Raw genomic sequence first — 111718 nt, 5'->3', positions numbered from 1 at the left:
CGTGGTCCATCATGTTCGATCGCCGATCAGCGGTGCAGCCACATGCGGATCGCCAGCAGCAGTTGCTCGGTGTTCACGGGTTTCGCCAGATAGTCGGACGCGCCTGCCTCCAGGCATTTCTCTCGATCGCCTTTCATCGCCTTCGCGGTCAGCGCGATGATCGGCAGCCGCGCGAAGGCGGAGTTTTGCCGGATGGCGCCGATGGTCTGGTAACCGTCCATCTGCGGCATCATGATGTCCATCAGCACGATCGCAATCTTGGGATTGGATTCGACCAGCGAGATGGCCTCGTGACCGGTTGTCGCAGTCAACACCTTCATACCTCGCCGCTCCAACACGCTCGAGAGCGCGAAGATGTTGCGGGCATCGTCGTCGACCAGCAGTGCGGTCTTGCCAATAAGATCCTCATCGGAACCATTGAGCTTCTCCAGCATCCTCTGTTTTTCGACGGGCAATTCCGTGATCACACGGTGCAGGAACAGTGACGTTTCGTCGAGCAGACGCTCCGGCGATTCCACGCCTTTGACGACGATGCTGCGCGCCATCGTATGCAGTTCCGCGTCTTCTTCCGCTGAAAGTTCCCGGCCCGTAAACACGACGACGGGTATATTGGACAGCGTCTCGTCCTTGCGGATCTGATCCAGCACTTCGAAACCGCTCATGTCGGGCAGGCGCAGGTCGAGCACGACGCAGTCGCACGGATTTTCGCGCATCGTCGAGAGCGCCCCTGCCCCGGTGCCGGTGGTCACGATCTCGATATCCTCGTGCCCGAGCAGTTCGGTGATGCTGAGCTGCTCCGCCGCATTGTCCTCCACGATCAGCAGGCGCTTGCGGCGTGGTCTGGCGTATTCCTTGATCTGCGACAGCGCAGCGCTGACGCCTTCCGTCGTCGTCGGCTTGTTGACGAAGGAGAACGCGCCGCGCGCCAGCGCGTGCTGCCGGTCCTCGTCGAGCGTGATGATCTGAACCGGAATGTGACGGGTCAGCGGATTGTGCTTGAGCTGGCTCAGCACCGTCCAGCCGAGCATGTCGGGCAGGAAGACGTCGAGCGACACCGCGCTCGGCTGGAACTGCTTGGCCAGATCCAGCGCTTCGGCGCCGCGGCTTGCGACCAGCACCTTGAAGCCCTTGTCGCGCGCCAGATCGATCAGCACCCGCGCGTAATGCGGATCGTCCTCGACGATCAGCAGGATGGTGTCGCCGGGCTCGAGATCGAGCCGGTCGTCCGGAAGCTGCTCGATCACACGCTCCTGCGCGCCCGAAGCCTGCAGTGCCGGCGCCGGCGCGTGCGGCATCGCGATCGGCTGAGCCTGCGGGCGCAGTGCCACCGAGGGTCCGGCATATTTCAGCGGCAGATAGAGCGTGAAGGTCGAGCCCTTGCCCGTCGCACTGCGCAGATGGATCTCGCCGCCGAGCAGACCCGCGAGCTCACGGCTGATCGCCAGTCCAAGACCGGTGCCGCCATATTTGCGGCTGGTGCCGGCGTCGGCTTGCTGGAACGCCTCGAAGATCAGCTTCTGCTTGTCCTGTGGAATGCCGATGCCGGTATCCGACACCTCGAACGCAACGACCGCAGGCGCCGCGTTGAGGATCGGATGCTCCACACTCCAGCCGCCGAGCGCGGCCGACACGGTCAGGCTGACGCCGCCTTCCGCGGTGAACTTGAACGCATTCGACAACAGGTTCTTGAGCACCTGCTGCAGCCGCTTGGAGTCGGTCACCATGCTGCGCGCAAGATTGGCGTCGACATCGATGCTGAACGAGAGATGCCGGTTCTCCGCCTCGTGCCGGAACGGCCGTCCGACGGTCTCGAGCAGGCTCGATGTCAGAATTTCCTCGGCGTCGACCGTCACCGTGCCGGACTCGATCTTGGAGAGATCGAGGATGTCGCTGATCAGGTTCAACAGGTCGGTGCCGGCGCCGTGAATGGTGCGGGCAAACTCGACCTGCTTGCCGGTCAGGTTGCCGTCGGGATTTTCGGTGAGCTGCTGGCCCAGGATCAGGATCGAGTTCAGCGGTGTCCGCAACTCGTGAGACATGTTGGCGAGGAATTCGGATTTGTACTTCGAAGTCAGCGACAGCTCGGTCGCCTTTTCTTCCAGCGCGCGCCGCGCCTGCTCGATTTCCTGGTTCTTGCGCTCGACGTCGACATTGCGTTCGGCCAGCTGCTGGGCCTTCTGCTCCAGCTGATCGTTGGTCTGCTGCAATTCCTTCTGCTGGGTCTGCAACTCGCCGGCGAGCTGTTGCGACTGCTTGAGCAGCGCCTCGGTCTGCATCGTCGCCTCGATGCTGTTGAGCACGATGCCGATGCTGTCGGTCAATTGTTCGAGGAAGGTGATCTGCGAGGTCGTGAACGAGGAGATCGAGGACAGCTCGATCACCGCCTTGACCTGGTTCTCGAACTGCACCGGAAACACGACGAGGTTTTTCGGCATGATCCGCATCAAGGCCGAATTGATCGGCACCGCATCGCCGGGAATCTCGGAGACGAGGCGCTGACGCTTGTCGAGCGCGCATTGGCCGATCAATCCCTCGCCGAACTGGACGATCTGCGGATACGGATTGCTGCTGTCGCTGGCATAGGCCGACAACAGGCGCAACTGCGCATTCTCGGGATTGTCGACCTGGTAGATCACGCCCATATGCGCATTGATCAGCGGCGCAAGCTCGGTCAGCAGCAGCCGGCCAACGGTCGCAAGATCGCGCTGGCCCTGCAGCATGTTGGTGAAGCGCGCCAGATTGGTCTTCAGCCAGTCCTGTTCGGTGTTGCGCTCCGTGGTGAGACGGAGGTTGCCGATCATCGTGTTGATGTTGTCCTTGAGCTCGGCGACCTCGCCGCGGACGTCGACCTGGATCGAGCGCGTCAGGTCGCCCTTGGTCACGGCCGTCGCCACTTCCGCGATCGCGCGCACCTGCGAGGTCAGGTTGGCCGCGAGCAGGTTGACGTTGCCGGTGAGATCCTTCCAGGTGCCGGCCGCCCCGGGCACGTTGGCCTGACCGCCGAGCCGTCCCTCGACGCCGACCTCGCGAGCCACGCTGGTGACCTGTTCGGCGAAGGTCGCAAGCGTCTCGGTCATGTTGTTGATGGTGTCGGCGAGCGCGGCCACCTCGCCCTTCGACTTCACCGTCAGGTTCTGCTTCAGGTCGCCGTTGGCGACCGCGGTCACCACCTTGACGATGCCGCGCACCTGCTCGGTCAGGTTGACCGCCATGACGTTGACGGTGTCGGTGAGGTCCTTCCAGGTGCCGGCAACGCCGCGCACCTCGGCCTGGCCGCCGAGCTTGCCCTCGGTGCCGACCTCGCGCGCCACGCGCGTCACCTCGCCGGCGAAGGCGTTGAGCTGGTCGACCATGGTGTTGATGGTGTTCTTGAGCTCGAGGATTTCGCCCTTCACGTCGACCGTGATCTTGCGCGACAGGTCGCCGCGCGCCACCGCGGTGGTGACTTCGGCGATGTTGCGCACCTGGGTGGTCAGGTTCGCCGCCAGCAGGTTGACGTTGTCGGTGAGGTCCTTCCAGGTGCCGCCGACGCCGGGCACCACGGCCTGGCCACCGAGCCGTCCCTCGGTGCCGACCTCGCGCGCCACGCGCGTCACTTCGGCGGCGAACGAGCGCAGCTGCTCGACCATCGTGTTCAGGGTGTCCTTGAGCAGCAGGATCTCGCCGCGCACGTCCACGGTGATCTTCTTCGACAGGTCGCCGCCGGCGATCGCGCTCGCGACCTCGGCGATGTTGCGGACCTGCGCGGTCAGGTTCGACGCCATGAAGTTGACGTTGTCGGTCAAATCCTTCCAGGTGCCGGCGACGCCGGGCACTTCGGCCTGGCCGCCGAGCTTGCCCTCGGTGCCGACCTCGCGCGCCACGCGCGTCACCTCGCCCGCAAACGCATTGAGCTGGTCCACCATCGTGTTGATGGTGTTCTTGAGCTCGAGGATTTCGCCCTTCACGTCGACGGTGATCTTGCGCGATAAGTCGCCGCGCGCCACGGCGGTGGTCACCTCCGCGATGTTGCGGACCTGCGCGGTCAGGTTGCCGGCCATCGAGTTGACGTTGTCGGTCAAGTCTTTCCAGGTGCCGGCGACGCCGGGCACGTTGGCCTGGCCGCCGAGGCTGCCGTCGGTGCCGACCTCGCGCGCCACGCGCGTCACCTCGCCCGCGAAGCGGTTGAGCTGGTCGACCATCGTGTTCAGCGTTTGCTTCAGCTGAAGGATCTCGCCGCGCACGTCGACGGTGATCTTGCGCGACAGGTCGCCGCCGGCGATCGCGGTCGCGACCTCGGCGATGTTACGCACCTGCGCCGTGAGATTGCCGGCCATCGAGTTGACGCTGTCCGTCAGGTCCTTCCAGGTGCCGGCGACGCCGGGCACCTCGGCCTGGCCGCCGAGCTTGCCGTCGGTACCGACCTCGCGCGCCACGCGAGTCACCTCGCCGGCGAAGGCGTTGAGCTGGTCCACCATCGTGTTCAGCGTTTCCTTCAGCTGAAGGATTTCGCCCGACACGTTCACCGTGATCTTCTTCGACAGGTCGCCCTTCGCCACCGCGGTCGCGACCTCAGCGATGTTGCGGACCTGCGCGGTCAGGTTCGAGGCCATCGAGTTGACGCTGTCGGTGAGATCCTTCCAGGTGCCGGCGACGCCGCGCACCTCGGCCTGGCCACCGAGCTTGCCTTCGGTGCCGACCTCGCGCGCCACGCGCGTCACTTCGCCGGCGAAGGCGTTGAGCTGATCGACCATCGTGTTGATGGTGTCCTTCAGCTCGAGGATTTCGCCGCGCACGTCCACCGTGATTTTCTTCGAGAGGTCGCCGCCAGCGACCGCGGTCGTCACGGCGGCGATGTTGCGCACCTGCGCGGTCAGGTTCGACGCCATGAAGTTGACGTTGTCGGTCAGATCCTTCCAGGTGCCGGCGACGCCGAGCACGTTGGCCTGGCCGCCGAGCTTGCCTTCGGTGCCGACCTCGCGCGCCACGCGCGTCACTTCCGACGCGAACGCGTTGAGCTGGTCCACCATGGTGTTCAGCGTTTCCTTCAGCTGAAGGATCTCGCCCGACACGTTGACCGTGATCTTCTTCGAGAGGTCGCCGCCGGCGATCGCGGTCGCGACGTCGGCGATGTTGCGGACCTGCGCAGTCAGGTTCGACGCCATGAAGTTGACGTTGTCGGTCAGGTCCTTCCAGGTGCCGGCAACGCCGGGCACCTGGGCCTGGCCGCCGAGCTTGCCCTCGGTGCCGACCTCGCGCGCCACACGCGTCACTTCCGACGCGAACGAGTTGAGCTGGTCCACCATCGTGTTGATGGTGTCCTTCAGCTCCAAAATCTCGCCGCTGACGTCGACCGTGATCTTGCGCGACAGGTCGCCGCGCGCCACGGCCGTGGTCACGTTGGCGATGTTGCGCACCTGGGCGGTCAGGTTGCCGCACATCGCGTTCACCGAGTCGGTGAGGTCCTTCCAGGTACCGGCGACGCCGGGCACGATCGCCTGGCCGCCGAGCTTGCCGTCGGTGCCGACCTCGCGCGCCACGCGCGTCACTTCGGAAGCGAACGAACGCAGCTGATCGACCATCGTGTTGATGGCTTCCTTCAGCTGCAGGATCTCGCCGCGGACGTCGACCGTGATCTTCTTGGACAGGTCGCCGTTGGCGACCGCGATCGTCACCTCGGCGATGTTGCGGACCTGGCCGGTCAGGTTGTTGGCCATCGAGTTGACGCTCTCGGTCAGGTCTTTCCAGACGCCGGTCACTTCCGGCACCTGGGCCTGGCCGCCGAGCTTGCCCTCGGTGCCGACTTCGCGCGCCACGCGCGTGACCTCCGAGGTGAACACCGAGAGCTGCTTGATCATCGTGTTGACGATGTTCGCCGACTGCAGGAATTCGCCGCGCAGCGGCCGGCCCTCGACGTCGAGCTGCACGGTCTGCAGCAGATCGCCTTGCGCCACCGCAGCGACCGCGCGGGTGACCTCGCGCGTCGGCCACAGCAGATCGTCGATCAGCGTGTTGACCGAGCTCTCCATATCGGCCCAGGCGCCGCTGGCGAGGCCGAAATTGACGCGCTGGCGGGTCTGTCCCTCGCGGCCGACGACCTGGCCGACGCGCGCCAATTGCTGCGCCATGCGTTCGTTGGCGGCAGCGATTTCGTTGAAGGCGTCCGCGATCTTGCCGTCGATGCCGAGATAGTCGCCACGCATCCGGACCGAGAAATCGCCGGCGCGCATCGCCTGCAGCGACTGCAGCAGGTCATGCGAAGAATCGAGGCTTCCGTTTGATTGCTGGCTGCGGCGCGTATCAGCACGGGGACGAGGCGACGAACCGAGATCGGTCATGTAATTTCCCCTACGCGCTGGCTGCGAATCCAGAGACTCGGAAAAGCCAGTGTGACCATAAGAATGACTGCCCTTGATCTATTCAAGCGGGAAAACGCCAAAACCGCAATTTGTGACGCAAACCGAGTACCTTAATCGCGATTGGAACCAAAAGTTCCGACCGTTGGCCGAACTTTTCCGAAGAACGACGGAGCCGGCCCTGATCGCCCGGTCCTCGTGCTCGCATGGAACATTGACCATCCCCGCGCGTTTCGGGCGGGGGCAGGATCGGTGATGGTTAAGAAATCAGAACAACTCAAACGGGGCATCGTCGAGAGCCGGCACGATCGTCGGCCGGTGGCTGGCGGCGTGGTCGACTACGCCATTTGCACGCTCGGCCCCGATGGCCGGGTCATCAACTGGAACAAGGGCGCCGAGCGCATCACGGGCTATCCGGCCAAGGCGATCCTCGGCAAGCACTTCTCGGTCTTCTATGCTGCCGAAGACCGCGCATCCGGCGTTCCGGCGAGAGCGCTGCAGATGGCGCGGAAGGAGAAGCACTCAGCGGCCGAAGGCTGGTCCGTCCGCAAGGACGGGTCGCAATTCTACGCCGCTGTGGTCATCGATCCGATCTACGAGAAGCGCAAGCTCGTCGGCTACACAATGGTCACCCGCGACATCACCGAGCGGCATCAGGCGCGCGCGGATCTCGAGGCCAGCGAAAGCCAGTTCCGCCTGCTGGTGAGCAATGTCACCGACTATGCGCTCTATATGCTGACGCCGGCCGGCATCGTCGCCAATTGGAACGCCGGCGGCGAGCGCATCAAGGGCTATTCGCCCGGCGAAATCATCGGCCAGCACTTCTCGCGGTTCTATACGCCGGCCGACCAGGCTGCCGGCAAGCCCGCCCATGCGCTCAAGATCGCGGAAGAGACCGGGCATTACGTGGAGGAAGGCTGGCGGGTCCGCAAGGACGGTTCTTTCTTCCGGGCGAGCGTCGTGATCGATCCGATCCGCGATACCGACGGCAGCCTGGTCGGCTTCGCCAAGATCACCCGGGATATTTCCGAGCGGCGCGACGCGCATCAGAAGCTCGAACAGGTGCAGCGTCAGCTTGCGGAATCGCAAAAGATGGATGCGCTCGGCCAACTGACCGGCGGCGTCGCGCACGACTTCAACAACCTGCTGATGATCATCTCCGGCAATCTGCACCGGATCAAGCGCGAGGTGATGAGCGAACGGGGGATGCTTGCACTCGGCGCGATCGAAACCGCATCCGAGCGTGCCGCGTCCCTGACCAGGCAGCTCCTCACCTTCGCGCGTCGGCAGAGTGTCAATCCGCAGACCATCAACGTCGCTGACAGGATCACCGCGGTGCGAGAGGTTTTGACCAGCGCGCTCGGCGGCGCGATCAAGCTGAACATGGAGATCGGACCGGATCTCTGGCCGATCTTCGTCGATCCGACGGAATTTGAGACCGCGCTGATCAACCTCGTGGTCAATGCCCGGGATGCGATGACCGGCGGCGGCACGCTGACCGTCGCGGCGCGCAATGTCCCGGAAGCCGCCCAGGTGGTCGTCAGCATTACCGACACCGGCGAAGGCATTCCAGACGATGTCATGAACAAGGTCTTTGATCCCTTCTTCACCACCAAGCCGGTCGGCAAAGGGACCGGCCTTGGGCTGTCCCAGGTTCACGGTTTCGCGCACCAGGCGGATGGCCGGGTCGAGATTACAAGCGCGCTCGGCAAGGGCACGACGGTCAGCATCTATCTCCCGCGCGGGACTGCGGCCGCAAAGCGCACGGCTACGGGGCACAGCACGCCCGGCTTGGCCACGATCCTGCTGATCGAGGACAATCCTGCCGTCGCCGATGCGAGCACGGGCCTGCTCGAACAGCTCGGCTACACCGTGCGCTGGGCCTCGAACGCGGAGGCCGCCTTGTCGGAAATCGACGCCAACGGGATCGATGTGGTGTTCAGCGACATCGTCATGCCCGGCAGGATCGATGGACTGAAGCTGGCGCGCACGATCCGGGACAGAAAGCCCGAGCTGCCGATCCTGCTGACGACAGGCTACAGCGCGAGCGCACGCGACGTGAGGTCCGACTTTCCGGTGTTGCGCAAGCCGTACCACATCCACGACCTCAGCCGCGAACTCGCAAAGTTGACGGGGCACGGCGTCGGCAGCGCGACGAGCGGGCCATCCGGCAACGCTTCGAGCGAGTTCGATGCCACCGCGCATGACGTCGTGGCAAGACCAAAGGCGAAAGCCCGCTCCTAGTGTGCTGAATGCGAAGTTCGTGCGATTTCGCGGCAGCCACTTTCACGAACTTCGCATTCATAAAGCACACTAGAATCATAAGTTTGCCAGTGTCCTTATCGAATCCGAAGTTCGCTCCGAAGGTGCGGCAAATGATGCGAACTTCGGATTCGGGACACTAGCTCTAAATCGAAAGGCTAGCGTTCCGCCGGCCAGCTTCGCCGCACCAATTGCACCCGCTCGATGCGGCTGCATTGCTCGCAGCGGTACTGAAGAATATCCCTGCCCTCGCTGCCCGGATGGCTGCTCTCGAGCCGCATCGTCCTGATGCAGCTGATGCAGGAGATCAGCGTCAGCAGTGGACTGCGATCGTCATTCATCGATGCCCGCGGTGGCGCGGTCGGATCGGCGATCATGGCGCTGGGCGATGCTATGGTATTGGCTCTCACCACAAGAAAATGCAGATCCTGCGGTCCGGGTTCCTTCCTTGAAACCTGATTTGGGCCTGAGCCGGTGTTCGAGGCTCCCTTCTTTGGACAAACCCCCGGATCACACCCGGGCGTTGCTGTGACCGGGCGCAGGCTTCGCCTTGTCCTTGTCCACCTTGACCTTCGTGCCGGCGCGGTCCTCGAAGCTCCGGCTCAGCCGCTCCCGGACCGTAGGGAGACGCTCGCCGCCGCCGGCGGCTTTCCACCGGCCGACCAGTTGGGCCACTTCGGCTCGCATCGCCATCAGCCGGTACGATGCTTCACTGCAATCGAGGTCACGGTTGACCTGATCCCGGATCGACGCCTCGATCAGGCTCATCTCAGCTCGCAACGTGCTGATCTTGCGCCGAATTTCATTGATCTTATTGTCCATGTCTTGTTAGAACAAAAATAGAACATATTGTCAAGTCACGATCCAGCAAGCGAGGCAAGCAATGAGCGTGGCAGCGGTAAGATATGGTGGGGTCGCGGAGCGGCTTGGTGGGCTGATGACCCGTGCCCAGGCGCTGCGGTTGAGGAGCCTTGCCGAGGAGGCCTATCAGCCGAACCAGTACGCACGCGACCTGACGTCCGAGGAAGCCGAACGGCGGATCGACGCGCTGAAGGCGGAGATCGCGCTGGCGGATTCGTTCTGACCGTCCGCGCCAGCCAGGCCGGACGTCCCCTTAAGGCTTTGATATAGCGGCGCAGCTAGGTCTGTTCCTGTTATTGCTGCTTTGTCTTATTGCTGCTTGGTCCTGGGGGAGCCTGACGTGCTGGAGTTGGAGAAGCGGTCGCCGCTTGCGTTCCCGATTACGCTGAAGGACGGGCGAACGCTCGCGACGGTCGGCGACGCCGCGGACTACCTGTCCGCGCTAAACCTGGATCAGCGCGAGCGCGGCTACTGGAAGACGGCGATCATGATGTTCAACAACGCCATGCGCGAGCCGAGCTATCTGAAGATCGCAACCATGAACCTCCGGTCCGCGCTCGTGTATGACCGCCTGGTCGATGACGTTGGCCCGTGATTGTGGTGCCGCGGCTACAGCCGAATCGGCGGTGGTTGCGTAAGGCGCTGTTCGTTATGGCCGCAAACAAGGTAACGGCGGTACACGCGACGGCCGGGTGCGCAATGCGCTTCAGCCGCACTCTCGGGCCGCCTTGGAGGGCCAATGGAACACCAAGGCGGCTCGTTTTCTTTTCAAAGCAGTTTCGCGCGGACGAACAGCATCCGCAACGCGTTGGTCGCTTGCACCGTCAGCATGGCGTTACCGGCCGCTCTCTCGAGCGCAACCAATGCCTCGTCATGCAGCGAGCGGAACTCCATCCATTCGACGGCGCTGAGATTGCTGATGAAGCTATAGGCCTGGCCGACGGTCGCGAGCGTCACCGTCTCGCCGTTCAGCCGCACCTTGAACGTCGCCTTCAGCGGCGTGTCGGATTTGGATACGTCACCCATGGCGGGGTTGTGCGCCGCGCCGCGTTAATGTCAATCTAATTTCTCTCCGTCCGCCTCGGCGCGCCGGCCCCAATGAATCGCAATGTCTGTTAGCGTTTCGTGGGGGTGATTCGTGACTGATCTTGCCAACACAGCCTATCTCGATGCGCTCAATGCCGAGCAGCGCCGCGCTGTCGAGCACGGGGTCGGCAAGGATTGCATCGTCGGCGCGCCGCTGTTGGTGATCGCGGGCGCGGGGTCCGGCAAGACCAACACCCTCGCCCATCGCGTCGCGCATCTGATCGTCGCTGGCGCCGATCCGCGCCGCATCCTGTTGATGACCTTTTCGCGGCGCGCCGCCGCCGAGATGGCCGGCCGCGTCGAGCGCATTGCGCGCCGCGTGCTCGGCGATCGCGCCTCGGTCATGACCGACGCGCTGAGTTGGGCCGGCACGTTCCACGGCATCGGCGCGCGGCTGCTGCGCGAATTCGCCGAGCGTATCGGCCTCGACCCGGCCTTCACGATCCATGACCGCGAGGATTCCGCCGACCTGATCAATCTGGTCCGCCACGATCTCGGGCTCTCCCGCACCGAAAGCCGGTTCCCCACCAAGGGCACCTGCGTTGCGATCTATTCGCGCTGCGTGAACGCGGAGATGCCGATCGAGGCCGTGCTCGGCCAGTTCTTCCCGTGGTGCTCCGGTTGGGCCAGTGAATTGAAACAGCTGTTCGGGGCCTATGTCGAAGCCAAGCAGCGGCAGAACGTGCTCGATTACGACGACCTCCTGCTCTACTGGGCGCAGATGGTGACGGACAGCGCTCTGGCCGAGGAGATCGGCGGCCGTTTCGACCATGTGATGGTCGACGAATATCAGGACACCAACCGCCTGCAGTCCTCCATCCTGCTCGCGCTCAAGCCCGCGGGCCGCGGGCTCACCGTGGTCGGCGACGACGCGCAGTCGATCTATTCGTTCCGCGCCGCCACCGTGCGCAACATCCTTGACTTCCCGGCCCAGTTCAGCCCGGCCGCCGAGATCGTTACGCTCGATCGCAACTATCGCTCGACGCAGCCGATCCTGTCGGCGGCCAATGGCGTGATCTCGCTCGCCAAGGAGCGCTTCACCAAGAACCTGTGGACCGACCGGACCTCGACCCGTAAGCCGCTGCTCGTCACGATCCGCGACGAGGCCGATCAGGCCCGTTACATCGTCGAGCAGGTGCTGGCCAATCGTGAGGAAGGCACCCTGTTGAAGCACCAGGCGGTGCTGTTCCGCACCTCCTCGCACAGCGGACCGCTGGAGGTCGAACTGACCCGCCGCAACATTCCGTTCGTGAAATTCGGCGGCCTCAAATTCCTCGACGCCGCGCATGTCAAGGACATGCTGGCGCTGCTGCGCTTCGCCGCCAATCCACGCGACCGGGTTGCAGGTTTCCGCATCCTGCATCTGTTGCCCGGCGTCGGACCGGCCTCGGCGCAGCGGGTGCTCGACCGCATGACCGAGGCCGCCGATCCGATTGCTGCGCTCGTCGCGCTGCCCGCTCCGCCCCGCGCCGGTGCGGACTGGCGGCTGTTCGTGGAGGCCATCGAGAACCTTCGCTACTCGGAATGGCCCGTCGATATCGAACGCGCCCGCCTCTGGTACGAACCGCATCTCGATCGCATCCACGAGGACAGCGAGGTACGCCGCGCCGATCTCATTCAGCTCGAGCAGATCGCCGCCGGCTACCCGTCACGCGAACGTTTTCTCACCGAGCTTACGCTCGATCCACCCGATGCGACCAGCGACCAGGCTGGCGTGCCGTTGCTCGATGAGGATTATCTGATCCTGTCGACAGTCCATTCCGCCAAGGGCCAGGAATGGAAATCCGTCTATGTGCTCAATGTCGTCGATGGCTGCATGCCCTCCGACCTCGGCGCCGGCACGTCGGCCGAACTCGAGGAGGAGCGCCGCCTGCTCTACGTCGCGATGACCCGCGCCAAGGACGATCTGCATCTGCTGGTGCCGCAGCGCTTCTTCGTTCACGGCCAGGCCGCCAAGGGCGACCGCCACATGTATGCCTCGCGCACCCGCTTCATCCCGGAACGACTGCTGCCGATGTTCGAGCGGACCACCTGGCCGCGCGCCGCGGCCGCGCAGGCCTCCGCGGCCAACCGCGCGCCGCCGATCGACATCGGCGCCCGGATGCGCGGCATGTGGCGCTGACGCCGGTTCGAAGATTTTCATACGGGCTGGAACCAAGCCGCCGACCTTGCGTTGAGGCGGCGTTCGTAATCGGCAAACGACCATCCCCGACGGCTTCGGCGCGCAGTTGCACGCTGGAGCCGTCTTTTTTGCGCCGCGTCAATTCACGCGAAAGCCAATTCACGCAGGAAATAATGTGACGGGCTGGTCGAAGCCCTTCAGGGTGTAATCGGCACCGGCTGCCGTGATCATGTCGCGGGTTCGATCCCGCACGGCCGTCGTCACAAGGATCTCGCCTGACCTGGCGGCCGCCTGCGCGCGTGCCGCGCGATTGACCACCGTGCCGACTGCCGTCAGGTCGCGGTGGGCCTGGCCGAACTCACCGAAATTGGTGTCACCGCTATCCAATCCGATTCCGATGCCGATCTCGATGTCGCCGGCGCCGATCGCCCGCACCAGCGCATCGTGCCTGTCGCGAAAACTGCGCTGGATCTGGCGCGCCACGAGCAAGGCCTGCACGGAGATCGTCGCGCCGCACCGGGAAATTGAAGATCGCGAACACGGCATCGCCGATGGTCTTGTTGAGGATGCCGTCATAGCGCCAGATCGCGGCGGCGCAGTCGTCGTAGAACGCGTCGAGCAGCGAGGTCAGCCCATCCTGCGCGATGGTCTGCGTCAGCGCGCAGATCGGCGAACAGGATGGTGGCGTCGATGGTCACGGCGCGCGCCTTCATGATCTTCGAGAAGGCCATCTCGCAGATCGTGCATGTGTTCGGGTTCATGCGGCTCGGCCGGACGCCGAACAGACGGAACGGCGCCGCCAAAGGACCGCGCAACGGGATCGGCATATGCAGGTTTTGCCAGCAGCCAAGGCAGATCGTTGCAGGTTCCGGATTCATCGGCGGATCACCTGCTGTTCCAGCAACGAAACCCGGGCTCCTTGGCACGCAGGTTCATGGGCGTCCCCAATCGAGATAGCCGCGCTCAGGCGGTTGCCACGAAACTCACTCCAATTCGCGACTTCTTACTCCAGATCACCTGGCACTCGTAGACGACCGAGGCGTCGCGGGCCATCACCAGGCGGAATCGGTGCGGGACGAAGGCCGGATTCTCGACCTCGATGGCCGCCCCCTCCGGCGAGATGTTCACGATCGTGCAATGCATGACCGAACCGCCCGACGAGACATAGCCGGGTTCATTGACCTCGGTTCGCGGATGCTTGCGCTTTTCGTCCACCCGGCTGCTCCCCGTTTCCTCCACGCAAACGTGGGCGATCGGCATTGCAGAAGTCAACGGCTCCGGCGGCTCAAATCGGGCTTTCGCACCACCATGTGCGCAGCAGTACGCCGAACCGCTTATCGCGCGAATGCAGATGAGCCCCGCGTCGGCGCGGGCTTGTCGTTCGCGCTGGCACGAGGATAGCCTCATCCTATGGGCGATGCGCTGGCGCGACGCACGCTCCGGGGAACAATGAACAGGCGCCATGGGGAGACGCGCCATGTTCGAGATTCTCGATCGCCGGACGACTCTGACCGGCAACCAGATCAAGATCCTTGCGGCGGCCATCATCGGCGATGCGCTGGAATTCTTCGACTACTTCCTGATCGGCTTCGTGCTCGCGTTCCTGATCGGACCGTGGAAGCTCACCTTCGGCCAGTCGGCCACCGTGCTGATGAGTTCCGGCATCGGCGCCATCCTCGGCGCCTACCTCTGGGGCTGGCTCGCCGACCGGGTCGGGCGGCGTATCGTCTTCATCGGCACGGTGCTGAACTTCTCGATTGCGACCGGCCTGCTCTATTTCACACCCGATAATGGCTGGGTCTATCTGGCGATCCTGCGCTTCTTCGTCGGCACCGGCGTCGGCGGTCTTTATTGTGTCGACCTGCCGCTGGTGCAGGAGTTCATGCCCTCGCACAAGCGCGGCTGGGTCGGCGGCCTCGTCACCTGCGTGATCCCGCTCGGCGTCGGCCTCGGCGCGGTGCTCGGAGCCGTCATGGGAACCGATCAATGGCGGCTGTTGTTTGCGATCGGCGTGCTGCCGTCGGTCCTGGTGCTGCTGGTTCGGATCTGGGTCCCGGAGTCGCCGCGCTGGCTGTGCCGGCAAGGACGCTATGACGAAGCCCGCAAGTCGCTGGCCTGGGCGCTGCAGGTGCCGCCGTCGGAGCTGCCGCTGCCGAGCGCGGCCGACGCCGGTCCGATCATCACCACGAGCTGGTTCGATCTGTTCAAATATCCGCGCAGCCTGATCGTCTCCTGGCTCGGCAATGCAGGCGCGCAAACCGGCGTCTACGGCATCACGCTATGGGCGCCCGCACTGTTCGTGCTGCTGCTGAAGGTGACGCCGCAGGAAGCCGCCAAGATGATGATCCTGCTCAGCATCACCGGCTTCCTCGGCCGCATCTCGTTCTCCTGGTTCTCGGAGCTGCTCGGACGGCGTGTTGCCGGCGGCCTGCTCGGCTTCGGCGCCGGCGCGCTGACGATCATCGCCGGCTACCACTACGACGCGACTTTGTTCGGCATGTCGGCGTTCTGGCTGCTGCTGGCCGCCGCCTTCTTCTTCGCCGACGGCGGCTTTGCGATCGTCGGTCCCTACGCGGCCGAGGTCTGGCCGTCGCATCTGCGCACCACGGGGATGGGGTCGGCCTATGGCTTCGGCGGCATCGGCAAGATCATCGGGCCGGTCGGGCTTGCGCTGATCGTCGGTTCGAACAACTACCTCAAGCCCGACGTGCCACTGACCCAGATCCCGACCGCCTTCGTCTATCTCGGCTGCTGGTTCCTGATGGCGGGGGCCGTCTATTTGTTCTTCGGGCTCGAGACCCGGGGCAAATCGATCGAGCAGATCGACAAGGAGCTCAACGCGACGGTCGACGTCGCGGCCTCCGCAACGATCCGGCGCGCCTGAGGGAGGCGAACATGAATGTGACTGCTGCGGACCTTACCGGCGATCGCGACGTGATCGCCCGCGCCGAGTCGATCAGGGACGCGGTGGCGGCCGCCTCCAATGATATCGAAACGACACGCCGCCTGCCGCCCGACCTGCTCGACCGGCTGCATGAGGCGCGGCTGTTCCGCCTGCTGCTGCCGCGTTCAACCGACGGGATCGAAACCGATCCCGTCACCTTCTTTCATACCATCGAGACCATCGCCAAGGCGGATGCCTCGACGGCGTGGTGCCTGAGCCAGGCTGGCGGCTGCGCGATGTCGGCGGCCTATCTCGACCTGCCGGTCGCGCAGGAAGTGTTTGCCGAGCCGCGTGCCGTGCTCGCCTGGGGCCCCGGCCCGAAGGTCAATGCCATCGAGTGCGAGGGCGGCTACCGCGTCACCGGGGTCTGGTCGTTTGCCTCGGGCGGGCGGCACGCCACCTGGCTCGGCGCGCACTGCCCGGTCTATGCCGCGGACGGATCGCCGCGCCGGGACGCCAATGGCGACCAGGTCGAGCGCACAATGCTGGTGCGGACCGAGGACGTCGAATGGACCGACATCTGGAACACGGTCGGATTGCGCGGTACCGCCAGCGACCAGTTCGCGCTCGACGATGTCTTCGTCCGCGCGGACCATTCGATCACCCGCGAATTCGACCGCGAGTGCCGCGAGGACGGCCCGCTGTACCGGATGAGCAACCACACCTGCTACCAGATCGGCTTTGCCGGGGTCGCCTGCGGCATTGCCCGCAGCGCGCTCGACAATTTCGTCGACGTCGCCCGCAACAAGGTGCCGCGCGGCATGAAGAAGACGCTGCGGGACAATGCGGTCGTGCAGTCCGGCCTCGCCCAGGCCGAGGTCAATCTGCGCGCGGCCCGCGCCTTCCTGCTGCAGTCGATGGCCGACATCTGGAAGGATCTGGTTGCCGGCCACAGCATCACGGTGGCACAGCGCATGACGATCCGGATGGCGGCCACCCACGCCATCCACAAGGCGCGGGAGGCCGTCGATTTCGCCTACAACACCGCCGGCGCCACCGCGATCTTCGACGGCCATCCGCTGGAGCGGCGCTTCCGCGACATCCACACCGTGACCCAGCAATTGCAGGGCCGCTTCAGTCATTTCGAGACCGTCGGCGCCTGGATGCTGGGCGTCGATGCCGACCTCAGCTTCGTTTAACCCGATTTCTCAAGGAGAAGAACCATGCCATTGGGTGGACTACAGCATTACACCATCGAGCCGCAGGATCTGGAGAAGACCAAGGCGTTCTATTGCGATGTGCTCGGGCTCGAGAACGGCGAACGGCCGCCGCTCGATTTCCCCGGCTACTGGCTCTATTCCGGCGGTCAGGCCACCGTCCATCTGATGGGCACCCGCAAGCCCCGCGACGGCATCGTGGTGCGCGGCACCGCGAAGAAATATGAGGACACCGGCCGCCTCGACCATATCGCCTTTGCCGCCAGCGACGTCGAAGCCGTGCGCAAGCGCCTCCAGTCGAAGAACGTCACCTTCCGTGAGCAGATCGTGCCGCGCACCGGCGACACCCAGATCTTCCTCTACGATCCGGACGGCGTCGGTGTGGAGCTGAACTTCCCGAAGAGCTAAGCGCCAGCGTTTTGCGGATCGCTGATTGCCGGGCAGAGCCGTCCGAAGGACATCGTCGCTTTGCCGCGCCGATGTCCCGGTCATTGACGGCTCAATCCGCGCTGGCCTCGGGCGCTGTGGATGGTTCCCGACAAGGCCCTGACTCGGCCATCACTCGGGCGTGATCCGGTCCGTTTTTCTTCAACATTGAATGACGAATTAACCGGGCCGCGCCGCTGCGGCAGAATAGCCGGGTGCTGCGCCTTTAACCTACCCCAGGGCTTGGTGGCCCGGCTATTCGTCCCCACTTGGCCGGCGAGATTTCCTCAGTCGAGCCCGCGTTCGTGGCTCAGGCGGACCATTTCGTTGATGAAGATTTGTTTCTGCTTGTCGTCGAGGCTGGCAAACAGCGGCTCGGCGGCGTCGGCGACGCCGCGCTGATCGACCGCCCGGTCATTGAGGAACTGGGCCTCGTTGCGCATCTGCTCGATGATGTCATCCGGCGGATCGCGCTGCGCCCGCGCGATGCGCAGGTTGAGTCGGTCGGCGCCGTTGTGGCCGAGATAGTGCATCGCACTGTTGAAGCCGGCCCAATTCTTCTCCTGCTCCGGCGTCAGGTTGAGCTCCTTCTTGATCCGTTCGATGTTGGCGTCGCTGTTGGCGACGATCTGTTCGGCCGTCAGCTGCGGCGCGCCGGCCTGGGTCAGCACGGTCGGCGCTTGCTTCGCGCCCTTGTCCTTTGCGGCGGCCTTGGCCGACTTGGGGGCCTTGGCGCCGGCCGCCGCGCCCTGTGCGTTCTTGCCGCTGCCGGCATTGGGGTTGTTGCCATTGTTGCCGGTCAACACCCCGGTCACGCCGGTCACCACCCCGACAACGCCGCCGATGGCTCCGCCGAGAACGCCGCCGACCGGCCCGGCAGCCTTGTTGCCCTCGCGCGCCCCCTTTTCGACGCCCTGCACGATCTGCGCATCGACCATATGAGGCACTGCGAGCAACGTGACGGTGGCGGCCCCAACCGCGGCGCACAATCTCCATTGTGCGCGCAGCTTCGCTACCGGGATGAGCATGATCGGGTCTCCGTGATCGGTGGTGGATTGCGGAATTGATGCGGGAGTAGGTTCGACAAATCCGGACTTTAGCGTTTCCGGCTTCAGCGAGTCTATCGGCCGCGCCGGGCATCAACATGGCGGAACAGAGTTCGCTGAGGCTTGACCGGAAAGCTGCGGCTCAACCGCGCACCGTCTGCGACCTTGTCTGCGTCGCCGCCCGCGTGCGTCGCAGCATGATCGCAAGACGCACGGCAAACCGCCGGCAACTGCAGTGATGCGAACGGTACTGCCTGCTATTTGACCACAACGTTAGTTCTAGTTGGCATCAGCATCTCGTTTCTCGACAGATGCCGGCAATTCTGTTCTGATCGGTTTCAACGCAATCCCGCGACGTCGCGCAAACGCGACGCACAAAAAAGAACAACGGGATTCAAAAAGTCTTTTGTCCGTCGGCTACCAGGGAGGGAATGCCATGTCACGGAAGAAGCTCTCGCGCCGAGAATTCGTCGCAGCGACAGCGCTGTCATCGGCCGCGCTGATTACAGCCCCCTACGTGCGTGGCGCCTACGCAGCCGGAAAGCTCTCGATGGGCTTCTGGGATCACTGGGTGCCCGGCGCGAACAGTGCGTCCACCGAGCTGGTCAATGAATGGGCTGCCAAGGAGAAGGTCGAGGTCCAGATCGACTACATCACCAGCCAGGGCAACAAGAACATCGTCACCATCGCCGCCGAGGCGCAGGCGAAATCCGGTCACGATATTTTCCAGATGCCGACATGGTGGCCGCAGGCCAACGCCGAGTTGCTCGAGCCGGTCAACGACATCATGGATCCGCTCCTCAAGCTGAACGGCGATGTCAACGGCACGGTGAAATATCTCGGCCAGGCCGGCGGCAAATGGCTCGGCGTTCCCGCCAGCGTCGGCAGCCAGATCAAGGGTCCCTGCTCACGCATCGACCTGATGAAGAAACACGCCAACATCGACGTGCAGGAGATGTATCCGGTCGGAAGCGAGCCGAAAGCCGATAACTGGACCCTCGATACGTTCCTCAAGGCGGCTGAAGCCTGCCACAAGGCCGGATTCCCGTTCGGTATCGGCCTCGGCGAAACCAGCGACAGCGTCGACACCGCCGGCGCGATCTTCCAGTCGTTCGGCGCGCAGCTGGTCGATGCCAAGGGCAATCTCACCGTCAAGACCGACGCGGTGCGCCAGGCCCTCGACTACTACAAGAAGCTGCTCGCCTTCCTGCCGCCCGATGTGTCGGCATGGGACGACGCTTCCAACAACAAGTGGCTGGTCGCCGGCAAGGGCGCGATGATCCTGAATCCGCCGAGCGCGTGGGCGGTCGCCAAGCGCGATGCTCCGCAAGTCGCCGAGCAGTGCTGGACGCACGGGTTCCCGGCCGGGCCGAAGGGACGCTTCGCGCCCTATCTGCCGTTCTTCTGGTCGATCTGGTCGTTCTCGAAGAACAAGGAGGCGGCCAAGAGCCTGCTGACGCACCTATCGCAACCTGCATCGATCGAGAAAATGGTGGTCGCCAGCGGTGGCTATGACCTGCCGGCCTACGAAAAGCTCACGACCTTGAAGGTCTGGGCGGAGCAAGCGCCGCCAAAGGGGACGCTCTACCACTATCCGAACCCCTACAAGCACCAGACGCTGTCGATTGCGGCCTCGCCCGCGCCGCCCAAGATCGCGCAGCAGATCTACTTCCAGGCCACGCTGACCAAGATGTGCCTGCGGTACTACCAGGGTGAAAGCATGGAAAAGACGCTCGCCTGGGCCGAGGGCGAGTGCGAAGGCTTCATGAGAAGCTGACGACAAGCGAGGTCTCGCGCGACCGCCCGTGATGTTGGCCGCGCGAGATCCCGTCTTCACATCCCAGCCGCCGAATCGGCGTGCTGTGCAACCAACCCGCGCGAGGGACCTGCGTTATGGTTGATGTCGCATTCCAATCCAACCGCGCAGCCGCTGCCCAGACGGGACGAAGGCGCGCCGGCCTGCGCAACGCGCTGCGGCGCAAGTCGATGGCCGCGTTCCTGATGACATTGCCGCTGATCCTCCTGATCGCGATCCTGGTGCTCTACCCGGCCCTCTACTCCTTGCACCTCGCGACGCTGAACAAGGCGATGACGAAGTTCGTCGGGTTCGGCAATTTCGAGTTCCTGTTCAAGCGCGACACCTTCTGGCTGGTGGTCAAGCAATCCTGCATTTTCGCGATCTCGGCGGTGATCTTCAAAGCCCTGATCGGCTTCATCGTCGCGCATTTCGTGCACAACGTACCCGCCAACAAGCAGCGCAAGTGGCGCGGCATGCTGCTGGTGCCATGGGTGATCCCGCCGGCGATGAGCACGCTGGCGTGGCTCTGGCTGTTCGACCCCTCCTACAGCGCCTTCAACTACACGCTTTCCTTCTTCGGCATCGGGCCGATCCCGTGGACCGGCGATGCGATGTGGGCGCGCTTCTCGGTGATCCTCGTCAACGTCTGGTACGGCGCGCCATTCTTCATGATCATGTATCTGGCGGCGTTGAAATCGGTACCCGACCAGCTTTATGAGGCGGCCGCTATCGACGGCGCCAATTGGTGGCAGCGCATCTGGTACGTTACGCTGCCGATGATGCGCAACATCATCGCGATCACGACGCTGTTCTCGCTGATCGTGACCTTCGCCAATTTCGACATCGTGCGTATCCTGACCGCGGGCGGGCCGCTCGACCACACCCATATCTTCGCCACCTGGGCGTTCCGGGTCGGCATCGAGGGCAGTGATGTGCCGCTCGGCGCCAGCGTTTCGCTGTTCATGGTGCCAATCCTCGCGGTCGCGGCGATTTTCATCCTGCGCGACATCACCAAACGCGGGAACGAAGCCTGATGAGCTCCCTGACGATCGACAAGTCCGGACCGACCCGCAAGGTCAAGTACGGCAGCATGAGCCGCGACCGCGCCTGGGCGCTACGCTGGTCCTATTTCTTCCTGGTGCTGTTTGCGATCTTCTCGCTGACGCCGCCGATCTACATGCTGATCACCTCGCTGAAGAGCAGCGCCGAGATTTCGGCCGCGACCAATCCGTGGTGGGTCTATCATCCGACACTCAGCAACTACATCGAGCTGCTGACCTCGAACCAGTTCCTGCGCTTCTTCTGGAATTCGGCCTGGGTCTCGATCATCGTGGTCACCATCACGATGCTGATCAGCGTGCCGGCGGCCTTTGCGCTGGCGCGGATGAAATTCTGGGGCTCGGCGACGCTCGCGACCGGCGTGTTCCTCACCTATCTCATTCCGGACAGCCTGCTGTTCATCCCGCTGTTCAAGATGTTCGCCGTGTTCGGCGACTGGACCGGCATCCAGCTGGTCAATCGCTGGTACGTGCTGCTGTTCATCTACCCGACGCTGACGGTGCCGTTCTGCACCTGGATCATGATCGGCTATTTCGCCTCGATCCCGAAGGAGCTCGACGAGGCGGCGATCATCGACGGCGCGAGCTGGTTCCAGACGCTGACCCGGATCTTCATCCCGGTCGCGCTGCCCGGCCTGATCGCGGCCACGATCTTCGCCTTCACCGTCTCCTGGGCTCAGTTCCTCTATCCGCTGGTGTTCACGACATCGACCGATCAGCTGGTGCTGCCGGTCGGCATCATCACGACCCTGATCAAGGGTGACGTCTTCAACTGGGGACAGATCATGACCGGCGCCCTGCTCGGCGCCGCGCCGCCGCTGATCATCTATGCCTTCCTGATGGACTACTACATTGCCGGCCTGACCGCCGGTGCGACAAAGGGTTGAACTTATGGCTGACGTCAGTTTGCGGAAGGTTGTGAAGCGTTACGACGAGGTCGAGGCGGTGCGCGGCATCGACCTTGATATCGCAGACCATGAGTTCGTGGTGCTGGTCGGGCCGAGCGGCTGCGGCAAGTCGACGACGCTGCGGATGATCGCCGGCCTCGAGGACATTTCCGACGGCGACATCATGATCGGCGGCGACGTCGTCAACGACGTGCCGCCGAAGGACCGCGACATCGCGATGGTGTTCCAGAACTATGCGCTCTATCCGCATATGACCGTTGCCGAGAACATGTCGTTCGGTCTGCGGCTGAAGCACTATCCCAAGGCCGAGATCAAGAGCCGGGTCACCGAGGCAGCCCGCATGCTCGACATCACCGACCTGATCGACCGCAAGCCGAAGCAGCTCTCCGGCGGCCAGCGCCAGCGCGTCGCGATGGGACGGGCAATCGTGCGCAATCCGAAGGTGTTTCTGTTCGACGAGCCGCTGTCCAACCTCGACGCCAAGCTCCGCGTGCAGATGCGGATCGAGATCAAGAAGGTGCACCAGAAGGTCCGCACCACGACCGTCTACGTCACCCACGACCAGGTCGAGGCGATGACGCTCGCCGACCGCGTCGTGGTGATGAACCACGGCAGGATCGAGCAGATCGGCACGCCCAACGAGCTCTACCACAAGCCGGCGACCCGGTTCGTCGCAAGCTTCATCGGCTCGCCCGCGATGAATTTCGTGCCCTGTCGGCTCGAGGACACCGGCGGCAAGCTCAACGTGCGGCTGACCGATCGCCTCGCTTTCTCGCTGCCGCCGGCACGCGCCGCCCGCTACCAGGCTCTCTCCCGCACCGACAAGCTGTTGCTGGGCATCCGGCCCGAGCACGTCATGGAGGCGCGGCCGCATGCCGAACCGGGCATCGAGCCGTTCGACGCGATGCTCGACGTTACCGAGCCGATGGGGATGGAGACCCTGGTCTATTTCACGCTCGAGGGCACCCAGGTCTGCGGCCGGGTCAATCCCAATGCCGGTGCGCAGGATGGCAGCCCGCTCCGATTGGCTGTGGACCTCAACAATATGCATTTGCTAAACGAGGTGACCGGCGTCGTCCTTTGACGGCGCACAAGAAACCTCAAGGGCAGGAAATGGCCACCAACAAGAAGAAGATTTTTGTCACCCAGACTTTGTCACCGGGGGCACGGGTGCTCCTCAACGAGCGGGATGACGTAGAACTCATCGAATTTCCCAACCTGATCTCCGCCAAGGACTTTCAGACCATGCTCGAGCAGCATGCGCCGGTCCATGGCGTGGCGCTCGGCGCAACCCGCTTCGGCGAAGCGGAGCTGGAGGCGTCCAAGGGCATGATGGTGGTGACCCGGATCGGTGTCGGCTATGACGCCGTCGACGTTCCGGCGCTGTCGCGCCGCAAGGTGCCGCTGATGGTCGCAGGCACGGCGAACTCGCCGTCGGTCGCCGAACAAGCTGTGTTCATGATGCTGACGCTGGCCAAGCGCGCGCAGGAAATGCACACGATGGTCAAGGACGGCACCTGGGCGAGCCGGCTCGGCGTGCTGCCGTTCGATCTCTACGGCAAGACCGTCCTGATCGTTGGCTTCGGCCGCATCGGCACCCGCACCGCCAAGCGCTGCCTCGCCATGGAAATGAACGTGCTGGTCTACGATCCCTACAAGCCCGCCAGCGAGATCACGGCTGCCGGCTGCGAGGCCGTGTCGAACCTCGAAGCGGCGCTGCCGCGGGCGGACTTCGTCACGATCCATTGCCCGAAGAATCCCGAAACCGTCGGGCTGTTCAACGCCGCGCGGATCAGGCTGATGAAGCCGACCGCCTATCTCATCAACACCGCCCGCGGCGGCATCGTCGACGAGAAGGCGCTGCACGACGCGCTGGTGTCGGGCAAGCTCGCCGGCGCTGGCCTCGACGTGTTCGAGGTCGAGCCGCCGCCGGTCGGCCAGCCCCTGCACGCTTTGCCCAACGTGATCATGGCGCCGCATGTGGCCGGCGTCACGGTCGAGGCCGTCGATCGCATGAGCGAGCAGACCGCACGCAATATTCTGAGCGTGCTGGATGGCAATCCGCTGCGCCAGAACGTGATCAACCAGGACGTCCTCGGCTGAGCTTTCAGCCTTCCTCGTTTGCGCCGCGGCCGATCCGAAAGGATCGGCCCGGCGATGCGGAGTACCCACATGACCTTCAAGGAATTCGGCAACTACGATGCGGTCGGTCTCGCCGAGCTCGTCCGCAACAAGGACGTGACACCGAAGGAGTTGCTCGACGAGGCGATCGCGCGCACCGCCGCCGTCGATCCCAAGATCAACGCTGTGGTCGTCAAGCATTACGACTATGCCGAGCGCCAGATCGCCAAGGGGCTGCCTGACGGTCCCTTCACCGGCGTGCCGTTCCTGCTGAAGGACCTCGATCTGCTCGAAGGCACACGCACCACGTCGGGCGCCAGCCTGCTGAAGGACTTCGTTGCCGATCACAATGGCACGCTGGCCCAGCGCTTCCTCGACGCCGGGCTTGCGATCTTCGGCAAGAGCGCGAGCCCGGAATTCGGACTGATGCCGACGACGGAATCCCGCCTGTTCGGCCCGACCCGCAATCCCTGGAATCTCGACCATTCCTCCGGCGGCTCGTCCGGCGGCGCTGGGGCTGCGGTCGCGGCCCGCATCCTGCCCGTCGCGCATGCCAGCGACGGCGGCGGGTCGATCCGGATCCCCGCCTCCGCTTCCGGGGTGTTCGGCATGAAGCCGACGCGTGCCCGCAACCCGGTGGGTCCCGATCGCGGCGAAGGCTGGGGCGGCTTCTCCGTCGGCCATGTGCTCAGCATCAGCGTCCGCGACAGCGCGGTGATGATGGATGCGATCCACGGTCCGGAGCCGTCGAGCCTCTATGTCGCGCCGCCGCCGGAGCGACCGTTCTCGCAGGAAGTCGGCCGCGATCCCGGCCATTTGCGCATCAGCTTCACCGACAAGTCGCCCTACGGCGATGCGATCGATCCCGAGATCGCTGCGGCGGTCCGCGACGTAGCCAAGCTGCTGGCGGGCCTCGGCCATCGTGTCGAGGAGCGCGCGCCGCCGCTCGCGGCCGATCCCGCCGCAGTCATGACGACCATCGTCGGAGGCAACACGGCGCTGACGATCCGTCTGCTCGAGCAGCGCGTCGGGCGCACCCTGACGTCGGACGATGTCGAGCGGCTCACGCTCGCCAGCGCCCAGAATGCGACCAAGATGAACCCGGCCGACTACGTGGCCGCGCAGCTTGCAGCGTTCCAGATCTCGCGCGCGCTTGCGACCTTCTTCGAAGGTTGCGACATCTTCCTCAGCCCGACGCTGTGCGCGCCGCCGCTCCGCCTCGGCGAGCTGAACACGATGTCCGAGGACCTCGGCCACATCGCGCCGGTGCTGCGCCGCTACATGCCGGGCACCTCGATGTTCAACATGTCCGGACAGCCGGCGATGTCGGTGCCGCTGGCCTGGAACAAGGCCGGTCTGCCACTCGGCATGATGTTCGCGGCCAAGCTCGGCGAGGAAGGACTGCTGTTCCGCCTGGCCGGCCAGCTCGAACAGGTCCGCCCCTGGAAGGACCGGCGTCCGCCGGTTTGCGCGTAGGCCCCACCGAAGCGCCCGGGCTGACAAAGGCCAGTCAGATCAGGTAGATAGGAATGGCGTCGGCGCGATTCCGCCAACGCCGAGCCTGGGAGACCGAACCGTGAGTGACCCGACCGACAATGCGCTCGCCGCAATCGCGAGCATCCTCGATCAGACGACGACACCTCCCGAGAAGGCCAAATCGTCCGACAAGACGGCGGATAAGGAAGCCGAGCCCGCCAAGGAGCCTCCGGTCTCCATCGCGATGCCGCCGCCCCTTCCGTCGTCAGTCGAAGTCGTATCAGTCGAGACCGTGTCCATCACGACCGTGTCCGTCGAGGCCGCGCCCGCCGAGTCGTCGGCGGGCGAGCCGCCGCCGGTCGAGGCGTCCGAACCGGTCGAACAGCCCGAGCCAAGTAAAGCTGAAGCAAGTGAACCGGAGCCAACCGAACCGGAGCCGAGCCAGCCGGAAGCGGAGCCGGAGTCGATCCAGCCGCCGCCCCAACCGATCGAGGCCAATGGCTATTCCAAGTCCGGCCCAGGACCAATGGCCGCGCTGCGCTTCCGCTGGACGGTGCGCCAGGACGGCGCCCAATATTATGTCGACGAGACCGTCGGCGAGGCATCGACCCCGCTCGTCAACGGCCCGATGGAGCGGGACGCCGCGATCAAATTCGTCGACGATCGCGAGGCCCAAGCGCGGCGGCGCTTCGAGCATTTCAAGCACGAGATGCTCAGCCGCACTGCAAGTGTCGTTCAGGCGAGCAAGGACAGCAACGAGGCCTGAGACGCGATACGTGCCCTTCGGGCATCGCAATCAAATGCGGATGGAGAAGACCTCGATGTTTCGCGCGCTGGCCGGCCTCGCTCTCGCTTTGCTCCTGTCCGCCGCGCACGCGCAGCAGGCGCCGTCCCGGCTCGATGAGATCGTCAAGCGCGGCATCCTGCGCGTCGGCATGACCGGCGACTATTTGCCCTTCACCTATCTCGACAAGGAGACCAAGGCCTTCCGCGGCTTCGATGTCGACATGGCGCAGTCGCTCGGCAAGGCGCTCGGCGTCAAGGTCGAGTTCGTGCCGACATCGTGGCCGCAGATGACCAAGGATTTCGAGGCCGACGATTTCGACATCGCGATGGGCGGCGTCTCCATCACCTTCGATCGGCAGAAGAAGGGTCTGTTCTCGACGCCGATCATGCGCGAAGGCAAGACGCCGATCGCGCGCTGCGCCGACAAGGGCAAGTTTGAGACGATCGCCGAGATCGACAAACCCGGCACCCGAGTCATCGTCAATCCCGGCGGCACCAACGAGCGCTTCGCGCGCGCCCACGTGAAAACCGCCGAGATCCGCGTCTTCAACGACAACACCAAGATCTTCGACGAGATCGCCAAGGGCGACGCCGACCTGATGATGACCGATGCGTCCGAGACGCGCTATCAGCAGAAGCTGCATCCCGGCGTGCTGTGCGCCGTGCATCCCGACAAGCCGTTCGACTTCGCGGAAAAGGCCTACTGGATGCAGCGCGACGTCGCCTTGAAGGCGTTCGTCGACCAATGGCTTCACATCGCGCGCGAAGATGGCAGCTACGCGAGGATCTACGCCGCGTGGTTCGAATAGCCCGCGCCGCGCGCATAATTTGAAGCGCACGGCCTGAAACCAGACCGTAATCCAGCGATTTGAACCTAGACCGCGAGGATACGACTCATGTTCTGACCGTGATCTGGGACACGTTCAACGGGGTGGTCACCGGATAGCCTTGCGAACGAGGCTCCCTGCACCGGAGGTCGAGATGAGAAAGCTTCTGGCGATCGCCACGCTCGTGCTGGCAAGCACGGCCGCAGCGCAGGCGCAGTACACATTCGATTACGGCGGCCGCACTATTCGCATCGATCCCGATCGCGGCACGGTTTCGATCCCCGGCGTCTACGACAATACTCCCCGCCGCACCAAACGCGCCAAAAGCGAGGACACCGAGCAGAAGCGCAAGGCTCCGAAGGAAGCCAACACGGACGCCAAGTCGGACACTAAGACGGACGCTAAGACGAATTCCCAGGCCGCGCCGCCCAGCGCACCAGCAGCGGCTGCTCCGCCTGCCGTCGATCAGGCCGCCGTCCCGCCGGCGCCTGCCGCAACGGCAGAGCCGCCCAGCACGGGCGTTGCGGCCACGCCGCCTTCAGCTACAGCCGCGACCACACCGCCGCCGCCCGCGGCGCCAGCCGTCCAGCAAACTGCGCCGGCTGCAAAGCCCACCACCGCTCCAACGGTCGGCGCCGCCTCGCCGAGCGCTCCGGTGCCCAAGCCCCTCGCCAATCCCGTGCAAGCAGCGAACTCGCCGCTCGGCGTCTGGCTCACCGAAGAAAAGGAAGGCAAAATCCGCATCGAGCAATGTGGCGCCAATCTCTGCGGCTACGCCGTCGACAAGAAATCGAACGCCAACGGCGAACAGGTGCTGATCAACATGAAGCCGGGCAAGGACAAGTGGAGCGGCCGCATCTTCGATCCGAACAGCGGCAGCACCTACGATTCCACCATCGCGATGAAGAGCCCGGACACGCTGCGCGTCCAGGGCTGTGCGTTCGGCGGCATGTTCTGCGGCGGCCAGACTTGGACGCGGGTGAATTGATTGCCTGCAAATCGTAGCCCGGATGGAGCGAAGCGTAATCCGGGATTTTCACCATGGGAGAGACCGCCCCGGATTGCGCTTCGCTCCATCCGGGCTACGGTCTCATAAAATCAAAAGCCCCGCCTGACGAGCGGGGCTTTCATCTTTCAAACTGCTACGGCTGCTCAGCGGACCTTGCCGTTGTATTCCTCGTCGGTGACGTGCTCCATCCAGGTCGAATAGACGCCATCGAGCGCTTCCTGCATGGCGATGTGGGTCATGCTGTTGTCCGGCGAGGCGCCGTGCCAGTGCTTCTCGTTCGGCGGAATCCAGACGACGTCGCCAGGGCGGATCTCCCTGATCGGGCCGCCCTTCGCCTGCACGCGCCCGATGCCGGAGATCACATACAGCGTCTGTCCGAGCGGATGGGTGTGCCAGGCGGTGCGTGCGCCGGGCTCGAACGACACGCGCGAGGCGTTCAGCCGCGCCGGCGCCGGCGCCATGTTGATCGGGTCCTGCAACACCGTGCCGGTAAAATTCTCCTTCGGCGCGCGGCGGGTCGGCCGCGAGCCGGAAACGTGGATGTCCATGGGGTTACCTCCCTTTCTTGACGTTATTTCTTGGTCGCGGCGTAGCGCGCCTTGGTCTCGGCATTCATCGGATACAGGCCGGGCAACTGGGCGCCATTGTTCACCTCGTTGACGATCCAGGCTTCCATCCGTTCCTGCTCCGGCCCCTCGGCCAGCACGTGATCGAGGAACGCCTGCGGGATCAGCACCGCGCCATCCTGGTCGGCCACCACCACGTCGTTCGGGAATACGGCAACGCCGCCACAGCCGATCGGTTCGCCCCAGCCGACGAAGGTCAGACCTGCAACCGACGGCGGAGCCGCGTAGCCGTCGCACCACACCGGCAGGCCGGTGCCGAGCACGCCCTCGACGTCGCGCACCACGCCATCGGTGATCAGCGCCGTCACCCCGCGCTTGGCCATGCGGGCGCAGAGGATGTCGCCGAAAATGCCGGCATCGGTGATGCCCATGGCATCGACCACGGCAATGCAGCCCGCCGGCATCGCCTCGATCGCGGTGCGGGTCGAGATCGGCGACGACCAGGATTCCGGCGTCGCCAGATCCTCACGGGCCGGCACGAAACGCAGCGTGAAGGCCGGTCCGACCAGCCGCTTCTGCCCTGGCTTCAGCGGCTTGGTGCCGCGCATCCAGATGTTGCGCAGGCCCTTCTTGAGCAGGACGGTGGTGATGGTGGCGGTGGACACGTGCGACAGCGTCGCGATCGCTTCGGCGGACAGTGACATCTGGAAAGCTTGCTCCGATGGGAGGAAAAGACCGGCGCATGTTGCCGGGCAAAGGCCTTGCGTCAAGGGCTGCGCGAAAAAGCTGCGATCATCCAGATTTATCACTGGCATGCCGATTAATTTATTGAAGTTGCTGCATCATTTTGCACGAAGCGAATTCCGTTTTATCTCGAAACACGCTAGCTTGATGGTTGACGAACAGCGCTTGACCCAATGGCCGACCCCTTAAGTCCTCCCCGCCTTTTGCCGAGTGGCGACAGCGCCATCACGGTGGAATTCAGCCGCACCATCGACGACGCCGCCAACCGGCGGGTGCTGGCGCTCGACCGCGTCATCGCTGCCGAGCCGATTGCCGGCATCACCGAGACCGTGCCGACCTACCGGTCGCTGCTGGTGCATTACGACCCCGTGCAGATTACTTTCGATGCGCTGGGCGAGCAGCTGCTGGCACGCGCCGCCAAGGCGCCGCCGACCGAGACCGGAACGCGGCGCTGGCGCATCCCGGTGACCTATGGCGGCGAGCACGGCATCGATCTCGAGGACGTCGCGAAGGCGCTCAAAACCACGCCCGACCAGATCGTGGCGCGCCATGTCGCCGGCGACTATCGCGTCGCCATGATCGGCTTCACGCCGGGCTGGTCCTATCTCAGCGGACTGGAGAAGTTCCTGCACATGCCCCGGCGCAAAGATCCGCGGCTCCTGACCCCGGCCGGCACCATTTCGATCGGCGGCATCCAGACCGGCGTGCAGTGCCTGGCCGGCCCGAGCGGCTGGCACCTGCTCGGCCGCACCCCGGTGCGAACCTACCAGTTGCATCGCGATCCGACCTTCCTGCTGGAGCCGGGCGACGCCATCACCTTCACGGCGGTGGACGCCAAGACCTTTGCCGAACAGGACCGCGCCGCCGAGGCCGGCGAGTTCGTCGCCGAACTGGTGACGCCATGAGCAAGCTCGTCGTCAGCTCGATCGGCCCGGCGAGCTCGGTGCAGGACGCTGGTCGTCCGGGCTCGCAGCGCTACGGTCTCGTGCCGAGCGGCGCGATGGACCGGCTTTCGCTGGCGGCCGCCAACACGCTGGTCGGCAACGACCTGTTCGCCGCCGCGGTCGAGATCGGCCCGTTCGGCGCCAGCTTCACCGCGCGCGGGGGCGCGGTGCGCGTCGCCCTCGCCGGCGCGTCGCGCAATGCCGATATCGGCGGCCGGCCAGTCGCGTTCGACAGCTCGGCGACGCTCGCCGAAGGTGAGACGCTCAATCTCGGCTTCGCCCGCGGCGGCTCGTTCAGCTATCTCGCGATCGAGCACGGCATCGAAGGCGAGCCGATGTTCGGCAGCCTCGCCGTCAACGCCCGCGCCGGGCTCGGCAGCCCCTACCCGCGGCCGCTGCAAAGCGGCGACGAGTTGACGACGCAGGCCGCAAGTGGCGCGCCCGAACGCCGCATCGAATTGCCGGCCGCGACCGATGCGCCGATCCGCATCCTGTTCGGCCCGCAGGACGACGAGTTCGCCGAGGACCACAAGAAGCTGTTGGTCGACAGCGAGTGGAAGATCTCGGCGACCAGCGACCGCATGGGCTATCGCCTCGAAGGTCCCGCCATCAAGCATCTCGACGGCCACAACATCGTCTCCGACGGCACCGTGAACGGCAGCATCCAGGTGCCCGGCAACGGGCAGCCGATCGTGCTGATGCCGGACCGCGGCACCAGCGGCGGCTATCCGAAGATCGCAACCGTGATCACGGCCGATTTCGGTCGCTTCGCGCAGATCTCGGCCGGCCGGCCGTTCCGCTTCAGGGCGGTGACGATGGCGGAAGCGCAGGCCGAGGCGATCAAGTTCCACGAGCTGCTGCGTTCCCTGCCCGACCGCCTCCGCGGCATTGAGGATTTTGGTCTCAACATCGAAGCGCTGCGGGATGCGAATGTCGCGGGTCAGGCCGTCAACGCCGTCGATGTGTCGACCTGGCAAGTTGCGCTACCCTGAATCTGTACAACAACAGACGGATCGATCGTCATGACTTCAACTATCGACCTCAATTGCGATCTCGGCGAAAGCTTTGGCCCCTGGGAAATGGGCAATGATGCCGCGATGATCGAGCTTGCGACCTCGGTCAACGTCGCCTGCGGCTTCCATGCCGGCGACGCCGACATCATGCGCAAGACGGTCGAGCTGGCGAAGGCGCGCGGCGTCAGCGTCGGCGCCCATCCCGGCTATCGCGACCTGCACGGCTTTGGCCGCCGCCCGATGCCGGGACTGACGTCCTCGGAGATCGAGAACCTGATCGCCTATCAGATCGGCGCTTTGCAGGCGATCGCGACCGCGGCCGGCCACAAGGTCACCCATGTGAAGGCGCATGGCGCGATTTCCAACGTCGCCTGCGAGGACGACATGACGGCACGAGCGATCGCCAATGCGATCAAGGCAGTCGATCCCAATCTCATCTTCGTGGTGCTCGCCAACTCGAAGCTGGTGCGCGCAGGTGAAGCGGCGAATCTGCGGATGGCGCATGAGGTGTTCGCCGACCGCGCCTATGAGGACGACGGTAACCTGGTGTCGCGCAAGAAGCCCGGCGCGGTGCTGCACGATCCCAAGGCGATTGCCGATCGTGTGGTGCGGATGGTGCAGGACGGCGCGGTCGTCTCGGTCACCGGCAAGGTGATCAAGATGCAGACCGATACCGTCTGCATCCATGGCGACACGCGCGGTGCCGTCGAGATTGCGCGCGGCCTGCGCGAGGCGCTGAAGCAGGCGGGCATCACCGTTGCGCCGTTCAAGACCGCGCATTAAGCCGCGAACATCGATCAAAAAAGGGCCGGCCGCCGTGCCGGCCCTTTAGATTCCGTTAAGAGTCTTCTTAAACCCAAACTTGCCGTTTGATTGTTAGGTGCAGCTTCCGAGCCTTTGATTGTCCTCTTAGGAAATTGGGTACGAAAGCATGTTCCGCACCAGCCTCTCCCTCACCATTGCCGCGGTTGCCACCGCCGCCTTCACCAGCGCGGCATCCGCCGGCTGCTATAGCTGCTATACGCCGCCGCCGCAGCCGTGCACGACCTGCTATCAGGTGCAGAGCGTGCCGCCGCAGTATCGCACGGTGCAGGAGACCGTCATGGTGGCGCCGGGCCGCGTCGTCGCGCATCGCACGCCGGCACAGTATCGTACCGTGATGGTGCCGAGGACGGTGATGGTCGCGCCCGAAGGCGTCGCCTATGAGCGCATCCCGCCGCAATACGCCACCCAGGAGCGCGTGCAGATGGTCTCGCCGGGCTATTCCTACTACGCGCCGGTTCAGCAGACCTGCAGCACCTGCGGTGGCGGCTACGGCTACGGATATGGTCGCGGTTACGGCTACTGAGCTGTCAGCATCCAGCCAACACAAAGCCGCCGCCTGAGGACATCAGACGGCGGCTTTTGAATTTTCCGAAGGACTCAGAACGGGTGGACGGACAGCGTGCCGAACACGATGGCCGCGATCACCGCAAAGGCGCTGTACAGCGCCGCCGTGTGAATTCCGGTCCCGGACTTCCGTGAAATGTTACGCGCGTAAAGGTGCAGGCGGGCCTCCGCCGATAGCTCGCGCATGGTCGATCTCCAACGCCCCATTCTCGGACATATGGAATATCGTTCGCGCCCGGATTCAAGCGGGCGGCAAAAATAGCGATGCCGCCGCCTTCGGGAACTCGGTTCCGAGAGGAATATTCCTTCCCGCGAGCTCGGCCGAGAATCCTATTCGCCGCAATTCGAGGCGTCGGGAACCCGCGCCAGTCCCGCGATAACCGAAAATCTCGAAAACAACCCCATGCAAAGTAGCCGGAGGTCGATAGCCGAGGCGCTGCCGTCGCCGCGCCTGTTGCCCATCCCTGTCCCAGCAACAGGACGCACCGGTCGTGCACGTGCCGCCGGAAGCGGCCGCTGCGGCGCGCTCAGGCCTTCCAGCGCCCGATCTTGAACGCCGCCAGATGCCCCGGAACGTCGCTCGGGTCGAACGGCGGGCCGGCGAACGCCCCGATGGCGCTGGAGGCGCCGGCCGGGCGACCCGATGCCGCGTCGTAGAGATCGGGCCTGAACACGGCCATGGCGGTCTTCAGCGCTTCCGGCCGGTATGGCGCCTGGCCCCAGCGAACCATCTGCGCATAGAGCCAGGCCGCCTGCCCCGGATCAGGCCGCGCCGCCGCCTCGCGCCCGACCAGCAAATAGCGATTGCTCTCGCGCATGGTGCCGTCGGGCGAAATCTTCAGGTGGCCATCGAGCGTGCGCTGGATGACGCTGGCATCGACGCCGATCCGCTCGGGCTGCGCCAGGATGCGCGCGACCTCGGACCGGTTCTCGGGCCGCTCGATGAACTCCACGGCGCGCAGATGTGCACGCACCAGCGCCGCCACGATGTCGGGATGCTTCTCCGACCAGCTCTGCCGCACCGCCAGCACCTTTTCCACCGCGCTGAGCAGGATGTCGGAGACGAAGTGCAGGATGTGGCCGATGCCGAGATCGACCGCGATCGAATTCCAGGGTGCGCCGACGCAGAACGCGTCGACATGACCGTTGGCGAGACTGTCGACCATGTAAGGCGGCGGCAGCACCACAAGCTGGACATCCTCATCGGGATCGACGCCGCCGGCGGCCATCCAAAACCGCAACTGGTAATTGTGGGTCGAGAACGGGAAGGTCATGCCGAAGGTCAGCGGCTCGGCCCCGCTCTTCCGCCGCTTGGCCACCACGCGGGCGAGCGCGTGTGCGGTTGCCATCGGATCGAAGCGGTCGCCGTCGATCTCTTCCATCAGCGCGGCGTGCAGCGCCGGCGATACCGTGATGGCATTGCCGTTGAGCCCGAGGTTGAAGGGCGCCGCGATCGGCACCTTGACGTGACCGAGCCCGAGGCTCGAGGCGATCGCCACCGGCGCCAACAGATGAGCGGCGTCGAACAGGCCGATGTTGAGCTTGTCGCGGACGTTCGACCACGACACTTCCCGCACCAGCGTGACGTCGAGGCCTTCGGCCGCCGCGAATCCCTTGTCGACCGCAACGATCAGCGCGGCAGCGTCGACCAGCGGAATGAACCCGATGCGCAATGGTGTGGTCATTTCAGGAGCTCCGACGCCGTCAGGATCGATTGCGCGATCTCTCCGATTTTCTTTTTCTCGCGCATCGCGGTCGAGCGCATCAGCACGTAGGCCTCCTCCTCGGTCAGCCCCTTCACCTTCATCAGGATGCCCTTGGCGCGGTCGATCACCTTGCGCTCCTCCAGCGCGTGCTTGGTGCGGTCGAGCTCGTCCTGCAGCTTGGCGAAGGCATTGAAGCGGGAGACGCAGAGATCGAGGATCGGCTTCATCCGCTCCTTCTTGAGACCGTCGACGATGTAGGCGGAGACGCCCGCCTCGACCGAGGCCTGGATCGAGGCGGCGTCGCTCTGGTCGACGAACATCGCGATCGGCCGGCGGACGGCACGGCTGACCTGGAACATTTGTTCCAGCACGTCGCGACTGGGGTTCTCGAGGTCGATGACGATGATCTCGGGGTCGAGCGCATAGATTCGCGAGAGCAGGCTCTGCATCTCGCTGATATGCACGACGTCCGTATACCCGGCCTCCCGCAGTCCCTCCTCCAGGATGGCCGCTCGGATCGGGCTCTCGTCGACTATGACGATCTTGGGAGACGATTCAGCGCTCATCGACAACTCTTAAGGCCCGGCAGATGCATCCATATCATGCCGGAAGCCCCGGGAAAGGGTTGTAATTCTCGGCAATTGGGACTAGCTCCTGCCCATTCATCAGGCAGATCAGAGATATGCAAGAGGCCGCCGCGCCGAAAGTGAGCTTTGTGTCCTTGGGGTGCCCCAAGGCGCTGGTCGATTCCGAGCGCATCATCACCCGGCTGCGCGCGGAAGGCTATGAGTTGGCGCGCAAGCATGACGGCGCCGACATCGTCATCGTCAACACCTGCGGCTTCCTCGACAGCGCCAAGCAGGAATCGCTCGCCGCGATCGGCGAGGCCATGGCCGAGAACGGCAAGGTCATCGTCACCGGCTGCATGGGTGCCGAACCGGAGCAGATCGAGAGCGCCTATCCCGGCGTGCTCTCGATCACGGGGCCGCAGCAATATGAGAGCGTGCTGGACGCCGTGCATCGGGCGCTGCCGCCGGCGCACAACCCGCATATCGACCTGGTGCCGCCTCAGGGCGTCAAGCTGACGCCGCGGCACTACGCGTATTTGAAGATATCCGAAGGCTGCAACAACCGCTGCAGCTTCTGCATCATCCCGAAGCTGCGCGGCGATCTGGTGTCGCGGCCGGCCAATGACGTGCTGCGCGAGGCCGAGAAGCTGGTGAAGGCCGGCGTCAAGGAATTGCTCGTCATCTCGCAGGACACCTCGGCTTATGGCGTCGACCTGAAATACGCCGAGAGCCCGTGGCAGGACCGCAGCGTTCGCGCAAAATTCTTCGATCTCGCCAAGGAGCTCGGTGAGCTCGGCGCCTGGGTGCGGCTGCAATATGTCTACCCCTACCCGCATGTCGACGAGGTCATCGGCCTGATGACCGAGGGCAAGGTGCTGCCCTATCTCGACATCCCGTTCCAGCATGCGAGCCCTGAGGTGCTGCGCGCGATGAAGCGCCCGGCTGCGCAGGAGAAGACGTTGGCGCGGATCCAGAAGTGGCGCGAGCAGAGCCCCGAGCTGACGCTGCGCTCGACCTTCATCGTCGGTTTCCCCGGCGAGACCGATTCCGATTTCGCCTATCTGCTCGACTGGCTCGATGAAGCGGAAATCGATCGCCTCGGCTGCTTCAAATACGAGCCGGTTGCCGGTGCCGCGTCGAACGCGATTGGCAATGCCGTACCCGACGAGATCAAGCAGGAGCGCTGGAATGCGCTGATGGCGCGGCAGCAGAAGATCTCCGCGAGGCGCCTCAAGCGCAAGGTCGGCACCCGCCAGCAGGTCATCATTGACGAGGTTGGCCCCACGGTGGCGAAGGGCCGGTCAAAGGCCGATGCGCCCGAGATCGACGGCGCCGTCTACCTCACCAGCCGCCGCCCGCTGAAGGTCGGCGAGATCGTGACCGCCAAGATCGAGCGCTCCGACCAGTACGACCTGCACGGCAGCGTCGCCGGATTCTAGCTCCAGTCCGCTCCTTCGAGACCTCCCCGGATACCAAACGGCGTCCGTTGCTAGACGGAACTCAAGCGTCGCCGACAAATTGTTGGTCCAGGAGGAATACGATGAGCCGAGCAGATCTTTTGAGGCAGGCCGAGAACGCGGAGCGCCACGCTGACCAAGCCACCGATGAGGAAATCAAGAGAGCGCTAAAGAAGGCCGCCGATGATTATCGGCGCGAGGCCGCGCAGGAGACTGCTATCGCGACAATCGCGTCAGAAGCTGCCGAGCGCGGCTGAAACATCACGGAAGATAGTTGCGCTGAGTACGAGGATCTGGAAGATCACGACGAGAATGCAAAGCAACTGATAAAATGGAACGGACGGTTCGATCGGCTTTGCCCAACGCACCCAAGCAAAGGTCTCTCGCCCCCTAGCGACAGCTTCATCAGTCATGCTCATTGCCTGCCTGGCTCCCCACAATGGCATCAAGACAAGCCAAACTAGGAAAATCGGGCAAACGAAGAGGTAGGATATAGCGTTCTCAGGCTCAAGCGGCTTACCGAACCTATCGAGCCCATGACGGATGATTTCCGAGGGAATTGGAAACTTGAGGTAGATGTACAAGGTCACGCTTATACCCACGAAGGCAAGCAATGCATTGATGATTGCCGTGCTCTTCATGAGTTGCCGAAGGACACCGGCCAACTCGTCGGGCACCCGAGGACGGGCTTGCGCATTTTGAGACATTCAGGTCGAAACCTTCGAGCTTCTGCGAACAAGGCTAGAACAGCACGCGGGCCGGTAGCAACTGCGCGGGGTTTCCGCTCCGTAGGAACGCCGCTTCTTTCCGTTCGTTAACGGAACATCACCGCACGGCTAGTGGCAACTATCGGTGATGAGATCGCCCGGTTTAGCGCTCCGGCCCAACACCAGCAGGGAGCAACGCCATGACCAGCAAGCGGCGTCGTTTCAAGCAAACCCAATCACTGCAAGAACGCCTAGCCGACGAGGCCGTGCGCTCGCAGGCCAAGGCACTCTCTCCGTCTGCAAAAAAGAAGCCCTGCTCAGGAGAGCCCGGCAAGGCGAGACCCCAGCCAATCTGACGGAGTGGCTGACGACCCCAGGTTCACGAGCGCCGATCTAGGCCGCGCCATGATCAACCAGCCCCAATTCGATTCCTATTCGACGGCTGCGCGCGTCTGTCTAGGAGTTGCGGTCTTTAGCGCCACGATGCTCGCTGCACTGATGACGAGCATTCTTATGTAATAGGGCCTCTCAGTTGGCCGGTCTGCAGCGAGGCTGACGTATTACCCCTATTCGCGCAGTAGAAAGGGCCCCAGCTGCGAAAGCTGAGGCCAGTGTTCAGCTGGGCGTCTCAGTGCCGGTAGCGGTGCGGCACCGAACAGGGCGAACAATGCGGCCGCAAGCGCTTCGTTCCTACTCATAAAAAAGGCCCCTGCATCCGGATCATGCAGGGGCCAAGCTGGATCGCCGCACCGCTGTTCACCGAGAAGCAACGGTCGTCGTCCTAGGGCAGAAAAAACACGAAATGAAAATCACGCGCCCTCTTGCCCGGATCATCCCAACGACATCCAGTTCCGGAAATAACTCGTGTGAATCTCGGCGAGACAAATTGCCGCTTTTTCCTGTCCCAAGCGACGGTCCCAATAGAGATGGTCGCGAATGTGCCCCGGGTCTTCGGGGGCAAGACCCGGGGCACGTTCATTCGTCTAATGCCGCTCTGCCGAGGAGCGGCGCATTGCTAACGACGCGTCGAAGGTACCGTTCCTAACGTCTTCCTTATCGCCGACCCGAGCCGGCGCTCAACTCGCTTGCGGCTATTGCCGACCTTCTTGACGGCCTTCTTCACCGATGCTGCCGACTTCCGGGTTTTCCTCGCCTCATAGCTCACCTCGTAATCCTGCCCGCCGGCGACGCGCGCACGGTCCTGCTTGCGACCGCGCGCGGTCTGCTTCCGCGCTATGCCCGTCGAATGAGGCGCTGTCCGCGCTTGACACCACCGCCCCTCTCGCTGTATGGGCCTGCGCCATGAAGCTGAACCGGACCCACCGCCGCGCCATCTGCCGTCGTCGCACCCGCGACGATGCTGGGCTGCGCCGTGTCCGACGCCATCGCTGATCCTATAAATCAGCCGAGGTTTTCGAGAAGGCCGCGCCCCCAAGCGCGGCCTTCTCGCTTTTCGGCCTGCCCTTTCCCAACACCGACCCCAGAGGAGATCGACATGACCAACGCTACCCATCCGTTCGATGCGCTGATGGACATCACCGCTCGCCCCGAGGTCGTGTTCGTACGCGGCGCCGGCTCGTATTTGTGGGACAGCAACCGCAACCGCTATCTCGATTTCGTGCAGGGCTGGGCCGTCAATCCCCTCGGCCACTCCCCGGTCATCGTGGCCGACGCGCTGGCGGCGCAGGCGAGACGGCTGCTGACGCCGAGCCCGGCGTTCTACAACGAGCAGAGCCTGAAACTGGCAAAGCTGCTGGTCGACAACAGCTGCTTCGACCAGGTGTTCTTTGCGAACTCAGGCGCGGAGGCCAATGAGGGTGCGATCAAGCTCGCGCGCAAATATGGCATGAAGTACAAGAACGGCGCGCATGAGATCATCACCTTCGAAGGCGGCTTCCACGGCCGCACGCTCGCGACCATGTCGGCCTCGGGCAAGAAGGCGTTCGAGCCCCTGTTCGAGCCGAAGGTCTCGGGCTTCCGCAAAGCCAGACTGAACGACATCGAGTCGGTGCGAAAGCTGATCACGTCGTCGACGGTCGCGGTCATGCTGGAGCCGATCCAGGGCGAGGCCGGCGTCTGGCCCGCGACGGATGAGTTCTTGCAGGAGTTGCGGGCGCTGACCCAGCAGCGCGGCCTGCTGCTCATTGTCGACGAGATCCAGACCGGCATCGGCCGGACCGGAAAGCTGTTCGGCTATCAGCACGCCGGGATCGAGCCCGACATCATGACGCTCGGCAAGGGCATCGGCGGCGGCGTGCCGCTCGCGGCCCTGCTCGCGACCGAGCATGCCTCGTGCTTCGATCACGGCGATCAGGGCGGCACCTTCAACGGCAATCCGCTGATGTGCGCCGCGGGGCTTGTCGTGCTCGATCAGATCGGAAAGCCCGATTTCCTGAAATCGGTTGTCGATGCCGGTCTTTTGCTCGAGCGCGAATTGCAGCGGCTGTCGTCGCGGCACGGACTCGGCGAGATCAGGGGGCGCGGCCTCCTGCTGGCGCTCGACCTGAAGATGCCGATCGGCGCGGCCGTGGTTGCCGAGGCGTTTGCGGCCGGCGTGCTGATCAACTCGCCGCAGCCGGACACGCTGCGCTTCATGCCGGCGCTGAACGTGACGCGGGAGGAGATTTCCCTTGTCGTCGACTGCCTGGATACGGTGCTGACCAAGGTCGGCGCGGCACGGCGGGTGGCGTAGGATCCTCCCCCCCTCGTCATTGCGAGGAGCGAAGCGACGAAGCAATCCATCTTCCCGGGTGGAGAGGTGGATTGCTTCGCGGAGCCTGTCATCCGGCGGCGCTTTGCGCCGACCGGGTGGCTCGCAATGACGGCGAGAATTACGGCCGCAGGATCGCCGCGCCCGTCGTCGCCCTGCTCTCCAGGTCGATATGCGCCTTGGCGGCGTCCTTGAGCGCGTAGGCGTGGTTGATCGGCACGTGCAGCTTGCCGTTGATCACGGCGGCGAACAGCGTGTCGGCGCCTTCGAGCAATTCCTTGCGGGTGCCGACATAGTCGTTGAGCTTGGGCCGCGTCGCGAACAGCGAGCCGTGGTTATTGAGTTCGGCGAGCGGGAACGGCGGCACCGGGCCCGACGCGTTGCCGAAGGAGACGAACAGACCGCGCGGCCTGAGGCAGGACAGCGATCCCGGGAACGTGGTCTTGCCGACGCCGTCATAGACGACGTCGCAGAGCTCGCCGCGGCTGATCTGCTTGACGCGTTCGACGAAGTTCTCCTCGTTATAGAGGATGACGTGATCGCAGCCATTGGCGAGCGCGAGATCGGCCTTCGCCTTCGAGCCGACGGTACCGATGACATGCGCGCCGAGCGCCCGCGCCCATTGGCAGGCGAGCAGCCCGATGCCGCCCGCCGCGGCGTGGATCAGCACGCGATGGCCGTGCTCGACCTTGAAGGTCTTGTGCAGGAGATACCAGACCGTGAGGCCCTTCAGCATCAGCACGGCGCCCTGCTCGTAGGTGATATGGTCGGGCAGCTTGACGAGCTTGTCGGCCGGGATGACGCGCTCGGACGCGTAGCCGCCGAGATTGTAGTAGTAGGCGACGCGATCGCCGGGGTGGAAATTGGTCACGCCCGGACCCACGGCCAACACCTCGCCTGCAGCCTCATTGCCGGCAATGAACGGCAGGCCGGGCGCCTTGTAGAGGCCGGTGCGGAAATAGACGTCGATGAAGTTCAGACCGACCGCATGCTGGCGGATCCGGACCTCGCCCGTCCCCGGCGCGCCCACCTCGACGTCCTCGTAGGTCAGGACTTCCGGGCCTCCCACCTGGTGCACGCGCACAGCCTTGGTCATGTCGTCGCTCCCCTCAATATCAGCGTCAAGCGAGCGAATGCCATCGCGGCCGGCTTGTCAACCAAGCGGGCCGGAACCGGCTACGGCACGTTCCGGAAAAGTGCGAACCGGCTTTCCCTCGCGACAAACGCGCAGCGTTTGCGCGGAGATCATGCCCATCAGCGCGCCGGCTTCCTGCGGTTGCGCTTGGCCATGACGTTGAACGCCTCGACCGCGGCCGAGAAGGCAATCGCGAAATAGATGTAGCCGCGCGGAATGTGGAATTTGAATCCGTCGGCCACCAGCGCCACGCCGATCAGCACCAGGAAGGCCAGCGCCAGCATCTTGGTGGTCGGATGCTCCGCGACAAACCGCGCCACCGGTCCCGACGAGATGTACATGATGACGCAGGCGATCACGACCGCCGCGATCATGATCTCGATGTCCTGCGCCATGCCGATCGCGGTGATGATCGAATCCAGCGAGAACACCAGGTCGATAATGATGATCTGCACGATCACCCAGAAGAACGCGCTGGCGCTCGGCCTGTCGCCGGCTTCCCCCTCGCGCGCCTCGACCTCGCCGTGGATCTCGTGGGTTGCTTTCGCGATCAGGAACAGGCCGCCGCCTATCAGGATGATGTCGCGCCACGACAGCGCGACGTCGCTGACTGATATCACCGGTTGGGTCAGCCCGATCAGCCAGACCAGGATCGAGAGCAGCAGAATGCGGAACACCAGCGCCAGCAGCAGGCCGATCTGCCGCGCGCGCTTGGCCTGCGCCGGCGGGATCCGCGACACGATCACCGACAGGAAAATCACGTTGTCGATGCCGAGCACGATCTCGAGCGCAGTCAGGGTCAGCAACGCCGCCCAGGCTTCCGGGCTGGTGATCAGTTGCATCATGCTCTGAAGGCTTTCATCCGGCGGATCACGGTATCGCTGCCGATGATGTAGACGGCGATGGCGCAGAGACCGAAGGTGATCGGGGCTCCGACCACGAAATCGTTGGCGAGCGTGTACATGCCGAGCAGCGCCCATGCGCCGAGCAGCCACAGCGTCAGCCAGCGCAGCCGCACCACCCGCAGCGGATGCAGCACGTGGAACGGCGCGAAGGTCAGCACGATCAGGAGCGCGACCACGATCGTCGACAGCACCGGCGGCAGATGCAGCAGGAACAGGTAGAACGCCGCCGCATTCCACAGCGCCGGGAAGCCGCGGAAATGGTTGTCATCGGCCTTCATGCGGCGGTCGGCGAAATACAGCGCGCTGGAGACCACGATGCCGATGCCGAGGATCGGCGCCGCCAGCGGCAGCAGCATGCCGCTCGCGGTGATCGCATAGGCCGGCACGAACACATAGGTGACGAAATCAACCACCAGGTCGAGCACCTCGCCCGACCAGTTCGGCTGCAGCCGCACCACGTCGAGCCGGCGCGCCAGCGGGCCGTCGATCCCGTCGATGATGAGCGCGACCCCGAGCCAGGCGAACATGTTGGCCCAGTGCTCGCGCACCGCCTCCAGCATCGCCAGCAGCGCGACCCCGGCGCCGAGCGCCGTGAAAATATGAACGGTGAATGCGGCGGTCCGCATCCGTTCTGGCAACGCATCGGGCTGGCTCGAATGCTCCATCGGCCGAGTGCTATCAGGAATCGGACCGGTTTGCATATGCGGTCTTGCGGCGTTCCGCCGCGCAAAGCGTTGGAAACTCTTGGTGGTTACCGATGGCTTGAAAATCGGGCCAAGCATGTCAAATGTCCTGATATGACCGACAGCTCGCTGGATTATGACGTTATCGTAATAGGCGGCGGTCCGGCCGGATTAACGGCTGCGATTGCCCTTGCCGACGCAGGTGCGCGGACTGCGCTGCTGGCGCGCCGCGCGCCCTATGCCGACAACCGGACCACCGCGCTGCTCGGTGCCTCGACCGATATCCTGGATCGGCTCGACGTCTGGCGGCGCTGCAGCGACCGAGCGGCGGCGCTCAAGACCATGCGCCTCGTCGACGACACCGGCCGCCTGATCCGTGCGCCCGAGGTGCGCTTTTCGTCCGATGAGATCGGCCGCGAGCAATTCGGCTTCAACATCGACAACCGCTCGCTGGTCGCGGCGCTCGAGGACCGCGCCGGCGAAATGTCCGCGCTGACGCGGTTCGACGATGAAGCCGCCTCGGTGCGGCCGGACGATGCCGCGGTTACCGTGTTGACGCGGCAGGGCCAGTCGCTTCAGGCCCGGCTCGTGGTCGGTGCCGACGGGCGCAATTCATTGTCCCGCGAGGCCGCCGGCATCGAGGTGACAAGCCGCGAGCTCGGGCAGTCCGCCCTCACCTTCAACGTCACCCACACCCGGCCGCACCACAACATCTCGACCGAGTTCCACACCGAGCACGGCCCCTGCGTGTTCGTGCCGCTCAGCGGCGTCAGAAGCAGCGTGGTCTGGGTCTCGGCGCCCAAGGAGGCCGAGCGGCTGATGGCACTCGGCGACGACGAATTGTCGCTCGCCGCCGAGCGGCAATCGCATTCGATCCTCGGCCGCATCGAGGTCCAGGGCGGCCGTCACGTGTTTCCGCTCGCGATCGAGCGGCCGCGGCAATTCGCCAAGGACCGGATCGCGCTGGTCGGGGAATCCGCCCATGTGCTGCCGCCGATCGGCGCGCAGGGCCTCAATATGGGACTGCGCGATGCCGCCGATATCGCCGAGATCACCGGTCAGGCGATCGGTCGTGGCGAAGATCCCGGCGCGCCCAATGTGCTGTCGCGCTACCAGGCGGCGCGGCGCCCCGATGTCGCCAGCCGGACCTGGGCGATCGACATCGCCAACCGATCGCTGCTGAGCGATTTCCTCGGCATGCAGACGGCGCGTGCTGCCGGCCTGCATCTGCTCGGCGCATTCGGCCCGTTGCGGCGCCTGGCGATGCGCGAAGGCCTCGCTCCGTCGTGGCGGCGGTGAGCAAAGCGTTTTCGAGCGAAGTGGGTACCGGTTCGCGTTAAGAAAACGCGTCAAATAAGAAGCGCGCCGATCAGGGAAACACCAGCCGTCCGCTCTGGATGAACCACATCACGCTGGTCAGCGTGACCACGGAGGCGAAGGTGCCGATCAGCACCGCGACCGACGCCGGCTCGATCCAGGTGTCGTTCTGCCGCGCGATCACGAACACGTTGAGCGCCGGCGGCAGCGAAGCCATCAGCACCGCTGTCGCGGCCCAAGGCTGCGCGAACGGGCCGAACAGCAGCATCAGGCCGAACGCCAGCAGCGGATGGATCAAAAGCTTGATCGCGACCACGCCCGGGACCTCCCACGGCACCCGCTCGAACGGCCGCAGCGCCACCGTGATGCCGAGCACGAACAGCGCCGTCGGCGCGGCGGCGTTTTCCAGGAACTGGATGGTGCGATCGAGCGCGACCGGGATCGGGATGTGAAACGCGGCGACCAGCGCCCCGAACACCGCCGACATGATCAGCGGGTTCTGCACGATCTGCCGCAGCACCACGCCGAGTGCGTGCAGCAGCGAGGGATGGTCGCGGTCGGTGAGCTCGATCAGCAGCGGCACGATCGAGAACAGGAAGATGCTGTCGCAGCAGAAGATCAGCGCCGTCGGCGCCGCCGCCTTGGCACCGAGCACGGCGAGCGCGAGGCCAGGCCCCATATAGCCGATATTGCCGTAGGCGCCCGACAGGCCGGCCAGCGTCGCCTCGCGCAGCGTGAGCCCGCCGATCAGCTTGCCCGCGACCATCGCCAGGAAGAATGCGAGCACGGTTCCGAGCGTGGTGGCGATCAGAAATGGCGGGTTGTTCAGCTCCGCAAACGGCGTCTTGGACATGATCCCGAACAGCAGCGCCGGCAACGAAACGTAAAGCAGGAAGAAATTCATCCAGGCGAGCCCGCTCTCTGGCAAACCCTTGGCCTTGCCGCACGCATAACCGATGAAGATCAAGCCGAAATACGGCAACGCCAGATTGAGGATATCGATCATTCTGAAAGTAGTTTCTCGGCCGGATTTCGGGTCGTTTTTGCAGGGCTGGAATCGGTAAAGCGTGGGCTAATTCGGGCCTTAGCCTCTAGCATCGGCCACAATGTTGGTCTATCGACGAGCCATGATCAAAGCGCGCACCGCCAAGTTTCAGATCGGGCAGATCGTCCGTCACCGGGTGTTCTCCTTCCGGGGCGTGATTTTTGATATCGACCCGGAGTTCAACAACACCGAGGAATGGTGGCTGTCGATCCCCGAGGACATGCGGCCCCACAAGGACCAGCCGTTCTACCATTTGCTCGCGGAAAACTCGGAGACCGAGTACGTCGCCTATGTCTCGGAGCAGAACCTCTTGCCCGACGAGTCCGGCGAGCCGATCCGGCATTCGCAGGTGGCGGAGATCTTCATCAAGGACAAATCGGGCGGCTACCGTCCGCGCAATCCGTCGCTGAACTGAGGTCCGGCGGCGCTCCGGCGAATGCCACGGCGTTCGCGCTGCCACGCTCACACCCCCTCGCGCCTAGCCAAGACAACCGCGATCGCCCAGACGACAAATCCCGCCAGCGCCAGCCCCGCGCCGACGAGGCCGGTCGACGTCCAGCCATAGCCGGCTGCGACCGCCATTCCGCCGAGCCACGGACCCAGCGCATTGGCGACGTTGAAGGCGGAGTGGTTGAGCGCCGCGGCGAGGCTCTGTGCCTCGCCCGCGACGTCCATCAGGCGGGTCTGCAACACGGTGGCGAGCGCCCCGCCCAGCCCGATCAGGAACACGTCGGCGGTCAGCGTCCAGAAATTTCCGGCCGCCAACGGATAGAGCGCGAGCGTCGCCGCCGACCACAGCAGGAGCCCGCCCGCGGTTGCCATCAGCGCGCGGTCGGCGAAGCGCGGCACGATGATGTTGCCGGCGGTGAGGCCGGCGCCGAACACGCATAGCGTGACCGGCACCAGCGCGGGCGAGGTGTGGGTCACCGCCAGCATGGTCGAGGCCAGGTAGGTGTAGACCGAGAACAGCCCGCCGAAACCGATGGCGCCGATCGCCAGCGTCAGCCAGACATGCTTGCGCCCGAGTGCCGACAGTTCGCGCAGTGGGCTCGCCTTGCTGTTGGCGGCATCACGCGGGGCGAAGATCAGGACCAGGACCGCGGTCAAGAGCGCGAGGCCGGCGACGATCGCGAAGGCCCAGCGCCAGCCGATCGCCTGCCCGACCCCGTTGGCGAGCGGAACGCCGATCGTGGTCGCGATGGTGAGCCCCAGCAGCACGCGGCCGACAGCCGCCGTGCGCTTGTCTGTCGGGACCAGCGAGGCCGCGACCAGCATGGCGATGCCGAAATAGGCGCCGTGCGGCAGCCCCGCCAGGAAGCGCAGCGCCAGCATGGCGTGATAATCGGGTGCGAGCCCCGAAAGGCCGTTCATCAGCGCGAAGAAACCCATCAGCGCGATCAGCAGCGTCCGCCGCGTCATGCGCGCCGACAACACCGCGATGACCGGCGCACCGACGACGACGCCGAGCGCGTAGGCGCTGATCGCGTGGCCGGCCTGGGGCTCGCTGACGTGCAGGTCGTGGGCGAAGAACGGCAACAGGCTCATGGTCGCGAATTCGGCGATGCCGATTGCGAAGCCGCCCATCGCCAGCGCGAGATGGACGATGCCGGGATGAAACGTTCCGGGGACGTTGTCCTGGCTGACGCGAACGCCAGCATCGACCGAAGCACCGCCGGCCGGCTGCTCCCGAGGCCGGGAGCGCAGTTCCCGCCGCTGCGTGCCGGCTTGCTGGGACATTGCGCGACTTCCATGACTGCGAGCGGCGGCCAGGATTCGCGGAAGAACCACGCGCGCATTTGCGCATCGAAGGCGCTGTTCGCGCTTTCGTCTGGCCTCCCGTATCGGATTTATGATTGTGCTTCGACGCCGGACTTGTCCGGACCAGGCACCGCCGATGCGCGCTCATCGCGCGACTCAATCGAAGCACCCTTCGACGACCATCGCACACGATCTGCGCAATCACCAGCGCAGCAGGCTGCCAGCAGCCAGTCTGTTTCGCATGACAAAAAAGGCGCCCTTCCGGGCGCCTTTTGATCGCGATGATCTCGCGTTTTCTTGAACGCGTGATTGAGGTGCTTACTTGGCCGCCGGGTTGGCCGGCGCCGGAGCCTGCGCAGAGCCACCGCCCGCGCCTTCCAGCTTCTTGCGCTGCTCTTCGGCGCGCTTCTGCAACTCTTCCTGCAGCTTCTTCGAGTTTTCCTCGAACACCTTTGGATCGGTCGGCGGGCCGTCATAGGCCTTGGCGAATTCGGTGTTGAGCGGCAGCGGCAGCGTCAGCGGCGCGCCGTTGGAATTGATCGCCTGGACCACGAGGTTCTGGCCCTTCTTCATGTTGGCGATCAGCTCGGGCGTTGCTTCATAGTCGGACATGCAGCCGTTCTGGAAGCAGATCACATAGGGCGCCTGCTGCGGCGGGTTGCCGTCGACGATGATGCGGGTGCCGTGCACGAGCTGCATGCCGAGCGGCAGCGTGACGCGCAGGATCTTCTTCGGCTCGCCTTCCGGCTCGATGATCACGGCGGCGATCACCGGCTGGCCGGACTCGATGCGGCCGTCCTTGCCGGTGAAGCAGACCTGCTTGGCGTTGGCTTCCTGGCCCTTCAGGCAGAACTTGGTCCAGGGGGCGTAGATCAGCTGGATCTGCTGATCCTGCGCCGGCGGCTGGGCGGCCGCAGCGGGCGGCTGGCCGGCGGCCGGTGCTTGGGCGGGCGCCTGGGCTGCCGGAGCCTTCGGAGCTGCCTTGGGTGCCGCCTTGGGCGCAGCCTTCGGTGCCGCAGGCGCCGGCGCTGCCGGCTGCTGGGCCCGAGCGGCAGGAACCAGGAGCGCTGCAGAGAATGCCGTCGCCGCCATCAGGGCAACAATTCGCCCATGCGGCCGGACCGGGGCGGCCAAGATACGGAAATTCATTGCGGAAAACCCTTTCTGAACGGAAGCCCGAAACCGCTGCAGGCGCCGACACATAGCCGTTTGGGCGGCTGTCTCCTAGTCAATTGAGGCGGATACGTGACAGGCGTTCCCGCCTTCGAATTGCACGCCTTCAATACAGCGGCGCGCGGAAAGATCAATGCCGACAAGCGGATTTGCGCCCATCTCGCGGCGAGTTTCAGCGGCCTGTGATAAACCTCCGGGCGTGACGTTTCGCGAATCAAATCCGGCGCCTCACGCACGTGTTCCCGGGCACACTTGGCGCGCCGCATGGGCCGCCATCTGGCTGGTCCTGGGGTACACGACGAGCGGGCTGGTCCCTGCGGCGGCCGCCGAGAGCCACGCGATCGCGATGCATGGCGCCCCCGCGCTGCCACCCGACTTTACCCACCTGCCCTATGCCAATCCCGACGCTCCCAAGGGTGGCCGCCTGGTCCAGGGCGTGATCGGCACCTACGACAGCCTCAATCCCCTGATCATCAGGGGCGTCCCCGTGCAGCAGGTCAGGGGCTACGGCTATGAGCGCGGTTATGTCTACGAAAGCCTGATGGCGCGGGGCAATAACGAGCCGTTCACGCTGTACGGCCTGCTCGCGCGCAGCGTCGAGACCGACGACGCCAGAAGCTATGTGACATTCCACATCGATCCACGCGCCCGCTTCTCGGATGGCCGGCCGGTACTGGCCGACGACGTGCTGTTCTCGCTGGCGCTGCTGCGCGACCACGGCCGTCCGATGCACCGTCAGTATTATTCGAAAGTCGCAAAGGCCGAGGCGCTCGACCCGCTCACGGTCCGGTTCGATTTCGGCGGCGTGGCGGACCGCGAATTGCCGCTGATCCTCGGCCTGATGCCGATCCTGCCGCGGCACGCCATCGACCCCGAAAAATTCGAGGAAACCACCTTGGCCCCACCGATCGGGTCCGGCCCCTACCGCGTGACGGCGGTCAAGCCCGGCGCCAGCGTCACCTTCACGCGGGATCCCAATTATTGGGGCCGCGATCTGCCCATCAACCGCGGCCTCTGGAACTTCGACGAGATCAGGCTCGATTACTACCGCGAGGCCAACGGCATGTTCGAGGCCTTCAAGCGCGGCCTGTATGATTTCCGGACCGAGACCGAGCCGTTGCGCTGGCACGACGGCTATGACTTCCCGGCGGCGCGCAACGGCGAGGTGATCCGCGACACCATCAAGATCGGCACGCCGCGGCCGTCCGAATTCCTGGTTTTCAACAGCCGGCGGCCGAAATTCGCCGACCTGCGGGTGCGACAGGCACTGGCGATGCTGTTCGATTTCGAATGGGTCAACCGCAACTATTATTTCGGACTGTTCTCGCGGGCCGGCGGTTTCTTCGCCGGATCGGATCTGTCCGCCTATGGCCGCCCCGCCGGCGATCGCGAGCTCGAGCTGCTCAAGCCATATCTGTCGCACATCCAGCCCGATATCCTCGACGGCCGCTATCGACTGCCGGTCACCGACGGGTCGGGGCGCGACCGCGGCCTCCTGCGCAGTGCGCTCGCGCTGCTCACCGAGGCGGGCTACGCGCTCGACGGCACAGTCTTGAAGCAGCGCTCGACAGGGACGCCGCTGCGCATCGAGATCCTGGTGACGACGCGCGAGCATGAGCGGATCGCCCTCGCCTATCAGCGCGACCTGAAGCGGGCCGGCATCGAAGCCGCGGTGCGGGTGGTCGACGCGGTGCAGTTCGAGCAGCGCCGGGTCGGCTATGACTTCGACATGATCCCCATCCGCTGGGACCAGTCGCTGTCGCCGGGCAACGAGCAGTGGTTCTACTGGAGCAGCCAGGCCGCCGATGTGCCGGGCACAAGGAATTACATGGGCGCCAAGGATCCCGCCATCGACGCCATGATCGCGGCGCTGCTCGCGGCGCGCGAGCGGCCGGCCTTCGTCTCGGCGGTGCGGGCGCTGGACCGGGCCCTGATGTCGGGCTTCTACGCTATCCCCCTATTTAACTTGGGAGAGCAATGGATCGCGCGCTGGAATCGGATAGAACGGCCTTCGACCACGGCGTTGACGGGCTACCTGCCGGAAACCTGGTGGCAGAAGCCCGCCGCGCAGTCCAAGTGATTTCCAAGTGATTTGCGACCCGATGTGGCATGATCTGGTCCGATCGAAGCGATGCAACCGACGTTGAACCTGTGAACCAGTCGATCACCTCGCCAACGCTCGATACCTTGTTCAAGCGCACTTTGGCGCGGCAACCCGAGGCGCTGGCGCTGGTCGACCCGCTCAACAAGCAGCGCATCACCGGACAGACCCGCAAGCGCCTGACCTATGCCCAGGCCGACCGCGCGATCTCGGCGATCGCCGCCCACTTCGTGCAGAGCGGATTGCCGGCCAACACGGTGATCGCCGTGCAGCTGCCCGGCACGGTCGAATTCGCCTTGACCGTCCTTGCCGCGCATCGGGTCGGCCTGGTGGTGGTGCCGCTGCCGCTGCTGTGGCGGCAGGCCGAGCTGACGTCCGTGCTCAACCGCACCGCGGCGCGGGCGATCGTCAGCTGCGGCCGGATCGACGGCGTCTCCTATGCCCACATCGCCATGAACGCCGCGGCCGAAGCGTTCTCGATCCGCCATGTCTGCGGCTTCGGGACCGATCTGCCCGAAGGCATGGCGTCGCTCGACCAGGCGATCCTGGAGGACTCCCGGGCCTCGCGCCCGATGATCCAGGACGGCCGCAAGCCGGCGCTGATCTCCTTCGACGTCACCAGCGAAGGTCTTCGTCCGGTGCCGCGGGCGCATTTCGGCCTGATAGCCGGCGGGCTCGCGATGTCGCTGGAGAGCGATCTGCCGCAAGGCGCCACCATCATGTCGGCATTCGCGCCGATGTCGTTCGCCGGCATCTGCGCGTCGCTGGTGACCTGGCTGCTGTCGGGCGGAACGCTGGTGCTGCACCACCCGTTCGACGAGGAAGCGTTCGAGACCCAGTTCAACGATCACACCTGCAACACGCTGATCGCGCCGGCGCAGCTCGTACTGCGGCTCGACGAGCGCGGCCTGTCGGAGCGCCTGCCCAGCCTGCGCACCGTGATTGGCCTCTGGCGTACGCCCGAGCAGGTTGCCTCCAGCGCGCACTGGAGCTCGCGGCGGGTGACCATGACCGACGTCTATCTGTTCGGCGAGGCCGGGCTGTTCGGCGCCCGCCGCACCGCCGAGGACGGATCGCCGGCCGTGATCAAGCCGGGGCCGCACAGTGCGCCGCGCGAAGCGCCCGGCGCATCGGTCGCCGGCGAGATCCTGCTGACGCCGAAGGGCACGCTCGGCCTGCGCGGCCCGATGGTGCCGGTCGCCGCCTATGCGCCGCCGCCTCCGCCCGGCGACAGCCTGATCGCGCCGCCGCCGCGCGATTTCGTCGACACCGAATATGCCGCGCGGGTCGATCGCGCAACCGGGGCCGTCAACATCACCGCGCCGCCGTCGGGGGTGATGACGGTCGGCGGCTACCGCTTCCTCGCCCAGGAGCTGCAGGAATGGTCGCGCCGCCTCGGCCAGGGCGCGCTGCTCACCGCATTGCCGGACCGTCTCAGCGGCCACCGGCTGGCCGGACGGGCACAGGACAATGCGCGCGCCCGCGACGCTCTCACAGAACTTGGGCTTAACCCTTTGATGGTCGAAGCATTTCGCGACCGTGGCGGCGCCGGGTTGAGTTAAAATCTTATCATTGTGTTAGTCTTATCATTGTGTTGACGCCGCATTAAGCCATGCGAACTAGCATCGCAGCCGTTGCTGATCTTAAGCATTGGTTTTCGAGCGTTCGAATGTCCCAGCAAGGTCCGGTCCTCATCGTATCGGCGTCGACAAAGCCGTCGTTTGCCGCAGCCCTCGATGAGACGAAACTCTTCCCGGTCGTGGTCACCGACTGGAACGAGGTCGGACGGGCCATCGAGCAGGTCAAGCCGGCCGCGATCATCGCGGCCGCCGAGGGGGTCGACTTCGTCACCCTGTCGGGCCTCGCCAAGCGCGCCGCCGCCCGTGCGCCGTATCTGCCGCTGATCGCGGTCGATCCCGCGACCACCCTGCCCGACACCGTGATCGCATTCTTCCAGAGCAAGGGTCTGCCGGATCGGCTGGTCGCCCGGCTCAACGCGTCCTTACGCGTTCGCGCGCTGCATTCTACCGTGATGCGCCGCCTGGTGCCGCCGGCACCGATCGCCCTGTCTGACATCGATCCGATCGGAGAGGCCACCGCGCTGTTGATCGGCCGCGGCGGCGCCTACCCGACGCTGTCGGTCGCGCTCGGCGAACGCGCCGGTGTGGTCGGCGCACTGAGCATCGAGGCCGCCGCCAAGCATCTCTCGAGCCGCGACATCGACGGCATCGTGCTGGCGGAAGGCTTCACGCCGCGGGTGATGGATGCGTTCCTGACCGTGCTGACCGAGGATGTCCGCTTCCGCCCGTTGCCGGTGATCGTCGCCTCGGGCGAGCTGACGCCGCGATACGAGCTGCCCAATCTCGAGATCGTCACGGCCGGGCCGACCCGCATCGCCGACATGGCGCTGCCGATGATCCGCCAGCACGCCTTCGAGGCGCGGCTCGGCCGCATGCTGAAGGCGATCGACGCCAAGGGCCTTATCGATGCCCGCACCGGCCTGCTCACCAAGGCCGCGTTCGAGCGCGACTTCGCGACCGCGGTCTACCAGACCGCCGAGCGCGGCGGCGCGCTCTCGGTGGCACGCTTCACCTTCGACAACACGCAGCCGCGCGCGCAGTTCGACGGCGCGCGGATCATCAGCCGGCTGATGCGCAAGGCCGATTTCGGTGCCGTGCATGACGAGCGCTCGCTGGTCGTGGCATTCGCCGGCACCGACCTGCGCAACGCGCAGGCGATCACGCGGCGATTGGCGAGCGTCATGCGCCACACCCAGAACGGCCGCCGCGACGCCCGCGCCGAGCCCGCCGTCAGCGTCGCAACGCTGATGCCGGGCGATTCCGCACTGTCGCTGCTGGGGCGGCTGTTCGGAGCGCCGGAGCGCGCTGCGTCGTAAGGCCCGCGGATTTTAGGGCACGGTCATCGCCGGCGTAGCATGACCGATCAAGCCGCCGCGATTTCAGTCCGGCAACAGCCCCATGCCCGCGGCAAGCAGCACGAGAGCCTCCATGATCATATGGGCGCAGAGCTGGGCGGCCATCCCCTGAACGTCCTGTGGCGGGCTGACCGTGTTGAAATCCATCGCGACGATATTCAAGCCTGAAAGGCTGCGCAGCAATTCGATCCCCTCGCGGGCTGACAGGCCTCCCCAGGCGGGCGTGCAGACGCCGGGCGCAACCGATGGATCGAACACATCCATGTCCCAGCACAGATAGACCGGCCGCGCGCCGACCACTTGGCTGAATTCCGCGACGGTCTGCGCGAAACCACGCCGCATCAGCTCCTCGATCGTGACGACGCGAAATCCGAGCGACCGCGTATGTTCGAGCACACCCGGGCAATAGGTGAAGCCGCGCACGCCGATGTGCCAGGATCGGCCGGCGTTCACCACGCCTTCCTGCGCCGCGTTGGTGAACTGCGTGGCCGCATTGTACCGATCGTCCGGCGTATACGGATATGCATCGGTATGGCTGTCGATATGCAGTGCGACGAGATCCTTGTGATACCGGGCGGCGGCGCGCATCAGCGGAAGCGAGACCGAACCGTCGCCGCCGATCCCGACCGGCACCGCGCCAAGCTCGAGAATCCGGCCAGCGGCAGCCTCGATCTTGACAAAGGCGTCTTCGATGCGTCCCGGCACCAAGGCAACATCGCCGGCATCGACTGCACCCAGCAATGACAGCACATCGACGTCGGCGAGCGACGGATGATAGCGGCGAATGAGCCGCGACTCCCGCCGGACCTCCAGGGGACCTTGCCGGGCGCCGACGCGGAACGGATGCGTGCCGCAATCGAACGGCACGCCGAGCACGGCAGCGCGGCTGCCCGGCCGCCGTAACCCCGCCGGCAATCCCATGAATGTTTCCGGACCCACGAAACCCGCCACGTCGCTCATTCTCTGTTCTCTCTTGTCAGCATGTCGAAGGCGGTCAGCGCGTGCACGCGCGACACCGTCGCCAGTTCGGCGATGTCAGCGTACTCGTCCGGCGCGCCCATGTTGTGAGGTGTCGGTCCATAGACGACCGTCGGGATTCCGGCCATGCGAAACCAACGCGCATCGGAGCCGCCGACGCGCATGTTGATCGCCGGCGCCCTGCCGATGATTTCCGTCGCCGCAGTTGCGCAGCGCGTGACGATCTCGTCACCGGGGCCGGTGTGATTGGGTTCGAAACAGCGCAACACGCGCCATGTGATCCCGGGCAGATCGAGCACCTCTCGCAACAGCGCCAAAACAGCTTCCGACGTGACGCCGACCGGCAGACGCAGGTCGATGGCCGCTCGCGCCTGGCTCGGCACCAGGTTCGGTGACGAACCGCCACTCACCGTTCCGATGTTGACTGTGACGCTCGACAGGACGTCGGCTTCGCCGGCGCCGCACAACGGTTCGGAGACAGGCATTGCGCGGCGGATGGCATCCGCCACATTGACCGGCATCACAACCGCCAGGCTGCGCAGCTTACTCACTCTGTCCAGCGCTTCGCGCAAGCGATCGATCGCATTGATGCCGAGATGGACATGCGCGCCGTGCGCCGCGTAGCCCTCCGCCTCGATCTCGATCCAGAGGAATCCCTTCTCGCCGAAGCGCAGCACCATCGGCGAACCGGCGTCGCCAATGATCACGGCGTCTCCGCTGGCATGGGAGACCTGGTCGAGCAGGTATTTGGTGCCATACGGACCCATGCTTTCCTCGTCTCCGGCGAGCGTCAGCACCACCTCTCCCGCCCATGCCTCGCGCTGCTCGGCCAATGCGGCCATCGCGGCCATTGATGCCGCAATGCCGCCCTTCATGTCAGCCGCGCCGCGGCCGTAAAGGCGGCCGCCCACGACCTCTCCGTCGGGATTGACCGACCAACTCATCCGCTCCCCCAACGGATAGGTGTCGAGATGGCCGTTGAACACGATGCGGCGGCCGGGGGCATGGCCTTTGATCCGCGCGACGACGTTGACGATCTCGGCTGTCCCCGGATGCAGCTCAACCGCAACGCCCGGCACATGCGCCCTGAGGAGATCGGCCGCCAGCGCCGCGACGGCGCGCGTGTCGCCGTCCGGATTTGGCGACGCCACTCCGATCAGCCGCATCGCCAGCTCGACGACCTGGCTGGTCCGATCGCTCGAAACCGCGCGGCGAACTCGATCAACGTTGTGCAAGGCGCGCTTCCCATATGCGGATTGAGTGGGTGAGCGGCCAGCAGATCGCGAAATACACCACCGCGATGAAGGTGAATATTTCCAGCGGCCTGAACGTTGACGACGACAACTCCATGCCGCGCCGCGTGACCTCGCCGACCGACACCACGGACGCAAGCGAGGAATATTTGATGAGCTGGACGAAATTGGCGGCCAGCGGCGGCAGCACGCTGCGAATCGCCTGCGGGCCAACGATCCGCACAAAGCTCTGCGCGGGCGTCAGGCCGAGCACCTGTGCCGCCTCGCGGTGCCCGACCGGAACGGTCTGGATGCCCGCCCTGAAGACCTCGGAGATGAACACCGCCGAATAGAGCGAGAGACCGAGGATCGATGCGGCCAGCGCATCGATCCTCACATTGAAGACGATCGGCAGCACGTAATAGACCCATAGCAGCTGCACGAGGATTGGCGTATTGCGGACGATTTCGCCGACCGAAAGCGCGATGATGCGCGCGATGCGGAAGCGGGACATCTGCATGATCGCGATGACGAGCCCCAACAGGGTCGCCACCACGAGCGTGACAATTGAAATGAAAAGGGTCATTTCCATGCCGGAGGCAAGAAAGCCCAGATTGTTCGGGATGACGTCCCAGCGAAAGCTGTAGCTTTGCATCTGATGTCTCAGGGCGCGACGATCGGTCCGAGCTTGTTCTTCTCGGCGGCGGCCTTGAGCCGGCCGTCGAGCTTGATGGTGCGTACGAACAGGTTCACGTAGTTCAGCCAGATCTGGTCACCCTGGTTCATGACGTACGCGTAAGGCGTCACGGACAGGTTTTCCGGCGGCGCCACCGTCGTAGTCCAGTCGAACTGGGCATTCATTTTGATCGAGGCCGGATAATCGGTCATGACGACGTCGACGCGTTGCGCCATCAGCTCAGCCTGGGTCGTGGCGGGAGGTGCGACCGCGACGGTCTTGGCGTTCTTGAAGTAGGACCGCATGAAGTTCTCGACATAGCTGCCGAGCGAGACGCCGGCGTTGACGCCCGGCTTATCGATATCCGCCCAGGATGTGATCGGGCCGCCTTTGCGCACGACGGCATAGACGCCGCTCGTCAGATACGGGTCCGAGAACGCGACGGCCTGCGCACGCTTCATCGTCGCCCCGACGCCGAACATGCCGAGATCGCATTTGTTGGCCTGCAGGTCGGCGATGAAACTGCCAAAGCCGGTCTCCACATAGTCCAGCTTCACGCCCATGTCCTTGGCGAGTTCCTTGGAGAGATCGATGTCGATCCCCTCGAGCTGTCCGCTATCTGGATTGCGGAACGAAATTGAATAGTACATCGGCCAGATGCAGACCCTGAGTACCCCGCTCTTGGTGATCTCGTAGAGGCGCGACTGCGTCTGCTGGGCAGCCGCCGGCGTCATCGAGAGAAAGAGCGCGCAAACGAAGGCAAGTCGGCGCAGATTTGGCATGAGCTTCAATCTCCTGTCGTGCAGTGATCACTCGTCAAACTGATTGAGAAAGCGCTTGGCGCGCTCGGTTGTCGGCCGTTCGAAAAAGGCGGCCGGCGTGCCGTGCTCAACGATCATCCCCTCGTCCATGAACACGACATGGCTCGCCACGCGGCGGGCGAAGCCCATCTCGTGCGTCACCACGAGCATCGTCATGCCTTCGAGCGCGAGCGTGCGCATGACCTGCAGCACCTCGCGGCGAAGTTCGGGATCGAGAGCCGACGTCGGCTCGTCGAACAGGAGTATCTTCGGCTGCATGGCAAGCGCCCGGGCGATCGCGACGCGTTGTTGCTGGCCTCCGGACAGCCTGGCCGGATAGGCATCGCGCTTCGCCTCCATGCCGACCTTCTGAAGCAGCCGTTCGGCCGTGACGACCGCCTCATCCCGGCTGACCCCGCGCACGCGCATCGGGGCCTCGATGATGTTTCCCAGCACCGTCATGTGCGGCCACAGATTGAACTGCTGGAACACCATTCCGATTTCCGGCCGCACCTTGCGGGCAGCGAGCCGCACATCGGACGATGGCCGGGCCTGCGAGACCGTCGCCCCCTCCATCACGACGCGCCCGTCGGAAGGAGCCTCCAGCAGCGCCATGCATCGCAGAAGGGTCGTCTTGCCTGAGCCGCTTGGACCGATGATGCAGGTCGACTGCCCGGTGCCCAGCGCAAGATCCACGCCGTTCAGAACGGTGTGGGCGCCGAAGCGTTTGACCACCGCTTCGGCGGCCAGGACCGACGCGGCGCACGATGCGTGGCTTGTGTTCATCCCGCAGACCCTCCAGACGACTTCATCTCGAAACATAAGCAAATATAATGCCAATGCTCGTCACGCTCAGATTGCGGTAACATTATCTGGAATTTCGCCGGCGTGATGTGCGAAAATTCCTTGTATTATTGGCGTTTCCCTTCATGCTCATACCACGAGCGACATCGAAACGATATATAGATATTGGTTATGGATCGGCGTCTTGTTGAGATTTTTCATGCTGTTATGCAGCATCGATCGGCAACCGAGGCCGCGCGTGCACTCGGGGTATCGCAGCCGGCTGTGAGTGCGGCCTTGAAACGGCTGGAGGCAGATGTCGGGTTTGCGCTGTTTCGCCGGGAGAGCCGCCATATCGTGCCTACGCCGGAGGCGCATCTGTTGCACAATGAAGCGATCCGGGCGCTCGCCGGGTTTGCCGAACTGGAGGACGCCGCTGCCGGAATCTCCGCAGGCAAGCGCGGCGTTCTGACGATCGCGAGTCCGGGACCTGGGATAGTCTGGCTTCCGGGCGTCGTCAGCCGCTTCCAGCGCGAGCGCCCGTCAACAACGATCAGGCTCCTGACCCGAAGCTCCGAGAATGTCCGGAGCCTGGTCTCGGCACGTGCATTCGACTTCGGAGTCGCCGAGCCGCCGTTCGACCGCACCAATGTCGTGTTGCGGCGCTACCGGATGTCGCTCGACTGCGTGATGCCTGCAACGCATGCACTGGCTGACCGGAAAGTCGTCACGCCCGATCTGCTCGAGCGACATGATCTGATCATCACCTCGCAGAGCCGATCGACCTATGCCGCGGTATCGCGCGCCTTCGAAGCCAGCGGTACGCCGTTTCATCCGGCGATCGAGTGTGAATTCTTTGCCGTCGCGCTCAACCTCGTCATCGATGGCGCGGGTGTCTGCCTCGTCGACGCGCTCAGCGCGTCCGAAACGCTCAGGCGAACCAGCGGAGCGAGCAAGCTCGTCGTCCGCCCCTTCGCGCCGGCGATCCACTACGAGGTCGGAGTCCTGAAGCCGACGATCGGCGAACTCAGCGTTCTCGCCGAGCAGTTCCTGAAACTGCTCGACGACCACGTTGCGCCCTATTTGATCCGATCCTGAGGGGGGCTTGCGTCGCACCGCGTGTCAAGCCGCCTTCTTGCTCTCGGCGAGATTGGCGAGCTGGCGCAGGATCTCGGTGGTGCCGGCGAGCCGCTCTTCCGGCGTATCCCACTCCTGGAAGAACACCACCTTCATGTCGGGCCGCACCTTGGCGGCCTGGCCGTGCTGGCGGATGAAGCCCACCAGTCGCTCCGGATGCGCAAAACTGTTGTCGCGGAATGCGATCACGGCGCCCTTCGGGCCGGCGTCGACCTTCCCGACATTGGCCCTTCGGCAATAGGCCTTGATCGCCGCGACCTTGAACAGATAGCGCACCTCGTCCGGCAGCACGCCGAAGCGGTCGCGCATTTCGGCGGCGAAGGCGTCGATGTCCTCGTCGGTGTCGAGATCGGCGAGCCGGCGATACAGCGACAGCCGCACGCTGAGGTCGTTGACATAGTCCTCGGGGATAAGGACCGGCATGCCGATCGTGATCTGCGGCGACCAGCGGTCGGCGGCCGGCTCGGCGACGCCGGCCTTGAGGTTGACGATCGCCTCCTCCAGCATCGACTGGTACAGCTCGAAGCCGACTTCCTTGATGTGGCCGGATTGCTCTTCGCCGAGCAGATTGCCGGCGCCGCGGATGTCGAGGTCGTGCGAGGCGAGCTGGAAGCCGGCGCCCAGCGTCTCCAGCGACTGCAGCACCTTGAGCCGCCGCTCCGCCTGCGCCGTGATCTTCTGCTGTGCCGGCAGCGTGAACAGCGCATAGGCGCGCAGCTTGGAGCGGCCGACGCGGCCACGCAGCTGGTAGAGCTGGGCGAGGCCGAACATGTCGGCGCGGTGCACGATCAGCGTATTGGCGTTCGGGATGTCGAGACCGGACTCGACGATCGTGGTCGAGAGCAGGATGTCGTACTTGCCGTCGTAGAACGCGGACATGATGTCCTCGATCACGGTCGGCGGCATCTGGCCGTGGGCGACCGCGACCTTCATCTCCGGCACGTTCTTGTCGAGGAAATCCTTGACGCCGGCGAGGTCCTCGATCCGCGGCACGACATAGAACGCCTGCCCGCCGCGGTAGCGTTCGCGCAGCAGCGCCTCGCGGATCATCAGGGGATCGTGGGGCGCGACGAAGGTGCGCACCGCAAGGCGATCGACCGGCGGCGAAGCAATGATCGAGAGCTCGCGGACGCCGGTCAATGCAAGCTGAAGCGTGCGCGGGATCGGGGTCGCCGACAGCGTCAGCACGTGGACCTGGGCGCGCAACTGCTTCAGCCGCTCCTTGTGGCTGACGCCGAAGTGCTGCTCCTCGTCGACGATCAGGAGGCCCAGATCCTTGAACTTGATCGCCTTGCCGAGCAGCGCGTGGGTGCCGACGACGATGTCGACGCTGCCGTCGGTGAGCCCCTTCTTGACCTGGTTGAGCTCCTTGGTCGACACCAGCCGCGACGCCTGCGCCACATTGACCGGGAAACCTTTGAAGCGCTCGGTGAAAGTCCGCGAGTGCTGGCGCGCCAGCAGCGTGGTCGGCACCACCACCGCGACCTGCCTGCCCTCCAGCGCCACGGCGAACGCCGCGCGCAGCGCCACTTCGGTCTTGCCGAAGCCGACGTCGCCACAAATCAGCCGGTCCATCGGACGGCCGATCTCGAGGTCCTTCAAGGTCGAGGTGATGGCCCCTAACTGATCCTCGGTCTCCTCATACGGGAAGCGCGCGCAGAACTCGTCATAGACGTGCGGCTGCAGCGGGAATTTCGGCGCCTCGTGCAGCTGCCGCTCGGCCGCGATCTTGATCAACTCGCCCGCGATCTCGCGGATCCGGTTCTTCAGCTTGGCCTTGCGTGCCTGCCAGCCGCCGCCGCCGAGACGGTCGAGCTCGACATTGGCGCTGTCGGAGCCATAGCGCGACAACAGCTCGATGTTCTCGACCGGCAGGAACAGTTTTGTTTCGGCGGCATAATGCAGCTCGAGACAGTCATGCGGCGCGCCGGAGACTTCCAGCGTCTGCAGCCCGACGAAGCGGCCGATGCCGTGCTCGACATGGACCACGAGATCGCCGGTTGCAAGGCTCGTCACCTCCGAGATGAAATTGTCGAGCTTGCGGCTCGCCTTGCGCGGCCGCACCAGGCGGTCGCCGAGAATGTCCTGCTCGCTGATGACGGCGAACTCGTCGGTCTCGAAGCCGGATTCCATGCCGAGCACCGCCAGCATGGTTTCGTTGCGCGGCGTCGCCTGCACGATCCGCCAGGTGTTGACGCTGGTCGTGTTCAGGAGCTTGTGGTCGCGCAGCATCGCGCCCATGCGGTCGCGCGAGCCCTCGCTCCACAACGCGATCACCACCTTCTTGCGCTGTGACTGCAGCGCGCCGACATGGCCGACCACGGCCTCGAACACGTTGACATTGCTGTCGGCGCGTTCGGGGGCGAAGTTGCGGCCCTGCCGCGCGCCGGCGTCGAACACGTCGGGCGTGCCTTCGGGCACCGCGAACGGCGTCAGCCGCGCCAGCGGCGCATCGCCGAGCAGCTTGGTCCATTCGGCCTCGGTCAGATAGAGCTGGTCCGGCGGCAGCGGCTTGTAGACCGCGCCGCTGCCCGGATGCTCCAGCGCCTCGCGCCGTGCGTCATAGTAGTCAACGATCTGCGAGAAGCGTTCGCGCGCTGCGTCCTCGCCCTGCGGCTCGATCGCAACCGTCGCCCCGTCGAGATAATCGAACAGCGTGTCCATCCGCTCCTGGAACAGCGGCAGCCAATGCTCCATGCCGGGGTGACGCCGCCCTTCCGAGACCGCTTCATAGAGCTGATCGTCGCGCCCCGGCGCGCCGAACGCGGCGACATAGCCCATGCGGAAGCGCCGGATGGTCTCGGTCGTGAGCTGGAATTCCGACACCGGCACGAGATCGAGCCCGCGCATGTCGAGCAGCGTGCGCTGGGTCTCGGCATCGAAGGTGCGGATCGATTCCAGGCTGTCGCCGAAGAAGTCGAAGCGCACCGGCTGGTCGAGGCCGGCCGGAAACAGATCGAGGATGCCGCCGCGCACGGCATATTCGCCGGGCTCGCGCACCGTGGACGAGCGGGTGTAGCCATTGTGCTCGAGCCAGGCCACGACCGAATCCATCGGCACCACATTGCCGGGCGCAACCGACAGCGCTTGCGCTGCGACCTGATCGCGCGCCGGGACCCGCTGCACGGCCGCATTCACCGTGGTGAGCACAATCAGCGGCTTGTCGCTGCCGACCAGCCGCGACAACTTGGCCAAAGCGGTGAGCCGTTGCGCCAAAATGCCGGCATGCGGCGAGACGCGGTCATAGGGCTGGCAGTCCCAGGCCGGAACCTGCATCACGGCGATATCGGGCGCAAAGAACTCCAGCGCGCGGGCGAGCTGCTGCATCCGCGCGCCGTCGCGGCACACCACGGCAAGGCTCACCGCCGGACGCTTCGGCTGCGCCGCGATCGCGCGCGCCAGGTCGGAGATGACGAGCCCTTCGGCGCCCTCGGCGACGTTGGCGATGGTCAGCACCCGGCCGGGCGCGAGCATCGCGGCCGGTGATTTCATCGGCTGTTTCATGCGCTGGGATCCGCGACCCGGAACGCCTTGATGCGGGCAAACAGCGCGGTGGCATATTCGGACGGCAGCACCTTGTCGCCGGTCAGCGCCGCATAGAGGTCGGGATCCGGGACCTCGATCAAATGCTCGAGCTCGCCGAGCTCGTGATCGGACAGCTCGCCAATGGTCGCGTCGGCGAAGCGGCCGAGGATCAGGTCCATCTCCCGGGTGCCGCGGTGCCAGCAGCGAAACAAAAGCCGCTTGCGGCGGTCATCGAGCCCGCTGCTCGATCGTGTCGATCCCGTCATGTCCCAAAATCCATCCAACGCCAAAAGCCCGGACGTGCCGGGCGGGCTTGATATAGCCATGGCGATGGCCGATGTCAGCCCTCATTCGCCGCGTTTTGGGGTTTCCGTGGGCGCATGCCGTCATTGCCGGGCTTGCGCGCCCGTCGAAGCCTTGGCGTAGACGGGACCGGCCGACATCAGCTCCAAAAAAAGACGTGGATGCCCGGCACAAGGCCGGGCATGACGGTGTGAAACGGTCTTGGATTCGTCGATGCGCCCAGCCCTGCTCAATCCGCTGTTTGCCCAGGTCACGACCCTGCAAGGGGTCGGCCCGAAGCAGGACAAGCTGCTGCGCTATCTGCTCGACCGCAGCGAGACGCCGCGGCTGGTTGACCTGCTGCTGCATCTGCCGGCGAGCGTGATCGACCGCCGCGCCCGGCCGAAGATCCGCGACGCCGCGGTCGGAACCATGGTGACGCTCGAGGTCACCGTCGACCGCCATCGCCCGCCGCCGCCGCGCAATTCGCGCGCGCCCTACCTTGTCTATGCCAGCGACGACACCGGCGACGTCGTGCTGACCTTCTTCCGTGCCCAGCCCGGCTATGTCGAGAAGCTGCTGCCGGTCGGCGAGAAGCGCTACGTCTCCGGCACGCTGGCGATGTATGACGGCATCCCGCAGATCGTGCATCCCGATCGCGTCGTCGATGAAGCGGGCTTTGCAAAACTGTCCGGCATCGATCCGGTCTATCCGCTGACCGAGGGGCTTGCGATCGGCTCGCTCCGCCGCGCCATCGCGCAGGCGCTGACCAGGCTGCCCGAGCTGCCGGAGTGGATCAGCCCCGAGGTGCTGCGCCGCTGCAACTTCCCGCCGATCAGGGAGGCGCTGACCCGCGTGCATGTGCCGGTCGAGCTGACCGATATCCTGCCCGACGGTCCGTTCTGGTCACGTCTCGCATTCGACGAGCTGCTGGCCGGCCAGCTCGCGCTCGCCCTGATCCGCGCCACGCTGCGACGCCCCAGCGGTGTGCGCAACGCCGGCGATGGTCATCTGCGCCGGAAGATCATCGATGCCCTGCCCTATGCGCTGACCAGGTCGCAGCAAGAGGCGGTCGCGGCGATCATCGCGGACCTGCAGCAGCCGGTGCGGATGCTGCGCCTCGTGCAGGGCGACGTCGGTTCCGGCAAGACCGTGGTGGCGCTGCTGGCCGCCGCCGCGGTTGCGGAAGCCGGCAGGCAGGCCGCGCTGATGGCGCCGACCGAAATCCTGGCGCGCCAGCACATCAAGACCATCGCACCGCTCGCCGAGAGCGCTGGCCTACGGGTTGCGATCCTCACCGGCCGCGAGAAAGGCAAAGAGCGCCGCGAGCTGCTGGCACAGCTCGAGGCCGGCGAGATCGATCTGTTGGTCGGCACCCACGCACTGATCCAGGACGACGTGATCTACAAGGCGCTGGCGCTTGCCGTGGTCGACGAGCAGCATCGCTTCGGCGTCCGCGAACGGCTCGCGCTGACCTCCAAGGGTGAGGCCGTCGACGTGCTGGTGCTGAGCGCCACCCCGATCCCGCGCACGCTGGTGCTCACATACTTTGGCGACATGGACGTCTCGGAGCTGCGCGAAAAGCCCGCCGGCCGCCAGCCGATCGACACCCGCGCGGTGCCGATGAGCCGGATCGAGGACGTCATGGACGGCGTCGGCCGCGCGCTCGGCGCCGGCAAGCTGGTCTACTGGATCTGCCCGCTGGTCGATGAATCCGAGGCCGAGGGCACCGAGCATCTCACCAACGCGACCGAACGTTTCGAGAGCCTGCAGAAGCGGTTCGGCGATCGCGTCGGTCTCGTGCACGGCCAGATGAAGGGCACCGAGAAGGACCGCGTGATGACGCAATTCGCCGCGCACGAGATCGGCCTCCTGGTCGCGACCACGGTGGTCGAGGTCGGCGTCGACGTGCCCGCGGCGACCATCATGGTGATCGAGAACGCCGAACGTTTCGGGCTTGCGCAGCTGCATCAATTGCGCGGGCGCATTGGCCGCGGCTCGGAGGCCTCGACCTGCCTGCTGCTCTACAAGGAGCCGCTCGGCGAGATGTCGAAGGCGCGGTTGAAAGTGATCCGCGAGACGACGGATGGATTCCGGATCGCCGAGGAGGATCTGAAGCTGCGCGGCGAAGGCGATGTGCTCGGCATCCGCCAGAGCGGCCTGCCCGGCTACCGCATCGCGCGCTCCGAAGTGCACGGCCAGCTCATCACCCAGGCCCGCGACGAGGCGCTGCGGATCATGAAGGACAACCCGAAGCTGAAGGGCGAACGCGGCGAAGCGCTGCGCGTCCTGCTCTACCTCTACGAACGCGACGAAGCCGTGCCGCTGATCGGCGCGGGGTAGCGGCCAGCCCCGTCATTGCGAGCGCTCTACCCATCGTCATTGCGAGCGCAGCGAAGCAATCCATCGTTCCGCATATGCGGAAGCGTGGATTACTTCGTCGCTCCGCTCCTCGCAATGACGGTATATACTTGCGGCTGGGGGACATCATGAAACAACCATGCGTCTACATCTTCGCCAACAAGCGTCACGGCACCGCTTACACGGGCGTTACCGCAAATCCACCCAAGCGTGCGTTTGAGCATCGCGAGGGATTGGTGAAGGGCTTCTCGGCCAAATATGGCTGCAAGATTTTGGTCTGGTACGAATTGCACAAAACCATGTACAACGCGATCACTCGTGAGAAGCAGATCAAGGCCGGCAGCCGCGCGAAGAAGATTGCGCTGATCGAGGCGCTGAATCCAGATTGGAACGACCTCTACGAGACGCTGATCTAGGTGTGCTCATTGCCCCTTCCCGCCGTCATTGCGAGCGTAGCGAAGCAATCCATCGGTCCGCATATGTGGAATCATGGATTGCTTCGTCGCTTCGCTCCTCGCAATGACGAGGATGGAGTTGGGCCTCTTATTCGACCTTGGCCGGCGCGGGCTGAGTTGCCGGCTGCAGCGAGGCCTGGTTGGTCGAAGCCTGGCTCGCAATGCGCGCAGCATTGGCCATGCCGGCGAGCGCCGCGGCGCGCTTCTGATCGGCGGTGCCGCCGGGCTGCACCACACCGGCGGACATGATCAGCGTCGCGGCATCCTCGGTGCTCATTTCGATCTCGATGATCTTGCTCTTCGGCACGTAGAAGAAGAAGCCGGTGGTCGGGTTCGGCGCGCACGGCAGGAACACCGAGATGTGCTCTTCCGCTCCGGGCAGGCTAGCGGCAAGTTCGGCGCTCGGCGCCTGCGAGATCAGCACGATCGACCACATGCCGGGCGAGGGAAACTCGACGAGGCCGACGCGGCGAAAGCTCGAGCCGTTGCCGGAGAACAGCGTTTCGAACACCTGCTTGAGGCCACGATAGATCGCGCGCACCGCAGGGATGCGGCCAAGCAGCCGTTCGCCGAGATCGACCAGGGTTCGCCCGATCAGATTGGCGGTGAGGAAGCCGAGCAGCGTCAGCGCGATGACCGCGACGATCAGGCCGGAACCCGGCAGCCCGAACGGCAGATAGGTTTCCGGCCGGTAGGCCGTGGGCACGAACGGCCGGACCAGATTGTCGACCCAGTTCACGAACCACCAGGTCAGATACAGGGTGATCGCAACCGGTCCGGCCACCACCAGGCCGGTCAGGAAATAGTTGCGAAACCGCGCCATCAGCCCGCGCGGGGCATCCGGGGGCAATTCACCGGTCGAGGCGGGAGGCACTTGGTTGGAGGTCATTGCGGTTCCAGGGTCGTCGAAGCGGCCGTAGTCCACCACCCAGCTAAGCCATTCTGTCGCATTTTTGAAGGGCCGCGTGAAGCTGCGGCTTGCGACTATTCGACCGTGACCGATTTGGCCAGATTCCGCGGCTGGTCGACATCGGTGCCCATCACGACAGCGGTATGATAGGCGAGCAGCTGCACCGGAACGGCGTAGACCATCGGCGCGAAGGTCGCCCCCATGTCCGGCATCACGATCGTCACCAGCGACTGGATGGTCGCCTCCGCCGCGCCCTTGGCGTCAGTCATCAGGATGATCTTGCCGCCGCGGGCGGCGACCTCCTGCATGTTGGAGACGGTCTTCTCGAACACCTTGTCGTAGGGCGCGATCACCACGACCGGCATGTGCTCGTCGATCAGCGCGATCGGCCCGTGCTTGAGCTCGCCGGCGGCGTAGCCCTCGGCATGGATGTAGGAGATTTCCTTCAGCTTCAGTGCGCCCTCCAGCGCCAGCGGATAGCTGGTGCCGCGGCCGAGATAGAGCACGTCGCGCGACTTCGAGATCTCGCGCGCCAGCTTCTCGATCTGCACTTCGGTGGTCAGCGCTTCCGACATCAGGCGCGGGATCTCGACCAGGCCATGCACCAGCTTGGCCTCGTCGGCATCGGACAGCTCGCCGCGCGCCTTGCCGGCGGCGACCGCGAGCGAGGCCAGCACCATCAGCTGGCAGGTGAACGCCTTGGTCGAAGCGACCCCGATCTCGGGACCGGCGAGCGTCTGCAGCACGGTCTCGCTCTCGCGCGCGATCGTCGAGGTCGGCACGTTGACGACCGAGAGCGTGTGCGCACCCTGCGCCTTGGCGTAGCGCAGCGCCGCCAGCGTGTCGGCGGTCTCGCCCGATTGCGAGATGAAGATCGCAAGATCGCCCTTGCGCAGCGGTGCCTCGCGGTAGCGGAATTCGGAGGCGACATCGAGCTCGACCGGTAGCCGCGCCAGCCGCTCCAGCCAGTATTTCGCGACGAAGCCGGCATAGCTCGCGGTGCCGCAGGCGGTGACCGAGACGCGCTGGATATCCTTGAAGTCGAACGGCAGCTTCACCGGCATGGTGACGCGCTCGGTCGCCATGTCGACATAGCGCGCCAGCGTGTGCCCGGACCACTTCGGGCTGCTCGTGGATCTCCTTCGCCATGAAGTGGCGGTAGTTCGCCTTGTCGACCAGCGCCGTTGCCGTCGTGTGCTTGATCGCCTCGCGGTGGACGATGGCGTTGTCCTTGTCGAAGATCGTGGCGCCCTTGCGATTCAGCACCACCCAATCGCCGTCCTCGAGATAGCTGATCGTATCGGTGAACGGCCCGAGCGCGATCGCGTCGGACCCGAGAAACATCTCGCCTTCGCCATGGCCGACCGCGAGCGGCGGGCCGTTGCGGGCGCCGATCATCAGGTCATCCTCGCCGGCGAAGATGAAGCCGAGCGCGAACGCGCCGCGCAGCTGCGACAGCACCGCCCTCACCGCCTCGATCGGCTTGACGCCGCCCTTGAGCAGATTGTCGACCAGATGCACCACGACCTCGGTGTCGGTCTCGGTCGAGAACGCCGCACCCTTGGCCTCGAGCTCCTCGCGCAGCTCGCGGAAATTCTCGATGATGCCGTTATGCACCACGGCGACGCGTTCGGTGGCGTGCGGGTGCGCGTTGTTCTCGGTCGGCCGTCCGTGCGTGGCCCAGCGGGTGTGGCCGATGCCGGTATGGCCGCCGAGCGGCTTGGCCTCGAGCCGGGCCTCGAGATTCTTCAGCTTGCCCTCGGCACGGCGCCGCGCCAGGCCGCCATTCTCCAGCGTGGCGACACCCGCGGAATCATAGCCGCGATATTCGAGCCGCTTGAGCGAATCCACTAATTGCTCCGCGACCGGAGCGCGTCCAAGAATGCCGACGATGCCGCACATGCGGTTCAATGTCCCCAAAAATCGCCGAAAATTTGCCAAAGCGGCGACACGGTCCCTTAACGGGAATCGCCGGCCGCAAGATACTCAATAATTATTGCCGATTGCGACAGTCTTAAACGGCAAGGTTGATGCGAAAGGCTGGTTAATCGGGGCTAACCATTTTGGCAAGAGCGCGTCAGCGCGGATCCTCCGGCGCGGGCCACGGTTTCGCCTCCCAGATCGTGGTCCATTCCTGACCCGCGCCGCACGCAGGCGCGCTGACCTCGACGCGAACCACGACAAAGCTTTCGCGATTGGTCACGTCTAGCCGATAGACATGCCGCAGGTGTGGGCTGGGACACAGGTCCGATCCGGTTTCGGCCTGAAACAAGCCGGCCTCCTCCCTCCATGTGATGAAACCCGGAGTGTCCGTCGTACCGAAGCCGTTCAGCGCGACGTACGGAAATTCCATCGGCTTTGGTCTGCTGACGTCGGAAAGATCGAACGCGCGATGCGATCCGGTCACGGAAAGCCGACAGAACATCAGCGCGAGACGGTGCCCGGCCACTTTCATGAAGCGAACCGGCAACTTTTCGATGTCATCACTGTATTTGCAGCCGGATTGCTCGGCCGCAAGCGCGAGCATCCTTGGCACCAAGGCCGGATCGGAAATTTCAAAGTCCGTGCGTCCATTGGCAAGGCTGCTCCATTCGCGAAGCGCCTCGCGTCGTGCATTGATGCTCGCAGTTTCGTCGCCGCGCGCGACCGACACGAGCGGCGGACCGGCCGTGAGAAGACCTCCGAGCAGCACCTTGATCAATCCAGCGATCAGCCGCGCGCTCACGGTCCCCATCCCCGGCCACGCAGCCAGACCTCGCGGCACGTAACCAGCATGCCGAGCAGTCCGTTCTTGAGGAAAAACAGATAGAGCGCGAACAGCAGCACGAAGCTGGGCCGATCGTCGCCCCAGGAAACGAACTCAGGTTGGTCGTGTGTCCTCCGGGACAGCACCGCCAACTGTCCGGTCTCGGCCCATTGGTAGAGTCGTGCGGCGCTGAAGTACGTCACCAGGCTGCAAAAGACGCCAATCAGAACGGTCGCGGCATGTTTGCGCATGCCGTGTTTTGCCTTGTCGCCTCCTAAGAGCGATGAAACCGCAGACGGCAAACGTCGTTAACCGCATCAATATGTCATTAACGCCTTTCGGCGAGGCCAGCCGACGCTGGCGGTAGTCGACGCTCCCGGGACGCCCTAATGCTCCACCCGGTAGAGCCGCCATCGCTCCGGCACGCCTTTGAGCTGGTGCGCGCCGCGGTCCTTGAAGCGGATTTCGGACTTTGACATCAGGTCCTTGACCGCGCTCGAGACCAGCACTTCGCCGGCCCGCGCTTTCGCCGCGACGCGCGCGCCGATGTGAAACGCAAGCCCGATCACCTCCGCGCCACTCACCTTGTATTCGCCCGCGTGCAGTCCGACCCTGATCTCCAGCCCCAGCGTGCGCACGGACTCGCGGATCGCGGTCGCGCAACGGATCCCGGCTGCCGGCGCGCGGAACGTCGCCAGCAACCCGTCGCCCGTCGTCACGACTTCCTTTCCCCGCAAGGCCTTCAGCTCCCTGCGCACAGCGACATAGTAGTGGTTCATCACCGTCGCCCAGCGCGTGTCGCCGAGCCGCGCGGCCTTTTCGGTGGATCGGACGATATCGACATAGAGGATCGTGGCGAGCGCCTGCTTGAGCTGCGAGTCCCGGTCGGTGGTTCGCCGCCGGTTCGCGATATTTCCAGCCAGAGGCTCATAGCGATGGCTGCGTCGCCGCGCGATGGCGGCCTTGGTGTAGTCCTGGGCGCGCTGCACCGTGCGGCAGCGAATGGTTTTTTCCTGCGGTGGAAACGTCCAGTGGACCTTTCGCCTGTCGCCCGCGCCATCAACCTGCACGGCGCCCCATTTCAGGAAAACCGTCGAGCCGGCCCGTCGAATGCACCATGCCTTCGACGTGTATCCGGAAACGTTCGACTGATGGACTCCGATGCGAAGGAATTTTGGCATGAGCGTCCGGCCGATCGAAGGAACGTTTGGCAGCCTACCCAGGGTAAAGCGTAGCCATACATTCCCGCGTTGGCAACGTTGCAGGTTTGCGGACTATCGAGAATGCCGGACCGCGATGTCCGCGTCGGGTCCCGCACGCGGACGAAGGATCGTGTGAGGCAGCACCAAGGCTTCGTCAGCTCCGGAGGTCGCGGCCCTGCCCATTCGATGCAGCGTCGGCGTCGACCGACAAAATTGCCGCGTCTTGCACGTCCGCTATCGGCTGCTCTGGATCGCGGAATCGAGCCGGGGTCAACCGGCTGCGGTCGACCGTCACGCCGAAGATGTCGAAGCGGTTGTAGTAACCGACCACGTCGTGAAACTGTTTCGGCTCGACGCAGCGATTGAGATCGATCTCCGCGTAGGCGATCCCCTCCTCGTCCTGCAATCCATCGCCGAAGACGCTGCCGGTCGGATCGACGAAGAAGCTCGCCGCACGTGGTGTCTGGTCGATCACGTCGGCGATCGTTCGATCGCGTTCAATGAGGAAGGCGCGCAACGCCTGGTCCATGTAGCCGGCGGTGACGATCCCGAATACCTTGGCTTCGAAGCAATGGGCGCTGGCCCGGATGCGGTTGGCGGCCACGTTGTCGAAATTGCCGCCGCCTGCCGGGCGCCGGGTGGGCCACATCGGCGGCCAGCTCGAAATGTGCACCTGCTCGCCCTGCGCCATCAGCGCGAAGCGGGCCAATGGATTGGTATTCTCGCCGCAAATTAACCCGCCGATCCGGCCCTGCCGCGTCTCCGCGACTTTAAGGCCCGCACCATCCCCGGACGACCACACCAGCTTCTCATAGAAGGTCGGAACCAGCTTGCGGTGATGGATGAGAATTTCTCCGGTCTCGCCGATCAGCAGGTTCGAGTTCCACAGCCCCCCGACGCTGACGGCCGAGCGCTCGCTGATGCCGATCGAGACCGTGACGCCGAGGGCGCGTGCCTCGGCGCAGAGCCGCGCCACTTCCGGTCCGTCCGCCAGCACGGATTGCTCCGCCATGCGCACGAACAGATCGTGGTTGTCGATTGGAGGCCACAGCGCAGCCCAGACCGGAAAGGCGGGAATATAGGTTTCGGGAAACGCGATCAGCTCGGCGCCGGCCCTGGCCGCCTCGCGAATGATGGCGATCGCCTTTTCGGTGGTCGCCCAGCTGTCGAGGAAGACGGGCGCGGCGTGGACGGCAGCAGCCTTGAAACGAGGAAGCATGTCGAAAATCCCGGCTAGGACTAGGGGAGCGAAGCGGTATCATCCCTGGCTTGCCGGCGTGCATGGGAATTGTCGCAAGGTCGGTTGCGAAGGATCGGAACCGCCACGCGCTGGAACGGGAATTGCTTTGCTGACAAGGGCCGTAATTTCAACGGCCGCAACCTGGAGGCCGGTGATGTTCGACACGATCAACTGGGACGATCTGCGGGTGTTTCTCTGCGCCGCCCGCGCCGGGAATTTGAGCCAAACGGCAAAGCGGCTGCGGCTCGACCATTCCACCGTCAGCCGGCGCATCGCCCAGATGGAAGCTTCGCTCGGGGTTGCGGTGTTCGAACGCCACCGCGCCGGGCTCAAGCTCAACGAAGTCGGCGAGCGACTGTTGCGCCATGCCGAGCGGGTCGAGAGCGCGGTGATCGCGATCCGCGAGGAGGCCAGCGCCAGCGACACCCAGGAGCTCGTCGGGACCGTGCGGCTCGCCACCATGGAGGGGATCGCCTCGCTTTATCTGGCGCAACGCTTTGCCAAGCTGCGACGCACCGCGCCACAGCTCACCGTCGAACTCGTCACGTCCGCCCAGACGGTCTACGTTCATAAGCGCGAGGCCGATCTGTTCGTGTCCTTCTTCCGGCCGCCCGGTCCGGGCCTGATCTCGGAGCGCATCGGCAAGTTTCGGCTCGGGCTATTCGCGAGCCAGGACTATCTCGACCACCACGGGATGCCCGCAAGCCTGCGCGACCTGCAGGATCATTGGTTCGTGTCCTATATCGAGGACCTGATCCAGGTCGACTCGGTGCGCTGGCTCGCCGATGTCATCGAAGAGCCGAAAATCGCCTTCCACTCCAACAGCATGATCGCGCAGATGAACGCCGCGGCGGGCGGCCTCGGCATCGTGATGCTGCCGAGCTTTGCCACAAGGGACCGGCCCGACCTGATACCGGTGCTGCCCGCTCTCGCCGGCACCGTTCGCGAGGTCTGGCTCAACGTCCACAGCGACCTGCAATTCGCCCCGCGCATCCGCGCCGTCCGCGCCTTCCTGAAAAATACCCTGAAGCAGGATCCCGACATGCAGGTCACGCTGGCCGATGTCGTGCCGCAGCCGCGCACAGCAGATTGCAAAAATCCATAATTCCCTTCCGTCAGCCCCCGGCTGAAGCTCGTCCGATTGGCGCAAGCAGAGCGCGCTGAAGTTTTGAGGGGCCGAAATGAACGTGGTTATTCCCGGCAATGCCGATCCGGCGCCGAACGGCGGCGCATTGGCCAAGAAGCAGGCCGAGAAGCTGGCCAAGAAACTGGCCAAGAAGCGGCTGACAGTCGCGCTCGTTCTGAGCGTTGCGATGATCGTGATCTATTTCGGCTTCATGGGGCTTTTCGCGTTCGACAAGCCGCTGCTCGGCACCATTCTGATGCCCGGCCTGTCGCTTTGCATTGTGCTCGGCCCGCTCGTCATCATCTCTTCCTTCGTGCTCTGCCTGGTCTACGTGCTGTGGGCGAACCGGGTGTTCGACGCAGGCGTTCGCGAGCTTCGCTAAGGGGACAGGCAAATGGGCAGCAGCACGCTTTCGATCGGGTTCTTCTTCGCCTTCATGGCGTTGACGCTGGCGATCACCTATTGGGCTGCGCGGCGCACGCGCACCACCGAGCACTTCTTTGCCGCCGGCGGCCAGGTCACGCCGTGGCAGAACGGCTGGGCACTCGCGGGAGACTTCCTGAGCGCCGCGGCCCTGCTCGGGATTGCCGGCATCGTCACCTCGAACGGCTTCGACGGCATGATCTATTCGATCGGGTGGCTGGTCGGCTGGCCGATCATTCTGTTCCTGATCGTCGAACCATTGCGCAATGTCGGCCGTTTCACCTTCGCCGACGTCGTGGCTTATCGCCTGCGCCAGCGCCCGGTGCGCCTCGCCGGCGCCATCGGTACACTTGCCGTGATCCTGTTCTACCTGATCGCCCAGATGGTCGCGACGGGATCGCTGATCAAGCTGCTGTTCGGCCTGCCCTACACCTGGTCGGTCGTCGTCGTCGGCAGCGTCATGCTGGTCTATGTGCTGTTCGGCGGCATGTTGGCGACGACCTGGGTGCAGGTGGTCAAGGCTGTGCTGCTGATGGGCGGCGGCATCCTGCTCGCCCTCCTCGTGTTGACCCATTTCGACATGAACCCGCTGAAGCTGTTCGCCGCGGCGTCCGAGAAATACGGCACCAAGGTGCTGCAGCCGGGATCGAAGGTGGTCTCGGGTCAATGGGATGCCATCTCGCTCGGGCTCGGACTGATGTTCGGAACCGCCGCGATGCCGCATGTGCTGATGCGGGCCTACACGGTGAAGGATTCCAAAGCCGCACGGCTGTCGATCCTCTATGCCACCGGCCTGATCGGCGTCTTTCATCTCATGGTCTTCATCATCGGCTTCGGCGCCATGGTGCTGGTCGGCGCCGAGGCGGTGGCCAAGGCCGGCGGCGGCGGCAACATGGCAGCGCCCCTGCTCGCACTCACCGTCGGCGGCAACGCGTTCTTCGGCTTCATCTGCGCGGTCGCGTTCGCGACCATGCTTGCCGTCGTCGCGGGGCTGACGCTGTCGGGCGTCGCCACGCTCTGCCACGACGTCTGGACCAATGTGATCAGGAGCGGCACCGCTTCGGAAGCCGAGCAGCTCAAGGTCGCGCGGGTCGCGACGGTTCTGATTTCCATCCTCGCCATCGGCCTGGGCATCGCGTTCGAAGGCCAGAACGTCGCGTTCATGGCGGGACTTGCGTTCTCGATCGCCTGCGCCGCCAACTTCCCTTCGCTCGTGCTCGCCATCACCTGGCGCCGCTTCACGACGCCTGCTGCTGTGGCGAGCATCCTCGTCGGCACACTGAGCTCGCTGGTGCTGATCTATCTGTCCCCGACCATCCAGGTCGACATTCTCGGCAAGCCGCTCGCCGCGGTCGAGCATCAATGGTGGTTCGTGTCGCTGCGCAATCCCGCGATCATCAGCATGCCGCTATCCTTTGCGGTCGCGATCCTGCTGTCGCTGATGACACGGGAGAAGAACGCAAACCTCGCCTTCGACGAGATGCAGCGGCGCATCCTGCTCGGACCGGTAGAGCCGAACACCAGCGAGCCGCGCCAGGCGAAGAATGCGGCATGAACCGGGTCAACCGATCGACGTTGCGATCAGCCCGTTGCGAACCCCGTCACCCGATGCGCATATGTGACTCACAGATCGCGCAACACATTCAGTGTCGTCCCGGCGAAAGCCGGGACCCATAACCACCGACGGTCATTGCTTCACGATGCTGGAACGACGAGTCCTGTCCCCAACTTCCGCCGCGGAGTATGGGTCCCGGCTTTCGCCGGGACGACATTTTATGGTCGAGACAGGCTCGCAAATATGTCGCGAGAAGATCACTTCCCCTTCGCAGCCTTCTCCTTCAGCTTCGCCGTGCGGTAGCGCGCGGCGCCGCCTTCGCGGATGGACTGCTCGCTGCGCTCGAGCGCCATCGCATCGTCGGGAACATCCTTGGTGATCACGGAGCCCGAACCGATATAGGCGCCCTTGCCGATCGTGACCGGCGCGACCAGCGACGTATTGGTGCCGATGAAGGCGCCCTCGCCGATCAGCGTCTTGTGCTTGAGGAAGCCGTCATAGTTGCAGGTGATGGTGCCAGCGCCGAGGTTGGAATTGGCACCGACATGGGCGTCGCCGACATAGGAGAGATGGTTGACCTTGACGCCGGCCTCCAGCCTCGAACCCTTCGTCTCGACGAAATTGCCGATCTTCACGCCATCGCCGAGCGAGGTGCCGGGCCGCAGCCGCGCGTAGGGTCCGAGTTCCACCTTCTTGCCGATCGTAGCTTGAGTGATGTGCGAGAAGGAATGGATCACGGCGCCGTCGTCGATCGAGACGCCCGCTCCGATCACAACGAACGGCTCGATCGTGACGTCCTTGCCGAATTTGGTGTCGGCGGCGAGATAGACGGTCTCCGGTGCGATCAGGGTCACGCCGGCCTCGAGCGCCTGGTTGCGCAGCCGCGCCTGCATCACGGCCTCGGCCTCGGCGAGCTGCGCCTTGGTGTTGATGCCGCGCACTTCGTCTTCGCTGGTCTCGATCACGACGGCCTCCAGTCCGAGTTCCCTGACAATGCCGACGGCATCGGTCAGATAATATTCGCCCTTGGCATTGGCATTGCCGATCTTCTCGATGATCGCGAGCGCCTTCTTGCCGTCGAACGCCATCACGCCGGCATTGCACAGCGTGATCTTGCGCTCTTCGGCACTTGCATCGGCCTGCTCGCGGATCGCGACCAGCTTGCCGTTCTCGACCACGAGGCGGCCGTAGCCGGTCGGGTCGGCGGCATGGAAGCCGAGCACCGCAAGGGCCGCGCCGTCGCGCAGCGGTGCGCGCATACGGGCGAAGGTCTCGGCCGAGATCAGCGGCGTGTCGCCGAATGCGATCAAGAGGTCGTCGGCGCTGCGGGCGATCGCCTCGCGCGCCGCCAGCACCGCATGCGCGGTGCCGAGCCGCTCGCGCTGCACGAAGGTCTGTGCGTCGGGCCGCACCCGACGCACCTCGTTGGCGACCGCCTCGTGGTCCGGGCCGATCACGACCGCCAGCTGCGACCCCTCGCCGGAGGCCGCGGCGTTGAGCACATGCGCCAGCAGCGGCTGCCCGGCCACGGGGTGCAGCACCTTCGGCAGCGACGAGCGCATCCGCGTGCCCTCACCGGCCGCAAGCACCACTGTCAGGCTCGTTCGCGCAGTCATTCGCAATCCTCGATGTCGCGCGCAGTTCGCTGCGCAAAGCTGTCTTCGAGGCCGTCTTTAATTGTTTTCCCCGGCAGAAGAAACCGATTCGCCTCCGTGGCCTCCGGATTCAAGTTCCGGGTCCATTTCCTGTTAATCTTTGCCTCGTGATTCGGCGGGCCTCGAGGAGGGCCAAGCGGGCTTTGGCCAAAGATCGCGACAATCTGGCGGCGGAATTCGACACCGAGAGCACCACCGGCTTTTTGGCCGAGGAGGATGCTCTGGATCGCCGCATGCTGTGGCGGCTCGGCTCGTGGGGCGTTGCCGCGGTCGGCGCCGTCACCGTCGCGATGATGGCCAACCAGTCGGCGTTGACGCTGCGGCGCGACCAGGTCGCCGCAGCGGACCTCGCGCAACAGGCCCAGCAGCTGCAGACGCTGGCGAAGGAGAGCCACAACGAGACGCGCCGGCTGGCGTCTGCGATCGATACGCTCAACGGCGATCGCGACCGGCTGTATTCGCGCGTCACCACGCTGGAGCAGGGTCTCGACTCCGTGACCGGCGCGATCGCCAGGCAGCCGCCGGCACCATCGCCCTTGGCAGCGGCGCCCGGCACCTCGCCCGCAACCGCCAGTTCGACTGCGGCCGCCTCCGCGCCAACCGTTGCCGCCGTCGCAACGACGCCGCCGGTCGCATTGGACAAGCCGGCGGCGATCGACAAGCTGCCCCGCAGCCGGCGACAGCAAGGCGACTGGGCCGATCGAGAAGCCGGTTGCGGCGGCCGAAAAGCCGGCAACGGCCGACAAGAAACCGGCGTCCGCGGCCGCCAAGCCGCAGGCCGCCGCGGAGAAGCCGCCAGCCTCCGACAATTCGCCGCCGAATTCCGCCACGGCCGCATCGATCGCAAGTCCAATGAGCGCCGCCGCGGCCGGCGCCGAGGATGCACCCGCTGCGCCGGCACCGGTCGCGGACAAGCCGCTTGCCGACAAGCCGGTTCTGGCATCACTCGATCCTGCGGCGAACAAGGCAACCGAAACGGTCAGGCCGCCGACCGCCAACGATGTCACCGCCGCACCGATCCCTCCGCTGGTGATCACAGCGGATCCGGACGCCGAGGACGATGCGCCGCAGGCACAGATCCACCGCACCGAATTCGGCGTCGATCTCGGCACGGCCAATTCGGTCAATGGACTGCGCGCGCTGTGGCGCGGCCTGTTGAAGTCGAAGGCCAACGCGCCGCTGGCGGCGCTGCGGCCGATCATCGTGATCAAGGAGAACAGCAACGGGCTCGGCATGCAGTTGCGCCTGGTGGCCGGACCGCTGAACGACGCCGGCACCGCAGCCAGGATCTGCGCGGGCCTCAGCCTGGTGCAGCGGACCTGCGAGACGGCGATCTATGACGGCCAGCGACTGGCCCTCAACGAGCCGGCCGCCGGAGCCAAGCCGGCGCCGTCGCATCGCCGGGCCGTGCCGAAGCGCGCCGTCGCGCCGCAGCAGCAGCAGCAGCCGGTCGCCGAGGACAAGAAGCCGGAGCCGACCACGATCTCCTCGATATTCCGGCGGAACAGCCAATAATCATGTGAGCCAAGGGATTGTGGCCGGATTTCAACCGATTTCGATGCTCCGACCGAACTTGTCCCGCAACCCGATCCCGACCATAGTGCCGCGATGACAAAACCTCCGTTCCGCCTCTCCCCCTATCAGGTCCAGTTCCTGATGGTCGTGGGCTTCGTCACCGTCGGCTACGCGCTCTACGTGCGCTATCTGGCAATCGAGTTCTCTCCCGTTGCGCTGGCCTGCGACGCCGGCGCGCAGACCATGCTCTGCAAGGCTCGCGCGCTGTCGACCGTACTGTTCAAGAACTCGGTGTTCGGGATCACCGCGCTGGTAATCGCGGTGCTCAACCTGATGCGGCCGTCGATCGTGCTGCTGACCGGCGGCCTGATCGCCGCGGGGCTCGGGATCGTGCTCTACAATGTCGTGCTGTCGGGGCTCGCGATCGGGCTGTTCATCCTGGGTTTTGCGCGGCCCGCGCCCGCCACAGCGTAGCGGCGAGCAGGAGGTACATCACGCAGGTCCAGTCCGACTGCCAGTTGATCGTTCCCTCGTTGTAGATCGTGTAGCCGGCGGCGATCACCAGCAGGCCGGCGAACACGGATTCAGCGAGCGGCCGGATGCCTTCCTTCGGGCGATTGAGCATGGTCAGCAGCGCGAATGGCACCACCGCCATGGTCAGCGAGGCATACGGGAAATCGCGGTAGCGCGGATCGAAGGTGAAGCCGAGCGCGGTTTCGGCAGCAATCACCGTGGTGATGATCAGCACAATCGCCAGCACCGCGCCGAACATGCCCTTGCCGCGATAGTCGCGCGGCCCGACCAGCTCCAGGAAGGTCGGCAGCGAGCGGCCGGCGATCAACGCATGCGCCGTCAGCAGTGGCGCGGCAATGCCCGCCGCGAGCAGCACGCCCCAATGCAGCCAGCCGCCGACGCCGTAGCTCTCGTAATACATCTTGTCGCCGGCAATCCCGAGCAGCGCCCCCGCCGTCGTCGCCGAAATGGCGACCGCGATCCAGGCTGACGGCCGCGGCGTCCAGGGCCGGCGGCGCAGCGTCAGCCAGGCCGCGAGGAAGGTGGCGACGGACAGCGCCATGCCGCCCGCCATCTGCAGCTTCCAGTCCGGATAGTTCGTGATAGCAACGCCGGGCGGATATTTCACCTGCCGCTTGACCGAATCGAACAGGCCCCAATTGCCGCCGACGGTGCCCTCGAGCTTGCGCTTCCAGGGCTGGTCGTAGGCCTCGATCAGGTTGACCCGAAAGCCCTCGCGCTTGGCGAGGTCGAGGATCTCGGACACCACCCGCGCCTGGTTGGTGCGCGACGGCAATGCGCCCTCCCGCATCCGCCCCTGGCTCGGCCAGCCGGTCTCGCCGATCAGGATCTCCTTGCCCGGGAATGTCACCGCCATCCGCTTGCGGATATCGTCGACATGCGCCGCGGCGTACTTTGCCTTGACCGGGATGTCCTCCCAATATGGCAGGATGTGAATGGTGACGAAATCGACCGCGTCGTAAATCTCGCGGTTCTTCACCCAGTATTCCCAGACGTCCGCATAGGTGACAGGAAGATTGCCCGCCGCCGCCTTCACTGCGCGGATGTTGCCGGCAAGATCGGTGGCGGTCATCTCGCCGCGCAGCAGCACCTCGTTGCCGACGATCAGCGAGGTGACGACGCCGGGATACTCCTTGGCGAGCCGCACCGCGATCGCGACCTGCTGCAAATTCTTGAAGCGGTTGCTGCTGAGCCAGATGCCTTGCATCACCTTCAGCCCGACCTTGGCCGCAACGCCGGGGACCTGGTCGAGGCCGTTCTCGATCGAATAGGTGCGCACGCAGTCGGTGACCTTGGCGAGATCGGTCAGATCCTGCTCGATCTGCTCGACTGGAATCTGCGTGGTGGGATCCAGCGGCGTCTGCGCGCCGCGGAACGGCGTATAGGACACGCATTGCAGCTTTGCAGCGGGATCGATCGGCGCGCGCACGAGCGTAATCGGCGTGGCGAGCCACCACCACACGGATGCAATCACGGCGAGCGAGATCAGGAGAAGCGCCAGCGGCGTACGAAGCGAAATCGGTTCCATCCTCCGGGGGACCGTCGAATTAGCCGGTCACAGCCCATCTGCCAAGAGCGGGATTAGGTCAATACCATGGTTGTCCTGCGACAGTTTTGCGCTGGGTCGATAAAGTTGTGAGTTTGCTGGACAAAATACCAAATTCCAGTCATCAGATTTCGCCAGAGTCTCCGCCGCACTGGAGACCTATTTGGACGGCATCACGCGAGCCGTTAGGATGATCCCGCGGGGGCAGGAACATTATCGGGGAATACATGCGTCGACGGCTGCTTGAGTTGAAGAACACTACTTTGCGCCATCTTGCCGTAACGGGCCTTGTCACGGGCCTTGCGCTCCTCATTGGGGCCGGCGGCGCGTTCGCCCAGAGCGGCACGCCGAATCCGCCGGATCAGGCGAAACAGCAGCCTGGACAGCCCGACGCCAACGCAAATGCCGCACGGGAAGCCAACCAGCGCAAGGTCGAGGAGTTCGTCGAGGCCCAGCAGGCCATCAACGGCCCGGCCGGCAACCCGGAATGCGTCTGGCTCGGCCGCCGCGTCGTCCGCTTGATGTGGAACGACGACCTCGATACCGCGTTCCGCCATCTCGACCTCTACGACCGGTTCGGCTGCCCCGGCGGCCACGTCCAGGCGGCGTTCCGCTGCCTGACCCGGTTCGGCGCCCAGATCGACGACAAGGTCCGCGGCAGCCTCGACGGCCGCATCCACGCCTGCTGGATCAATCCGGGCGCGCAGCCCCAGGCCGCGGCCGCCGCCGCTGCTCCCACCCCGGCGCCGGCGACGGCCGGCACCGCCGCACCGGCACCGGCAGCCTCGCCCTCGCCTGCACCGACCCCGTCGGCGTCACCTGCGCCGGCGTCGAAATAGCCATATCCCGCGACCGGGGTCCGGCCGCGATTTTTTCGCGGCTGGAACGGCTTGCGCCCTTAAAACGCCATCGCGGCACACCAGTTGTTAAATCGGATGGCGGAGATATCTTTCCCTCCGCTGTCGTGTTGGTCGAACCCAGGGGACGGGTTCGCTTAGTCCTCAATCTCAGGCCCCGTATGGTTTAACCGCGATGCGCGCCGTCGTCGCCGTCCTGTTGCTTGTCACCGCCGCCCACGCCGCCCTGTGGGGTCTCTTCCAGGAGAAGCAGTCGGCGCCCGATTTCCGTGGCACGCTGCCGAGTCTGTCCTACGCTCCGTTCGAGTCAGGCCACACCGTCGCAGACGTTGCCGCCGACACCGAGAAGGTGCGCACCGACCTGCGAAAACTGTCCACGCTCACCAAAGCGGTCCGCCTCTATTCGTCGACGGAAGGCAACGAGCTGGTGCCGCCGGTCGCCGCCGAGTTCGGCATGAAGGTCACGGTTGGCGCGTGGATCGACAAGGACGCCAACCGCAACAACCGTGAGATCGAAGCCGCGATCAACCTGGCCAAGCGCAACAGCAACGTCATCGGCATTGTAGTCGGCAACGAAACCGTGTTCCGCGGCGAGCAGGTGCCGCTGGAAAACCTCGGCTCGGTTCCGGAGATCGGCGTGCCGCCCGAGGAGTCCGAGAGGATTCTTCGCGAGGAAGCGCAGCGTCTTCACGACGCGGAAATGCAGCCGGATGAAAACGGCAGCAGCGGCTTGAGCAAGCGCGCTGAAGCGATCAAGTGGGCAGTCGCCGAAAACAACGTGCACCGGCTGATCAAGGTGATCCAGCGGGTCAAGAAGTCGGTCAACGTCCCCGTCACGACCGGTGAAATCTGGAACATCTGGCGCGACCATCCGCAGCTCGCCAACTCGTCCGACTTCGTCGCCGCGCACGTGCTGCCCTACTGGGAAAACTTCACCGACAAGCAGGCGGTGGACCAGGCGGTCGACCGCTACAATTTGTTGCGCGACTCCTTCCCCGGCAAACGCATCCTGATTGCCGAATTCGGCTGGCCGAGCCAGGGCTACAATCTGCGCAGCGCCGTTCCCGGCCCGTTCCAGCAGGCCACCGTGCTGCGCAACTTCGTCACCCGCGCCGAAGCCATCGGCATGGACTACAACATCGTCGAGGCGATCGATCAGCCCTGGAAGTTCTTCGAAGGCGGCGTCGGACCCTACTGGGGCATCCTCAATGCCGACCGCGAGCCAAAGTTCGCCTGGACCGGTCCGGTCACCGATCCGAACTACTGGAAGATCGCGCTGGTCGCCGTCCTGGTCGGCCTGTTCATGTCGCTGCCGATCCTGCGGCTGGACCAGCCGACCGTGATGCAGGCGCTACTCTTGTCGGCGGCCGCCAACGGCGTCGGCGCCTGGGTCGCGACCGTGTTCTCGTACTGGACGACGCACTATTTCGTCTGGGGCTCGGCCTTCGCGCTCAGCCTCGGCCTGGTGCTGCTGGTTCCGCTGGTGCTGATCGCGATGGCGCGGATCGAGGAGATCGCGGCGGTGGCGTTCGGCCGCGGCCCGCGCCGGCTGATCGGCAAGAGCGCGGCGCTCGCGCCCGCCACGATCGGCGAGAACGTCAAGTTTCCGAAGGTCTCGATCCACATCCCGGCCTATTTCGAGCCGGTCGAGATGCTGAAGCAGACGCTCGATGCGGTGTCGCGGCTCGACTATCCGAACTTCGAGTGCGTCTGCATCATCAACAACACGCCCGATCCCGACTTCTGGCGGCCGATCCAGGATCACTGCCGGCTGCTCGGCGAGCGCTTCAAGTTCATCAATGCCGAGAAGGTGCAGGGCTTCAAGGCCGGTGCGCTGCGCATCGCGATGGACCGCACCGCGGCGGATGCCGAGATCATCGGCATCATCGATGCCGACTACGTCGTGCATCCGGACTGGCTGAAGGATCTCGTGCCGGCATTCGCCGATCCGCGCGTCGGCCTCGTGCAGGCGCCGCAGGAGCATCGCGACGGCGATCGCTCGCTGATGCACTACATCATGAACGGCGAATATGCCGGGTTCTTCGACATCGGCATGGTCCAGCGCAACGAGTTCAACGCCATCATCGTGCACGGCACGATGTGCCTGATCCGCCGCGCCGCGATGGACAAGGCCGGCGGCTGGTCCTCTGACACGATCTGCGAGGACACCGATCTCGGCCTCTCGATCCAGCAGCAGGGCTGGCTCACGCACTACACCAATGTGCGTTACGGCGAAGGCCTGCTGCCCGACACCTACGAGGCCTTCAAGAAGCAGCGCCATCGCTGGGCCTATGGCGGCTTCCAGATCGTCAAGAAGCACTGGCGGCGCTTCCTGCCCGGCGCCAGCCGGCTGACGCCCGATCAGCGCCGCGAGTTCTCGCTGGGCTGGCTCAACTGGCTCGGCGCCGAAAGCCTCGGCGTCGTGGTTGCGATCCTCAATCTGATCTGGGTGCCGATCGTCGCCTTCGCCGACATCGCGATCCCCGACAAGATTCTGACGCTGCCGATCATCGCCTCCTTCATCGTCTCGCTGGTGCATTTCGTCGCGCTCTACCGGCTGCGCGTGAACATCAAGGCAGGCCAGATGTTAGGAGCCATGATAGCGGCGATGAGCGTGCAGTGGACGGTGTCGCGCGCGGTGGCGCAGGGCCTGATCACCGAGCATCTTGCGTTCGCCCGCACCTCCAAGGGCGGCCTGTCGCGGATGTCGATCGAGTTCCAGGCGTTCTGGGAAGCCGTGATCGGCGTGTTGCTGCTGATCGGCGCCGTCGTGCTCGTCGTCACCAATGGCTACAAGCAGGTGCGCGAGATCTACATCTTCGCCGGCGTCCTGGTGCTGCAGAGCCTGCCATTCCTGGCGGCGGTCTCCATCGCGATCCTGGAAAATTCGCGGATCAACGAGTTCGCATTCTGGCGCAACAGCGCGATCCGCACCGCGGAACTGATCGGGTTGCGCCCGGTCAGCCTGCCCTCGGTCGCCGCCCCATCGCAGCCGGTCGGCTCGGAAATCCGCCGCGACAACTAGCGCCGGATTTGGCCGACTTCAAGAAACGGCCCTAACCGCAGGCGCCGGAACGGCAAATCCGGCGCGCCGGTGCACAATTGACCGCCCGTCGGCTATTGACCCGATGGGCCCTGCCCCCTACACAGCGCGGGCTGGAGCACGATCCGGAGCGGTTCACCGCTGGCGTCCGGATCTAATATTCAGGTGAGTGAGCGCGTAGCTCAGGCGGTAGAGCACGTGACTTTTAATCATGGGGTCGAGGGTTCGAGTCCCTCCGCGCTCACCAAACAAATTCTGTCCAGCCCGGAGACATGGGTAACAGGACATGGGTGACAGCCTCGTGCCGAACGGGTTGTCGAGGGGTTGCAGGGTTTTCTGCTCCAGGTCGAAGTATCCCAAATCATCGTGCATGAAGCTGACGAGCCAAATGCCGCCGTCGACTTCCTTAATGTGTTGGCCGGCCAGCACGGTGGCGATGTTGATCCGCTTTCGGTGCAGGCAAAGCCGCCCGACGGTTGATGGAGCACGCGAGAGCATTCGAGGCGATCCAGGCGGCCCACGCGAGCGGAACGTTCGCGCGGATGCTCCAGCCTGGGAAAGACCTGCTCGCCTGGGCGGTCCCATGCATCCGGAGTACCTCATCTAGTGGAGCTAAGGCCACGAGCCCTTGGCGTTTCGCACGCGCCAATATCCATCGGGAATTTGCACTTCCTTCCTGGGGCTAGGCCGGCGCTACCCGCATGCATTTCAAGCGGACGGCGTCGGGTGTTCTCGCCATGCGGATGATTGACCAGGTGCCGAAAGAAGCTTGGGATAGCATCTGCCCGGCTCTTGTTCTTAATTTTGTGTGAACCAAGCCACAGTTGTTCGGCGTGATCTTTAGTAGGTTTTCGGCGCTGGGGATTTCAGGGCCCAGAGGCTGGAAGAACAGGGCGTCGCCGGGACAAACCATTTCGGGCCCGGCGGCGTAATTTTTCGGGACGGTCAGAACTGCAATCCCAATGCTCGGACCAGACGCATCCGGACGCCAACGGCTCGTTGCTCTCCCTGTCGCAGTCATCACGTTCGGCGTCGCCGGCGTCGAGCCTGCCTGCGGTTCTCCGGACCGGTCGGCGGCGCGTGTATTCCGGCATGAGCCTTGCTCTTTAGGTGGCGCAGGAAATTTCAGTGTCCCGGTTCAGGAACAAGCTGTCGCCGGATGTGTCTTTTGGAGACGAGCAGCTGGATTCATTGGGAGGTATCGTTGAGATACGCAGCGCCCCTACAGTCAAGGTTTGTCGTTCGGAGAGGAAGCACCGACTGGATGGTTTATGATCGGGAGCTCAAGGGGCCAGCGCAGTTGAAGAAAGACGGCCACTTCGCCGAGAAGCTGACGAAGGAACAGGCCGAACACATAAAGCAGGCCTTGACGGACGCCCTGAAGCCCGAGCCGTAAGGCAAAGTTAGATCGAATACCCCGATCGGTGGCGACACAAACCGCGAACAGATGACATCTGTGTTACCTCGTAAGGCATATGAACAGAGTTGGGCAAAGCGAACGAGGCGCGGCGAAATGGCGGCGCATCGATGGAGCAAATTAGGCCCTTGCGGAATTCAGCTTTGGCTACTGGACGTTCTGAACGGGCCAGCGTCGCCGTTGGAAGGGAACGATCGGGGAACAGCTCAAGGCACAACGAAAACCGCCCGCCTCACAAAGTTTACCCCCGCGCCGAGGGGGAGCGCGACGCATGACCGCGCAAACGCGCCGTTCAGCGCACAAATTCGGAGCGAACATTCGGAACGCTGCTGGAGTTCGGCCGTCAAGATAACGGCAGTTCGCCCTGACCGCCTGTCCAGTCGATGATATCGAGCTGCATCCCTCGCTTCAGCATCTCGGCCTCGAGGCTGCCGGCATGCCGTTTCCACTCGGGCGTCGCGCGGACGCGGAATTTTGGCTCTTCGCCGGCTGCCTCGAATTCGTCGTCGGCTCTGAGCGCACCGCGGACGGCTTCGTACATCATCTTCAGGCTGGCGTCGGTGAAGGCGCCGTAGTCCATCGGTCGTCTCCCTTGGCACTGTGGGACGCAAAAAGCCGCCACGTAGTCACTCGTGGCGGCCTTCTGCTAGCGGCCCATCCAGACGGCCTGGGACGACGTTGCGTGAGTCGGGTTAATGAAACGTTGTTCGTGCGGCGCGCACTCAGATAGCGATGCGGTCGAAGTCGATGGCTATCCTGCTGTTCGGGAAAGTCCTCGTCGCCTCCGCCAGAATGTCCTCGTCCGGATAGCGGCCGGAGATGTGCGTGAGGACGAGTTGCTTGACCCCGCTCCGCGCCGCGAGCGCGGCGGCTTCGCTGGCCGTCAAATGCCCGTAGTCGCGCGCGATGGCCGCGTCGCGCTCGAGAAACGTCGCTTCGATCACCAGCACGTCGGCGTCCCTGACGTGTTCAGCCAGCCCCTCGGTTGTTTCAGCATCACCGACAATGACGAGCTTCTTTCGCCCCTGGGCCGGGCCAAGCACCTGCTCCGGATCGATGGTGCGACCATCGTCCAGCTTCGCCTGCCGCCCCTCCGCCAGCTCCCGGCGAACCGGCCCATCAGGCACGCGCAGCGCCAGAAGCCGGTCCGGGAGGAGATGCCGGCGTATCGCGCTCTGAAAGGTGAAGGCGAAGCTGTCCGTATCCCGGTGGCGGACGGGAAAGCAATCGACGGTGAATTCGCCGGCGTCGAGGACTCGCCCCTCGCTCAACGGCACCAGATCAAGCGGGATCGGCGCTCTGCCCTCGCCCCACAGGCCTGCCAGCATCCGGACGACGACATCGAGCGTGCCTGGCCCGGCATGAATCGTCATCGCATCCGAACTTTGCCGCAACCGGAGGGTCGAAAACAGCCCGGGGATGCCGAGCACATGATCGAAATGCCCGTGGGTCAGCAGCAGGTGATCAAGCCGTCGAAAGCCGGCGCCGCTCCGCAGCAGCTGGCGCTGCGTTCCCTCGCCGCAATCGACCAGAATACGACTGCCGGCTGCCTCGACGAGAATGCCCGGGTGATTGCGCTCGGGAGACGGCACGCTTGCCGACGTTCCCAGAAAAGTCAGCGAGAACATCGCAGCACCTCGCCTTCCGACTGCCGACGGCGCCACGCCGCCGAGATCGCGCAATCTGATGGCAGCGTCGCCCGATGTGTTCAAGCATCTCGATGCCGACGACGGTGGACCGAAAGGTCCTGAAGCCGGCGGCTTTAGGCGCAGACCGCATCCGCGCCATCGGGATCGGTCGTCGTGACCGGTGCCCTCGTCACGCCCTCAACCGGTCACAGCCTCAAGCATCGAAACAGCTGCGCGAGCGCGGTGTTGGCGGATTGCGCGCGCCGTTCGACGATTTCGGCCGCGGCGGCGTAGTTGCGCGCCAGGATCTGGAGCGCGCGGCGGGCATCCGGCAGCGTGGATTGCTCCGCCATCTCCAGGCACTGATGCTCGAAATATCTGAGCTCCTCAAGTTCGGTCATTCGCGAATCGTCCGATCGGGTCCTTACATTTTCGAACTCAGTGCGCCAGCGCCCTAGTGAAAGTTTGGCAAGTTTGTTGCGGGGGACGCGCAATCTGGTCGGAGTGTTTCTGGACGCATGATTTGATGATCACCGCTCCGTGACCGATGCGAGGGTGAGCCGCGCGGATCGACAAGCGCGTGCAATCGTCTCACAATGCGGCGGGCTCGCTTGGCGAGCCTCGGAACACACGCGGTTGGTGCGGTATCGAATTGGCTTTGTTGGACCGATGAGGAAACGCGATTGGGCTTTCGTGGCGGCCTGTGTGGCAGGCGCGCTGCTGTTCGGCGTCTGGAGTTTCCAGATGGGTATCGCGTTTCATCGATCCCAGCACGGCGCGACCGACCTCTCCAGTTCGCACCGGCGGAGCCAGGACAGCGCGTCCGCGCACGGCCCGGCCCGGCCGAAGGCGGATGACGGCGATCAGCAGGCCGGGCAGCCGCGATAGGCGCCGCGATCGCGTTCGTCGCCGCCACATCGCGTCGGACTAGGCCCAAGCCAGGCCTGCCATGCCGGCGGCGCCATCGTCATCTGTCTTCGCATGCGTGAGCCGCCTGCGGCGCGTGCTGTCCTTGGCGCGACGGTGACGAACGCCAAACCTGTGCAGCGCCATCGGCACATGCTGCATCACGCCGCGGACGCGACCGATAGCCTGTCTGACGACCGCCACAACCGTCGCAACCCGGGTAAAGAAGCCGATCAGGAAGATCATCGAGAAGATGTCGATATAGGCCAGCACATCGCCGACCAGCATCAGCTCGGGAGGAAGCGGAATCCGGTGCCAATAGGCGCCGATCACGATCGCAACCGGGATCAGCGCGATCAGCTTCCGCAACGTCAGCCGATCGAGCAAGGCGGCGAGCTCAACGACCAGGATCTGCCACAGCCAATCGCCAAGCGCGGCCGGCTTGTCGATCGTCCAAGACTGCCACAAACGCTGCCACATCGCCGCTCCGCCTCCCCTTGCGCGCAATACCGGCGCGCTACGGCTTCGACGACGCCTCGCTGCCGCTGCCCTCGTCTGCGGCGCCCTGCGCATCAGCCGGATCGGCCGATGGAAAAATGCGCTCATAGTTCGCACGCGCCTCGCGGATCAGACGCGCACGCTCGCGTTCGGACTTCGAGATGAACCTGATGATCTCGCCCATATTCGCTCCAAGGCAGAAAAAATGATCCGACCGTCAGCTATGCAACCATCGTGCCCGACGGTCGCTTGGCCCGACCTCCTTGCACCGCTCAGCGGAACGCCCGCGGCGCCAACCGCTGCTGGCTGAAGGCAACGCGCGGATTGATGCCGCAATAGGCGTCGCGGCCCGATGCGGATGCCTGGCACTGCTGATAGGTCTGGTAGCCGCAATAGCCGGGATATCCCTCCTGCCGGCCCTGGATGCACCAGGGATACTCATAGGGATCGGCCGCAGCAGGCGACGCGGAACCGACAATCCAGCTCGTTCCGAGCGCCGCGAACGCCAGAATTGCCCAATTCGTCCTGCGCATGATCGTGTTTCCTTGCTCAATCGGCTCCCAGCCGCTGATCTAGGTACGGCGGCAGGATCTGCGAGGTTTCCGGGCACCGCCTCAAGAAGCTGTGACGATGGCTCAAAGCCCGGTCGCGGCACGGTGAGGACCGGCTGACGGGTCATCGGCCCCCGCGGCCTCCAGACCCGCTGCCCGCCGGGCCATCCCAGCGCATGTAGTTAACCGGCGCCTAATCGCAGATGCCCGGTTGAAATGTACGACTTAAGCGCGCCGCAAGGCGGCTGCCCTAGTCTCCCGCGCGGCTCAATGGACGACGACACCCGGAGAGGGCTCGTCGCACGGGGGATAATCATGCGCAGCACGCTCATTGCTTCAATGATCCTGTCACTTGCGGCCGGAGCGGCCGTTGCCGGACCACGAATGTCGGGGGCGTCCGAGGCGGCACCAAGCAGCGTCGAGAAATATCGCGGCTACGTCTTCGATCTCTCCGAGAACGCCGACCGCAAGGACGTCACCAGCATCGCCGACATGGTCCGCCGCCAGCTCGACGTCGTGGAAACCACGGGCTTCAGCCCGAAGGTGTTGCAGTTCTTCCATCGCGTGCCGATCGTTGCGAGCGAGATGGCGTGTCTCGACGAAGGCGCGGCAGCGGCCTGCTATGGCTTGACGCCGCCGGAATGGGACCGCGGCACGACCCGCGACGTCACCATCTGGGATCACGACAAGCAGCAATGGACCAATTCGGATCCGCTCGCGCTTGCGCTCGATTCCGGCATCGGCATCATCAGGATGCGTCCGAACATGATGCGTTACGCGAAGGAGCCGGTGCTGCTGCACGAATTCCTTCACGCCTATCACGCGCGGCTGATGCCGAACGGCTTTGAGAACAAGGGCATCAAGGGCTTCCTCAGCCAGGCCAAATCGAAGGAGCTGTTCGCCAAGGAGGCCTATGCGCTGAAGAACCAGCAGGAGTTCTTCGCGGTGACGGCGAGCATCTTCCTGGCCGGCAAGGATTCCGAGCACGAACCCTATACGCGCGCCACGCTGAAGGAGAAGATGCCGGACTACTACAAGTTCCTCGTCGGCCTGTTCGGCGCCGATCCCGATGAAACCGGCGTCACGCCGGTCGCATCGGCCAACTGAGCCCGGTATCCCACAAAAAAACGAGGCCCGGTGTGCCTAGGAGACCGGGCCTCGTTTCTGATGTCCCCCGCCTCGTGGCGGATCAGGTCTTGTCGTTACGCGACCTTGTCCGCGCGATCCATCCCGGATGATTACGGGGTCAGGCGCGCGCCGGCCTCACTTGCTGTAGCTGTAGAACCCCTGCCCGGTCTTGCGGCCGAGATGGCCGGCATCGACCATCTCCTTCAGCAGCGGCGCCGGCCGGTACTTGGGGTCGTTGAAGCCGGTGTAGAACACCTCCATCACCGACAGCATCGTGTCGAGCCCGATCAGATCGGCGAGCGCGAGCGGGCCGATCGGATGATTGCAGCCGAGCTTCATGCCGGCATCGATCTCCTCGGCGGTGGCAATGCCTTCCTGCAGCGCGAAGATCGCCTCGTTGATCATCGGGCACAGGATGCGGTTCACCGCAAAGCCGGGGCTGTTCTTCGCCGTGATCGCCACCTTGCCGACCCGCTTGGCGAAGCCTTCGGCCTTGGCGACGGTGTCGTCTGAGGTCTGCAGGCCCCGGATCAATTCGAGCAGCGCCATCACCGGCACCGGATTGAAGAAATGCATCCCGATGAAGCGGTCGGGACGATCGGTCGAGGCCGCAAGGCGGGTGATCGAGATCGACGAGGTGTTGGTTGCGACCAGCGCGCTCGGCTTCAGCCCCGCACAGAGATCCTTCAGGATCTTGACCTTCAGCTCCTCGTTCTCAGTCGCGGCTTCGATCACCAGATCGCAGGCGGCGAGCTTGGCCTTGTCCGTGGTCGCATTGATGCGCCCGAGCGTCGCGTCGCGATCGGCCGCGGTCATCTTCTCCTTGGCGACCAGCCGATCGAGACTGCTCCCGACCGTCTTCAGGCCGCGCTGCACCGCCGCGTCGGAGATATCAACCATGGTCACGCCGAGGCCTGCCGCCGCGCAGACCTGCGCGATGCCGTTGCCCATGGTCCCGGCGCCGATAATGCCAACCGTCTCAATCATCGCGTTCGTCCCTCGTCGCTTGCGCGGCCGCGCGGCCGCATCGTCAAAAACGGCGGACCGGAGGGGTCCGCGGATGGCGCATGAATAGCAGTCCGGCCGCACGGCCGATACAGCGGAGGCTGGTATTCCGGTGAGGTCTATTCGGGGCGCGGCGGGACAGGCCGCCGTGGCGGAACAGCGGGCCGCGGCGGCGATAGGGTGCGCGGTGGTTCGGCCGCGCGCGACGGTTCGAGCACGCGGTTAAATCGGACGATCCACCAGGCCAGCCGCCCGTAGCTGCGGCGCAGCGCCGATCCAAATCCCTCGTCGATGTCCTGGTCACGATCCATACCCCTATCAATAACGTGCATCCTTGAAGGAACGGTGAGCGCCATCACGTGCCGCGCCGGCAATCGTTAGGAAGCTGGCAACTATTTCGCGCAAGCCTCGGTTGACGGCGTGGGCGCCGTAATCTCCCGGATTGCGTGCGAGAGACATTGCGCCGCAGCATCGCCGTGCCGGTGCGACTCGCATTTTGTTGATCGAATTTTCCGCGGCGCGCCGCGACACAAGGACATTAGACGACGAGGGCTACGCCCATGCTTTCTGAAAAATTCTTTTTGGTGCTCGAGACATTGCTCAACGGCCAGACCCATTCTGACGGAAGCCCCCGCGTGGTGAGCACCGCGCCCCACATCCCGGTCGAGCTTCCGCGCGAAGGCCAGCCGAAACGCAGCCCTTCCCGCTAGGCCGCTTGCTGGCGGCAGGTGGTCGCCAAGGCCGGGCTGGAGTTTCAGTCGCCGCGGCCACGTTGCTGCGGAATGCTGATTGCGACGTTTGCCTCCGCCAGTTGGCCCGTCGTGACGCACGAAGCCATTTGGCCGGAGTGGCCCCTCCGCTCGTGATCCAGCTCATAGTTGGTGAAGCCGAGCCACGCTACACCGCTCCGGTAACGACGTGGTGCCGCCGTGGACGATAAGACCGACAGCAAGACCGATTTCGGAAGCATCGCCGTCGCAATCTGCGTCGCCGCCTACATCGCGATCATGCTGGCCTATCTCGCCCAATACGATCTCGGACTGACCGCCGCGCGGACGCGTCATCTCTCGATGCTCGCAGCGCTGTTCCTCGCGCTGCCGGTCGCGCTGGATTTGCTGCGCACCGGGCCCAGCGACGCTCGCTGACGCGGGCACGAACACGCCTGCAGCCTTCGATCTCCCCTGCCGCAAACGCGCCTGCGCAACATTGCGCTAGGTGAAGCGACGCGAATCAGCGTTACTTTGCAACTGATCGCTTCGTGGGATTTGGCGGCATGACCCAGCCCGACGTGTTTGATCAGAAGGTTCTGGATCAGAACATTCGCGAACTGCAGGAATGGCTGCGCAAGGCCTGGCAGCAACTCGCGGACCCCTCGCTCACCGCCTTCTCCCGCCGCGAATTGCGCAACCAGATGAAGCAATGCAACGCCGACTTGCGGGTGCAACTGCAAGCCGCCTCCAAACGAATGCTGATGCAGCCCGCCTCATCGGGCAGGAGGTTCGCCAAGCCGGCGCTGCGGATCCTCGCCTAGGGTATGATGCCAGCGCGCCAAAATGCCGCGATCTCCTGCTGCATGCTGGCCATACGCACCCTCTGCTTGTGCAGGGACGCCCGACAAGGCACAGCAAAATCGCTCCGGCATGCCTATATTGGGCGTCGTGTAGCGGCCGACGCCGCCAATGTTTAGGGACTCCCGTGTTATATCTGGAACTTGCGATCGTGGCGGTCTTGATCGTCGTCAACGGTCTGTTGTCGATGTCGGAGCTCGCGATCGTTTCCTCGCGTCCGGGGCGTCTCGCGGCGCTGGTCGAACGAGGCGTCAGCGGTTCGCGCCGCGCCCTTGCACTGGCCTCCGATCCCGGCAAGTTCCTCTCTACGGTGCAGATCGGCATCACGCTGATCGGCGTGCTGTCGGGCGCCTTCTCGGGCGCAACGCTCGGCCAGCGTTTGACGCAATGGCTGCTTGAGCTCGGCGTGTCCCCAAGTGTCGCCGACGCGGTCGGCGTCGGCCTCGTCGTCGGCGTGATCACCTATGCCTCGCTGATCGTCGGCGAGCTGGTGCCGAAGCAGATCGCATTGCGCGATCCCGAGTCGATCGCGGTCAAGGTCGCTCCGGCCATGACCATGATGGCGCGGCTGTCGCTGCCGCTGGTGTGGCTGCTCGACCGTTCCGGCAAGTTGCTGCTGTGGGTGCTCGGCCATCGCGAGGATGCACAGGACCGCGTCAGCGAGGACGAGATCAAGACGCTGGTGGTGGAGGCCGAGAACGCCGGTGTGCTCGAGCCCGGCGAAAAGGAGATGATCGCCGGCGTGATGCGGCTCGGCGATCTGCCGGTCGGCGCCGTGATGACGCCGCGCCACGAGGTCAGCCTGATCGACCTCGCCGCTCCCGCGGCCGAGATCCTGGCGACGCTGCAAAAGAGCAGTCACTCGCGCTGCGTGGTGTTCGACGGCAACCGCGACCATGCGCTCGGCATCGTGCAGGCCAAGGACGTGCTCGATGTCTACCTCGCGGGCCAGACGCCCGACATCCGCGCGCTGACGCGCGATGCGCCGATCATTCCGGAGACCGTCGACGCCCGCGACGTGGTCGCGATTCTGCGCGACTCCAGAGTGCATATCGGCCTCGTCCACGACGAGTACGGCACCTTCCAGGGTGTCGTCACCAGCGCCGACATCCTCGAGGCCATCGTCGGTGCCTTCCACACCGAGGAAGGACCGGCCGAGCCTGCCTATGTCCGGCGCGCCGACGGCTCCTATCTGATCTCCGGTTGGATGCCGGCGCTGGAATTCAGCGAGCTGCTCGGCATCACGCTGCCCTCGCCGCGGCCCTACCAGACCGCGGCCGGCTTCCTGCTGCATGAATTCGGCGCGATCCCCGATGTCGGCGCGAAAACCGCCGCGCAGGGCTGGGAATTCGAGATCGTCGACCTCGACGGCCGGCGCATCGACAAGGTTTTGGCCAGCAAGCAGCCGGCGGCCTGACATTTGCCACCCGGCCGTCCTGTTGATAAGGGGCAAGACAGCGAAACAGGCCGCCGCGGTGTGCTATCGGCATAGCGGCGGCCCGAGCAATCCCCGAGTAAACCCCACGGAATAGATCCCCATGCGCATTACCCTTGTCGGTTCCCGCCATTTCGGCGTGACGACCCTGAACATGCTGCGCGAACACCACGTCACGCTGGTCAGGGTGGTCGTCCATGACGGCGAGGACCGGCTGGCGGCAGCGGCCAGGGCGGCCGGCATCGAAGTCGTTGTCCAGGCTGATCCCAAGCTGGTGACGGCCGCCGAGATCGCGCCGGACACCGACCTGATCGTGACCGCCCACAGCCATGCCCGGGTCAGCAGGGAGGCGCTTGCCGCGTCCCGGCTCGGCGGCATCGGATACCACCCGTCGCTGCTGCCGCGCCACCGTGGCATCGCCGCGGTGGAGTGGACCATCAAGGAAGGCGATCCGATCGCCGGCGGCAGCATCTATCACCTCGCCGACCGCATGGACGCCGGCGCGATCGCCGCGCAGGACTGGGTGTTCGTCAAGAAAGGCGAGACCGCCCGCGAGCTCTGGGAGCGCGCGCTGGCGCCGCTCGGTTTGCGTCTGCTCGCCCAGGTCATTGACTATGGCAAGGTCAACGGCTCGTTGCCGGCCAAGGTCCAGGATGAGCAGTTCGCGACCAAGGCGCCGAATTTGAGCCCCGGCAAACACTAACCCGAGCAGAGTATATGAATACCTCGTTCGAAAAAGCGATGCTCGGATTTTCCGTTCCTGATCCGGAACCGAATTCACCATGATGTGTTTGAGTTCACAGGAACATTTGGGGACTCCCGCGACGCAGCAAATTTTGAACACATTGTGACAGGATAAGCCGCGTCATCACACGAAATTACAGGGATTTGATTCATGCGTTCGATCCGCATTCGCGACCTGATTTTGGTCACTTCGGTCGCTTCGGCTGCGGCCCTCACCGCTGCTCCCGTGTCCGCTCAGCAGCCTTATGACGGGCTTTGGAACGTCACCGTCGTCACCAAGACCGGCAGCTGCGAACCGTCGCAGAGCTCGACCGTGACCGTCGCTGAAGGAAAGATCTCGGCACAGGGCGCGGCGATCTCCGGCACCGTCGGCAGCGGGGGACTTGTGCGAGTCTCGATCAATGGTGCATATGCGAACGGACAACTCAGTGGCAACTCCGGATCGGGGAAGTGGAATGGGGCATCAGCTGGCGTACCATGCAGCGGCCGATGGGAAGCATCCCGTCAGTAAGATCACCAGCCTATCAAGTTTCTTTGCCATCGCGCGGCGGCCAGCATTTGCAGCCGCCGCGTTTTTCGTGACCGCACTCGCAAGTACCACGGGCCATGCCCAGTCCGGCCCGTTCGCCGGCATGGCGGGCACCTGGTCGGGCGCCGGCTCGGTCACGCTGGACGACGGCTCCAGCGAGCGCATCCGCTGCCGGGCGACGTATCACGTCGGCGGGCCCCGGATGACCATGAGCCTCACCTGCGCCAGCGACGCTTACAAGTTCAACCTAGCGGCCGATGTGCAGGCCGAAGGCAGCGTGGTCAGCGGCAATTGGAGCGAGTCCAGCCGCAATGTCAGCGGCTCGTTGCAGGGTCGCGGCGGCGGCGGCAACTTCCAGGTCGTTGCCAGCGCTCCCGGCTTCAACGCCGATATCTCGATGCGCACCACCGGCAACAAGCAGGCCGTTACCATCAGGGCTGACAGCCAGTTCCGCGGCGCCAGCATCACGCTGTCGAAGTAATCGATCCGAACTCCAACCTGGGAAAGCCCTCGAGTCATCCCCGAGGGCTTTTTGTTTACGCCCCAGCGGTGCTATGCCGCAGGCACGAATGCGGTGACCTCGATCTCGACCTTGGCGCGCTGATCGACCAGCCCGTCGATATAGAGCAAGGTGGACGGCGGGAAATTGCGCCCGAGCGTCTCCTTCCACGCCGCGCCGATACCGGCGCCCGCGGCCTCATATTCGCTGCGGCTGGTCAGGTACCAGGTCAGGCGGACGATGTGCTCGGGGCCAGCACCGGCCTCATTCAACAGCTTGATGATGCGCTTCAACGCGGTGCCGACCTGGGCGGCCATCTCGGGGGCGTAGTCGCCCTTCTCGTCGCCGCCGGTCTGCCCCGCCAGCACGATCCACTTGCCGGGCGCGTCGAACGCGACACCGTGCGAGAAGCCGCGGGGTTTCGACCATTCGGCCGGTTGCAAGACGCGCATGAGCAGATCCTCCTTTTTGGCGTTCGTCATTCCGGGATGGCTCGCAGAGCCAGACCCGGAATCTCGAGATCCCGGGTTCGCCCGTTTCACGTGCGCCCCGGGATGACAGCGTAGTCGATGCTGCTTAGCAGAGATCGCGTGGGTGACGCATCACCGCGCAGACGGAATTGCGCGTTGCAAATTCATGGCAGCTCGCCGATACCGGGCACCCCTCCTCCGCCGTTCCCCGTCATGGATCGCACGCCCTCAAAGACCCGCGCAGCATTGTGGATGTCCGGCTGGCTCGCGCTGATGCTGATCGTGGCGGTGGCCGGCCGCGAGGCGACGCGCGAGGTCAACGCCTTCCAGCTGATGGCCGTGCGCGGCGTGCTCGGCTTCGCGATGCTCTATCCGCTGATCCACATGAATGGCGGGTTTGCGATCGTGAAGACGGCACGGGTGCACGTCCATATCGTGCGCAACCTGATCCATTTCTGCGCGCAGCTCGGCTGGTTCTTTGCGCTGACATTGATCCCGATCGGCCAGGTGGTCGCGATCGAGTTCACGATGCCGATCTGGACCGCGATCCTTGCGGCGAGCTTTCTCGGCGAGCGGATGACGCTGTGGAAGATCGTCGCGATGGTGCTTGGGCTGGTCGGCGTGTTCGTGATCGTGCGGCCGGCGGCCGGCGCGATCAATCCGGGCCAGCTGATCGCGCTCGCCGCGGCGGTCGGCTTCGGCATCTCGGTCGCCGTGGTCAAGTCGCTGACGCGGACCGAGCAGACGCTGACGATCATGTTCTGGATGCTGGTGGTGCAATCGCTCGCGAGCATCGGGCCTGCGGTCTATGTCTGGACCTGTCCGCCGCTCTCGACCTGGGGCTGGCTCGCCGTGATCGCGTTCTGCGGCACGTTCTCGCACTATTGCATGGCACGCGCCCTGCTCCACGCCGACGCGACTGTCGTGATCCCGATGGATTTCGTCCGCGTGCCGCTGACGGCGATCGCCGGTTGGCTGATCTATGCCGAAAGGCTCGATGTTTACACGGTGCTCGGCGCGGCCATGATCCTGGCCGGCAACCTCATGAACCTGAAACCGACCGCAAGGAAGCCGGCGCGCGCGAGGTGACGCTCGCGTCGCGCCGCAGCCAGCGCGGCCGCGCCCGCCAGCCAAAGCCCGGGGATCGTCCCGGGCCTCCCGGTTTCGAAAGGTGTTACTTTCCGGCGGCCTTGCGCAGCGCCGCGTTGATGCGGTCCTGCCAGCCGGGGCCGCCCTCCTGGAAATACTCCAGCACGTCCTGATCGATCCGCAGCGTGACCTGCTCGCGGACGCCGGGGACAGCGACGGTCTTTGGCACCGCGTCCGCGACCTTGGTGGTGGCGCGCTTGAACGCCGCCTCGGCTTCGCTGCGCGCATCGTTCAGGGTTCGCGGTCGCCTCGGCTGGTCAGCCATATGCTGGATTCCTGTGTCTCAGATTCCTTCAAACAGTACCGTAGAGAGATAGCGCTCCGAGAATGACGGCACAATCGCCAGAATGGTTTTGCCGGCCGCTTCCGGCCGCTTGCCGATCTGCAAGGCGGCAGCGATCGCGGCACCCGACGAGATACCGCCGGGGATGCCTTCGTTGCGCGCCAGCTCGCGCGCGGTCTCGATCGCGGTCGCGCTATTGACCTTGACGATCTCGTCGATCACGGAGCGGTCGAGGATGTCAGGGATGAAGCCCGCGCCGATGCCCTGGATCTTGTGCGGCGTATGCTGGCCACCCGACAGCACCGGGCTCTCTTCCGGCTCCACCGCGACGACACGCAATGATGGCTTGCGCGGCTTCAGCACCTGGCCAACGCCCGTGATGGTGCCGCCGGTGCCAACGCCGGCAACGAAGTAATCGATGTTGCCGCCGGTGTCGTTCCAGATCTCTTCGGCGGTGGTGCGGCGATGGATCTCGGGATTGGCGAGGTTCTTGAATTGCTGCGGCATGACAGCGTTGGGCGTCGTGCGCACCAATTCCTCCGCGGTCGCGATCGAGCCCTTCATGCCCTGCGCGGCCGGGGTCAGCACAATCTCCGCGCCGAGAAAGGCCAGCATCCGCCGCCGCTCGATCGACATCGATTCCGGCATGACGAGCTTGAGCCGATAGCCGCGCGAGGCCGCGACATAGGCAAGCGCAATCCCGGTGTTGCCCGAGGTCGGCTCGATCAGCACGGTGTCGGCGTTGATGATGCCGGCCTTCTCCATTGCCACGATCATCGCCGCGCCGATGCGGTCTTTCACGCTGGCTGCCGGATTGAAGTATTCCAGCTTGGCGAGGATCGTCGCGTTGACGCCAGCCGCCTGCGGCAATCTGCGCAGCCGCACGATCGGCGTAGAGCCGATCGCATCGACGATGGAGTCAAAGACGCGGCCGCGTCCGGGTTGCACTGCACTCGTTGTCGACGGCGCGTCCATCAAGCGGCTCCTGTAGCGGATGTGCTGGGAATATGCGGTCTTGTCTCATTAGAAGCAGCGCACCATGGCACGCAAGTGAGAAACCGCCGCAACGCGAATTCGTTGCATCGCAAAATAGAACCTGCGCAAATAACGTAAAACCTACGCATTTGTGTTGCGACAAGGTCAAACAAATGGGTTTATATACTTTCGTCAGGTGCAGCTCAGAACGCAAAGGAGGTCACATGCCAGCTCTCGCTGAAGTTCTGTCGACCACAGCGTCCAGGCCCGATCCGCGCGGCTGCGATTTGCCGACCTGTCCGGTGTGTGCGGACTCCATGGTGGCGGCGGAAGCCTCCGCGTACCTGTTCGACAATTTGATCAGCTATCTCTGGACCTGCGACAACTGCGGTTACGGGTTCGTTACCAAACACGCGGTGAAACCGATCGTGTGCAACTGATCACACAGCTCATCTTGGAGCGATGTCACCGCGCGCCCAACCGGCGCGCGTTTTCGTTCTGAAGTCCTCGAACGTGCCGTTCGCCACCGCATCGCGGATGCCCTGCATCAGCTGCTGGTAGTAGGCGACGTTGATTTCGGACAGCAGCATTGCCCCAAGTGTTTCGCCCGATCGCACCAGGTGATGCAGATAGGCCCGCGAATAGCCGTTCGCCGCCGGCCACGGGCTCTCTTCATCGAGCGGGCGCGGATCGTCGACGTGCCGGGCGTTGCGCAGGTTGATCTGCCCGAAGCGGGTGAACGCCATGCCGTGGCGTCCGTTCCGTGTCGGCATCACACAGTCGAACATGTCGACGCCGCGCGCTACCGCCTCGAGGATGTCCTCCGGCGTGCCGACGCCCATCAGGTAACGCGGCCGATCGACCGGGAGCGCCGGCGCGGTCTCCTCGATCATTGCCAGCATCACCGCCTGCGGCTCGCCGACCGCGAGGCCTCCGATCGCATAACCGTGAAAGCCGATGTCGGTCAGCCCGCGCGCGCTGGCGTGCCGCAGATCCGGCACGTCGCCGCCCTGCACGATGCCGAACAGCATGTAGCCGTCAGGCGCCGCCTCAAACGCGCGCTTGGAGCGTTCAGCCCAGCGCAGCGACAGCTGCATCGCGCGCTCGATGTCGGCGCGCTCCGCCGGCAACCGGACGCATTCGTCCATCTGCATGGCGATGTCGGAGCCGAGCAGCCGCTGCACCTCGATCGAGCGCTCCGGCGACAGCTCGACCTTGGTGCCGTCGATATGCGAGCGGAAGGTCACGGCCTTCTCGGTCACCTTGCGCAGCTCCGAAAGCGACATCACCTGGAAGCCGCCGGAATCCGTCAACATCGGGCCGCCCCAGCCGGTGAAGCGCTGCAGGCCACCAAGCCCGGCAATGCGCTCGGCGCCCGGGCGCAGCATCAGGTGATAGGTGTTGCCGAGCACGATATCGGCGCCGGCATCACGTACCTCGCGCCAATGCATGCCCTTCATCGCGCCCGCGGTGCCGACCGGCATGAAGGCGGGCGTCCGCACGAGGCCGTGCGGCGTGGTCAGGCTCCCGGTGCGGGCGGCGCCGTCGGTTGCCAGCAGCTCGAAATGATTGGGAAGATTCATGCGGCTGCTTATTGCGTGTCGCCGGTGCCCGATCAACCCGTCGGATAGCGGCCCTCGCGCGACTTCGTGAACACGGACGACCGGCTGGACGCTTGTCTTGCATCATCAGCCTCGTTAAACAAAACGAAACAGTGTCGTTTTATGACGACAATAGAGCAACCGGCTTTCCGCAGCGACGTCGATCCGCGAACGTGACTGGCAGACATGGTCTTACCCCCTAGCGCCCGGCCGCCGGCGCCGGCCTTTGGATGACGGCCGCCCGCGCGATCCGGCAAGCGATCCTGCTGTGCGGCCTCGCCTTGGCGCTTTCGGCCTGCAGCTCGCTGCCGCGGATGCCCTACACGGCCGCCGACGCCGCCAATTCGCGGGTGCTCGACCTCGACGGGCTGCGCCGCTATGCCGACGAGCCGGCGACAAAATTCAAGCTCGAGAAGAGCGACCTCGCCCCGATCAAGACCTACCTCGCCCTCTCCGGCGGCGGCGCCGACGGGGCTTATGGCGTGGGCGTCCTCAACGGCTGGACCGCGGCCGGCAACCGCCCGGCCTTTTCGGTTGTCTCCGGCGTCAGCACCGGCGGACTGATTGCGCCCTTTGCCTTCCTTGGCCCGCGCTACGACGACACGCTAAAGGAGGTCTACACCTCGGGCATCGCGGAAAGCCTGCTGCAGGATCCGAGCCTGATGCGGGTGCTGTTCGGCTCCGGGCTGTTCGGCAACAAGCGGCTGCGCGAACTGGTGGCGCGTTACGTCGGTCCGGACATCCTGAGCGAGGTGGCGCGCGAAAACGCCAAGGGCCGAAAGCTCCTGATCGTCACCACCGATCTCGACACCCAGCGCACGGTGATCTGGGACATGGGGCGAATCGCCGCTGTCGGAACGCCCGAGGCGCTGCAGTTGTTTCGCGACGTGATGGCCGCCTCCGCCAGCATCCCGCTGGTGTTTCCGCCGATCATGATCGACGCCGAAGGCCAGGGCCGCCGGTTCCAGGAGATGCATGTCGACGGCGGCGTGACCGCGCCGGTGCTGACATTGCCGGATGCGCTGGCCCGCCAACAGCCGCATGAACATCTACATCCTCGTCAACAAGAAGCTCGAGGGCAACTTCGAGCTGGTCTCGAACTCGACGATCGAGGTCGCCTCCCGCAGCATTTCCGCGATCACGCAGGCGCGGACACGCTCCGTGATCCTCTCGACCTATGACTTCGCCCGGCGCAACCGGCTGGGCTTCCATCTGTCCTACATCGAGCGCGACTATCCGGCTCCGGAATCGCAGGGCTTCGACACCGCCTATATGCGCGCGCTGTACCAGTACGGATACGACAAGGCCGCCGCTGGGCAGGCCTGGACTGCGACGCCCCCTTAAGCGGCCTGCTCCTGGTACCGCCGAATGGACGAATCCGCACGGCGCGGGTTATAGACCGGACAGACCCGTCCGATGCACAACGAGATGAATGGGCAAATGGGATTGACGGCAACCAAGGCCAAGGCGGCCAAGCGCGGCGTGATCAAGTCACGCGGCGGCCGGCCGACGCGGGACGCTGCGATCGAGCGCGACCAGCGGCTGATCGAGGTCGCCACCCGCCTGTTCCTCGAGCGCGGCTTCGATGCGACGTCGATCGACGCGGTGGCCGAGGCCGCCCGCGTCAGCAAGCCCACGGTCTATGGTCAGTATGGCGACAAGCGGGGCCTGTTCGCCGCGGTGCTCCGCCGCGAGATCGCCCGCTGGCTTGCCCCGCTCGCCGCCGCGGCAGCCGAAGCGCAGGCCGGCGGCAACTGCGACGGTTCGGTCGAGGAACGGCTGACCGAGCTCGGACGCCAGCTATTGGTGCTGAATTGCAGCGCCGACTCCATCGCTTTCAGCCGGATCCTGACCGCGCAGGCAATTAATTTCCCCGAGGTCGCCAAGCTTGCCGTCGACGAGGGCTGGTCGAAAGCGGTGTCCACCACGGCGGATTTCTTCGACCATCTGGTCCACAAAGGCGCCCTCGACCTCGAGGACACCACGATCGCGGCCGAGACATTCCTCAACATGGTGGTCGGCCACACCCACCGGATGGCAACATTCGGAATTCCGATCGACATGAAGACCGCCGAGACCCGGATGGAAGTCTCGATCCGGCTGTTTCTCGCCGGCGCCATCGGTCCGCAGGACCGGCTTCGCGATGCGGCCAAAGAGGCGATCAAGGAAGCGACGAAAGCGCGCCGCCGCCCGGCCCGCTGACAGTTTTAGGATCGTTGCATCGCCTCACACGTTGTCGTGATGAGCCTTGAAGGAAACAGAACGAAACCGTATTGTTTAGTTGCAATGAGACGCGGAACCCAAGTTCAGCCCCCCAACGGTTTCGTGTCGCCTTGTCACTTCGATCGTCACGACGGAGCTGCCGCCATCGCTCCGTGTGAACGTTCGGCGGCCGACCTCTGACTAACAAAGGTCGGCCGCACTTTCTCTGCCCGGGCGGCGGTTCGACGCGACGGATGCGACCATGACGACGGGACGATTACACGCACTGCGGCATTGGGCATTCGGCACGCGGCTGCTGGCAACCGCGCTCATTGCCCTGCCCTTCGCGACGCCGGCGCACGCGATCACGAGCTCAACGGCTGCAGCACTTACCCCGCAGGATAACGACACCGCGCTCGATGCGCACACGGTTCGCCGCGAGCTCGACAGCTTCCAGGCGGCCCAGATCTCGCTGCGCAAGGCGATGGCGATTGCGGAGGCGCTGCATTCCGGTTCGATAACCGCCGACATCAGCTTCGACGGCGCGTCGGAGCCTGCGGTCTACCGGGTCAAGACCATGCAGCAGGACCGCATCTGGCGGCACGCCATTGACGCGGCGACCGGCGAAGTGGTGGGTGGCGAGGCCGCCGCGCCGCTGAAGTCGCTCGGCACCGAAGACCGTGACAACCTCGCCGTGCTGAGGGCGCTCCGGCATCGCCTCGCCGACGCCGTGCGGGTGGCCGAGCGCACGACCTCCGGAAAGGCGATCAGCGGTGGCCTGATGCGCGAACGCGGCAAGCTCAATTTCGTTATCGTCGTGCTCGCCGGCAGCGACCTGAAAGAGGTGATCCTCGAACCGCCCGGCGCGCGCAGGCGCTGAGGCCGGCGCGGCACTCGCCAAGTTTTCTCTCGCCAAGTTTTCGCCCAAAAGCCGTTGACGGACGCCGATCTGTCCCGCATAAGTCCGCTCCATGATCACCGCGACCAAACGCACCAGCAAAACCACCAAGCCCTCCGGGGCCTCGGGAGGCGTGCGCGCGTAGTCGGTCGAACCGCATCATCTCTACCCGAAGCCCCGCCTGATGAAGGTCCGGGGCTTTTTTGTTGCCTGAAATACAACTCGAATGGAGGACAAAGTGAGTAACGATCCCGTCGTCGCGATTGTCGGCGTCACCGGTGCCGTCGGCGCCGAATTCATCGCCACCATGGACAAGCGCGGCTTCCGCGTCGGCAAGCTGAAGGCGCTGGCGAGCGCCCGCTCGGCCGGCAAGACCATCAGCTTCCGCGGCAAGCCGATCGTGATCGAGGAACTGACCGAGCGCGCCTTCGAGGGCGTCGACATCGCGCTGTTCTCGGCCGGCAGCGGCATCTCCAGGAAGTTCGCGCCGCTTGCGGTGAAGTCCGGCGCCGTCGTGGTCGACAATTCCTCGGCGTTCCGGATGGATCCGAACGTGCCGCTGGTGATCCCCGAGATCAACGCCAACCGCATCCGCGACCACAAGGGCATTATCGCCAACCCGAACTGCGCCGCCATCACCGCGCTGGTGCCGCTGTGGCCGATCCACCAGAAGAACCGCATCAAGCGCGTGATCATCTCGACCTACCAGGCCGCGAGCGGCGCCGGCGCAGCTGCGATGGAGGAGCTCGTCGAGTCCACCCGCGCCAATCTCAACGGACAGGTCTACACCCCGAAGGTGATGCCGCACCCCTACGCCTTCAACCTGTTCAACCACAACACGGCGATCGATCCGGAGACCGGCTACAACGACGAGGAGACCAAGGTCATCAAGGAGACCCACAAGATCTTCGAGGACGAGAAGATCGCGGTCGGCGTTACCTGCGTGCGGGTGCCTGTGCTGCGCGCGCATTGCGAGTCGATCACCTTCGAATGCGAGAAGCCGATCACCGAGGACCAGGTGCGCGCGATGATGGCGCAGGCGCCGGGCGTCAAGGTCGTCGACGATCGCGCCAAGAACTACTTCCCGATGCCGATCGACGCCTCCGGCCAGGACGACGTGCTGGTCGGCCGCATCCGCAAGGATCTCAGCGACCCCAGCGGTCACTCGATCTCGATGTTCGTCGCGGCCGATCAGCTGCTCAAGGGCGCCGCCCTCAACGCGGTGCAGATCGCCGAGCTGCTGCCCGAACGCGCGATGGCGTGAATGCAAGAACCGTCATCCCCGCGCAATGGCGCAGCCATTGTCGCTGGAGGAGCCCGCGCGGCGGGCGTCTCGAAGGATGCATCGGCCCCAGTCGGGCCGTCGCCCTTCGAGGGCCGCTGAAGAAGCGGCCGCCTCAGGGTGACGGTGAAGCAACCGTGCTTGCGGAGCTAGCCTCGCGCGCGAAACAGCAAACACGCATCGCCATACGAATAGAACCGGTAGCCGTCCCTGATCGCATGCGCGTAGGCGCCCTGCATCGTCTCGAGGCCGGAGAAGGCCGAGACCAGCATGAACAGCGTCGAGCGCGGCAGATGGAAGTTGGTCAGCAAAATATCGACCGCGCGGAAGCGGTAGCCCGGCGTGATGAAGATCGAGGTTTCCGCCGCAAACGGCTCGATAGTGCCGTCGGCACTGGCGGCACTTTCCAGCAGGCGCAGCGACGTGGTGCCGATCGCGACGATCCGGCCGCCTTTTGCGCGCGCGGCATTCAAGGCGGAAGCGGTCTCGGCGGTGATGCAGCCCCACTCGGCATGCATCTTGTGCTCCGAGGTCTCCTCGGTCTTCACCGGCAGGAAGGTCCCTGCCCCGACATGCAGCGTCAGGCGGTGCAGCTCGACGCCGCGGCTCTTCAGCGCGGCCTCCAAGGCCCGCGTGAAATGCAGCCCCGCCGTGGGCGCTGCGACCGCGCCCTCATTGGCGGCGAACATGGTCTGGTAGTCGCTGACGTCCCTCTCGTCAGGCGTGCGTTTGGAGGCGATGTAGGGCGGCAGCGGCGTGGCGCCGACATCGGCGATCGCCTGGTCGAGCACCGGACCATGGAACGAGAATGACAGCGTCACCTCGCCCTCCTGCCCCTTGGCCTCGACCTCTGCATCGAGATTGCCGAGCAGGCACACCCTGCCCTCATTGCCGAAGCGGATGGTGTCGCCGGGGCTGAGCTTCTTCGCCGGCTTCACCAGCGCCTGCCAGCGCGAGCCGTCGAGCCGCTTGATCAAGGTCGCCTCGATCTTCGGTTCGGTGTCGCGCCCGATGCGGCGGCCCTTGAGTTGCGCCGCGATCACCTTGGTGTCGTTGACGACGATCTGATCACCCGGCTCCAGCCACTGCGGCAGGTCGGCGATCGCGGCGTCGCGCAGCACGCCGTCCGGATGCACCACCAGCATCCGCGCGGCATCGCGCGGGCTCGCGGGGCGAAGCGCGATGCTTTCCGGGGGCAGTTCGAAGTCGAAGAGGTCGGTGCGCATGGCGGTGACTAATACTTCAGCGCCGTCATTCCGGCGCACGCGAAGCGTGAACCCGGAATCTCGAGATTCCGGGTTCGATGCTGCGCATCGCCCGGAATGACGGAGTGTTTGACTTACGCCGCGTCGGCAGCCATGCGCGCCTTGACGATCTTGTCCGGATCCTTCACCGGCTCGCCGCGCTTGATCTTGTCGACGTTCTCCATGCCCTCGGTGACCTTGCCCCAGACGGTGTACTGGCCGTTGAGGAACGAGGCGTCGTCGAAGCAGATGAAGAACTGGCTGTCGCCGGAATCCGGATTGGCGGCGCGGGCCATCGAGGCGGTGCCGCGGACATGCGGCTCCTTGTTGAATTCGGCCTTCAGCTTCTTGCCGGAGCCGCCCATGCCGGTGCCCTGCGGGCAGCCGGTCTGCGCCATGAAGCCGTCGATCACGCGGTGGAATACGATGCCGTCGTAGAAGCCCTCGCGCACCAGCTCCTTGATCCGCGCGACGTGGCCGGGCGCGAGATCCGGGCGCATCTCGATCGTGACCGGGCCCTGGGTGGTTTCGAGGATCAGAGTATTTTCGGTAGCAGCCATGCTCGCTTCTCCTGGCTTCGGGGTGGATACTTCTTATTCCTGAACGGGATCGCGAATGGGCGGCCGGCGACTGCGCCGCCCAGGCTCTCGGTAAATGGCAACGGCGTGCAGCGTTGCAACGTCTCCATCACCGCGATACGGTATGCAATCCGGTCGTTGTCGGTCGCCTCCTGCGATTCATAGCTGATCCTGGGATGCCCGAGGATCGCGCCCTCGCGGTTGAAGCTGACAATCACGGTGATGTCGATCGGGCCGGCCTTGTCTGCCGGCGGCGGCCGCCAGCAGCGGTGGATGGCAAGAACAACGTCCTTGATCGTATTGAGTTGCTCCGGCTCGGCCTGCACCGGTACGGTCAGCGTCAGGCAAACCAGCGGCGCGGCGAACCAGGCGAGTGGTTTGCAGCGCGCCGCCATGCGGATCACTTGATGTCGGATGCGACCTGCACCTTCACCATCTTGTCGGGATCGGTGACGGCTCCGCCAGGAGAGCCCGCAGACGCCTTCTTCAGCTTGTCGACCACGTCCATGCCCTGTACCACCTCGCCGATCACGGTGTACTGGCCATTCAGGCTCGGCCCGTCGGCGAACATGATGAAGAACTGCGAATTGGCGCTGTCGACGCTGTCGCCGCGCCGGGCCATGCCGACGATGCCGCGCTTGAACGGGACCTGGGAGAATTCCTGCTTCAGGTTCGGATATTTCGAGCCGCCGGTGCCGTTGAAGTTCTGGCCGTCGCCGGTCTGCGCCATGAAGCCGTCCATTACGCGATGGAACGGCACGTTGTTGTAGAAGCCCTCGCGCGCCAGCTGCTTGATGCGCTCGGCATGCTTGGGCGCGATATCGGTGCGCAGCTTGATGACGATGCGGCCCTTGGTGGTGTCGATCACGATCGCATCGGCCTTGTCGAGATTGGCCGGCAGCGGCTGCGCGACCGCGGGCACGACGCAGAGCAGCGCAGCAACGAATGCAAGAATGCGGATCATGGCAACTCCGGAGCTTTAACGTTGGGGTGTGGCAGGCCGCCGGGATCAGCCGGCGAACTTGGCCTTCAGGCTAGCTGCGACTGATGACGGCACGAATGAAGAGAAGTCGCCGCCCATCTGGGCGATTTGGCGAACCAGTGTGGCGGTGATCGGGCGGACCGCAACCGACGCCGGAACGAACACGGTATGCACCTCGGGCGCCATGGCCTCGTTCATGCCGGCAAGCTGCATCTCGTAATCGAGATCGGTGCCGTCGCGCAGGCCGCGAATCATCAGCGTGGCCTTGGCCGCGCGCGCCGCTGCGACCGTGAGATTGTCATAGGTCGCGCTCTCGAAGGCGCAGCCTGCCTGCTGGGCGATGGGGCCGAACACCTCATGGACCATGGCCAGCCGTTCCTCGGTGGAAAACAGCGGCTTCTTGCCGGGATGGACGCCAATGGCGACGATCAGGCGGTCGCAGAGGAAGACGGCCTGTTTCACCACGTCCAGGTGGCCGTTGGTGACGGGATCGAAGGAGCCGGGATAGATCGCGATACGGGACATCGTCCCTCCTAACCCGCCCGGCTCTCCCCGGCAAGCCGCCCGGGTTCCATTGCTTGCTCGAAACAAATTTCCAGTCGTCCAGTGAACGAGTCCTGGGATGCCAGCGTCTACGGGGGTGAATGTTTCGTCGGCCGTTGGCGGACGAAACAAAACCGGCCCGCGACGAAACCATTTCCCGCGGTGGCGAAGACACCAGGAAACTTGCTGCCGGTAGACATTGGACAACGAAACGACGGGCCCGGGCGGCCCGATCAACTGGGGACCGTCATGATCAAGGCACTTTCCGCCATCGCTGTTGCCGCGTTCATTGCCGCCGCGCTCACCGTGCTGCCGGGCTTTGCGCCGCAGGTCGAAGCCTCCACCCCGCAGCCGCTGGCCAAGAGCGACCGTCTTGACGTCCACCCGGTCGGCAAGGACTGCTCGCAGCAGGCCTGGCCGAATTTCGAGGCCGCGTGCCTGCGCAGCGCCGGCAACAAGACAGTGGTTCGTGAAGCCCGCCTGGTCACCGCCGACCGTAGCCCGTAGTCGAGCGACGTCCCTCGTCAGCCTGGCGTAAGGTCAGGCCGTCACACAAAACCCAATGGTAATTTGCGACGTCCCGTCGCAGACTATCGTCTAAGGCGCCCGGCCGGATGACCCGGCGCGCGCAAGACACCGGGGGATTGCCGTGACGAGTACGCCCGCCATCGTTTCTTCTGGCCACCCCCCGTCCAGTCCGATCCCGGTTGCCGTCACGCTCGGTGCCCTCGGCGTCGTCTATGGCGACATCGGCACCAGCCCCCTCTACGCCCTGAAGGAAGCCGCCAAGGCCGCCACCCATGGCGGTCCGCTCACCGAGAGCGCGGTGCTCGGCGTGGTCTCGCTGATCCTGTGGGCGCTGATTCTGATCATCTCGATCAAATACGCGATGCTGATCCTGCGCGCCGACAACCGCGGCGAAGGCGGCATCGTCGCGCTCTTGGCGCTGCTCTCGGCGCGCAACGCGGCGCCCGGCACCTGGCGCGCCCATCTTCTGGTGGTCGGCCTGATCGGCGCCGCCCTGCTCTATGGCGACGGCGCCATCACCCCGGCCATCTCGGTGCTGTCGGCGATCGAGGGCCTCAAGGTCGACGCGCCCTCGCTGACCCCTGCGGTGGTGCCGATCACCGTCGTGATCCTGATCGGCCTGTTCATGATGCAGAAGCAGGGCACCGGCTTCATCGGGAGGATCTTCGGCCCGGTGATGCTGTTCTGGTTCGCCGTGCTGGCAGCGCTCGGCATTCACGGCATCGTCAAGGCGCCCGGCGTGCTGGTTGCGCTGAGCCCGCTTTATGCATTCGATTTCCTGATCCATCAGGATTTCCACGTCAGCTTCGCCATCCTTGGCGCCGCCTTCCTCGCGGTGACCGGCGGTGAGGCGATGTATGCCGACATGGGGCATTTCGGCCGCTTTCCGATCCGGCTCGCCTGGTTCGCCGTCTGCCTGCCCGCTCTGGTGCTGAACTATTTCGGCCAGGCCGCGCTGTTGATCACCGACCCGACCGCGATCGAAAATCCGTTCTTCCAGTTGTCGCCGGACTGGTCGCATTACCCGCTCGTCCTGCTCGCGACGATCGCCACCGTGATTGCCTCGCAGGCCATCATCTCGGGTGTGTTCTCGCTGACCCAGCAATCGATCCAGCTCGGCTTCCTGCCGCGCATGCACATCGAGCACACCACGAGCGATGCGATCGGGCAGATCTACGTGCCGCTGGTGAACTGGCTGCTCGCCGCGGGGACACTCGGCGCGGTGCTCGCCTTCGGCACCTCGGACGCGCTCGCCGGCGCCTACGGCATCGCAGTGTCGCTGTTGATGGCGATCACCACGCTGCTTGCAGCGCTGGTCGCGATCCAGTGGGGCTATTCGCCGATCATCGTGATCGCCGTGAACGGCTTTTTCTTCATCATCGACGCGATCTTCTTTGCGGCGAACTCGACCAAGCTGTTCGAAGGCGGCTGGTTCCCGCTGCTGCTCGCCGCCGCGGTGGCCTTCCTGATGCTGACCTGGCGCGGCGGCGTGAAACTGGTCGAGACGGCGCGCAGCAAGCTGCGTCAGCCGGAAGAAGATCTGATCGAAACCGCGGTCAACAAGTGCCACAGCCGGCTGCCGGGCACCGCCATATTCCTCGCCTCCGCCCCTAACGGCGTGCCGCTTGCCTTGACCCAGTTCGTCAAGCACAACCACGTGCTGCACCAGCGCGTGCTGCTGGTCACCGTACAGATCGAGGAATCCCCCCGCATCCCGGACGAGGATCGCGTGGTGGTTCACGACGTCACCCCGGGCATCATCCGCGTCATCCTGCGTTACGGCTTCATGCAATATCCCACCGTTTACGAAGGGCTAAAGCTCGCCTGTCGTCAGGGCAAACTGCCCGGTCTGCGTCTGACCGATGTGACCTACTACATCGGCCGCGAGACCATCATCCCGCGGGAAGACATTCCGGGCATGTGGGTATGGCGGGAATCGCTATTCGCGTTCCTGCAGCGCAACGCCGAACGGTCGGCGGCGTTCTTCGGCGTGCCGACCGGACAGGTCGTGGAATTCGGGACGGAGATCGAGATCTAGTCCCACAGCCCGGATGCGGACATGTCAGACGATCCGCCTCTTCAGCTGAAGCCGCGGCTGGCGATTTCGATCGACCAGGCTCAGGCGATCATCGATCGGGTTGCGCCAGGCGCGCGCGTGGCAGGCATCACCGAGCTGCGCGGCGGCGAGATCAGCACGATCCTCGAGATCACCCGGGCGGACGCGCCAAGCTGCATCCTCAAGGTCTACCCCGCCCAGCTGCAATGGAAGATGGCGAAGGAGGTCCTCGGTCTTCTGCGCGACGCCGGCATTGCCATTCCCGCATCCTCGTAGCTGATGACAGCCGCGCGCTGATCGACTTCAATTTTGTGCTGATGAGCAAGCTCGACGGCGTCGTGCTCGGCAACCGCGAGGCGGCGCTGACGGATCAGGAGCTGCTTTCGATCTACGCTCCGCCGTATCAATGGCATCACGCTCGACAGCTTCGGCTATATCGGCCCGCACGGCGTCTGGACGTCGTACCCGACCAACCGCGCCTACATGTCCGCGCAGTTCGAGCGGAAGCTGACCGAGTTTTGCACGCGCGGCGGGGACGAAACGCTGGCCGCGCGGCTGCGGGCCAGCATCCTGGCGCGCAGTGTCCTGCTCGACGCAGCCGACACGCCCCGCCTCTGCCACTATGACTTCCACGCCGGCAACGTGCTGGTGACACCGGAGGGGCAGCCGCGTCTCACCGGCATCGTCGATTTCGAGAATGCCACCGCCGGCGATCCGCTGATGGACATCGCCAAGGCGCTCTATTACTTCACGCCGAGGGACGCGCCGAATCGCGACGGATTGCTCGCGGGCCACGGCACGAGCGACCGGCCGGACTGGGAGGCCACGATCGCGCTCTACCGGCTGGCCTCGATGCTCGAGCTCTGGTGCTGGTTCGCGCAGATCGGCCGGATGGACGCCCTTCCCGGGCTCACGCGCGAACTGGAAAGCGCCATCTAGGCCGCGCCCCCACAAACACAGAGCCCGCGGTGCTCCCGACGGCCGCCTCGTCGGCGCCCGCGGGCACAATTCATTCGGGCAATCCCGCCTTCCGAAGCCCCTCGATCAACAGCTGCGCGTTTGGGTACCCGCCCCTGGCGATCATTGCGGAAATTGTAAAGGCGGGATCGAGCTGAAGCAGGAGCGCCGCCGCCTCGCGCGCCTCCGCGTCGCGTCCGAGATGAGCGAACGCGGACGCGAGACAACGGTAGGCCAGCGAATAGGAGGCATTCTGGCGCCGGCATTTATTCGCTGCGGCAATGGCCTCGTCAAAGCGGCGAAGCTCGATGAAGGCCATCCCCATCCCAACAAACGTGATGGGTAGCCGCGGGTCTAACGGGCTCAGGCGGATGGCGCGTTCAAAACTCCGGACCGCTTCAT

113 protein-coding genes, 1 tRNA gene and 2 pseudogenes (2 of these 116 running past the window's edge) are annotated in these 111718 nt (G+C 64.8%); 61 read left to right on the top strand and 55 right to left on the bottom strand.

Going from position 1 to position 111718, the window contains the following annotated elements:
- Positions 1-10, bottom strand: the start of a protein-coding gene (locus ACVI1L_RS34805) for a sensor histidine kinase (protein ID WP_057018673.1). Its footprint begins 1487 nt before the window's first position; 10 of the gene's 1497 nt are visible here — the first part of the coding sequence; it begins with the start codon at positions 8-10; its stop codon lies beyond the left edge, outside the window.
- A gap of 16 nt (positions 11-26) precedes the next feature.
- Complete coding sequence (locus ACVI1L_RS34800) at positions 27-6317, bottom strand: HAMP domain-containing protein (protein ID WP_456784956.1); 6291 nt, start codon at positions 6315-6317, stop codon at positions 27-29.
- A gap of 273 nt (positions 6318-6590) precedes the next feature.
- On the opposite strand from ACVI1L_RS34800, the gene ACVI1L_RS34795 reads away from it, so the two are divergent.
- Positions 6591-8579, top strand: coding sequence for a PAS domain S-box protein (locus ACVI1L_RS34795; protein WP_456784955.1), 1989 nt, complete (start codon positions 6591-6593; stop codon positions 8577-8579).
- A 176-nt stretch (positions 8580-8755) separates the two neighbouring features.
- Here the strand turns inward: ACVI1L_RS34795 and ACVI1L_RS34790 are convergent, their stop codons facing one another.
- Positions 8756-8938 carry a hypothetical protein gene (locus ACVI1L_RS34790; RefSeq protein WP_225646739.1) on the bottom strand — a complete coding sequence of 61 codons (183 nt, stop codon included), beginning with the start codon at positions 8936-8938 and terminating at the stop codon, positions 8756-8758.
- A 169-nt stretch (positions 8939-9107) separates the two neighbouring features.
- Positions 9108-9419 (bottom strand): hypothetical protein, encoded by a 312-nt coding sequence (locus tag ACVI1L_RS34785; protein WP_038377154.1) that lies wholly within the window; start codon positions 9417-9419, stop codon positions 9108-9110.
- A 61-nt stretch (positions 9420-9480) separates the two neighbouring features.
- On the opposite strand from ACVI1L_RS34785, the gene ACVI1L_RS34780 reads away from it, so the two are divergent.
- Positions 9481-9681, top strand: a complete 201-nt coding sequence (locus ACVI1L_RS34780) for a DUF3072 domain-containing protein (RefSeq protein ID WP_026192767.1) — start codon at positions 9481-9483, stop codon at positions 9679-9681.
- 117 nt (positions 9682-9798) lie between these two features.
- Complete coding sequence (locus ACVI1L_RS34775; protein ID WP_028332017.1) at positions 9799-10053, top strand: hypothetical protein; 255 nt, start codon at positions 9799-9801, stop codon at positions 10051-10053.
- 173 nt (positions 10054-10226) lie between these two features.
- On the opposite strand, the gene ACVI1L_RS34770 is transcribed toward ACVI1L_RS34775, so the two are convergent.
- On the bottom strand, positions 10227-10484 hold the full coding sequence (locus ACVI1L_RS34770) for a hypothetical protein (protein WP_057018676.1): 258 nt from the start codon (positions 10482-10484) through the stop codon (positions 10227-10229).
- A gap of 112 nt (positions 10485-10596) precedes the next feature.
- Between ACVI1L_RS34770 and ACVI1L_RS34765 the strand changes: the two genes are divergently transcribed.
- A complete protein-coding gene (locus ACVI1L_RS34765) occupies positions 10597-12666 on the top strand; it encodes an ATP-dependent helicase (protein WP_456784954.1) in 2070 nt (689 codons plus the stop codon).
- A gap of 159 nt (positions 12667-12825) precedes the next feature.
- On the opposite strand, the gene ACVI1L_RS34760 is transcribed toward ACVI1L_RS34765, so the two are convergent.
- From ACVI1L_RS34760 to ACVI1L_RS34750, 3 genes are all read right to left on the bottom strand, one after another.
- Positions 12826-13149, bottom strand: a complete 324-nt coding sequence (locus tag ACVI1L_RS34760) for an adenylate/guanylate cyclase domain-containing protein (protein ID WP_456784953.1) — start codon at positions 13147-13149, stop codon at positions 12826-12828.
- 89 nt (positions 13150-13238) lie between these two features.
- Positions 13239-13544, bottom strand: coding sequence for a hypothetical protein (locus ACVI1L_RS34755; protein ID WP_456784952.1), 306 nt, complete (start codon positions 13542-13544; stop codon positions 13239-13241).
- Positions 13545-13629: 85 nt separating this feature from the next.
- Entirely contained in the window at positions 13630-13881 is a 252-nt protein-coding gene (locus tag ACVI1L_RS34750) for a PilZ domain-containing protein (RefSeq protein WP_076828861.1), read from the bottom strand.
- A gap of 262 nt (positions 13882-14143) precedes the next feature.
- Between ACVI1L_RS34750 and ACVI1L_RS34745 the strand changes: the two genes are divergently transcribed.
- From ACVI1L_RS34745 to ACVI1L_RS34735, 3 genes are read left to right on the top strand one after another with little or no spacing between them, the layout of a single operon-like run.
- Positions 14144-15550 (top strand): MFS transporter, encoded by a 1407-nt coding sequence (locus tag ACVI1L_RS34745; RefSeq protein ID WP_456784951.1) that lies wholly within the window; start codon positions 14144-14146, stop codon positions 15548-15550.
- Between the two features lie 11 nt (positions 15551-15561).
- Positions 15562-16749: an acyl-CoA dehydrogenase family protein gene (locus ACVI1L_RS34740; RefSeq protein WP_456784950.1), complete on the top strand. Its 1188-nt coding sequence runs from the start codon at positions 15562-15564 to the stop codon at positions 16747-16749.
- A gap of 24 nt (positions 16750-16773) precedes the next feature.
- Complete coding sequence (locus tag ACVI1L_RS34735) at positions 16774-17175, top strand: VOC family protein (protein WP_063790124.1); 402 nt, start codon at positions 16774-16776, stop codon at positions 17173-17175.
- Between the two features lie 305 nt (positions 17176-17480).
- Here the strand turns inward: ACVI1L_RS34735 and ACVI1L_RS34730 are convergent, their stop codons facing one another.
- On the bottom strand, positions 17481-18221 hold the full coding sequence (locus ACVI1L_RS34730; RefSeq protein WP_076828866.1) for a Spy/CpxP family protein refolding chaperone: 741 nt from the start codon (positions 18219-18221) through the stop codon (positions 17481-17483).
- Between the two features lie 454 nt (positions 18222-18675).
- Between ACVI1L_RS34730 and ACVI1L_RS34725 the strand changes: the two genes are divergently transcribed.
- The 9 genes from ACVI1L_RS34725 (at position 18676) to ACVI1L_RS34685 (ending at position 28201) form a co-directional block, all read left to right on the top strand.
- Positions 18676-20016, top strand: a complete 1341-nt coding sequence (locus ACVI1L_RS34725) for an ABC transporter substrate-binding protein (protein WP_168856372.1) — start codon at positions 18676-18678, stop codon at positions 20014-20016.
- Between the two features lie 116 nt (positions 20017-20132).
- The gene (locus ACVI1L_RS34720) at positions 20133-21071 is read left to right on the top strand and encodes a carbohydrate ABC transporter permease (RefSeq protein WP_016847560.1); all 939 of its coding nucleotides are present in this window, start codon (positions 20133-20135) and stop codon (positions 21069-21071) included.
- On the top strand, positions 21071-21982 hold the full coding sequence (locus ACVI1L_RS34715) for a carbohydrate ABC transporter permease (protein ID WP_016847559.1): 912 nt from the start codon (positions 21071-21073) through the stop codon (positions 21980-21982). The genes ACVI1L_RS34720 and ACVI1L_RS34715 overlap by 1 nt, the downstream gene beginning before the upstream one ends.
- Positions 21983-21986: 4 nt before the next feature.
- Positions 21987-23087: an ABC transporter ATP-binding protein gene (locus tag ACVI1L_RS34710; protein WP_456784949.1), complete on the top strand. Its 1101-nt coding sequence runs from the start codon at positions 21987-21989 to the stop codon at positions 23085-23087.
- 29 nt (positions 23088-23116) lie between these two features.
- Positions 23117-24106, top strand: a complete 990-nt coding sequence (locus ACVI1L_RS34705; RefSeq protein ID WP_225646746.1) for a hydroxyacid dehydrogenase — start codon at positions 23117-23119, stop codon at positions 24104-24106.
- Positions 24107-24175: 69 nt separating this feature from the next.
- The gene (locus ACVI1L_RS34700; protein WP_456784948.1) at positions 24176-25600 is read left to right on the top strand and encodes an amidase; all 1425 of its coding nucleotides are present in this window, start codon (positions 24176-24178) and stop codon (positions 25598-25600) included.
- 100 nt (positions 25601-25700) lie between these two features.
- On the top strand, positions 25701-26366 hold the full coding sequence (locus ACVI1L_RS34695; RefSeq protein WP_456784947.1) for a hypothetical protein: 666 nt from the start codon (positions 25701-25703) through the stop codon (positions 26364-26366).
- Positions 26367-26421: 55 nt separating this feature from the next.
- A complete protein-coding gene (locus ACVI1L_RS34690) occupies positions 26422-27195 on the top strand; it encodes a transporter substrate-binding domain-containing protein (protein WP_229192174.1) in 774 nt (257 codons plus the stop codon).
- Between the two features lie 172 nt (positions 27196-27367).
- Positions 27368-28201: a DUF2147 domain-containing protein gene (locus tag ACVI1L_RS34685; protein WP_456784946.1), complete on the top strand. Its 834-nt coding sequence runs from the start codon at positions 27368-27370 to the stop codon at positions 28199-28201.
- Positions 28202-28365: 164 nt separating this feature from the next.
- On the opposite strand, the gene ACVI1L_RS34680 is transcribed toward ACVI1L_RS34685, so the two are convergent.
- Entirely contained in the window at positions 28366-28770 is a 405-nt protein-coding gene (locus ACVI1L_RS34680) for a (R)-mandelonitrile lyase (RefSeq protein WP_057018689.1), read from the bottom strand.
- Positions 28771-28793: 23 nt separating this feature from the next.
- Positions 28794-29492, bottom strand: coding sequence for a ribonuclease activity regulator RraA (locus ACVI1L_RS34675; RefSeq protein WP_076828879.1), 699 nt, complete (start codon positions 29490-29492; stop codon positions 28794-28796).
- A 213-nt stretch (positions 29493-29705) separates the two neighbouring features.
- Here ACVI1L_RS34675 and pxpB point away from each other — a divergent pair, with 213 nt between their 5' ends.
- The 4 genes from pxpB to ACVI1L_RS34655 all read left to right on the top strand — a co-directional run bounded on the left by pxpB (position 29706) and on the right by ACVI1L_RS34655 (position 32837).
- Positions 29706-30437 (top strand): 5-oxoprolinase subunit PxpB, encoded by a 732-nt coding sequence (pxpB, locus tag ACVI1L_RS34670; protein WP_057018691.1) that lies wholly within the window; start codon positions 29706-29708, stop codon positions 30435-30437.
- The gene (locus tag ACVI1L_RS34665) at positions 30434-31468 is read left to right on the top strand and encodes a 5-oxoprolinase subunit C family protein (RefSeq protein WP_456784945.1); all 1035 of its coding nucleotides are present in this window, start codon (positions 30434-30436) and stop codon (positions 31466-31468) included. The genes pxpB and ACVI1L_RS34665 overlap by 4 nt, the downstream gene beginning before the upstream one ends.
- A gap of 30 nt (positions 31469-31498) precedes the next feature.
- A complete protein-coding gene (locus tag ACVI1L_RS34660) occupies positions 31499-32272 on the top strand; it encodes a LamB/YcsF family protein (protein WP_057018693.1) in 774 nt (257 codons plus the stop codon).
- 148 nt (positions 32273-32420) lie between these two features.
- Positions 32421-32837 carry a hypothetical protein gene (locus ACVI1L_RS34655; protein WP_057018694.1) on the top strand — a complete coding sequence of 139 codons (417 nt, stop codon included), beginning with the start codon at positions 32421-32423 and terminating at the stop codon, positions 32835-32837.
- A 74-nt stretch (positions 32838-32911) separates the two neighbouring features.
- On the opposite strand, the gene ACVI1L_RS34650 is transcribed toward ACVI1L_RS34655, so the two are convergent.
- The 3 genes from ACVI1L_RS34650 to ACVI1L_RS34640 form a co-directional block, all read right to left on the bottom strand.
- A complete protein-coding gene (locus ACVI1L_RS34650) occupies positions 32912-33064 on the bottom strand; it encodes a hypothetical protein (RefSeq protein ID WP_016844408.1) in 153 nt (50 codons plus the stop codon).
- A gap of 341 nt (positions 33065-33405) precedes the next feature.
- Entirely contained in the window at positions 33406-34563 is a 1158-nt protein-coding gene (locus ACVI1L_RS34645; protein WP_229191886.1) for a CmpA/NrtA family ABC transporter substrate-binding protein, read from the bottom strand.
- Entirely contained in the window at positions 34560-35150 is a 591-nt protein-coding gene (locus tag ACVI1L_RS34640) for an ANTAR domain-containing response regulator (RefSeq protein ID WP_028332037.1), read from the bottom strand. The genes ACVI1L_RS34645 and ACVI1L_RS34640 overlap by 4 nt, the downstream gene beginning before the upstream one ends.
- A gap of 116 nt (positions 35151-35266) precedes the next feature.
- On the opposite strand from ACVI1L_RS34640, the gene rimO reads away from it, so the two are divergent.
- Positions 35267-36592 (top strand): 30S ribosomal protein S12 methylthiotransferase RimO, encoded by a 1326-nt coding sequence (gene rimO, locus ACVI1L_RS34635; protein ID WP_456784944.1) that lies wholly within the window; start codon positions 35267-35269, stop codon positions 36590-36592.
- 101 nt (positions 36593-36693) lie between these two features.
- Entirely contained in the window at positions 36694-36867 is a 174-nt protein-coding gene (locus tag ACVI1L_RS34630; RefSeq protein WP_456784943.1) for a hypothetical protein, read from the top strand.
- On the opposite strand, the gene ACVI1L_RS34625 is transcribed toward ACVI1L_RS34630, so the two are convergent.
- Together ACVI1L_RS34625 and ACVI1L_RS34620 are read right to left on the bottom strand one after the other, a co-directional pair.
- Positions 36844-37317, bottom strand: coding sequence for a hypothetical protein (locus tag ACVI1L_RS34625; protein ID WP_456784942.1), 474 nt, complete (start codon positions 37315-37317; stop codon positions 36844-36846). The two genes, ACVI1L_RS34630 and ACVI1L_RS34625, sit on opposite strands and share 24 nt — an antisense overlap.
- 1015 nt (positions 37318-38332) lie before the next feature.
- Positions 38333-38554, bottom strand: coding sequence for a DUF3606 domain-containing protein (locus ACVI1L_RS34620; RefSeq protein ID WP_076828958.1), 222 nt, complete (start codon positions 38552-38554; stop codon positions 38333-38335).
- A 258-nt stretch (positions 38555-38812) separates the two neighbouring features.
- Here ACVI1L_RS34620 and ACVI1L_RS34615 point away from each other — a divergent pair, with 258 nt between their 5' ends.
- The gene (locus ACVI1L_RS34615; protein WP_057018699.1) at positions 38813-40009 is read left to right on the top strand and encodes an acetylornithine transaminase; all 1197 of its coding nucleotides are present in this window, start codon (positions 38813-38815) and stop codon (positions 40007-40009) included.
- Between the two features lie 139 nt (positions 40010-40148).
- Here the strand turns inward: ACVI1L_RS34615 and ACVI1L_RS34610 are convergent, their stop codons facing one another.
- The 3 genes from ACVI1L_RS34610 to pcsA form a co-directional block, all read right to left on the bottom strand.
- Entirely contained in the window at positions 40149-41123 is a 975-nt protein-coding gene (locus ACVI1L_RS34610; RefSeq protein WP_050384723.1) for a quinone oxidoreductase family protein, read from the bottom strand.
- 158 nt (positions 41124-41281) lie between these two features.
- Positions 41282-42007 (bottom strand): TerC family protein, encoded by a 726-nt coding sequence (locus ACVI1L_RS34605; RefSeq protein WP_057018700.1) that lies wholly within the window; start codon positions 42005-42007, stop codon positions 41282-41284.
- The gene (pcsA, locus tag ACVI1L_RS34600) at positions 42004-42732 is read right to left on the bottom strand and encodes a phosphatidylcholine synthase (RefSeq protein ID WP_057018701.1); all 729 of its coding nucleotides are present in this window, start codon (positions 42730-42732) and stop codon (positions 42004-42006) included. Before pcsA ends, ACVI1L_RS34605 begins: the two co-directional genes overlap by 4 nt.
- 132 nt (positions 42733-42864) lie before the next feature.
- Between pcsA and ACVI1L_RS34595 the strand changes: the two genes are divergently transcribed.
- Positions 42865-44049, top strand: coding sequence for a UbiH/UbiF family hydroxylase (locus ACVI1L_RS34595; protein WP_456784941.1), 1185 nt, complete (start codon positions 42865-42867; stop codon positions 44047-44049).
- 70 nt (positions 44050-44119) lie between these two features.
- Here the strand turns inward: ACVI1L_RS34595 and ACVI1L_RS34590 are convergent, their stop codons facing one another.
- Positions 44120-45073: an AEC family transporter gene (locus tag ACVI1L_RS34590; protein WP_229191882.1), complete on the bottom strand. Its 954-nt coding sequence runs from the start codon at positions 45071-45073 to the stop codon at positions 44120-44122.
- Positions 45074-45194: 121 nt separating this feature from the next.
- Between ACVI1L_RS34590 and hspQ the strand changes: the two genes are divergently transcribed.
- Positions 45195-45527: a heat shock protein HspQ gene (gene hspQ, locus ACVI1L_RS34585; RefSeq protein ID WP_021081543.1), complete on the top strand. Its 333-nt coding sequence runs from the start codon at positions 45195-45197 to the stop codon at positions 45525-45527.
- Between the two features lie 47 nt (positions 45528-45574).
- Here the strand turns inward: hspQ and ACVI1L_RS34580 are convergent, their stop codons facing one another.
- The gene (locus ACVI1L_RS34580; RefSeq protein WP_200844480.1) at positions 45575-46849 is read right to left on the bottom strand and encodes an MFS transporter; all 1275 of its coding nucleotides are present in this window, start codon (positions 46847-46849) and stop codon (positions 45575-45577) included.
- 339 nt (positions 46850-47188) lie between these two features.
- Entirely contained in the window at positions 47189-48019 is an 831-nt protein-coding gene (locus ACVI1L_RS34575; protein ID WP_028340693.1) for an invasion associated locus B family protein, read from the bottom strand.
- A 370-nt stretch (positions 48020-48389) separates the two neighbouring features.
- Between ACVI1L_RS34575 and ACVI1L_RS34570 the strand changes: the two genes are divergently transcribed.
- The 3 genes from ACVI1L_RS34570 (at position 48390) to ACVI1L_RS34560 (ending at position 53040) form a co-directional block, all read left to right on the top strand.
- Entirely contained in the window at positions 48390-50123 is a 1734-nt protein-coding gene (locus ACVI1L_RS34570) for an extracellular solute-binding protein (RefSeq protein WP_156436350.1), read from the top strand.
- Positions 50124-50152: 29 nt separating this feature from the next.
- Positions 50153-51706: an AMP-binding protein gene (locus ACVI1L_RS34565; RefSeq protein ID WP_456784940.1), complete on the top strand. Its 1554-nt coding sequence runs from the start codon at positions 50153-50155 to the stop codon at positions 51704-51706.
- Positions 51707-51813: 107 nt separating this feature from the next.
- On the top strand, positions 51814-53040 hold the full coding sequence (locus ACVI1L_RS34560) for a GGDEF domain-containing protein (RefSeq protein ID WP_456784939.1): 1227 nt from the start codon (positions 51814-51816) through the stop codon (positions 53038-53040).
- 63 nt (positions 53041-53103) lie between these two features.
- Here the strand turns inward: ACVI1L_RS34560 and ACVI1L_RS34555 are convergent, their stop codons facing one another.
- Positions 53104-54039, bottom strand: coding sequence for an arginase family protein (locus ACVI1L_RS34555; RefSeq protein ID WP_456784938.1), 936 nt, complete (start codon positions 54037-54039; stop codon positions 53104-53106).
- Entirely contained in the window at positions 54036-55043 is a 1008-nt protein-coding gene (locus tag ACVI1L_RS34550) for a M20/M25/M40 family metallo-hydrolase (protein WP_456784937.1), read from the bottom strand. Before ACVI1L_RS34550 ends, ACVI1L_RS34555 begins: the two co-directional genes overlap by 4 nt.
- Between ACVI1L_RS34550 and ACVI1L_RS34545 the strand changes: the two genes are divergently transcribed.
- The gene (locus ACVI1L_RS34545; protein ID WP_456784936.1) at positions 55029-55325 is read left to right on the top strand and encodes a hypothetical protein; all 297 of its coding nucleotides are present in this window, start codon (positions 55029-55031) and stop codon (positions 55323-55325) included. The two genes, ACVI1L_RS34550 and ACVI1L_RS34545, sit on opposite strands and share 15 nt — an antisense overlap.
- Here ACVI1L_RS34545 and ACVI1L_RS34540 read toward each other — a convergent pair.
- From ACVI1L_RS34540 to ACVI1L_RS34530, 3 genes are read right to left on the bottom strand one after another with little or no spacing between them, the layout of a single operon-like run.
- Entirely contained in the window at positions 55279-55944 is a 666-nt protein-coding gene (locus ACVI1L_RS34540; RefSeq protein WP_168856357.1) for an amino acid ABC transporter permease, read from the bottom strand. The genes ACVI1L_RS34545 and ACVI1L_RS34540 overlap by 47 nt on opposite strands.
- An 8-nt stretch (positions 55945-55952) precedes the next feature.
- Positions 55953-56747 carry an ABC transporter substrate-binding protein gene (locus ACVI1L_RS34535; RefSeq protein ID WP_456784935.1) on the bottom strand — a complete coding sequence of 265 codons (795 nt, stop codon included), beginning with the start codon at positions 56745-56747 and terminating at the stop codon, positions 55953-55955.
- Between the two features lie 27 nt (positions 56748-56774).
- Positions 56775-57551, bottom strand: a complete 777-nt coding sequence (locus ACVI1L_RS34530) for an amino acid ABC transporter ATP-binding protein (protein WP_038386315.1) — start codon at positions 57549-57551, stop codon at positions 56775-56777.
- A 189-nt stretch (positions 57552-57740) separates the two neighbouring features.
- On the opposite strand from ACVI1L_RS34530, the gene ACVI1L_RS34525 reads away from it, so the two are divergent.
- A complete protein-coding gene (locus ACVI1L_RS34525; protein WP_076828905.1) occupies positions 57741-58646 on the top strand; it encodes a LysR family transcriptional regulator in 906 nt (301 codons plus the stop codon).
- Between the two features lie 24 nt (positions 58647-58670).
- Here ACVI1L_RS34525 and mfd read toward each other — a convergent pair whose 3' ends face one another.
- The gene (gene mfd, locus ACVI1L_RS34520; RefSeq protein ID WP_057018710.1) at positions 58671-62189 is read right to left on the bottom strand and encodes a transcription-repair coupling factor; all 3519 of its coding nucleotides are present in this window, start codon (positions 62187-62189) and stop codon (positions 58671-58673) included.
- On the bottom strand, positions 62186-62476 hold the full coding sequence (locus tag ACVI1L_RS34515; protein ID WP_057018711.1) for an FAD assembly factor SdhE: 291 nt from the start codon (positions 62474-62476) through the stop codon (positions 62186-62188). Before ACVI1L_RS34515 ends, mfd begins: the two co-directional genes overlap by 4 nt.
- A 250-nt stretch (positions 62477-62726) precedes the next feature.
- Between ACVI1L_RS34515 and recG the strand changes: the two genes are divergently transcribed.
- Together recG and ACVI1L_RS34505 are read left to right on the top strand one after the other, a co-directional pair.
- Positions 62727-64835 carry an ATP-dependent DNA helicase RecG gene (gene recG / locus ACVI1L_RS34510; RefSeq protein ID WP_057018712.1) on the top strand — a complete coding sequence of 703 codons (2109 nt, stop codon included), beginning with the start codon at positions 62727-62729 and terminating at the stop codon, positions 64833-64835.
- Between the two features lie 146 nt (positions 64836-64981).
- Positions 64982-65269: a GIY-YIG nuclease family protein gene (locus ACVI1L_RS34505; RefSeq protein ID WP_057018725.1), complete on the top strand. Its 288-nt coding sequence runs from the start codon at positions 64982-64984 to the stop codon at positions 65267-65269.
- A gap of 127 nt (positions 65270-65396) precedes the next feature.
- Here ACVI1L_RS34505 and ACVI1L_RS34500 read toward each other — a convergent pair whose 3' ends face one another.
- From ACVI1L_RS34500 to ACVI1L_RS34475, 6 genes and pseudogenes are all read right to left on the bottom strand, one after another.
- Positions 65397-66197 (bottom strand): DUF502 domain-containing protein, encoded by an 801-nt coding sequence (locus ACVI1L_RS34500; protein ID WP_057018726.1) that lies wholly within the window; start codon positions 66195-66197, stop codon positions 65397-65399.
- A 95-nt stretch (positions 66198-66292) separates the two neighbouring features.
- Positions 66293-68120: pseudogene (gene glmS, locus ACVI1L_RS34495) on the bottom strand (glutamine--fructose-6-phosphate transaminase (isomerizing)).
- Positions 68121-68295: 175 nt separating this feature from the next.
- Complete coding sequence (locus ACVI1L_RS34490) at positions 68296-68943, bottom strand: hypothetical protein (RefSeq protein WP_456784934.1); 648 nt, start codon at positions 68941-68943, stop codon at positions 68296-68298.
- Positions 68940-69215 carry a hypothetical protein gene (locus tag ACVI1L_RS34485; RefSeq protein WP_456784933.1) on the bottom strand — a complete coding sequence of 92 codons (276 nt, stop codon included), beginning with the start codon at positions 69213-69215 and terminating at the stop codon, positions 68940-68942. Before ACVI1L_RS34485 ends, ACVI1L_RS34490 begins: the two co-directional genes overlap by 4 nt.
- A gap of 135 nt (positions 69216-69350) precedes the next feature.
- A complete protein-coding gene (locus ACVI1L_RS34480; RefSeq protein ID WP_057018716.1) occupies positions 69351-70145 on the bottom strand; it encodes an adenylate/guanylate cyclase domain-containing protein in 795 nt (264 codons plus the stop codon).
- Positions 70146-70320: 175 nt separating this feature from the next.
- Complete coding sequence (locus tag ACVI1L_RS34475; protein ID WP_057018472.1) at positions 70321-71385, bottom strand: carbon-nitrogen hydrolase family protein; 1065 nt, start codon at positions 71383-71385, stop codon at positions 70321-70323.
- A 175-nt stretch (positions 71386-71560) separates the two neighbouring features.
- On the opposite strand from ACVI1L_RS34475, the gene ACVI1L_RS34470 reads away from it, so the two are divergent.
- From ACVI1L_RS34470 to ACVI1L_RS34460, 3 genes are all read left to right on the top strand, one after another.
- The gene (locus ACVI1L_RS34470) at positions 71561-72511 is read left to right on the top strand and encodes a LysR family transcriptional regulator (RefSeq protein WP_057018473.1); all 951 of its coding nucleotides are present in this window, start codon (positions 71561-71563) and stop codon (positions 72509-72511) included.
- A gap of 76 nt (positions 72512-72587) precedes the next feature.
- A complete protein-coding gene (locus tag ACVI1L_RS34465; protein WP_082653885.1) occupies positions 72588-72914 on the top strand; it encodes a DUF485 domain-containing protein in 327 nt (108 codons plus the stop codon).
- A 12-nt stretch (positions 72915-72926) separates the two neighbouring features.
- Positions 72927-74510 carry a solute symporter family protein gene (locus ACVI1L_RS34460; protein WP_057018474.1) on the top strand — a complete coding sequence of 528 codons (1584 nt, stop codon included), beginning with the start codon at positions 72927-72929 and terminating at the stop codon, positions 74508-74510.
- Positions 74511-74767: 257 nt separating this feature from the next.
- Here ACVI1L_RS34460 and glmU read toward each other — a convergent pair whose 3' ends face one another.
- A complete protein-coding gene (glmU, locus tag ACVI1L_RS34455) occupies positions 74768-76126 on the bottom strand; it encodes a bifunctional UDP-N-acetylglucosamine diphosphorylase/glucosamine-1-phosphate N-acetyltransferase GlmU (protein WP_456784932.1) in 1359 nt (452 codons plus the stop codon).
- A complete protein-coding gene (locus ACVI1L_RS34450) occupies positions 76123-76995 on the bottom strand; it encodes a hypothetical protein (protein ID WP_456784931.1) in 873 nt (290 codons plus the stop codon). The genes glmU and ACVI1L_RS34450 overlap by 4 nt, the downstream gene beginning before the upstream one ends.
- A 22-nt stretch (positions 76996-77017) precedes the next feature.
- Here ACVI1L_RS34450 and ACVI1L_RS34445 point away from each other — a divergent pair, with 22 nt between their 5' ends.
- Entirely contained in the window at positions 77018-77680 is a 663-nt protein-coding gene (locus tag ACVI1L_RS34445; RefSeq protein ID WP_456784930.1) for a hypothetical protein, read from the top strand.
- 93 nt (positions 77681-77773) lie between these two features.
- Positions 77774-78154, top strand: coding sequence for a hypothetical protein (locus ACVI1L_RS34440; RefSeq protein ID WP_028332065.1), 381 nt, complete (start codon positions 77774-77776; stop codon positions 78152-78154).
- Here the strand turns inward: ACVI1L_RS34440 and ACVI1L_RS34435 are convergent.
- Positions 78114-79742, bottom strand: coding sequence for a glycoside hydrolase family 17 protein (locus ACVI1L_RS34435; RefSeq protein ID WP_456784929.1), 1629 nt, complete (start codon positions 79740-79742; stop codon positions 78114-78116). The two genes, ACVI1L_RS34440 and ACVI1L_RS34435, sit on opposite strands and share 41 nt — an antisense overlap.
- Before the next feature lie 245 nt (positions 79743-79987).
- Between ACVI1L_RS34435 and ACVI1L_RS34430 the strand changes: the two genes are divergently transcribed.
- The 5 genes from ACVI1L_RS34430 (at position 79988) to ACVI1L_RS34410 (ending at position 85056) form a co-directional block, all read left to right on the top strand.
- Positions 79988-80599 carry a hypothetical protein gene (locus ACVI1L_RS34430; RefSeq protein ID WP_057018479.1) on the top strand — a complete coding sequence of 204 codons (612 nt, stop codon included), beginning with the start codon at positions 79988-79990 and terminating at the stop codon, positions 80597-80599.
- A gap of 193 nt (positions 80600-80792) precedes the next feature.
- The gene (locus ACVI1L_RS34425) at positions 80793-83642 is read left to right on the top strand and encodes a glycosyltransferase (protein ID WP_456784928.1); all 2850 of its coding nucleotides are present in this window, start codon (positions 80793-80795) and stop codon (positions 83640-83642) included.
- 189 nt (positions 83643-83831) lie between these two features.
- Positions 83832-83907: transfer RNA gene (locus ACVI1L_RS34420), tRNA-Lys, on the top strand.
- Between the two features lie 77 nt (positions 83908-83984).
- Positions 83985-84140 carry a hypothetical protein gene (locus ACVI1L_RS34415; RefSeq protein WP_456784927.1) on the top strand — a complete coding sequence of 52 codons (156 nt, stop codon included), beginning with the start codon at positions 83985-83987 and terminating at the stop codon, positions 84138-84140.
- A 784-nt stretch (positions 84141-84924) separates the two neighbouring features.
- Positions 84925-85056 carry a hypothetical protein gene (locus ACVI1L_RS34410; RefSeq protein WP_256438746.1) on the top strand — a complete coding sequence of 44 codons (132 nt, stop codon included), beginning with the start codon at positions 84925-84927 and terminating at the stop codon, positions 85054-85056.
- 364 nt (positions 85057-85420) lie between these two features.
- Here the strand turns inward: ACVI1L_RS34410 and ACVI1L_RS34405 are convergent, their stop codons facing one another.
- The 3 genes from ACVI1L_RS34405 to ACVI1L_RS34395 all read right to left on the bottom strand — a co-directional run bounded on the left by ACVI1L_RS34405 (position 85421) and on the right by ACVI1L_RS34395 (position 87106).
- On the bottom strand, positions 85421-85657 hold the full coding sequence (locus tag ACVI1L_RS34405) for a hypothetical protein (RefSeq protein WP_057018484.1): 237 nt from the start codon (positions 85655-85657) through the stop codon (positions 85421-85423).
- A gap of 142 nt (positions 85658-85799) precedes the next feature.
- Positions 85800-86705, bottom strand: coding sequence for a ribonuclease Z (locus ACVI1L_RS34400; RefSeq protein WP_057018604.1), 906 nt, complete (start codon positions 86703-86705; stop codon positions 85800-85802).
- A 206-nt stretch (positions 86706-86911) separates the two neighbouring features.
- Positions 86912-87106, bottom strand: coding sequence for a hypothetical protein (locus ACVI1L_RS34395; RefSeq protein WP_016846119.1), 195 nt, complete (start codon positions 87104-87106; stop codon positions 86912-86914).
- A gap of 268 nt (positions 87107-87374) precedes the next feature.
- Between ACVI1L_RS34395 and ACVI1L_RS34390 the strand changes: the two genes are divergently transcribed.
- Positions 87375-87593 (top strand): hypothetical protein, encoded by a 219-nt coding sequence (locus tag ACVI1L_RS34390; protein ID WP_057018485.1) that lies wholly within the window; start codon positions 87375-87377, stop codon positions 87591-87593.
- A gap of 39 nt (positions 87594-87632) precedes the next feature.
- On the opposite strand, the gene ACVI1L_RS34385 is transcribed toward ACVI1L_RS34390, so the two are convergent.
- The 3 genes from ACVI1L_RS34385 to ACVI1L_RS34375 form a co-directional block, all read right to left on the bottom strand.
- Positions 87633-88091, bottom strand: coding sequence for a hypothetical protein (locus ACVI1L_RS34385; protein ID WP_456784926.1), 459 nt, complete (start codon positions 88089-88091; stop codon positions 87633-87635).
- Positions 88092-88128: 37 nt separating this feature from the next.
- Positions 88129-88293: a hypothetical protein gene (locus tag ACVI1L_RS34380; RefSeq protein WP_016846117.1), complete on the bottom strand. Its 165-nt coding sequence runs from the start codon at positions 88291-88293 to the stop codon at positions 88129-88131.
- Between the two features lie 88 nt (positions 88294-88381).
- Positions 88382-88642 carry a DUF3551 domain-containing protein gene (locus ACVI1L_RS34375; protein ID WP_057018487.1) on the bottom strand — a complete coding sequence of 87 codons (261 nt, stop codon included), beginning with the start codon at positions 88640-88642 and terminating at the stop codon, positions 88382-88384.
- Positions 88643-88999: 357 nt separating this feature from the next.
- Between ACVI1L_RS34375 and ACVI1L_RS34370 the strand changes: the two genes are divergently transcribed.
- The gene (locus tag ACVI1L_RS34370; protein WP_456785645.1) at positions 89000-89767 is read left to right on the top strand and encodes a hypothetical protein; all 768 of its coding nucleotides are present in this window, start codon (positions 89000-89002) and stop codon (positions 89765-89767) included.
- A 156-nt stretch (positions 89768-89923) separates the two neighbouring features.
- Here the strand turns inward: ACVI1L_RS34370 and ACVI1L_RS34365 are convergent, their stop codons facing one another.
- Positions 89924-90775 carry a 3-hydroxybutyryl-CoA dehydrogenase gene (locus ACVI1L_RS34365; RefSeq protein ID WP_456784925.1) on the bottom strand — a complete coding sequence of 284 codons (852 nt, stop codon included), beginning with the start codon at positions 90773-90775 and terminating at the stop codon, positions 89924-89926.
- Between the two features lie 578 nt (positions 90776-91353).
- Here ACVI1L_RS34365 and ACVI1L_RS34360 point away from each other — a divergent pair.
- The 7 genes from ACVI1L_RS34360 to ACVI1L_RS34330 all read left to right on the top strand — a co-directional run bounded on the left by ACVI1L_RS34360 (position 91354) and on the right by ACVI1L_RS34330 (position 95550).
- A complete protein-coding gene (locus ACVI1L_RS34360) occupies positions 91354-91503 on the top strand; it encodes a hypothetical protein (protein WP_167350391.1) in 150 nt (49 codons plus the stop codon).
- A gap of 219 nt (positions 91504-91722) precedes the next feature.
- Positions 91723-91938: a hypothetical protein gene (locus ACVI1L_RS34355; protein ID WP_057018490.1), complete on the top strand. Its 216-nt coding sequence runs from the start codon at positions 91723-91725 to the stop codon at positions 91936-91938.
- A 128-nt stretch (positions 91939-92066) separates the two neighbouring features.
- Positions 92067-92324: a hypothetical protein gene (locus tag ACVI1L_RS34350; RefSeq protein WP_057018491.1), complete on the top strand. Its 258-nt coding sequence runs from the start codon at positions 92067-92069 to the stop codon at positions 92322-92324.
- Between the two features lie 164 nt (positions 92325-92488).
- The gene (locus ACVI1L_RS34345) at positions 92489-93778 is read left to right on the top strand and encodes a hemolysin family protein (RefSeq protein ID WP_057018492.1); all 1290 of its coding nucleotides are present in this window, start codon (positions 92489-92491) and stop codon (positions 93776-93778) included.
- 121 nt (positions 93779-93899) lie between these two features.
- Positions 93900-94499 carry a formyltransferase family protein gene (locus ACVI1L_RS34340; RefSeq protein WP_018271570.1) on the top strand — a complete coding sequence of 200 codons (600 nt, stop codon included), beginning with the start codon at positions 93900-93902 and terminating at the stop codon, positions 94497-94499.
- Between the two features lie 192 nt (positions 94500-94691).
- Positions 94692-95051: a hypothetical protein gene (locus tag ACVI1L_RS34335; RefSeq protein WP_076828571.1), complete on the top strand. Its 360-nt coding sequence runs from the start codon at positions 94692-94694 to the stop codon at positions 95049-95051.
- Positions 94996-95550, top strand: coding sequence for a hypothetical protein (locus tag ACVI1L_RS34330; RefSeq protein WP_076828573.1), 555 nt, complete (start codon positions 94996-94998; stop codon positions 95548-95550). Before ACVI1L_RS34335 ends, ACVI1L_RS34330 begins: the two co-directional genes overlap by 56 nt.
- 71 nt (positions 95551-95621) lie before the next feature.
- On the opposite strand, the gene ACVI1L_RS34325 is transcribed toward ACVI1L_RS34330, so the two are convergent.
- Positions 95622-96020 carry a RidA family protein gene (locus tag ACVI1L_RS34325; protein WP_057018605.1) on the bottom strand — a complete coding sequence of 133 codons (399 nt, stop codon included), beginning with the start codon at positions 96018-96020 and terminating at the stop codon, positions 95622-95624.
- Positions 96021-96251: 231 nt separating this feature from the next.
- On the opposite strand from ACVI1L_RS34325, the gene ACVI1L_RS34320 reads away from it, so the two are divergent.
- Positions 96252-97127, top strand: a complete 876-nt coding sequence (locus ACVI1L_RS34320) for a DMT family transporter (protein WP_456784924.1) — start codon at positions 96252-96254, stop codon at positions 97125-97127.
- 85 nt (positions 97128-97212) lie between these two features.
- Here the strand turns inward: ACVI1L_RS34320 and ACVI1L_RS34315 are convergent, their stop codons facing one another.
- Entirely contained in the window at positions 97213-97452 is a 240-nt protein-coding gene (locus ACVI1L_RS34315; protein WP_050400483.1) for a BrnA antitoxin family protein, read from the bottom strand.
- Positions 97453-97470: 18 nt separating this feature from the next.
- Complete coding sequence (gene cysK, locus ACVI1L_RS34310; protein WP_076828575.1) at positions 97471-98445, bottom strand: cysteine synthase A; 975 nt, start codon at positions 98443-98445, stop codon at positions 97471-97473.
- Positions 98446-98669: 224 nt separating this feature from the next.
- Between cysK and ACVI1L_RS34305 the strand changes: the two genes are divergently transcribed.
- Complete coding sequence (locus ACVI1L_RS34305; RefSeq protein WP_028332087.1) at positions 98670-98885, top strand: hypothetical protein; 216 nt, start codon at positions 98670-98672, stop codon at positions 98883-98885.
- Between the two features lie 9 nt (positions 98886-98894).
- On the opposite strand, the gene tgt is transcribed toward ACVI1L_RS34305, so the two are convergent.
- Positions 98895-100028 carry a tRNA guanosine(34) transglycosylase Tgt gene (gene tgt, locus ACVI1L_RS34300; protein ID WP_456784923.1) on the bottom strand — a complete coding sequence of 378 codons (1134 nt, stop codon included), beginning with the start codon at positions 100026-100028 and terminating at the stop codon, positions 98895-98897.
- Between the two features lie 248 nt (positions 100029-100276).
- On the opposite strand from tgt, the pseudogene ACVI1L_RS34295 reads away from it, so the two are divergent.
- The 4 genes and pseudogenes from ACVI1L_RS34295 to ACVI1L_RS34280 all read left to right on the top strand — a co-directional run bounded on the left by ACVI1L_RS34295 (position 100277) and on the right by ACVI1L_RS34280 (position 104410).
- Positions 100277-101390: pseudogene (locus tag ACVI1L_RS34295) on the top strand (patatin-like phospholipase family protein).
- Between the two features lie 96 nt (positions 101391-101486).
- A complete protein-coding gene (locus ACVI1L_RS34290) occupies positions 101487-102248 on the top strand; it encodes a TetR/AcrR family transcriptional regulator (RefSeq protein ID WP_456784922.1) in 762 nt (253 codons plus the stop codon).
- Positions 102249-102510: 262 nt separating this feature from the next.
- Positions 102511-103128 (top strand): PepSY domain-containing protein, encoded by a 618-nt coding sequence (locus ACVI1L_RS34285; RefSeq protein ID WP_057018499.1) that lies wholly within the window; start codon positions 102511-102513, stop codon positions 103126-103128.
- Between the two features lie 244 nt (positions 103129-103372).
- Positions 103373-104410 carry an aspartate-semialdehyde dehydrogenase gene (locus tag ACVI1L_RS34280; RefSeq protein WP_057018500.1) on the top strand — a complete coding sequence of 346 codons (1038 nt, stop codon included), beginning with the start codon at positions 103373-103375 and terminating at the stop codon, positions 104408-104410.
- A gap of 167 nt (positions 104411-104577) precedes the next feature.
- On the opposite strand, the gene queA is transcribed toward ACVI1L_RS34280, so the two are convergent.
- The 5 genes from queA to coaD all read right to left on the bottom strand — a co-directional run bounded on the left by queA (position 104578) and on the right by coaD (position 107757).
- Entirely contained in the window at positions 104578-105654 is a 1077-nt protein-coding gene (queA, locus tag ACVI1L_RS34275) for a tRNA preQ1(34) S-adenosylmethionine ribosyltransferase-isomerase QueA (protein WP_229189809.1), read from the bottom strand.
- A gap of 113 nt (positions 105655-105767) precedes the next feature.
- Positions 105768-106232 (bottom strand): peptidylprolyl isomerase, encoded by a 465-nt coding sequence (locus ACVI1L_RS34270; RefSeq protein ID WP_016846097.1) that lies wholly within the window; start codon positions 106230-106232, stop codon positions 105768-105770.
- Positions 106208-106645, bottom strand: a complete 438-nt coding sequence (locus ACVI1L_RS34265) for a TonB C-terminal domain-containing protein (protein ID WP_253608678.1) — start codon at positions 106643-106645, stop codon at positions 106208-106210. The genes ACVI1L_RS34270 and ACVI1L_RS34265 overlap by 25 nt, the downstream gene beginning before the upstream one ends.
- Positions 106646-106650: 5 nt before the next feature.
- Complete coding sequence (locus ACVI1L_RS34260; RefSeq protein WP_028332096.1) at positions 106651-107214, bottom strand: peptidylprolyl isomerase; 564 nt, start codon at positions 107212-107214, stop codon at positions 106651-106653.
- Positions 107215-107259: 45 nt separating this feature from the next.
- Positions 107260-107757 (bottom strand): pantetheine-phosphate adenylyltransferase, encoded by a 498-nt coding sequence (gene coaD / locus ACVI1L_RS34255; RefSeq protein ID WP_057018504.1) that lies wholly within the window; start codon positions 107755-107757, stop codon positions 107260-107262.
- A 267-nt stretch (positions 107758-108024) separates the two neighbouring features.
- Here coaD and ACVI1L_RS34250 point away from each other — a divergent pair, with 267 nt between their 5' ends.
- The 4 genes from ACVI1L_RS34250 (at position 108025) to ACVI1L_RS34235 (ending at position 111298) form a co-directional block, all read left to right on the top strand.
- Positions 108025-108282, top strand: coding sequence for a hypothetical protein (locus ACVI1L_RS34250; protein WP_456784921.1), 258 nt, complete (start codon positions 108025-108027; stop codon positions 108280-108282).
- A gap of 160 nt (positions 108283-108442) precedes the next feature.
- On the top strand, positions 108443-110341 hold the full coding sequence (locus ACVI1L_RS34245) for a potassium transporter Kup (protein ID WP_057018606.1): 1899 nt from the start codon (positions 108443-108445) through the stop codon (positions 110339-110341).
- A gap of 21 nt (positions 110342-110362) precedes the next feature.
- Positions 110363-110635: a hypothetical protein gene (locus tag ACVI1L_RS34240; RefSeq protein WP_456784920.1), complete on the top strand. Its 273-nt coding sequence runs from the start codon at positions 110363-110365 to the stop codon at positions 110633-110635.
- Positions 110636-110842: 207 nt separating this feature from the next.
- Positions 110843-111298, top strand: coding sequence for a phosphotransferase family protein (locus tag ACVI1L_RS34235; protein WP_456784919.1), 456 nt, complete (start codon positions 110843-110845; stop codon positions 111296-111298).
- Between the two features lie 70 nt (positions 111299-111368).
- On the opposite strand, the gene ACVI1L_RS34230 is transcribed toward ACVI1L_RS34235, so the two are convergent.
- Positions 111369-111718, bottom strand: the 3' portion of a protein-coding gene (locus ACVI1L_RS34230) for an adenylate/guanylate cyclase domain-containing protein (protein ID WP_456784918.1). 1426 nt of this gene lie beyond the right edge of the window; only the last 350 of its 1776 coding nucleotides appear in the window; the start codon falls outside the window, past its right edge; its stop codon occupies positions 111369-111371.

The organism is Bradyrhizobium sp. USDA 4516, assembly GCF_054055915.1.
Note: the sequence above shows the minus strand (reverse complement) of the source record. Positions and strands in the feature narration are given on the sequence as shown.

Coding starts and splice junctions, on each gene's coding strand:
- ACVI1L_RS34615 (WP_057018699.1), top strand. CDS start 38,813: ATGACCAACGCTACCCATCCGTTCGATGCGCTGATGGACATCACCGCT.
- ACVI1L_RS34655 (WP_057018694.1), top strand. CDS start 32,421: ATGTTCCGCACCAGCCTCTCCCTCACCATTGCCGCGGTTGCCACCGCC.
- ACVI1L_RS34380 (WP_016846117.1), bottom strand. CDS start 88,293: ATGGGCGAGATCATCAGGTTCATCTCGAAGTCCGAACGCGAGCGTGCG.
- ACVI1L_RS34535 (WP_456784935.1), bottom strand. CDS start 56,747: ATGCCAAATCTGCGCCGACTTGCCTTCGTTTGCGCGCTCTTTCTCTCG.
- ACVI1L_RS34260 (WP_028332096.1), bottom strand. CDS start 107,214: ATGATCCGCATTCTTGCATTCGTTGCTGCGCTGCTCTGCGTCGTGCCC.
- ACVI1L_RS34290 (WP_456784922.1), top strand. CDS start 101,487: ATGGGATTGACGGCAACCAAGGCCAAGGCGGCCAAGCGCGGCGTGATC.
- ACVI1L_RS34540 (WP_168856357.1), bottom strand. CDS start 55,944: ATGCAAAGCTACAGCTTTCGCTGGGACGTCATCCCGAACAATCTGGGC.
- ACVI1L_RS34795 (WP_456784955.1), top strand. CDS start 6,591: ATGGTTAAGAAATCAGAACAACTCAAACGGGGCATCGTCGAGAGCCGG.
- ACVI1L_RS34340 (WP_018271570.1), top strand. CDS start 93,900: ATGCGCATTACCCTTGTCGGTTCCCGCCATTTCGGCGTGACGACCCTG.
- ACVI1L_RS34665 (WP_456784945.1), top strand. CDS start 30,434: ATGAGCAAGCTCGTCGTCAGCTCGATCGGCCCGGCGAGCTCGGTGCAG.
- ACVI1L_RS34660 (WP_057018693.1), top strand. CDS start 31,499: ATGACTTCAACTATCGACCTCAATTGCGATCTCGGCGAAAGCTTTGGC.
- ACVI1L_RS34335 (WP_076828571.1), top strand. CDS start 94,692: ATGCGTTCGATCCGCATTCGCGACCTGATTTTGGTCACTTCGGTCGCT.
- cysK (WP_076828575.1), bottom strand. CDS start 98,445: ATGGACGCGCCGTCGACAACGAGTGCAGTGCAACCCGGACGCGGCCGC.
- ACVI1L_RS34690 (WP_229192174.1), top strand. CDS start 26,422: ATGTTTCGCGCGCTGGCCGGCCTCGCTCTCGCTTTGCTCCTGTCCGCC.
- ACVI1L_RS34725 (WP_168856372.1), top strand. CDS start 18,676: ATGTCACGGAAGAAGCTCTCGCGCCGAGAATTCGTCGCAGCGACAGCG.
- ACVI1L_RS34705 (WP_225646746.1), top strand. CDS start 23,117: ATGGCCACCAACAAGAAGAAGATTTTTGTCACCCAGACTTTGTCACCG.
- ACVI1L_RS34280 (WP_057018500.1), top strand. CDS start 103,373: ATGGAGGACAAAGTGAGTAACGATCCCGTCGTCGCGATTGTCGGCGTC.
- ACVI1L_RS34525 (WP_076828905.1), top strand. CDS start 57,741: ATGGATCGGCGTCTTGTTGAGATTTTTCATGCTGTTATGCAGCATCGA.
- ACVI1L_RS34680 (WP_057018689.1), bottom strand. CDS start 28,770: ATGGACATCCACGTTTCCGGCTCGCGGCCGACCCGCCGCGCGCCGAAG.
- glmU (WP_456784932.1), bottom strand. CDS start 76,126: ATGACTGCGCGAACGAGCCTGACAGTGGTGCTTGCGGCCGGTGAGGGC.
- ACVI1L_RS34595 (WP_456784941.1), top strand. CDS start 42,865: ATGACCGACAGCTCGCTGGATTATGACGTTATCGTAATAGGCGGCGGT.
- ACVI1L_RS34285 (WP_057018499.1), top strand. CDS start 102,511: ATGACGACGGGACGATTACACGCACTGCGGCATTGGGCATTCGGCACG.
- ACVI1L_RS34350 (WP_057018491.1), top strand. CDS start 92,067: ATGACCCAGCCCGACGTGTTTGATCAGAAGGTTCTGGATCAGAACATT.
- queA (WP_229189809.1), bottom strand. CDS start 105,654: ATGCGCACCGACCTCTTCGACTTCGAACTGCCCCCGGAAAGCATCGCG.
- ACVI1L_RS34555 (WP_456784938.1), bottom strand. CDS start 54,039: ATGAGCGACGTGGCGGGTTTCGTGGGTCCGGAAACATTCATGGGATTG.
- ACVI1L_RS34430 (WP_057018479.1), top strand. CDS start 79,988: ATGCGTCGACGGCTGCTTGAGTTGAAGAACACTACTTTGCGCCATCTT.
- ACVI1L_RS34530 (WP_038386315.1), bottom strand. CDS start 57,551: ATGAACACAAGCCACGCATCGTGCGCCGCGTCGGTCCTGGCCGCCGAA.
- ACVI1L_RS34800 (WP_456784956.1), bottom strand. CDS start 6,317: ATGACCGATCTCGGTTCGTCGCCTCGTCCCCGTGCTGATACGCGCCGC.
- ACVI1L_RS34250 (WP_456784921.1), top strand. CDS start 108,025: ATGATCAAGGCACTTTCCGCCATCGCTGTTGCCGCGTTCATTGCCGCC.
- ACVI1L_RS34485 (WP_456784933.1), bottom strand. CDS start 69,215: ATGCGCAAACATGCCGCGACCGTTCTGATTGGCGTCTTTTGCAGCCTG.
- ACVI1L_RS34780 (WP_026192767.1), top strand. CDS start 9,481: ATGAGCGTGGCAGCGGTAAGATATGGTGGGGTCGCGGAGCGGCTTGGT.
- ACVI1L_RS34610 (WP_050384723.1), bottom strand. CDS start 41,123: ATGACCAAGGCTGTGCGCGTGCACCAGGTGGGAGGCCCGGAAGTCCTG.
- ACVI1L_RS34645 (WP_229191886.1), bottom strand. CDS start 34,563: ATGACCACACCATTGCGCATCGGGTTCATTCCGCTGGTCGACGCTGCC.
- ACVI1L_RS34370 (WP_456785645.1), top strand. CDS start 89,000: ATGATCCTGTCACTTGCGGCCGGAGCGGCCGTTGCCGGACCACGAATG.
- ACVI1L_RS34305 (WP_028332087.1), top strand. CDS start 98,670: ATGCCAGCTCTCGCTGAAGTTCTGTCGACCACAGCGTCCAGGCCCGAT.
- ACVI1L_RS34445 (WP_456784930.1), top strand. CDS start 77,018: ATGAGCGCCGCCGCGGCCGGCGCCGAGGATGCACCCGCTGCGCCGGCA.
- ACVI1L_RS34545 (WP_456784936.1), top strand. CDS start 55,029: ATGGCCGTTGAACACGATGCGGCGGCCGGGGGCATGGCCTTTGATCCG.
- pcsA (WP_057018701.1), bottom strand. CDS start 42,732: ATGGAGCATTCGAGCCAGCCCGATGCGTTGCCAGAACGGATGCGGACC.
- recG (WP_057018712.1), top strand. CDS start 62,727: ATGCGCCCAGCCCTGCTCAATCCGCTGTTTGCCCAGGTCACGACCCTG.
- ACVI1L_RS34330 (WP_076828573.1), top strand. CDS start 94,996: ATGGGGCATCAGCTGGCGTACCATGCAGCGGCCGATGGGAAGCATCCC.
- ACVI1L_RS34375 (WP_057018487.1), bottom strand. CDS start 88,642: ATGCGCAGGACGAATTGGGCAATTCTGGCGTTCGCGGCGCTCGGAACG.
- ACVI1L_RS34435 (WP_456784929.1), bottom strand. CDS start 79,742: ATGGAACCGATTTCGCTTCGTACGCCGCTGGCGCTTCTCCTGATCTCG.
- ACVI1L_RS34360 (WP_167350391.1), top strand. CDS start 91,354: ATGCTTTCTGAAAAATTCTTTTTGGTGCTCGAGACATTGCTCAACGGC.
- ACVI1L_RS34385 (WP_456784926.1), bottom strand. CDS start 88,091: ATGTGGCAGCGTTTGTGGCAGTCTTGGACGATCGACAAGCCGGCCGCG.
- ACVI1L_RS34625 (WP_456784942.1), bottom strand. CDS start 37,317: ATGTCTCAAAATGCGCAAGCCCGTCCTCGGGTGCCCGACGAGTTGGCC.
- ACVI1L_RS34590 (WP_229191882.1), bottom strand. CDS start 45,073: ATGATCGATATCCTCAATCTGGCGTTGCCGTATTTCGGCTTGATCTTC.
- ACVI1L_RS34710 (WP_456784949.1), top strand. CDS start 21,987: ATGGCTGACGTCAGTTTGCGGAAGGTTGTGAAGCGTTACGACGAGGTC.
- ACVI1L_RS34395 (WP_016846119.1), bottom strand. CDS start 87,106: ATGACCGAACTTGAGGAGCTCAGATATTTCGAGCATCAGTGCCTGGAG.
- ACVI1L_RS34715 (WP_016847559.1), top strand. CDS start 21,071: ATGAGCTCCCTGACGATCGACAAGTCCGGACCGACCCGCAAGGTCAAG.
- ACVI1L_RS34720 (WP_016847560.1), top strand. CDS start 20,133: ATGGTTGATGTCGCATTCCAATCCAACCGCGCAGCCGCTGCCCAGACG.
- ACVI1L_RS34580 (WP_200844480.1), bottom strand. CDS start 46,849: ATGTCCCAGCAAGCCGGCACGCAGCGGCGGGAACTGCGCTCCCGGCCT.
- ACVI1L_RS34755 (WP_456784952.1), bottom strand. CDS start 13,544: ATGAATCCGGAACCTGCAACGATCTGCCTTGGCTGCTGGCAAAACCTG.
- ACVI1L_RS34745 (WP_456784951.1), top strand. CDS start 14,144: ATGTTCGAGATTCTCGATCGCCGGACGACTCTGACCGGCAACCAGATC.
- ACVI1L_RS34730 (WP_076828866.1), bottom strand. CDS start 18,221: ATGCTCATCCCGGTAGCGAAGCTGCGCGCACAATGGAGATTGTGCGCC.
- ACVI1L_RS34325 (WP_057018605.1), bottom strand. CDS start 96,020: ATGCGCGTCTTGCAACCGGCCGAATGGTCGAAACCCCGCGGCTTCTCG.
- coaD (WP_057018504.1), bottom strand. CDS start 107,757: ATGTCCCGTATCGCGATCTATCCCGGCTCCTTCGATCCCGTCACCAAC.
- ACVI1L_RS34390 (WP_057018485.1), top strand. CDS start 87,375: ATGAGGAAACGCGATTGGGCTTTCGTGGCGGCCTGTGTGGCAGGCGCG.
- ACVI1L_RS34410 (WP_256438746.1), top strand. CDS start 84,925: ATGGTTTATGATCGGGAGCTCAAGGGGCCAGCGCAGTTGAAGAAAGAC.
- ACVI1L_RS34365 (WP_456784925.1), bottom strand. CDS start 90,775: ATGATTGAGACGGTTGGCATTATCGGCGCCGGGACCATGGGCAACGGC.
- ACVI1L_RS34515 (WP_057018711.1), bottom strand. CDS start 62,476: ATGACGGGATCGACACGATCGAGCAGCGGGCTCGATGACCGCCGCAAG.
- ACVI1L_RS34505 (WP_057018725.1), top strand. CDS start 64,982: ATGAAACAACCATGCGTCTACATCTTCGCCAACAAGCGTCACGGCACC.
- ACVI1L_RS34235 (WP_456784919.1), top strand. CDS start 110,843: ATGTCCGCGCAGTTCGAGCGGAAGCTGACCGAGTTTTGCACGCGCGGC.
- ACVI1L_RS34630 (WP_456784943.1), top strand. CDS start 36,694: ATGAGCCGAGCAGATCTTTTGAGGCAGGCCGAGAACGCGGAGCGCCAC.
- ACVI1L_RS34685 (WP_456784946.1), top strand. CDS start 27,368: ATGAGAAAGCTTCTGGCGATCGCCACGCTCGTGCTGGCAAGCACGGCC.
- ACVI1L_RS34575 (WP_028340693.1), bottom strand. CDS start 48,019: ATGAATTTCCGTATCTTGGCCGCCCCGGTCCGGCCGCATGGGCGAATT.
- ACVI1L_RS34480 (WP_057018716.1), bottom strand. CDS start 70,145: ATGCCAAAATTCCTTCGCATCGGAGTCCATCAGTCGAACGTTTCCGGA.
- ACVI1L_RS34675 (WP_076828879.1), bottom strand. CDS start 29,492: ATGTCACTGTCCGCCGAAGCGATCGCGACGCTGTCGCACGTGTCCACC.
- ACVI1L_RS34470 (WP_057018473.1), top strand. CDS start 71,561: ATGTTCGACACGATCAACTGGGACGATCTGCGGGTGTTTCTCTGCGCC.
- ACVI1L_RS34735 (WP_063790124.1), top strand. CDS start 16,774: ATGCCATTGGGTGGACTACAGCATTACACCATCGAGCCGCAGGATCTG.
- ACVI1L_RS34500 (WP_057018726.1), bottom strand. CDS start 66,197: ATGACCTCCAACCAAGTGCCTCCCGCCTCGACCGGTGAATTGCCCCCG.
- hspQ (WP_021081543.1), top strand. CDS start 45,195: ATGATCAAAGCGCGCACCGCCAAGTTTCAGATCGGGCAGATCGTCCGT.
- ACVI1L_RS34400 (WP_057018604.1), bottom strand. CDS start 86,705: ATGTTCTCGCTGACTTTTCTGGGAACGTCGGCAAGCGTGCCGTCTCCC.
- ACVI1L_RS34405 (WP_057018484.1), bottom strand. CDS start 85,657: ATGGACTACGGCGCCTTCACCGACGCCAGCCTGAAGATGATGTACGAA.
- ACVI1L_RS34315 (WP_050400483.1), bottom strand. CDS start 97,452: ATGGCTGACCAGCCGAGGCGACCGCGAACCCTGAACGATGCGCGCAGC.
- ACVI1L_RS34650 (WP_016844408.1), bottom strand. CDS start 33,064: ATGCGCGAGCTATCGGCGGAGGCCCGCCTGCACCTTTACGCGCGTAAC.
- ACVI1L_RS34265 (WP_253608678.1), bottom strand. CDS start 106,645: ATGGCGGCGCGCTGCAAACCACTCGCCTGGTTCGCCGCGCCGCTGGTT.
- tgt (WP_456784923.1), bottom strand. CDS start 100,028: ATGAATCTTCCCAATCATTTCGAGCTGCTGGCAACCGACGGCGCCGCC.
- pxpB (WP_057018691.1), top strand. CDS start 29,706: ATGGCCGACCCCTTAAGTCCTCCCCGCCTTTTGCCGAGTGGCGACAGC.
- ACVI1L_RS34465 (WP_082653885.1), top strand. CDS start 72,588: ATGAACGTGGTTATTCCCGGCAATGCCGATCCGGCGCCGAACGGCGGC.
- ACVI1L_RS34320 (WP_456784924.1), top strand. CDS start 96,252: ATGGATCGCACGCCCTCAAAGACCCGCGCAGCATTGTGGATGTCCGGC.
- ACVI1L_RS34605 (WP_057018700.1), bottom strand. CDS start 42,007: ATGATGCAACTGATCACCAGCCCGGAAGCCTGGGCGGCGTTGCTGACC.
- ACVI1L_RS34700 (WP_456784948.1), top strand. CDS start 24,176: ATGACCTTCAAGGAATTCGGCAACTACGATGCGGTCGGTCTCGCCGAG.
- rimO (WP_456784944.1), top strand. CDS start 35,267: ATGCAAGAGGCCGCCGCGCCGAAAGTGAGCTTTGTGTCCTTGGGGTGC.
- ACVI1L_RS34425 (WP_456784928.1), top strand. CDS start 80,793: ATGCGCGCCGTCGTCGCCGTCCTGTTGCTTGTCACCGCCGCCCACGCC.
- ACVI1L_RS34640 (WP_028332037.1), bottom strand. CDS start 35,150: ATGAGCGCTGAATCGTCTCCCAAGATCGTCATAGTCGACGAGAGCCCG.
- ACVI1L_RS34460 (WP_057018474.1), top strand. CDS start 72,927: ATGGGCAGCAGCACGCTTTCGATCGGGTTCTTCTTCGCCTTCATGGCG.
- ACVI1L_RS34270 (WP_016846097.1), bottom strand. CDS start 106,232: ATGGCTGCTACCGAAAATACTCTGATCCTCGAAACCACCCAGGGCCCG.
- ACVI1L_RS34440 (WP_028332065.1), top strand. CDS start 77,774: ATGACAAAACCTCCGTTCCGCCTCTCCCCCTATCAGGTCCAGTTCCTG.
- ACVI1L_RS34560 (WP_456784939.1), top strand. CDS start 51,814: ATGTCCCAGCAAGGTCCGGTCCTCATCGTATCGGCGTCGACAAAGCCG.
- ACVI1L_RS34770 (WP_057018676.1), bottom strand. CDS start 10,484: ATGGGTGACGTATCCAAATCCGACACGCCGCTGAAGGCGACGTTCAAG.
- mfd (WP_057018710.1), bottom strand. CDS start 62,189: ATGAAACAGCCGATGAAATCACCGGCCGCGATGCTCGCGCCCGGCCGG.
- ACVI1L_RS34475 (WP_057018472.1), bottom strand. CDS start 71,385: ATGCTTCCTCGTTTCAAGGCTGCTGCCGTCCACGCCGCGCCCGTCTTC.
- ACVI1L_RS34790 (WP_225646739.1), bottom strand. CDS start 8,938: ATGAATGACGATCGCAGTCCACTGCTGACGCTGATCTCCTGCATCAGC.
- ACVI1L_RS34565 (WP_456784940.1), top strand. CDS start 50,153: ATGATCTGGTCCGATCGAAGCGATGCAACCGACGTTGAACCTGTGAAC.
- ACVI1L_RS34740 (WP_456784950.1), top strand. CDS start 15,562: ATGAATGTGACTGCTGCGGACCTTACCGGCGATCGCGACGTGATCGCC.
- ACVI1L_RS34570 (WP_156436350.1), top strand. CDS start 48,390: ATGCATGGCGCCCCCGCGCTGCCACCCGACTTTACCCACCTGCCCTAT.
- ACVI1L_RS34785 (WP_038377154.1), bottom strand. CDS start 9,419: ATGGACAATAAGATCAATGAAATTCGGCGCAAGATCAGCACGTTGCGA.
- ACVI1L_RS34240 (WP_456784920.1), top strand. CDS start 110,363: ATGTCAGACGATCCGCCTCTTCAGCTGAAGCCGCGGCTGGCGATTTCG.